The sequence below is a fragment of the Actinomadura fulvescens genome, assembly GCF_039533225.1.
In the GTDB taxonomy this organism is placed as follows: domain Bacteria; phylum Actinomycetota; class Actinomycetes; order Streptosporangiales; family Streptosporangiaceae; genus Spirillospora; species Spirillospora fulvescens.
The window spans coordinates 338,327-453,669 of the sequence record NZ_BAAATD010000004.1 but is presented as its reverse complement, the minus strand read 5'-3'; the positions used below and the strand labels follow the sequence as shown (position 1 = coordinate 453,669).

Below are 115,343 nucleotides of genomic sequence, written 5' to 3'. Positions count from 1 at the left end.
CACCGCGACACCGACACCTTCTTCAAGATCTTGCTGGGTGCGCAGGTCCTGGTACCCGCCGAAGCGGACACGCCCTGGGGCATCTCACCCGATGACCAGGAGTTCCCGTGGCGGCCCGTGCCGGTCCACGGCCACATCTCGATCCAGGTGTTCACCTCGCTCAAGTGGATGAACGAGGCGATCGGGTCGTCCCGCTTCGTGATGCCGAGCCTGCTCGAGATGGTGGCCGCCTGGCCGGACGCCGAGTGGACGCTGGTCATCAATCCCGGCACGCCGATCGACGCCACCATGCCCGGCGAACAGGTCCGCGCTCTCAGCGGACCGCCCCGTACGGCGTCCAACGACCAGCCCGCCGAGGCGAAGCCCACTGCGGCCCAGCCCTCGCCTCTCCGTCCGGAAGGTGGCGCGCAGCCCGCGAACGATCCCTCGGGACGTCGCGCAGGCGCACAGCCAAACGACATCGCTGCGCAACCCCAAGGCGCACAGCCGGGCGCACCTGCACAGCCAGGCGACATCCCGGCACCACCCGCAGACGCGCAGGGCAATGAACTCCCCGCGCGGCCATCAGGCACACAGCCAGGGCATGGTGCATCCGGTCAGCCGGGTGACATCCCGGCCGCAGACGGGCCGGGCAACGAACTCCCCGCGCGGCCGTTGGGCGCGCAGCCAGGCGATGTCACAGGGCAGGGTGCGCCGGGGCAGCTAGGCGACCTTCCGGCAGCACCTGTAGACGCGCAAGGCAACGAACTTCCGGCGCGGCCATCAGACGCGCAGGCGGGCGACGTTGCAGGGCAGGGTGCGCCAGGGCAGCCGGGCGACCTTCCGGCAGCACCTGTAGACGCGCAAGGCAACGAACTCCCCGCGCGGCCATTGGGCGCACAGCCAGGCGACGTCTCGGGGCAGGGTGTGCCGGGGCAGCCGGGCGACATCCCAGCCGCAGACGTGCCGGGCAACGAACTTCCGGCGCGGCCATTGGGCACGCCAGCGGGCGAGGTTTCGGCAGTACCTGTAGACGCGCAGGGCAATCAACTCCCCGCGCCGTCCCCGGGTGTGCAGGCGCACGGTGTGGCGGGGCAGCCGGGTGATGTTCCGGCGTCAGGCGGGCAGGGCAACGAGTTCGGCGCGCAGCCGGACGGTGGCGCCGGGGCTGCCTCGGCTCGGGCGGTCGAGGAGGCCGGTAGGGAGTTCGAGCCGGGTAACCGGATTGACCAGGAGCTTTACGAGGCCGCGCTTGCCGGTGACTCCGACGCGTTCCTGCGCGTTCTGCTGGCCGCCAATGTGCTCGTGCCGATTCCGCAGGACGCGGCGCTGGAGGTGACGCCGATCCAGCAGGAGTTCCGCTGGGAGGCGGCGCTGCGCGAGCCGTCGGCGGTGCAGGTCTTCACGTCGCTCGTACGGCTGCGGGAGGTGTTGCCGGAGTCGCGGTTCGTGTACGCGGACTTCCGGGAGCTGATCGGGTCCTGGCCGCGCGACGACTGGGCCATGCTGCTCAACCCGGGCACCCGGATCGGCGCGTCGCTGCGCGGTGACCAGGTCCATGCGTTGAGCGAGTGGGCGGTACGGGTCGGGCTCGTTCAGGCTCGGTCCGAGGTGCCGGTGCCGCCCGTTCCGCGGCGTGAGCCGGCGCCGGAGCCGCCGCAGGCGCTGCGTGACCCGGAGCCCGAGGTCCCGGCGCAGCCCTACCGCACGCGTCCGCCGGTGCCGACTCCGGAGGCGGACCTCTCCTCGCAGCCGACGGTCATGCAGAAGGTCGTCCCCCACGCGCACGTCGGCTGGTACCTGGAGCAGGGCTACGACCGCGTGGGCGGCTTCGTCCACCCGACCTCGGACGTCGCCGACCTCCAGACGCCTGTCCAGTTGTACGAGGCGCTGGGGCTGCTCTACGAGGACTCCCCGTTCGACCTGAACGACGACGGCGTCTACGTGATCCGGTGGCCCGCGTACTGCGGCGAGCTTTACCGGATCCCGTTCGGCGGGCAGACCGAGGAGGACCTGGAGGCCTGGGGCGACGCGGGCTGGGTGATCGAACGGCCGCCGTTCCAGGGCAGCGGGTTCGCGCCGGGGAGCGCGGGGTCCATCCGCGAGTACAAGGTGGACAGCGTTCGGCTTCCCTATGGGGCAGAGATGTATTACCTCGGGACAGACCGGTCGGAGCGCTTCGTGGCGATGTACGACCCGGACCGGCTCGCGTGGCTGCGTCCTCAAGAGGAGACCGCGGGCGGTACGGGACGTTCGGAGGCCGCACAGTGATCCGTGACGGCTATGTCGCCCGCTGGCTGGGCCGGGAGTTCGAGGCGGCGCCGGGTGCCGACGGCGACATCCGGTTGTACGCGGAGCAGCCGACCGACGGGTTCGAGGAGATACGGGCTGGCCGCTACCGCCGGATCGTGCCCGCCCACGAGGTGGAGGAGCTCCGCTACATCCGTACCACCTGCTCTTGGAACGGCGAACGTTTCCTCATCGTCGGCGAACACGAGGGCTGGCTAAGGGTCGAGTACGCGGACGGACGCGCACCCGTGGCGGCCCGGCTGGGCCTGGACCGCGTCGACCACGGGGTTTGGCAGACGTGGGCGCCACGTGCCGAGATCGAGGATCTCCGTGAAGAATTCATCTGATCGAAATTCCCCGGGCATGGGGTTGATTGATCATTAGATCCGTGTTCGCATGGCTTCGGTGGCGATCCCCGGAGCCCTGGGAGCCGCGGACGGTCAACGATGACACGACGGAGGTGCGGGGGCTGTGCTCTCCCGATCGGCAGGGAAACCGATCTTCGTAGGACTCGGCACGGCCGCGCTGGTCGCGGCGGGCGGGATACCTGCGTGGGCGGAGACCCCGTCGCCGGCCACCTCCACATCGGCGTCCCCCTCACCGTCCGATCCCGGGGCGGCGAAACCCGCGCTTTCGGTCGACATCACTCCCGGCCAGGTCCGGACGAAACCCGGTGCCCGCGTCAGACTGGTCACGCTCGTCGAGGCCAGGAACGCCGCCGCGGCGGACGTCAAGGTCGTGGGCATCAAGGCCACCAGTTCCCGCGCCGGCGTCAAACCCACGGTGACCGGTGAGTGCCCGCGCCCGTTCACCGGTCCGCGCTGCGCGTTCGGAGCCATCGACAAGGGCGACGACAGGTCTCTCGTCTCCTACGTCACGCTCCCCAACAAGCTCGACAAGACCACGACGGTGACGTTCACCGTCACGGTGAGCGGCAAGGGCATCGACGAGACCCCCGGCACGGCCAGGCTCACGTACGTCGCGGAGCCCAAGATCAAGCCGAAGCCGAAGCCGAAGCCCTCTCCCGAGCTGACCCCGGACTCCGGCGAAGGGCCGTCCGACGGCAAGAGCGGGAAGGGCGACTCCGGCTCAGGCAGCAGCGGTGGCTCGGGCAACAGCGGCTCCGGCGGCAGCAACAACACCCCCTATGTGCCGCCGCGTCCGAACGGCACGTTCAACCCGAGCGGCACCCAGAGCCCGCAGGTGGCCCTCCCGACAATCCCGCAGCCGTCGCCCTCGGTCGCCCCGTCCCCGGCCGCTCCGGGTCCCAACAGCCGCCTGCGCGGCAACGAACGCCCGGTCGCCCAAGACCTCACGTTCGAACGCATGGCCAGTACGCAGGTGGCCTGGCTGGCCGCGCTGATGGTCGCGTTCTCTGTGCTGCTGACCCAGCTCCGCCTGGGCCGCCGCCGCAACGGCCCGGCCACCGCGCCGATCCGTCCCAAGGGCACTCACCGCCGCCCGCGCCACGGCGTCTTCGGCAAGTAACCCGCACAACGCCCACGGCGGCGAACGGGGCGCGCGGTCACGCTCGAAGGAGGGCGTGGCACGCGATGGCGCCGGCGGCCACGACGTTGAGCGAGTCGACGCCGTTCGCCATGGCGGCGGCGCTCATCGGGATGCAGACCGCCTCGTCCGCCTCGTCCAGCCAGCGGGAGGACAACCCGTCGCCCTCGGAGCCGAGCATGAGCGCGACGCGTTCGCTCATCGCGACCTTGTCCAGCGGTACGGCCGCCTGGTCGGGGGTGAGCGCCAGCAGCCGGAAACCGGCGGTACGGAGGGCGCCGAGGCCGTCATGCCAGTTGGCCATGCGGGCGTACGGGATCGCGAAGACCGCGCCCATCGAGACCTTGATCGAACGCCGGTAGAGCGGGTCCGCGCAGCGGGGCGAGAGCACCACGGCGTCGATCCCCAGCGCGGCCGCGCACCGGAAGAGCGACCCGACGTTGGCGTGGTCGACCAGGTCTTCGAGGATGAGGATGCGGCTCGTAGGCGCGATGACGTCCTCGACGGGCGGAAGCGGGAGGCGTTCGAGGGACGCCAGGGCGCCGCGGTGGACCTGGAAGCCCGCCACGGCCTCGACGGTCGCCTCGTCCGCGACGTACACCGGTGCGTCCAGGCCGTTGAGCAGGTCGGCCAGCGGCTCCACCCAGCGTTCGCTCATCAGGAAGGCGCGAACGGGGAACCCGGTGCCGACGGCCCGGCGGATCACCTTCTCGCCCTCGGCGATGAACAGCCCGTGCTCGGCCTCCAGGCTCTTGCGCAGGTTCATGTCGCGGAGCCGCACGAAGTCGGCGAGCCGCGGGTCGGCGGAGTCGGAGACAGGGACGAGTCGGGCCATCCCCCAATTGTGCCGAGCACGGCGGGCTCGGCCGGTCAGGGGAGGCGGAGTTCGGCGAAGACGGCCCGGTGGTCGCTGCCCGGCAGGTCGTGGACTTCGACCTTGTTCACGGCGCAGCGGCGGTCGGCCAGGATGTGGTCGATCGTGATGCGGGGGCCGGGCTCGGTGGTGCCCCAGGTCGGTATCAGTCCGGCGCCTGCTCGGTCGGCGGCGTCGGCATAGCCGCGGTCGATGAGGCCACGGAAGTTGGCGTGGTCGAGGGTGGCGTTGAAGTCGCCCGCAAGAATCCGTACGGGCTGGTCAGCGGCACCGGCCGACGCGACGTTCTCGGGGCGGGCGTCGGGAAGGGCCGCGAGGTCGCGCTTCCAGGCGCGGAACGCCCCGGAGGAGATCGGCGGTACGGGGTGGACGGCGGTCACCTCGATGCGGCGTCCGCCGGACAGGGTGATCTCGGCCTGCGGCATCGCCATCTGCGTGCGGGGAAGGGAGGGCAACACGCGCAAGGGGTAGCGGGAGTAAAGGCCAGATCCGGCCGCGCAGCATCGGGTATCCAGTGCCTTGTGCGGCAGCAGCGCCGCCAGTCCGGCCCGTTCGTACCGCTCTACCGCCTCGGGCTCCAGTTCCTGCAGGCTGAGGACGTCCGCCCGGGTGCTGCGGACGAGTTCGACGAGGCGGGCCGGGTCGGCCCGGCCGAAGAGCAGGTTGGCGGTGAGGACTCTGACGACGGGGCCTTCGGCGTTCGGCTGATCGCCGCCGAGCGCGCGCGGCACCACGGCGCCCAGCAGGAGCATCGCGACCGCACCGGCCACGGCGGCGGCCCGCCACCTGCGCAGAAGCAGGGCCACGATGATCGGGACGGGAACGGCGGCGGCGACGTACGGCGTGAGCGCGAGCAGCGGCGCCGCGGGCGCCTGGACGACGGGAAGCCGATCACCGCCGGCCAGCCTGACCAGGGCCCAGATGCCCCAGGCGCCCACGACGAGCCAGGCCGTTACGGTACGCCGGCGTCTCGGTCTGCTGCTGGGCTCGGCCCCCGGCTCAGCGCTCTCCCCCACGTGTACCTCGCTCCCCTGGCGGCGGCCGCGATGGCCCCGCATCCCCTAGATCTACTGACGTTCGGCGGCTTCACCGAGTTGCCGCGCCGCCCGGTGGCGCTCCGGCCGCGGGCGGTGAGAGGGAGGTGCAAAGCATGAGTTATCAAGACGTACGCTCATGACCTGCGTCATTATCAGATTTGAGCTCTTTGTAACCTCCGGGTCGTACTACTACAGTGCCGGGGAACATCGACGGGTTTCTGGTGAATCGAGGACTGCCGTGAGCGGACGTCATCGCAACGACTTCCCCGAGGGGACGCCGGGTGACGGTGGGTTCGACCCCTCCAGGCCGGTCTTCGGCCCGGCCAACGACGGGTCCTCCGACTGGTTCGGCTCCGGCGAAGGCCAGCCCGGCGCGGGCCCCGGCGCGGCGCCGGGTGACCTCGGTACGCCAGGTGACCCCCTCGGAGCGCCCGTCGTCGACGGCCCGGGTGCTGGTCCTGGGGCTACGAGCCCATACGGCGGCTTGGGCACACCGGGCGGGCCTGGCGCGCCTGGCGGCGGGTCGGGTGCGCATGGTGCTTTCGGCGCCAGCGGCGGTGCCTCGGGCGCGTACGGTACGTCCGGCGGATCGGGCTCGCACGTGGCTCCTGGTGCTTCGACAGGTCAGCACGGAATCCCTTTCGGGACGGGCCAGCACGGGATCCCTGGAGCGTCGGGCCAGCACGGAGTCCCCGGCGGGACGGGCCAGCACGGGATCCCTGGAGCATCCGGCCAGCACGGCACGCCCGGCGGGACCGGCCCGCAAGGTATGCCCGGCGTTTCGGAAGGTCACGGCGTGGCAGGCGGATCGGGTTCGCACGGCGCCGCGCGCGCTTCGGGCAGTTCAGAAACACCTGAATGGTTCACTCCTCGTCCGCCGGAAGAGCCCGGCTATGGCGCGGGAGGCTTCGCGGGGGCTTCGGACGCCGGCGGCTACGGGCTGGGGCGGCCTGGTTCTTCGGCGGCGAGCCCATACGGCCCGGAGTCGGCTTCCAGTTCTCCCGAAGGCGGTATCCCAGGCGGTGCGGGCGGTGCGAGCACCGGCGGCCCGTCCGGCCTTGGCGGCTCGTACGGGGAGTACGACTCGATCAGCCGCTCTGACGAACGTCCGACCGGCTTCTTCGGTGGCCGCGCGGGTGGTTCCGGCGATTCGGGCGGCTATGGCGGGGGCGGCCCGGGCGGCGGTTCCGGCGGCTCGGGGGGTTACGGCAGCGGCGAGTACGGGCGGCGGCGCAAGAAGCGCAGCGCGACCGCGCTGATCGGCCCGATGGCCGGTGCGGTCGGCCTGGCCCTGCTGCTCGGCGTCGGCGTGTACGCGTTCGCCGAGAGCGGTGGCGGCTGCGGTGAAGGCGACGCGCTCAACCTGGACGTCGCGGCCTCGCCGGACATCGCGCCCGCCGTTCTCAAGGCGGCCGAACGCTTCAACGGCGCCCGGCACAAGGTCGGCGGCAAGTGCGTCACGGCCAAGGTCGCCAAGACCGAGTCGGCCTCCGCGGCGACGCTGCTGTCCGGCCAGGGCGTCGCGACCGGCACCAACAAGCGCCCGGACGCGTGGATCCCCGACTCGTCGCTGTGGACGTCGCTCGTGCGGGCCACGGCCAAGGGCCGCCAGAACCTCGAGACCACCAAGACCTCGGTGGCGTCGAGCCCGCTCGTCGTCGGGCTCCCCCGTACCCTCGCGGCCCAGCTCAAGCAGCAGGGTGTCACCGCGACGCCGTCCTGGGACAACCTGCTCAAGGCGGCCGGCGGCGTCACGGGCGGCGGCGTGACCAAGAACCAGATGATCCCGGCGAACGCGATCAAGCTGCTCGTGCCCGAACCGTCGCGCAACTCGGCCGGGATGGCCGGGCTCGTCGTCACCAACACGCTGCTGACGAACGACCCGAACCAGAACGAGATCTTCACGAGCATCGTGCGCACGGTCCGCGAGAGCACCGTGCCGAGCGTGAACGCGCAGTTCACGCAGTTCCGGAAGGGCCGTACGGCCAAGCAGCCGGTCGCGTTGTCGTCCGAGCAGGCGCTCTACAGCTTCAACAAGCGCGGCCCCGCCGAGCCCGCCGTGGCCCTGTACCCGATCGAGGGCACGCTCTCGATGGACTACCCGTTCACGGTCACCTCCGCCGACGGCGACAAGCAGAAGGCCGCGCGCCTGCTCGAACAGTCGATGAACACCGACACCACCCGCGCCGACGTCCGGCAGCTGGGCTTCCGTACGCCCGACGGCAAGGCGCCGGGCGACTTCGGCGAGGACACGGGCGTCAGCCCGGCACGCCCGCGCCAGCTGCCGCCGCCCAAGGACGCCGACGTCCAGAAGATCATGCAGGCGTGGTCGCGGCTGTCGCTGGGCCTGCGCATCCTGACCCTGATCGACGTCTCCGGCACGATGGCCGAGGAGATGGGTCCGGGTGTGACCCGGCTCCAGGCCACCGCGAAGACGGCGCAGGGCGGCCTCAGCATGATGTCCGACGACACCGAGCTGGGCGTCTGGTCGTTCTCGACGAAGCTCGTGGGCAACCAGGACTGGAAGCCCATGGTCGAGACCGGCCCGCTCGGCGAGCGCATCGGCTCGGTGAAGCGGCGCGATCTGATCCTGTCGTCGCTGAGCGCGGTGCAGCCCAAGGTCACCGGTGACACGGGCCTCTTCGAGACGCTCGTCGCCGCGTACAAGGAGATGAGCCGCACCTACAAGCCGGAGTTCGGCAACTCGATCCTGCTGCTGACCGACGGCAAGGGCAACGACGACCCGGGCGGCCCCACGTTCAAGCAGACCATGAAGCGCCTGCGCGGCATGATGGACCCGAACAAGCCCATCCAGGTCAACATGATCGGCATCGGCGGCAACGTCGACACCAGCGAGATGGAGCCGATCGCCGAGCTCACCCACGGCAGCGTCCAGGTGGCCAAGAACCCCCAGGAGATCGCCAAGATCTTCCTGCGGATGCTCTCCCGCCGCATCACCCAGTAGCACCGCCGGGAGATCTAGCGCCGCGGCGCCGCGGGCCGGGAGCAACCGGATGGGGCGGGAGTACGCGGAGTGACGAAGACGTGCGGCGGGTGACACGCGAGGGATCCGCGGCAAATCGGGGAGATTTAATCGAAAACCGTGTCAACCGGTCGCCGGGGTCGCTCGTCAATCTAGGTGGAGGCCCGACGGGGAGCGGGGCCGTCGGGCCTCCTTGACATCCCCCCTGACCCGTGGCGGGGGTGGATCAGCCCATCAGGGGCGGCTCCCAAGGCGGCCCCAGCGGGGACGGTCCGATCGAAGGGCGGTCCCTCCAGGGGCGGCCCTACCCAGGGCCGGAGACACGACAGTTTTCTGGAGCACGGCACCTCTGCGGCGCGGCCTCACCGGCCGCGTCGGCCGACGTCTCAGCACGCGGGAGGACCCACGTGTCCGCTTGGCCCACGCTCGACCGGCAGGACGACCAGCGCCTGGCATCGTCTCTGGCCGCCGGTGACTCCGACGCGCTGGCGTACATCGTCGATCGCTATTCGGCCCGCCTCTACGACTACTGCCACGCGCTCCTGCGCGACCAGGAGTCGGCGGCGGGGGCGCTGCACGACGCGTTCATCGCCGCGTACGCGCACATCGGCCTGCTCCGCGAGCCGGAGCGTTTCCGCAGCTGGCTGTACGCGCTGATCCGGAACGAGTGCATGCGGCGCCTGCAGGACCCGGACCGTCCCACCGAACGCGTGGAGGCGCCTGAGGTCGAGGACGTCTTCCTGGACGCCGACGAACGTGCCATGCGCATGGAGACCCGGCAACTCGTCCACAGCGCCCTGTCGGGACTGCGCGGCCGTGAACGCGAGGCGCTCGACCTGCTCCTGCGGCACGACCTGGACGCGGCAGAGATCGGCGGCGTGCTGGGCGTCAACGCCCAGGAGGCGACCGACCTCGTCGGCGAGGCCCGGCGGCGCCTGGACGACGCGCTCGCGGCCGCGCTGATCGCCCGCAGCGGCCGGGACGAGTGCCCGAGCGTCGCGGCTCTCGTGTACGACGGGGAGTGGCCGCTCGCCCCGGCCGTGAGCCGCAAACTCATCCGGCACATCGAGACCTGCCCGACCTGCATGAACCGTCGTGACCGCAACGTCTCCACCGGACGCCTGCTCCAGGTGCTGCCGGTGGCCCTCATGCCCGCCGACCTGCGCGCCCACGTTCTGCAGACCGCGTTCGTCCCCGCGCTGCGCGATGACCTCGCGATGATCGCCCAGCGTGCCGAGCCGTTCGACACCTGGGGCTGGCCCGTCTCGCTGGAGCAGCCGAGTCCGCGCCAAGCCGAGAAGCGCCGGTCGAAGCCGCCCGGTCTCCTCCCGGCGGTCGCCGCCGCGGCCGTGGTGATCCTCATCGTCGTGGGCGCCTTCCTGTGGCTGCCGGACGGCGGCAGCAACCGTGCCGGGGCGAACGCGCCCGAAGGCACGAGCTCCGCACCCGACCCGTCCGAGTCTCCCTCGGAGTCGCCGGAGCCCACCCCTTCCGAGAAGCCCACGGAGTCCCCGACCCCGACCCCGACTCCCACCACGTCCACGCCGACCCCGTCCCCCACCCCGACGCCGACCCCCACCCGGACCCGGAAGCCCAAGCCGCCCTCGAAGCCCCCGGAACGGCCCGGCGGCCTCGCCGTGAGCGGCTGCTCCATCCCCGTGGGCTCCTCGTCCTGCCCGGTCACCGTGCGCGCGGTCGGCGGGCCGGTCTCCTGGTCCGTCACCACCACGAGCGGCGGCGTCACGGCGAGCGGCGGCGGACGACTCGGCAAGGGCGGCTCCTCCGCCGTCACGGCGTCCCGCCCGTCCGACTGCACCGCGCCCGGCCGCGGCACCGTCCGCTTCTCCCCCGGCGGCACCGCAACCGTCACCTGGACCTGCGAACCCCCCGAAACCAACTAACCCACCCCTCCCGCCCGCTCCCGCCCGCTCCCGCCCGCTCGTCCAGGTCTCTTGCGCGCACGGATCTCTCGCACTGATCTTTTGTGCGCACGGATCTCTCGCGTGCATTGTGCTTGGTGCGGCTCTGCACCTCCGTGCGTTTGGGTTCTTGCGCGGGCTGATGCCCGGTGGAGTGATCGGCGCCACAGGATTTGTTTATCGGCGTTCGAGCTGGGAGAACGCGCACGCTCCGTACCTCTTCAGACACAGAAATCCCACAAGAAGCAGAAATCTCAGGAATTAGGTGGCAAGATCTGGCAACCAGAGCCCGCCGGCAAGCGTCGGGGGGCTCGCCGGGGGACGTCCGACGCAACCGATTTCACTGGGAGGAACTGTGGCCGGCGGATCCGGTCCCGGTCAGTTCGACGATCCCCGGCTCGCGGGCGCGCTGCGCGCGGGCGACGTCATCGCGCTGACCGAGGTCTACGACACCTACGCGCCCTTCCTCTTCGACTACTGCCACGGGCTGCTTCGCGACCGCGTCGAAGCGGCGGGCGCGCTGCGCAACTGCCTGATCGCCGCTCGGGAGCACGTGGCGGGGCTGCACGAGCCGGAACGGCTGCGCGGCTGGCTGTACGCGATCGCCCGCAAGGAGAGCATGCGGCGGCGGGACGAGCCGAACCGCCACACCGGCCAGGAGGCTCCCGAGGCCGAGGACGGCGACCTCAGCGAGGAACAGCTGGCGCGCCGCGCGGAACGCAGGGCCCTCGCCCACAGCGCGCTGGGGGCGCTCAGCGGACGGCAGCGCGAGGCCATCGATCTGTCGGTCCGGCATGAGCTCGACGCGGCCGACATGGCGGGGATCTTCGGCCTCTCGCTGGGCGAGACGGAACTCCTCCTCGCCGAGGCCGAAACCGATCTTGAGGCGGCCCTGCGGGCCGCACTGATCGCGCAGAACCACTGGGAGGACTGTCCCAGCGTCTCGGCGCTCACCGAGACCTGGCCGTTGCCGCCTCCGATAGCCCAGTCCCTCGTACGGCACGTGGCGACCTGCCCGACCTGCGGCCCGCGCGAGACGCCGCGGCTCCCGGCGGACCGGCTGATGGCGGTGCTGCCCATCGCGGCGATTCCCGGGGATCTGCGGCTGGACGTGCTGACCGCGGCGACGAGCCCCGACCGCGCCGACACCCGGCGCGGCGTGGCGGCCCTGCTCGAACCGTTCGACGAACGAGGGTGGCCGGTCCCGTACCAGCCCGGCGCCGTCCGCGAACGCGAGCCGGCCCGCCGGAAGGCACCGCTCCTCGCGATCGGTGCCGCGCTCGCCGTGATCGCGATGGTCGCGGGTGCGCTGACCGTCTTCTCGGGTGGCGACTCCGGCGCCAATTCGGCCGGTCCGGCGCCGTCGACCGGCCAGGAACCCTCGTCCTCCCCGCCGGACCAGACACCGCCGGGTGAGACTCCGCTGCCGACCGCGTCCTCGACGTCCACGACGCCGTCGCCCTCACCGACCAGCACGAGCCCGACGCCCAGCACGTCGCCGTCCGTGCCGCCCTCAACCCCGCCCGGGAGGGGCGCGCCGCCCTCGGAACCGCGCGACCGCGACACGCCTCCGCCTCCGCCCCCGCCACGGCCGGGTTCACTGGCGGTGTCGGGCTGTCACATGGGACTGGACCGCTCCTGCGCCATCCGGATCACCGCGCTCGGCGGTCCGGTGAACTGGCAGGTCACCGGCGCCTCGGGCGACCTCAGCGCCGGCGGCTCAGGCCATCTGCAGACGGGCCAGTCGATCGGCGTCACGGTGTCGCGCACCAACGGTCTGTGCTGGGGCCGGAGAAGCGGAACGGTCTCGTTCGCCCCAGGCGGCGCGGCCCAGGTCTCCTACTGCTGACCCATGCCCGCGGCGGGGGCGCCCACTGCCATCTCTCCCCCAGCAAGGCGCCCCCGCCGCCATCTACCAGGCCGAGCCGCTGTCCAGGACTTGGTGGGCACGGCCGACCAGGACCGGAACGGCGTCGCCGATCGTGTCGAAGCCCTCGCCCACGGTGGCGTTCTGCAGGAAGCGGGCGTGGATGCCTTCGAGGATGACGGCGAGCTTGAAGCAGGCGAACGCGACGTAGAAGTCGAGCGCACCCAGATCGAAGCCGGTCAGCGCGGCGTAACGTTCGGCGAACTCACGCCGCGTGTGGAATCCGGGCGCCGAGGTGATCGTGGCGCCGACCGGGAGCGCGTCGGCGTCGGCGGCCTCGGCCCAGTAGACGAGCGTCAGGCCGAGGTCGGAGAGCGGGTCGCCGAGGGTGGACATCTCCCAGTCGACCACGGCGGCGATCTCAGGGCGCGGCTCCAGGCGGGCGAGCGCGTTGTCGAGCCGGAAGTCGCCGTGCACCAGCCGTGCCGGACCATCGGCCGGGAGACGTTCGGCGAGTCGAGCCGCGAGCCGGTCGTACTCCGGCACGTCGTGCGTGGCGCCGCCCGCCCGGATGGCCTCCTGCGAACTGTCCCACTGCTTGCCCCAGCGCTTGAGCTGCCGGGCCATGTATCCGCTCGGCCGTCCGAAGTCGCCCAGGCCGACGGCTTCCACATCGACGAGGTGGATGGCCGCGAGCGCCTCGGCGAGACGTTCGCTGAGCTGCCCGGCCTGTTGGGGCCTGAGGTCGTCGGCGTCCTCGCGGGTACGGAGCACACGGCCCTCGACGTAGTCCATGAGGTAGAACCGCGCTCCGATGACGTTCTCGTCCTCGCAGAACGCCAGGGTCGTGGGAACGGGGACCGTGCTGCCCGCCCCCAGCGCGGACAGGACCTTGTACTCGCGGCTCATGTCGTGGGCCGTCGGCAGCACGTGCCCGAGCGGGGGCCGTCGCAGCACGATCCTGCGACCGTCCGCCAGAGTGATCCCGTAGGTCAGGTTCGACCGCCCACCAGCGATGATGTCGATCCCGGTGATCTGCCCGGCGCCGGGAAGGGCGCGGGCCAGCCAGTCCGCCAGGCGGGGTACGTCGATGCCGGGGACTCCGGCCGGAAGTTCAGCGTCAACGGTCATGACGCCCTATTAGAACGTGACTCGGTCTCGGCTGTGAAGGGCACCCCCGGATTGGATCCCTGCCACACGGAACGTAATCCACCGGCCACTTCCGGCCACCGCCAGGCCTGACCGCACCCATGCTGATCATGCCTTTGACCTGGGCGGATATCGCTCGTTCCCTAACCTCGACCGAAGGCAGAACAGGAACCGCGACCGCGGAGGTGGATTCAGGTAGTAGGAAGGGTACGCATCTGCATCGACACGCGATCAGAGTGGCATTTACTGGACGCCGTGTCGGACAGCCGCCGAAACCAGCCCAAGGCGGCAGGCTGGACCATTCGTCCTGCCGGGATACGAACGAAGGACTAGACCAATTCGGGGCTAGACCGCCCGATTGGGGGGACGCACCGTGGCAGACGCATGGCTGCCGGGAGCCGGACGCATGCCGGCGCAGAAGGACGGCGGAGCGTTGAGGGGAGGTGCTCCCCGGGTCACCTGGTTCAGCAGCGAATCCGACCCGCGTACGGTCTCGGCCCGGTCGGTGGCCGCCGACCTCCTCCGGGAAGGCCGCGCCGCGCATGTCGTGTGGAACCCGTGCTCCGGCGAGCTCATCCAGTCGGTGCCGATCACCCGTGCGGCCCCGCTGCTCGGCGACATGAGCCGGGAAGGCCGCGTACACGTGCAGATCATGGTGGTCGGCCACGCCCGCGACCCGTTCACCAACACCCTGCTGACCGGTCTCGACACGCTCATGAGCTGGCTCGACTCCTGGGGCGTGACCCGCCGCTGGCCCGCCGGTCCGCCCCTGCCGTCGCCCCAGTCGTACCACTCCAGCCGCAGCCGCCGGGACTGGGCCCGCGGCGGCCACTTCGGCGCCTCCCAGGTCCCCGGCGCCGGCCGCCCCGACCCCGGCGGCATCGACATCCGCCGCGTGACGGGCCCCGACACCCCGATCGCCGCCATCCCCAAGCCACGTCCCGTACCCAGCCAGGAGACCACCCGCCCGCCGACCCGCCTGCCCCGCCCCACCGACCTGATACGGGCCGTAGCCGACCCGAACCACACCCCCGACCCAGTCCGCCCCACCGACCCAACACGTACCCCAGACCCAACACGCCCCGTCGAACCAGCCCGCCCAGTAGAACCAGCCCACCACTAACCCCCGTCCGCCAACCCCACGCTCCGCCAGCCTCACGTTGGCCGACGGTCCGCTACGCCTGCCCCACGTTCGCAGCTCACGCTCGGCCAACACCACGCTCCGCCAACCCCACGCTCCGCCAACACCACCTCTCGACGGCCCACGTTCGGCAGCACGTGCTTCGCCAGCGCCGCACTCCACCAGCCCGCGTTCGGCAGCATCGCGCTCCGCCAGCGATCCGCCAGGCCAGTCCGGCGTTCGCCAGCACCGCGCGCCGCCAGCCCGCGCTCTGCCAGCGCCATGTTCTTGGCGATTCGCTACGCGTCGCATCGTGCAGCCCATGTTTCTGGTTGGGTGCGGCGTGCTGGGTGTTAGGAGGCGGAGACCAGGTCGCGGATGAGCGTGCAGGCGGTCTTGAGCTCGGTCAGGTTGGCGGCGGAGCCGTATCCGATCACCAGGCCGAAGACGTGCGGGGTGCCGGTGTGGTGGCGTTCAAGGGTGTCCAGGAGAACGCCGCGCTCGGCGGCCTCCTTGACGATGCGCTCGGTCTCTCCCTCACGCAGCTCGACGACGAGGTGCAGCCCGGCCGTGTCTCCACGCAGGGGCAGGCCGTGCAGGGCTTCGGCTACGACCGCTCGGCGGCGCGCGTACTCGGCCCTCATGCGGCGTACGTACCGTTGCAGATCGCCGCGTTCCAGAAGGCGGCACAGGGCCTCCTGGGGAACGAGGGCCGTACGGTCGTTGAGATCGGCCCGGCGGTGGGCGATGGCCTCCACCAGATCGGGGCGGGCGACCAGCCATCCCACCCCGACGTCCGAGGTGAGGATCTTGGCCGTGGTGCCGAGATAGACGACCACGTCCGGGTCCAGGCCGTACAGCGCGGGCAGCGGCGCGACGTCGTACCGGAACTCCCCGTCGTAGTCGTCCTCCGCGATCAATGCGCCGGTGCGGCGAGCCCAGGCCAGCAGCGCCTGGCGGCGCGGGACCGGCAGCACGCCGCCCAGCGGGTACTGGTGGGACGGCGTCGTGTAGACCAAACGCAGATCGTCCGGCAGGCCGTCGACGATCAGGCCGTGCTCGTCGACCGGGCAGGGCACCGGCTCGGCGCCCCGGGCGGTGAGCACCGAACCGGCCTTGCGATAGCCGGGGTCCTCCACTCCGACGCGGTCGCCCGGCCGCAGGATCGTGGCGGCCAGCAGGTCCAGCCCGTTGGTCGCCCCGCGGGTGACGAGCAGCCGTTCGGGAGGGCAGGCCACACCACGGCTACGGCGTACATGATCGGCGAGGAGTGCGCGCAGGCCGGGCAGCCCGTGCGGATCGGGGCGGGCGGCGGGCGCCGCGGTCGCCGCCAGCCGCCAGGCGCGACGCCACGCGGGCGTGTCGAGGGCGCCGATCCAGGCGACGCCGGGCCGCAGGTCGAGCATTCCGTGGCGTTCCGGGATCTCCGGTGCCTGGAACGCCGAGACCGGTTCGGCGCCCGAGGGCCGGGCGGCGGTGATCTCGGTGACGTACGTACCGGATCCGTGCCTGCCCTCAAGCCAGCCTTCGGCGTACAACTGCTCGTACGCCTCGGTCACGACCGTCCGGCTGACACCGAGCACGCCGGCCAGCGACCGGCTGGAGGGCAGCCGTTCGCCCGCCGCGAGCCGTCCGTCCCGCATGGCGGCGCGGAGCTGGCCGGTGAGCTGGACGCTCAGCGGTTCAGCGGCGGAACGGTCCACCGTGAGCGGCAGATCGAGGGTCGGCAAGTGGTCTCCCGTTATCTTCGTCAAGTGGCCCTACAGGCCAGGCCACTCGCCTTCTAGCGTAAGGCCTCATGAACGCGACCCCACTGTCCTCCACTGACCGCACCCGCCTTGGACGTGTGAACGAACGCGGGCTCACCGACCGGTCAAACCTGTACGAGATGCTCGATGGCGGCCTCGTCTGCCACCTCGGTGTCGTGGTGGACGGCTCGCCCCGCGTGATCCCGACGGGGTACGGGCGCGACGGCGACACCCTGTACATCCATGGTTCGACCGGCGCCCGGAGCCTCATCGCGGGCCAGAGCCAGGAGGTCTGCGTCACCGTCACGCACTTGGACGGCCTCGTCCTGGCCCGCTCACTCTTCCACCACTCCATGAACTACCGGAGCGCGATCATCTTTGGCGTTCCCCGCCTGGTCACGGACCCGGACGAAAAGCTCGCGGGCCTGCGGGCCGTCACCGAACAGCTTGCGCCCGGCCAGTGGGACGTGGCGCGCCTGCCCACGCGCAAGGAGCTCGCGGGCACCGCCGTTCTGGCCCTGTCCCTGGAAGAGGCGTCGGTCAAGATACGGACGGGTCCGCCCTCGGACGAGGACGAGGACTACGCATTGGACATCTGGGCCGGGGTCGTTCCAGTACGCCAGGTATTCGACGCCCCCGTATCCGACCCACGCCTACGCCCCGGTATCCCCGTCCCATCCCACGTAACAGACCGCCCAACCCCTGCCCGCGCCGCAAAGTAAGCCACGGCTGCCTGAGCGTCTCCATCCCGTTGGGACGCCTGAAGGCCGGGACTATGTGCCGGACGCCATGGGCAACCGCTCCCACGGCGGCGACCTCGACGTGCTCGTCAAACTCGATCAAACCTCGATGACCCGTGGAGTCGTTCATGGTCGTAGGCTGAAACCCATGAACGAGCGGCTCGTATGGATCGACTGTGAGATGACGGGGCTCGACTTGCGTAATGACGCGTTGATCGAGATAGCCGCGCTGGTGACCGACAGTGAGCTCACCATCCTCGACGAGGGCGTCGACGTGGTGATCAAGCCGCCGCAGGAGGCCCTCGCGCAGATGTCCAAGGTGGTGCGCGACATGCACACCACCTCCGGCCTGCTCGACGTGCTCTCCGGCGGCATCACGCTCGCGGAGGCCGAGGACACGGTCCTGCGCTACATCCGCAAGCACGTCCGCGATGCCAAGAAGGCCCCGCTCTGCGGCAACTCCATCGCCACCGACCGCTCGTTCCTGGCCCGCGACATGCCCGCCCTGGACTCCCACCTGCACTACCGCATGGTCGACGTCTCCAGCATCAAGGAGCTCGCGCGGCGCTGGTACCCGCGGGTCTACTTCGCCAGCCCCGAGAAGAAGGGCGGCCACCGGGCGCTCGCCGACATCACCGAGAGCATCCAGGAGCTTCGCTACTACCGCGCCGCTCTCTTCGTGCCCCAGCCGGGCCCCGACTCCGACACCGCCCGGGCCCTGGCCGCCGAGATCGTCACCCCGCCTGGCGGAGCCTCATAAGGGGTGGCCATGCACCCTTCAGGAGGCGCTACACTCTTTGAAGCCGGGTAATGATCCCGGCCATGGTGGGTGTAGCTCAGCTGGCAGAGCACTTGGTTGTGGTCCAAGATGTCGGGGGTTCAAGTCCCCTCACTCACCCCAGCGCGAAGGGCCTGGTCATCACAGCGATGTCCAGGCCCTTGGTCTTTCCCGGCTCTCCGCCACGGCGTCGGCTCGGCCGTTGGCCGAGACTGCGGCGTGCTGGACGGCGGGCGGCCGAGACGGCGGCGGCGTGCTGGACGGCGGGCGGCCCAGACGGCGGCGGCGTGCCGGACGGCCGGCGGCCCAGACGGCGACGGCGTAACGACCGGACCGGCGGCCGAGACGGTGGCGGCGTACAGAACGGCCGCGCGGGACCGATGAGTTGGGTACGCCTTCCTGGTCTGTATCTGTGACAGGAAGGGGAAATCCGTGTTCAGAACGACCAAGGCGTTCAGCGGCTTCTCGGTGAACGATCTCGAAGCGGCGAAGAAGTTCTATGGGGAGATTCTCGGTTTGCGGGTGAGGGAGCAGCCGCCCGGCCTCACTCTCGACATCGCCGGGGATCGTCCGATCATCGTGTACCCGAAGCCCGACCACACTCCGGCGACGTTCACCATCCTCAACTTCCCGGTCGACGACATCGAGGCGACGGTGGACGAGCTGGTGAAACGAGGGGTGGAATTCCTGCGGTACGAGGGCATGAAGCAGGACGAGCGCGGCATCATGCGGGGCGGGGGGCCACTGATCGCGTGGTTCACCGACCCCGCCGGGAACGTGCTCGCCGTCCTCCAGGAATAACCGGGAAGGGGTCCGCGGAAAACCCGTACCCCATTCGGTGGCCGCGTCGAACGATCTCGTCCTGCTCGACGCGGCGCCGCCCATCGCTGGGTGCAGCGAGCACTGCACCCGGTAAAAGCGGCGCCTGCACGTCAGCGGCGCCTGAGGATGGCAACCGCCTTACTCAGCCGGAGGCTTGGCCTGCCGAAGGAAGCTGAGCATGTCGATGGTGCGCCAAGCCTCGACGATCTTGCCGTCCGCGAACCTGTCGATGGTGACCCCCGTGAGCGTGACCCGCCGCCCGTCATGGGTCATGGCGGCCGTCCAGCGCGTGGCCACCCGGTCGGCCTCTGCGAGCTGGTCCTCGACGGTGATCCGCAGGTCAGGGTAGGCGTCGCGGTTCTTGGCGATCGACTTCTTCATGCCCGCCAGCCCGTGACGGCCGTTCGGATCGTAGGGATCGTGATGGACGACGTCCGGTGCGACGACGGCGTCGAGCCGGTCGAGTTGTCCGCTTCCCCATACTTCGAACGCGACGAGCGCGGCTGCTTTGTTCTGATCAGACACGATTCCACTCTGCCCGCGATGAGCGTTCGGAGCGACCCATACCTGCCAGATGAGTCGTATGACGGAAGAAAGAACGTTCCTCCCAAACCGGGAGGCGCATCTATCCCGTTCGCCCCGTCCATCGACTAAGCTCGTTGGCTCCCGATGATCGGCCGGTTATGCTCCGACCTTATACATGGCAATGGCACCCCCTGGTCAAACCGCCGGAGGCGGGATGAGTGTCGACGAAACGGCCCCCCTGCGCGTGATGGTGGTGGACGGCAATCCACATGCACGCGCCGATGTCGTCTCACTTCTGTCCGACAGCGAAGAACTCGAAGTGATCGCGGAGGCCGGTGACGGCACCGACGCGGTCGGGTTGGCCGAACGGCTGCGCCCCGACATCGTCCTGCTCGACGCCGATGCCGCCCGTACCGGCCACGCCACGCCCCTCAGCCGCAGCGCCCGCGTGTTCGTGCTGGCCTCGGCCGAAGACCGGGGCACGGTCGAGGTCGCCATCCGCGGCGGCGCCTGCGGTCACCTGGTCCCCGGAGCGTTCACCGTACGAGACCTGATCCGCAGCGTCCGCGACGCCAGCCGTGTCAGCCTCGGCCTGTCCGCCCGCGAAGCCGAGGTCATGGACCTCATCGCCAGCGGCCGTTCCAACGGCGAAATCGCCCGCCAACTCTTCCTCAGCGAAAAGACTGTCAAGAACCACGTCAACCGCATCTACGCCAAACTCGGCGTCAGCTCGCGAGCCACCGCCATAGCCCTCTGGCGCGGCATGATGAGCGTCCTCCCCGCCAAAGACTGACCGACCAATCTCCCGCCCACACCGCTGAGCCCCCTATTCCACGGCTCGCCGCGTCCCCGCCAAATCCACCCCCTAGGGTCGCGCCCACCCTGCCGCGCAGGCCGCACGACAGGCCAGGAAGTCCAAGCACCCGCGCGCTCGCACTCCACTCCCACGCCCGCCCACGGCCATAGAGCTCCGCGGCTCGTTCAAGGGCGGTGCAGGGGATCGAGGTCGTCGCAGGCTGTCCACGTCTTCACATCGTTCGCCCCGCCTGTTTTCCGACGGCCGTGGCCGGACCCGGTCACCCGAAGATCGTGGGGAGGCTGCGCAGCGTCAGGCCCACTCCGAGCAGAAGGACCGCGAGCGAGGTCGCCACGGGCAATGCGCGCGCGCTCACGCGCCTCAGCAAGCGTGGTCGGTCCGCGGCGTCGGAGAGTCGCCCGGCCAGCGCACGCCCGGTGCCCATGACCAGCCAACCGACGAGAACCAGCGTCAACGCCAATCCCACTCCGTACGCGAGCACGAGCACGACCCCGAACCACGCCTTGCCGATGGCGGCCGCACCGATCAGGACGAGCACCGCAGAGGGGCTCGGTACCAATCCCCCGGCGAACCCCATCAGCGCCGCTCCCCGGCTTCGTCCCGAGTCATCGTGGCGATGGGCACTGTCAGCCTGGCCGTGGCCCTCGGGTGAAGCAGGGCGTACGAGCGTGGACGTGGAAGAGTGGGAGTGGGCGGTCGCCAAGTCCCCGATGCGTTCGGGCTTGGCTCGCTGCGTCAGTTGACGCCTATACCCGTGCTCATGGCCGTGCCCGTGCTCGTGGCCGTGCGCGTGGCCGTAGCCGTGTCCGTGCCCGTGCTCATCGCCGTGCCCGTGGCCGTAGCCGAGCGCGTGGCCGTGTACGTGGCTTCCCGTTCTGAACGTGCGGATGGCGCGGCGGAGCATAAGGGCGCCGGCGACTGCCACGAGGAGCCCGCTTGCCGCTCCCAGGCCGCCGAAGATGAGACCCGGGGCGAGGACGGTCCCCGAGAGCACGATCAAACCGAGGGCCAGCACGCCCGCTGTGTGGGTGAGCGTGACGGTGATGCCCAGCGTCAGGATGTCGCGGCGCGCCCGGCGGCCCTGGCTCACCGCGTACGCCGCCATGATCGTCTTGCCGTGGCCGGGGGCCAGTGCGTGGAGGGCGCCCAGCGCGATGGCGATCAGCAGGGCCGTGAGAGCGAACCCGACCGTCAGGCGCTTGTGAGCGACCAGGTCAGCGAAGGCGCGCGCCGGTTTGTCGGCACCCCGGGGCAGAATCCTGGTGACCGGGGTCTCGGTGGGCGCGAGAGCAGGTCCGCCGGTTCGCACACGCAGGTTCGCGGAACGCTGGACGGGCGGGCTCGAAAGGAGGTCGGACGGATACGACGTGAGACGTTCGCTGCGTGATGCCGCCGGAACGTCGCTGGCCGTGAGCGTCATCCGGTCGCCGCGCGCCGTGATCTCGCGCCAGCCGACCGTGGCGGCACCGCCCGTATCGCGGAAGGTGAGCGGGCCGTCGGCGACCGCGGGGGCGCTGAGGGCGCATTCCACGCGTGCGGTCGCGAGTCCGGCCTGCCCGGGCACGGTTCGTACGGCGGCGGAACGAACCGTGAAGGTCAGAGGTCGTTGAGCTGCGGTACCCACCATCGAACGAGCCGCTTCCGCACAACGTTCGGCCGCCCAGCCCTGGTCGAGCCGCGAGCCAATCTGCGCGGTGGGGATTTCCGCCAGGTCCTGAACGTGGTCGACGCGCAGTTCCCCGGGAGCGACAACCAACCCGTCATATCGGTTAACGGAGAAGTTGCCGAGCGGGTGTCGCGGAAGCGCCGCCCCCACCGACACAGAGTCAGGAGCAACTCGCGATACAGGCGCCAGGGCGGGGCTGGCTTGGGCGGGAGCAGCTCGCGATACAGACGCCGGAGCGAGGGGTGCCTGCACGGAAGCAGCGTGCGATGCGGACGCCCGGGCGGAAGGTGTTTGCTGGGAAGCAGCGTGCGATGCGGACACCCGGGCGAAAAGTGTTTGTGCCGGAGCAACTTGCGATGCGGACGCCAGGGCGGGACGTGCTTGCGCGATAGCTGCTAGCGATGCGGACGCCACAGCGGAAGGTGTTTGTGCACGAGAAGCTCGTGATGTGGATGCCGCAGCGGGGTGTGTCTGCGTGGAGGCAGCTCGCGATGCGGACGCCGCGGCGGGAGGTGTTTGCGAGAAGGCAGCGCGCGATGTCGGCGCCAGGGCGGGACGGGCTTGGGCGGGCGCAGCTTGTGATGTGGACGCTGTGGCGGGGGGTGGTTGTGGGGTTGTGGTCAGGAGCAGGCCGGCTATGAGTGTCAGGAGGGCGCTTAGGCGCTTCATGAGAGTTCCTTCAGCGCCTTGCGGGCTAGAGGTGCGTGCAGGTCGGAGAAGTGGGGGTTGAGGGCAAGCGCTGCTTTCAGGTCTCGTCTCGCGTCTGCTGTGTGGCCGAGAGACTTCTCGATGACGCCGAGGTGATAGAGGAATGTCGCGTTGCGGTAGCCGGTGCGGACGGCCTGGCGGGCGTAGCCGAGGGCCTCCTTGTCCTTGCCGTTCACATGGAGCGCCCAGGCGAGTGCGTCAGCGACGTGAACGCTCTTGCGGCGGCCCCATTCCGTGCGGGCAGCGAGCAGCGCGGCGGTGCGGTCGCCGTGGTCGGCGGCCGTGATGGCCCCTTCGAAGTCGGTCGCCACGCCGTTCGAGCGCGCCAGGGCGGCCCATGCGCCGGCGACCCCGTACTGTTCGCGTGCCTGTGCCTGCATGCCCCGCGCCTCGTACAGTTCGCCGAGCGCGACGACGTACGACGGCAGTGGTGCGCGTGCGACCAGGGCCTGCCGGTCGCGGAGGGCGGCAGCGGCGTCGCCCCGGGCCGCGCGCACGCGGGCGCGGCCGTCGATCGCGGGCAGCCAGTGGGGGTCGGTGCGCAGCGCGGCGGCGTACTCGCGTTCGGCGGCGCGGAGGTCGCCGCGGTTCCAGGCCAGTTCGCCGAGCTGGGTGCGGACGTACGTGACGTCGGCGGGGTCGGTCGCCGAGACGGCGGCCTGCCGGAGCACGCGCTCGGCCAAGCCGGGGCGGCCGCGTAGCTCCTGCACGTAGGCGTAACGGGTGAAGATCGGGAGCGCCGGTTTGATCGAGTCCGCGTGGCGGACCGCCTTGTCGGCCTCCTCGTACCGCCCCAGTTCGACCAGCGCGTCGACGCGTACGGCATGGGCGCGGGTCCCGTACGGGTTGATCTTCAGAGCCTGGCCGGCGAGGCGGAGCGCCGCCGTGAAGTCGTGCCGTGCGGCGGCCAGCGCGCCCTGTCCGCTCAACGCCGGTTCGTTGTCCTTCGGCGAGACGCGCAGCGAGCGGTCGAGCGCCGCGGCGGCCTTCGGGTAGAACGAGGGGTCGGCGGTTACCCGCGCCTGCTCCACGTACGCCAGTCCTAGTGCGGCCCAGCTGGTCGCGTCCTTCGGCTGAGCACGCAGGTGTTCCTGCAGCCGCGCGATGTCGCGACCGGTGGCCCGGTCAATGCCCGCGCCCGTCACCGGCGCGGAGTCGGCGGCGGGCTCGAACCGGCCGCCGAACCGCAGCGACGCCAGCACGGTCAGGCCGACGGCGAGAAGGACGATCACCGCCCCCGCGGCGAATCTCCGAACGAAAAGCATGAATGCCTCTCCGACTACAAACGAGAAAGCGGCGGCCCCAACGCCCGGCATGGGGGGGTGGAGCTGGTGCGCCGGCCCGACAGGGGCTCCCGAACCTGACGGGCCGGCACACGATCTAGACGGACCGCCTGCGGGCCCACATCAGGAAGCCGCCGGTGAGGAAGGCGGCTCCGCCCACCAGCGCGATGATCGGCAGAACGGGGGTACCGCCGTCGTCCGCCGTCGACGACCGCGCGGAACGGTTCCCGAACTTGTAGGTGGTGGCCGCCCCGTTGGCGCTCTTTCCGCCGTTGGTGGTGTAGCCGCCACGGACCGCCGAGCCGGAGGTGGGCAGGGCCACGTACGGGAAGTTCGGCTCGAACTTCACGTTGTTGGCGTCCACCGCGTCGCTGAGGTCGTTCTTCATGCCGACGAGCTCGCCCTCGGCGACCTGGAGCGAGATGTCGACCGTGTCGTCTGTCAGGCGACGGCCGTTGGGGTAACCGGCGTTGTCACCGTCCAGCACGCCGAGCCGCTTGGGGCTGGCGCTCGGCGGGATCGACGTGTTGAGGCGCATGAGCTCGGCCGGGCGGACGTTCGGCGGCTGGTTGAGCCCCTGAACTCCGGTGAGGAAGACCGCCCTGAGGTCATTGCGCGGCGTGGGTGGAATGGGCAGCTTGTAGATCTCGTTGAGGCGCCGCGGCAGTTCCGGGTTGAGGACGTTCGGCGCGAACTGCGCGTCGTTCCAGGGCACGGACGCGTTGAACCTGTCCTTGTCCTTGATCGGGTTGACGACCTCGTTGACGAGCGGGTTGCCGAGGCGGGAGACCTGCGTGAAGCCGCCCGCCGCGTTCCGGCGCTGGACCGCGGAGTAGACGCCGATGATCGGCTGGCCGGGCTTGATCAGCGCGGAGGTCGGGATCTGCAGCGCCACGGTCTGCACGTTGTAGCCGCTCAGCGTGTCGTTGCCGACCTCCTTCAGATTGCGGCCGTAGAAGCCGTCGAACACCCGGAGGTCCAGGAAGAACGGGTCGTCCGCCTGTCCCGCGAACGTTGTGACGCCGCTCGGCAACCGCTTGATCGCCTGCTGCCGCAGCGTGCGGTAGTCCGGCATGGACGCGTCGCCGACGTGCGAGGGGGCCACCGGCACATTGGTGGCCAGGGTCCGCGTTCCGACGACCGTGCCTGCGTTTCGCTGGATGAGGGTGAGGTCGTAGGTCTGGCGGTAGTTGAGCGTCACGTCGTTGAAACTGCGGACGATCCCCGTGTTGTAGAGGAACGTGTTCTGGTCGCGATAGGTCTCCTTGAACGTGTAGCGGTAGGTGAACTCGGGCAGCGAGTCGCCGTCGTTGTCGACGTTGATCTCGTACCGGCCGTCCGGGTTGAACTTGTAGAAGCTCGGCCCGCCGGCGGGCTCCTCGAACGGCCAGAAGTTCGCTACCAGCGTCGTCGTGTTCGGCTGGTCGGGGCTCACGAACGCGTAAACGTCCGTGTTGTCGTACTCCGGGAGCCCGGAGATCAGGGGAGCCTCCCGGTGACTCGAGGCCGTGGCCTGCATTGGTGCCAGGCTCGTCGACCCCCCGGCGATCAGTGCCGCCCCCGTGGCGAGCACCGCGACGGTCCGTGACCGTCTGGAGAGGCGTTTCGACATGGTGTGTCCCTTCTGCCCGCGATCTCGCGGGCTCCCGTCGCACCTGCCATGTATTCGCCACTCCCCCGCTCCCGGATTGCCCCGACTTTTCCCGAACGTCGATTCCCCCGGGCCGGCCCCGCCCCGCCCGCACCCCCGGTGAACGGGCCAATCTCCAGGTCAGAGGCAGGCGCCGGGGGCCGGCAATCGATTCGCGCAGCATCCGCAGCGCCTGCTAATGTTCTTCCTGTCGCAAGCAGCCCCGGGTACGCCCGGAGCCTTGATCGATACGCGCCGTTAGCTCAATTGGCAGAGCAGCGGACTCTTAATCCGCGGGTTCGGGGTTCAAGTCCCTGACGGCGCACTCCGGTACTCCTGTTGGCGGCCTTCCGGCCATCTTCCTGGAGTCCCTGTCTCTTCTCGGGGACGATCCCTGGCCTGGGCATTCGCATGTCGCGAATGCCCTTTCGCTTTATTACAGCGGCAAGCCCGCCTCCCCTAGAGCCGGACTACCCATGGGCGATTGATCGTCTCTCAACAGACGGCGAGAGCGACCGGAACGGGCTCGACACCCCCCAGCGTCGCCCGTTCCGGTCGCTCTACTCCCACCCCATACGGCCCACGGAGGAGCGGCCGTTGCGGTGTTCGCTACCCACCCCGGGGCGAGCAAACATCCCAAGCCACATCATTTGCGACTTTTCTTGGCGCGGACGAGGAGGCGCCGGACGGCGTCCTCGGTCTCGCCCTGCGTGGCCAGCTCGCCAGGGACGACGCCCTTCCCCAGGCTGCCGAGGGCGGAGTTGATCGTGACGCCGTCCTCGTAGAGCTCGATGATGCGCGGGTCGATGTACGAGGCGCGGGCGACCGCGGGCGTGTTGCCCAGGTAGTCCGCGACCTCCTGGACGACGCGGTTGACCGCCCGGCGGCGGGCCGTGGCGGACGGGTCGGGCTCGACCGTGACGGCGAGCCCCACGGCGGCGAGAACGGTGGCGTGCCAGGTGCGGAAGTCCTTGGCCGTGAAGTCGCCGCCCGCGACCTCGCGCAGATACTCGTTGATGTCCTCGGCCTGAACGCTCCGCCAGCCGCGTCCGGATCGGTGGGCGAGCAATTCCGGGCTACCGTCCTTACGGCGTTTCAACCCGCGCACAACAGCGCAGACGTTCTCTTCGGCGACCACTTGCTCGCGTTCTTTGGAGCCCTTGGCGAGGTATTCGAACGTCACCTGACCACGGCCGCAGTGGACGTGCTCCCTCAGGATCGTGGCCAGCCCGTACGTGCCGTTCTCCTCGGCGTACTCCCGTCCACCCGGCCGGAAGAACCCAAGATCGATGAGACGGACGGCCGCCGCCAGCACGCGTTCGCGCGGATACCCACGCATATCGAGGTGCTCGGCGACCGTTCCGCGCACCTTCGGAAGCAAGGCCGCGAACTCCAGAACGCGATCATGCTTCGCGGCGTCCCGCTGCCGGCGCCACTCCTCGTGGTAGAGGTACTGGCGCCGTCCTTCCGAGTCCACCCCCACCGCCTGAAGGTGCCCTGTGGGCGAGGGACAGATCCAGACGTCCGTCCACGCCGGCGGGATCGTCAGCTCCTTGATCCGGGCGAGTTCGGCCGGATCGCGCAGCGGAGCGCCGTCCGGGCCGAGGTACCGGAACCCGCGCCCACACCGCCGGCGACGGATGCCGGGGCTCTCCGGATCACTGTGCCTGAGCCGCATGCTGAGGTCTTACCCGCACGATGATGTTCATCCATGCGGCCCGCGCCACACCGGTCCCGGACGATCCACCCATCCCGCCCTGGTAACCTTTCCGAGGTCGCCGCGCACAGCGCGCGACACGCGCCGTTAGCTCAATTGGCAGAGCAGCGGACTCTTAATCCGCGGGTTCGGGGTTCAAGTCCCTGACGGCGCACCGCATCCCACCAGGGCATTCGCGACCAGGTCGCGAATGCCCTGAGGTTTTTATGGCTCCTCGTGATGCTCCCGCCGTGTCCGCCCGGCTGCCCGGAGCGACGGCCTTTATGCCCTCAGGCTCGCGGGTCGCTGGGCCAAGGAGGGACCGGCCACTTTGTTGGGACTTCTCAGCTGTGGGGACGATGGACAAAAAGGCGGTGGGCATACCGGGTTCAAGGCAGGGCGGGCCAGCACTTGCCGTCGAGGGGCCGGACACCACGGCGGCACGCAGGTCGTCGCAGACCGCTCCTCCGGCATGTCGCCGCACGTTGGCGGCACGCACGTTGGGGTCGGATGGTGGGAGGCCTTCCAGGGACGCGCATTGGCCGAGGCGGACATGGCCGTGTGCGTTCCGGCGAACAATGACACGACGGTTGCAGTGACCATGAGGGTCAGGCGACAGGAGTTTCGCACGAGCGTTCCTTTCATCGGCCGGTCGCAAGTCGCGTGAAGTGATGAAGGCGAGAAAACCTCCTGATGGACCGAGGCTTCGCAGACTCGGTCCATCATTAAGTGGGCAAGTTCAAGGGCTCAGGGGGCGTCGACGCGCCGGCCGGTCTGGGTCATCCGATGAGCCTGGCGTTTCCCCAGCCCGAACCTCGGTTGATCTCTGAGGTGCCGCTGCTGGTCAGGGACCACTCTGACAGCCTGCCGTCGGCCTTTACTTCCATGAAACTGTCCCAGTGCGGGCCGGTGCTCAGGGTGAGGCCCGCGATGAGCCTGGCGGTGCCCCACCCCTGGCCCTTGTTGTACTCGTAGGGGAGGCCGTTGATCCATAGCCACTGGGAGAGCAGCCCGTTGGTCTTCACCTCCATGATGCGAGGTTCACCGTTGTGCTCCCCAAGGCCGGCGAGGAGCCTGGCAGTGCCCCAGCCATTGCCGATCTGCTTGTGGGGAAAGAAGCCGCCGTTGCCCCATTTCCACCAGATCAGTGCCCCGTCGGTCCGCACCGCGAGAAACGCCAGCGGGGTGAGGCCTGCGATGAGACGTACGTTGCCCCAGCCGGTGCCCCGGTGGTGCTCGACGAACATCTGCCCGTTCCAGATCCAGTTGGACAGCCTGCCGTCCCGCTTGACCTCCAGGAAATCGCCGCGGCCGAGGCTGGTGATCAGTCTGGCGGTGCCCCAGCCCTCGCCGACGACCCGACGCTGGAAGCCCTCCCCTATCGAAGGCCGGATCCACCAGACGAGCTGGCCGGCGTTGTTCACCTCCATGAAGGAGTTTCCGTCGGTGGCCGCCACAGAGCCGCCGCTCCGGGCGCGCTTGTCCTTGTCGACCGCGGGTATCGCCAGCGGGGGCGACGGCTTGATCGCGCGCTGTACAGTGCCGCCCGCTGCCGGGGTGGTCGCGGACGCCGGATCTGTGGTCCCGGCAGCCGCGGGCGTTGCCCACCGCACCGACACTAAACACAGACAGAACGTGAGCGCGACCAGCGCCGCACTCAGTCCTTTTCTGCCCGCACCGTTCCAGTCCGCGGTGTTGTGAGGGTGAGAAGGGTGGGTCCTGATCACCCTCGACGGCATTTTCCGCACTGCCATGAATTTCTCCCTGTCGTCTGAGTGAGAACTTCGTTTGAGCATGTTGGGGAAAGCCTTCTTCCTGATGTCGGCGCACGGCCTCATTCGTGCTCTGATTCGAAGCCTGTTAGGAGTCGACGCGACGGGCATCGGCCGATCGTCGATCCGCGTCTGCAACTAAAGTCGCAGTGGTCGAAGACCGTCGCTGACGGCTACCGGCCCCGTCCTCCTGGCCGGATGTGTTCGGTCAGTCGAGGTCGGCGTCGTGGATCAGGATCGCGGCTTGGACGCGGTTGGTGAGGCCGAGCTTGCTCAGCGCCCGGCTGACGTGGGCCTTGACGGTCGCCTCGCTCATCGTGAGCTCCCGGGCGATCTGTGCGTTCGACAGGCCACGTGCGATGGCGCGGACGACCTGACGCTCCCGGCAGGTGAGGGGCTCCAGCCGCTGTCGCGCGACGGCCGCCGCGGACCGGTCACGCCGCGCGAAGGAGCCGATCAGACGTTTGGTGACGGTGGGCGCGAGGATGGCGCCGCCGGCGGCGACGGCGCGTACCGCGGCCGTGATGTCGCGTGGAGGCGTGTCCTTGAGCAGGAAACCGACGGCGCCGAGGCCCAGCGCCTCCTGGACGTACTCGTCCAGGTCGAACGTCGTCAGCATGATCACGTTGGTGTCGGCGGCGATCCGGCCGGTGGCGGTCAGGCCGTCGGTGCCGGGCATCCGCACGTCCATCAGCACCACGTCGGGCCGGTGACGTCGCGTGGCGGTGACGGCCTGGGTCCCGTCGGCCGCTTCGGCGATCACACAGATGTCGCCGGTGGCCTCCAGGATCCTGCGTAAGCCCGAACGCACCAGATACTCGTCGTCGGCGATCAGGACCCGGATCACGTCACGTCTCCTGCCGAGGTGTCGGGGATGAAGGCGCGCACGCCGAACCCGCCGTCCGGCCGGGGGCCGAAATCGAAACGCCCGCCGATCAGCTCCAGACGTTCGCGCAGACCCAGCAGGCCCAAACCACCGCCCGGCCAGGACGGCACCACAGGCCCGGTCGCCGGGGTCGTGTTGCGGACCGTCACCTCAAGGCCGTCCGGTCGATAGGAGAGGACGACCGAGGTGGCGGCGCCCTGGGCGTGCCGGTGCGCGTTGGTCAGCGCCTCCTGGACGATCCGGTAGGCGGCGCGTTCGGCGGCCGCCCCGAGCGGGCGCACGACGCCCTGGTCGTGGCGGTCGACGATCATCCCGACGGATCGGGACTGCTCCAGCAGACGGTCCAGATCGCTCAGCAGCGGCGGAGGAGCCAGCCGATCGTTGACGGCGGCGGAACGCAGCACGCCGAGCACCGCACGCAGATCCGTCAACGCCCCCCGGCCGGTATCGCCGATCAGCGCCGCGGTCCGCGCGGCCTCGGTGTCGCGCGCCTCCACCTCCAGTGCCCCGGCCTGCATGACCATCAGCGAGACCTTGTGCGCCACCACGTCGTGCATCTCGCGCGCGATCCGCGAACGTTCGGCCGCCCGCGCCTGCTCGGCACGCGCCTCGTGCTCGCGTTCCAGCCGATCGGCCCGTTCGCGCACCCCTGCCAGCACCTGCCTGCGCGCGTTGATCCCCAAGCCCACCGTCAGCGGAAAGGCGATCAGGGGTAACAGTGAGATCGCGCGCTCGGTCAGGGACAAGCGCACGTCCGAACCAAGGGGAAACCGCAGACCGAACACCTCGTACACGGCGGGCACCGCCAGCAGTCCCATGACCGCGGCGGACGCGTAGAGCACCATGTGAAAACCGTGCCGCAGCCTGGTGCCCACGTAGTAGGACGCCACGATCGCCGTCGGCCAGGAGGAGAAGAGCAGGACCCCGACGCCCGTCACCCAGAACAGCGGCCACAGGCGCCACCTGGCCAGCCCGCACGCCGCCGCCGCGACGACGGCGCACAGCACCATCGCCCCGTCCCTCACCGGATCATGCCGGCCCACCGAATAGATCAGCAGCGTCACGGCGAACATCACCGCGCAGAGCACCCACGGAGCGGCCGCCTGGGTGAACCTCGTCACAGACTCCAGCGACCGTTCCTGCCGCAGCACGTCCCCCATAACCGGAGCCTAAGTCGACTCGGTGTCCGAGGGTCTGGCCCGATAAGGCCACGGGTCGCCATCGTCGATCAGGGCGCGGACGGTGGCAACGGGTCAAGGTTCTGCCCGTGGGGCGGGGGTGTTGATCACGGTGCTGGAGGGGTCGGTGACCAGGTGTAGCGCTTTTGTGGAAGGCGCGAAATGAGGGACAAGTCAAGGCTTGTCTTGGATCGCCGAAATGAGATCATCGACACATTCGAGGCACGTCCGCCCGGGCGGTGATCCCGTCCCGGCCAGCCGAACCGGGGGCGCTTGATGACGGTACGCCCGTACCCGACGGGACAGCCGCCAGAGGCCGCGATGGCCGAACGGATCGGCGCACTGGTCGAGGAATTGGTCGGGCGCCGGATCGCGGTCGGTGAGAACTTCTTCGAGGCCGGGCTCACCTCGCTCACGCTGGTGCGGTTGCACGAGACCATCACCGGACGGCTGGGCGTCGATCTTCCCGCCACTGCCTTGTTCACCTATCCCAATCTGGGCGCGCTGGCCGCGTTCCTGAGCGAGCCCGCCGAACCCTCCCCCAGGGAGCCGGTCCGGGGCGGACGGCCCGGGGGCAGCCGCCGCGAGGTCCGGGCGCGGCTGCGGCGGGACCGGGGGACGCCTCGATGACCGAGCCGCTGGAACCGATCGCGGTCATCGGAGTCGCCGGCCGTTTTCCCGGGGCCGCGGACTACCGGGCCTTCTGGGACAACCTCCGGCAGGGGACCGAGTCGGTCACACCGCTGACCGACGAGGCCATGCTCGCCTCGGGCGTGCCGGAGCGGGACATCGCCGACCCGTCCTATGTGAAGGCGGCGGCGCTGATGCCCGGCGCGGACGGGTTCGACGCCGGGTTCTTCGGGCTGTCGGAACGGGACGCCGATCTTTGCGACCCGCGGCTCCGGCTCTTTCTGGAAGCCGTCCACGCGGCGGTCGAGGACGCCGGGTACGACCTGACCGCCATCGCCCGGGACACCGGCGTCTTCGGCGCCGCGGGGCACGGCCGGTACCGCGAGGACGACGACGCGGAGCCCGCCGGTTTCGCGGCCGGGATGCTCGATCTCCAGGGACCCTCCGTCGGGCTGACCGGTTGCTCGCTCGCCGCCGTGCATCTGGCCGCGCAGGCGCTGCGGTCGGGCGAGTGCGGCCTCGCACTGGCGGGCGGGGTGCACGTCCAGTTCCCGTACGGCCACGGCTACCGCTGGGTCCCGGGCGGCCCGTACCCGCCGGACGCCCGGTGCCGGCCGTTCGACGCCGCGGCGGCGGGCGGGATCACCGGCAGCGGGGTGGGCGTGGTGCTCCTCAAACCGCTGGACGAGGCGATCCTCGACGGCGACCGGGTGCGCGCGGTCATCCGCGGCGACGCGGTCGCGCACGACGGGCGGCGACCTGGGCGGGGACAGGCCGACGCGGCGGCCGAGGCGATGGCGCTGGCCGGCATCGGCCCGGACGCGATCTCCTACGTCGAGGCGCACGGCGCGGGAACGGTCCGATCCGACGCCGTCGAGGTGGCGGAGCTGGCCCGGGGCTACGCCGAGCTCGGCGACGTGCCCCGGGGGTCGATTCCGATCGGCTCGGTCAAGTCCAACGTCGGGAACCTGGGCGCCGCAGCGGGGATCGCCGGGCTGCTCAAGGTGGTGCTCTCACTGGAGCACGGGTTGATCCCGGCCACGATCAATGTGAGCAGGCCCAACCCTGGGCTCGCCGAGACCCCGTTCCGGCCCGCCCGCGAGGCGCAGCCGTGGCACGGCGAGTCCCGCATGGCGGGCGTGCACGCGACGGCCCCGGGCGGCACCCACACCCATCTGGTCGTGGCGGAGGGCCTGCCGCCCCACCTCGACCATGACGAGCGGCGGCCCCGCGTCGTCATCTGGTCCGGACGCGACGAGGAGGCGGTGGCGACCGTCCGCGACTCGCTCGCCCGTCGCTTCGCGGAATCCGGCGAAGACTTCGCCGCCGCCGTCTCCACGCTGCAACGGGGCCGGACGGAGTACCCCGTACGCGAGGCCGCCATCTGCGTGAACGCGGCGGAAGCGGCCAAGGCGCTGAGCGCGAACGAGGGCGTCATCGCCGGGTCCGCCCTGAACGGCCCTCCGCGGCTGACGTTCCTCTTCCCTGGCATGAACGCCTGCCGTCCCCGAATGGCCAGAGGCTTGTACGGCACGCAGCGGGTCTTCACCGAGACCATGGACGTCTGTCTGGAGGCCTTCGAGAAGGAAGGTGTCGAGCTCTACGACGGCTGGCCGGAAGGCCCCGCCCTGCTGTTCGCCGTGGAGTACGCGCTCGCCGCCACGTGGGAGTCGTGGGGCGTGCGGCCCGACACGGTGGTGGGCGAGGGCGTCGGCGTGCTGGTGGCCGACGCCGTGACGGGGACGGTGTCCCTGGACGAGGCGGTGCGGAGGATCGTCCACGAGCCGGACGACCTTCCCACGGGCCGCTCGGGCGAGCTCCCGGACGCCGGCGACGGAGTCGTTCTCCAAATCGGCTCCCAGGAGTCCGGGGACGACGAGCGCTCCCTCATGACCGAGCTGGCCCGGCTCTGGGTGCGGGGCGTCCCGGTCGACTGGGCCCAGGTCGACCGTGATCAGCCGTTGCAGCGCGTACCGCTGCCCGGCCATCCCTTGAAGCGCCGGCGCCACTGGCTCGGTTCGGCGGGCGCGCCTGCCCCCGTCCAATCTGAGAGCCCGCAGGCTCCCCGCACGGCCGCCGTGGCCGGCCTGCCCGACCCGGCCGAGCCGCTGCGGCCGCTCGGCGACACCCAGCACGCGTTCTGGATTCTCGAACAGCTCGCGCCTGACAGCGGGGTGTCCAACCTGTGCATCGCCTTCCGGACGGCTGAGGCGCTGCGCTGGTGGCCCCTGCAGAGCGCGGTGCAGCAGCTGCTCCGCCGCCACCCCGCGCTGCGGCTGCGGTTCCCCGAGCTGAACGGGGTTCCCGTGCAGCACCTGACCGCGCCCGAGGACGCGCAGATCAAGCTGGAGACGCGCGCCACCAGCGAGGAGAAGCTGGTCGCCGATCTGCAGGAATTCCTGGACGCCCCGTTCGACCTCGGCGGCGACTTCCCCGTCCGCGTCGGGCACTTCACCCTGCCGGACGGGGCGAGCGTGGTCTGCCTGGTCGCGCACCACATCGTGGTCGACGGGACGTCCCTGCAGATCCTGGTCGAGGAGCTCAGCCGCCTGTACGGGGACCTCGCCGAACGCGGGGAGATCTCCGCGGAACTGGCCGGAACGGCTCCGCTGCTGCTGGAGCCCGAGCCGTCGCAGGAGGCGACCCGCTACTGGCTCGACCATCTGGACGGGGTGCGGCCGGAGACGATGGCGCTGCCGGGCACCCGGCCCGCGCCCGCACGGCCGACGTTCGCCGGGCGTACACGGACGTGGGAGATGACCCCCGAGGCCCGCGCGGCCATGGAGGCGCTCCGGCGCGAGCTGCGCGTCACCGACAACCTGGTGCTGATGAGCGCCTTCTACCTCACGCTGGCGCGGCACGGCGCCGGGCCGGATCTGGTGGTCGGCGTCCCGGTCGACACCCGGCGCCCGGCCACGCAGAAGCAGGTCGGCTATGGCGTGAGCACGCTGCCGATCCGGGTCCGGGTCGATCCGGACGAGAGCTTCCGCGTGCTCGCGCACCGCGTCGGCGAGGCGTTCTTCGGCGGCCTGGAGCAGACCGGCGCCACCGCCGAGGTAGTGATCACCGAGCGCGGGCACGGCACCACCGACTGGCGGGTGCCGCTGTTCCGGCACATCTTCAACCACCGCCCGTGGACCGACGAGCGGATCAGCTTCGGCGGGCAGCGGCCCGAGTACGTCAAGGACATCTTCGACCGCAGCCGCGTCGACATGCAGTTCGTCGCCGTGCCCAAGCCGGAGGAGATCCTGCTGCGCGTCTCCTACAGCACCGAGGTGCACGACGACGAGGACATGGTGGCCTTCGTCGCCCGCCTCCAGGCGCTGCTGGAGCGTGCCGCCGCCGACCCCGACCGGCCGGTGGGCGAGCTGGAGTTCGCGTCCGGGCGGGAACGGGCGGTGCTGGACGCCGCCAACTGCACCGACCGCGACTGGGGCGCCCCGGAGACGCTCGCCGAGGCGATCGCGGCGCGGACCGGCGAAGCGACGGCAGTCGTCGACGGCGAGCTGCGGCTGAGCTACCACGACCTGCTCGCCAAGGCCGTGGCGATACGCGACGTCCTTCGGTCGCAGGGCGTCCGGCGCGGCGACATCGTGGCGCTGGCTCTCGGCCGTTCGGCGCCGCTGGCGGCCGCCGTGCTCGGCGTGTGGGCGGCGGGGGCGAGCTACCTGCCGCTCGACGCGCACCATCCGGCGATGCGGCTGGCCTACCAGGTCGAGGACGCCGACGCCCAGCTCATCCTGGTCGCCGGCGAGGGCACCGCGCACTCCGCGTGGTCGGGAGGACGGCCCGTGGTGGCCGTCCGCGACCTGCCGCCCGGCGACTCCGCGCTGCTCCTGGACCAGGGCGCGCCGGACCCGGGCGACATCGCGTACGTCATCTACACCTCGGGCTCGACCGGGCGGCCCAAGGGTGTCGCGGTCACGCATCGCAACCTGGCCAACCTCGTCCACGACTTCGCCGGCCGCCTGCCGGTCGAGGCCCCGGCGGGCGTGCTCTGGTCGACCACCCCGGCGTTCGACATCTCGGCCCTGGAGCTCTTCCTGCCGCTGCTGACCGGCGGGCGGCTCGTGGTCGCCTCCGACGACGCGCAGCTGCGGCCCCGGGTGTTCCTCGACCTCATCAAGGACCAGGACGTGTCCGTCGTCCAGGCGACGCCGACCGCCTGGCGCATGACCGTTCCCGAGGTGGAGGGCGAGCTGGCGGGCCGGACCGTGCTGTGCGGGGGCGAGCCGATGCCCGCCACGCTGGCCCGCGACCTGCTGGCGTGCGGGTGCCGGTTGTTCAACGTGTACGGGCCGACCGAGACGACGATCTGGTCGACCGCGGCCGAGCTCCACGGATCGCCGGAGGATCCGGTCCCGATCGGGCGGCCGCTCGCCAACACCCAGGTCTTCGTCCTGGATCCGCGCGGGCAGGAGCTGCCGCCAGGAGTGCCCGGGGAGCTGTGCATCGCCGGTGCCGGGGTGGCCGTGGGCTATCTCGGACGGCCGGAGCTGACGGCCGAGCGTTTCGGGACGCACCCGCGCCACGGGCGCTTCTACCGCACCGGCGACCTGGCGCGGCTGCGGCACGACGGGACGCTGGAGATGCTGGGCCGGTCCGACCGGCAGGTGAAGCTGCGCGGCCACCGCATCGAGCTGGGCGAGGTCGAGGCCGCGCTGCACGAGCACCACCAGGTGCGCCTCGCGGCGGTGACGCTGTCGGGCGACCCGCAGACCGACGGGCGGCTGGTCGCGTTCGTGCGGCCGGACACCGGCACGGGCGGTCAGGGCACCCTGCGCGACGAACTCTGGCGGCACGCGCGGACCCGGCTGCCCGACTACGCCGTGCCCTCCGCGATCGTGGTCGTCGACCGGATCCCGGTGACGCCCAACGGAAAGATCGCCTATCGGGAGCTGCTGGAGACGGCGGCGCCGCGGCACGCCGCACCCGCCGTTGCCACCGGTGCCGATCCCGAGCTCACCGAGCGGTTGGTCGGCCTGTGGCGGGAGACGCTCGGCCGGCAGGAACTCGGCGCACACGACAACTTCTTCCTCAACGGCGGGCATTCGATCCTGGCCGTGCGGCTGACCACCCGGCTGGAGGAGATCACCGGCCGGCCGGTCGCGGTGCCCGTGATCTTCCAGTACCCGACCCCGGCCGAGCTCTCGGCCCACCTGGCGGCACCTGGAGCGGCCGGATGATGTTCGTACCGATCGAACGGCGCGAGAGCGCCGAGGCGGAGCTGCACGTGTTCCCGCACGCGGGCGGCGGACCGGCCTCGCCGACACCGCTGGTGCCGCTGCTGCCGTCCGGCGTCGAGCCGTGGGCGGTGAACCTGCCCGGCCGCCAGGCGCGGCTGGCCGAACCACCGCGGACCGACCTCGGAGCGCTGATCGAGGAACTGGCCGACGAGCTCGCCGGACACGGGCCGCGCCCCTACGCGCTGTTCGGGTACTGCAGCGGCGCCATGCTCGCCTACCTCGTCTGCCGGCGGCTCGACGCGCTGGGCCGGCCACCGGCCCGGCTGATCGTCGGCTCGTTCGCCGCGCCGGACGTCGCGGTGTTCCTGCGGCGGCTGCACACGCTCCCGTCCGATCTGTTCTGGGAACGCCTGATCGACTACGGCGGCGTTCCGGCGGAGCTGGCCGAACGGCAGGAACTGCGGCCGATCCTCGAACCCGCCCTGCGGGCCGACTTCGGCCTGCTCGCCGGTTACCGGCACGAGCCGGGCCCGCCGATGTCCACGCCGATCACAGTGCTGCACGGCCGCCACGACACCTCGCTGACCCGCGGCAGCCTGCTCGGCTGGCGCAGGCAGACCGTCCACCGCCTGGTCCTGCGCGAACTCGACGCCTCGCACTGGCTGATGGAGGACGCCCCAGCCGAACTGGCCGCCGCGCTAACCGAAGACCTCCCCGAACGCGTCCCCTAGGAGGACCGCACAACCAGCTGAACCACGCACGCCAAGAGAGCCCAGCCACGCACGCGATTGCGTTAACGAACCGGCGAAGCGAGCCGAAGGCGAAGCTTCACCGGTGAGATCGCGAAGCGATGCGGCAATCGCAAAATCACGGTCAGCGGAGTGAGCCGCCAGGCGAACGCAGCTGGGCCGAGATTTCAATAGAAGGAGTCCGGATGCGCCTGGGATACAGCTTGGCCTACTGGGGTTCGGCGGGACTCAACCTGGCCGAGCACCGTGCGCTCGTCCGGGAGGCCGAGCGGCTGGGTTACGACTCGGTCTGGTCCGCCGAGACCTACGGCACCGATCCGGCGTCGCTGATGGCGTGGCTGGCCGGGCAGACCGGACGGATCGCGCTCGGCACCTCGGTCATGCAGATGCCCGCCAGGCGTCCGGTGGCCGCCGCGATGACGGCGGCGACGATCGACCAGATCTCCGGGGGACGGTTCCGGCTGGGGCTCGGGTTCTCCGGCCCCCAGCTGGTGGAGGGCTGGCACGGGCTGCCCTTCGAACGTCCGCTGGTGCACGCGCGCGACTACATCAACGTCGTCCGGATGGCCCTCGCCCAGGAGCCGATCTCCTACGAGGGCCCCACGCTGACCCTGCCGCTGCCCGACAGCCAGGGCAAGGAGCTGACGCTGGCGGTGGCGCCCGTTCAGGAGAGGCTGCCGATCTACCTGGGGGCGCTCGGCGCCGAGTCGATCCGGCTGGCCGGGGAGCTCGCCGACGGCTGGCTGCCGTTCCACTTCCCCGCCGGGCATCTGGCCGACTGCACGGGCCTGCTGCGCGAGGGCGCCGAACGGGCCGGACGGTCACTGGAGGGCTTCGACGTCGCGCCCATGGTCATGGTCCTGGTGGACGACGACCTGGAGACGGCCTACGACATGATGCGCCCGATGCTCGCCCTCTACCTCGGCGGCATGGGCTCGCGCCGGATGAACTTCTACAACCGGCTGGCCCGCAGGCTCGGCTTCGAGAAGGAGGCCGAGACCCTCCAGGAGGCGTTCCTGGCCGGACGGCAGGGCGAGGCGATCTCAGCCATCCCCGACGAGCTGGTCGATCTGATGACGATCTGCGGCCCGCCCGCGCGGGTGCGCGACCGGCTCACCGCCTACCGCGAGGCGGGCGCGACCACCCTCGTCGTCGGGGTCGTCCCGCCCACCCTGCGGCTGCGTCTGGACCAGCTCCGGATCATCGCCGAGTGCGCGTCATGAGACGGGGTCGGGGATCTCCTTGAGCTTGGGGATCGGCGAGCGGGCCAGCGCCAGGATCGGTACCAGGGCGCCGACGAGGATGGCGATGAAGATGGCCGTCCGCAGCCCCAGCCACTCGCCGAGCAGCCCGGCGCCGAGCGCGCCCAGCGGGGCCGGAATCAGCCCGAGCGAGAAGATCGTGGCCAGAATCCGGCCGATCATGGGCATCGGGGTGACGGACTGGACCAGCGTCAGGTTGTTGACGATGAAGATCTGGTTGCAGGCCCAGACGACGAACTGCGAGACCGCGAGCATCGCCACGGCCAGCCCGACCGGGCGCACCGCGAGCGGCACCAGGAACAGCGCACAGTTGCCGATCACGGTGCTCCACAGCAGGGTCGGGCCGATGCCGAGACGCTTGGTGACCCGGATGGCCAGCCCCGCGCCGAGGATGGCTCCGGCGCCGCCCGTCGCCGTGATGACGCCGACCCACGCGGCGTCCAGGTTCGGCCCGCCCTTCAGCAGATACAGCACGAAGATCGACTGCATCGCGCCCATGATGAAGAAGGAGTAGAACGCGGTGCCGATCGCCAGCGGCCTGACCAGCGGCTGGCGCATCACCCACTGGTAGCCCTCCCAGACGGCCTTGTAGACGCTGCGGACGTCGTCGTCGGGCGCGGGCCTCTCCTCGGGGGTACGGATCAGCCAGCAGGCCACCGCCGAGATCAGGTACGTGACGATGTCGATGATGATCAGCACGGGCGCCGACACGACCTTGATGAGCCCGCCGACCAGGCCCGGGCCGAGCGCCTGCGCCACCGACTCGCTCATCTGGAGCTTGCTGTTGCCGTCGGCCAGGTGCTCGCGCGGCACCAGGTGCGGGATGTAGGTGCGGTAGGCGACCTGGAACAGCACGCTGAGCACGCCCAGCACGAACACCACGACATAGATGACGGCCATCGTCAGCATGTCCGCGAAGTACAGCAGCGGGATCAGCAGCAGCACGGCGGCGCGGCCGATGTCCGACCAGATCAGCACGGGCCGCTTGCGCACCCGGTCGACCAGCACGCCGAACAGCAGGAACCCCACCATCGGCAGCCGGACCAGCGCGCTCAGCACGCCCATCTCCGCCGCCGAGGCGTGCAGCACCAGCACCGCGGCCAGCGGAACCGCCAGGAAGGTGACCTGCGCACCTATCTGCGAGAGGCTCTGGCCCACCCACAGCTTGAGGAACTCACTGTCGTGCAGGAGACCCGGCCTCGGGTCGTCCACCTGCTCACTCGACGGGGATGCCATCGTCCATCCAGCTCCTCATTCGCGCGGCCGCGTCGGCGACCAGCGGTTCGTACAGAATCGGGACTCGTTCGTCCGGGATGACGCTGATCCCCAGGCGGCCCTTGACCACCGCGCGCCAGCCGAGGTCCTGGCCGGCCGGGGCGAACAGCGCCACGTCGCCGTCATAGGGGTCGTGCCGGTAGTGGCCGACGGCGTGCGCGTTGGCGCGGAAGACGGCCAGGTAGCGGCGGGCCTGCTCGACGTCCTTGGAGTCGGGCACGAGCCGGCCGGACGCGGCGGCCACGTTCATCACCGCGAGCATCCGCTCCTCCGCGTCCACGATCCCGGCGGGCATCTCGAAGCCGGCCTCGGGCGGCCCGTCCGCGAGGGCGTGGAACATCAGCGCCGTGTCGTCCTCCAGCGAGCTGCGGATCACCGGCTGGTCCGCGTCGGAGTAGATCAGCACGACGAGCGGGACGTCCTCGCCGAGCGCGCGCAGCCGCCTGGCCACCTCCAGCGCGATGTTGCCGCCGATGCAGAAGCCGCCCAGCACGTACGGGCCGTGCGGGCGCACCTCGCGCAGTTCCCGGACGTAGTCGTCGACCATCGCGGCCATCGTGGTGTGCGGCTCCTCTCCCGGCGCCAGCCCGCTGGCGGCGATCGCCTGGACGGGCTGGTCGGGTCCGAGACGGCGGGCCAGCGGCTGGTAGCGGAAGACCTGCCCGCCCAGCGCGTGGACCAGGACGATCGGGGTCCGGTCTCCCTTGGCGTTCAGCGTGACGATCCGATGCGGGGTGGCCAGGTCGCCAGGGCGGCGTAGCACCTCCGCCAGATCCGCCACCGTGGGGGCGGCGAGCACCGTCGACACCGGCAGTTCGCGGCCGAGCCTGTGCCGGACGTGCATGGCCAGGCGGAGCGCGGTCAGCGAGTGCCCGCCGAGCTCGAAGAAGTCGTCGTGAATCCCGACCGGTGTCACCCCGAGCAGGTCCTCCCACAACTCGGCCAGGCTCGCCTCGACCGCGTCGCGCGGCGGGGCGTAGGCCCGCTGCCGCGCGCTGGGCTCGGGCAGCGCCGCGCGGTCGAGCTTGCCGTTCGCGGTGCGGGGCATCTCCGAAAGACCCACCACGGTGAACGGGACCATGTACCCCGGCAGGTGCTCCGCAGCGAAGCGACGCAACGCCTGCGCGTCTACGTCTACGTCTGCGCCCGCGTCTGCGCCCGCGTCTGCGTCTCCGCCCGCGTCGGCGGCTGCGGCTGCGGCTGCGGCCGCGGGGACGACGTAGGCGACGAGGCTGTGGCCGCCCGGCCGGGACGTGACGACCGCCTGCGCCACCGACGGGTGGCGTTCCAGGACCGCCTCGATCTCGCCGAGCTCGACCCGCATGCCGCGGACCTTGACCTGGAAGTCGGCGCGCCCGAGGTACTCGATCTCCCCGTCCGGCAGCCAGCGGGCCCGGTCGCCGGTCCGGTACAGCCGTCCGTGGCCGTAGGGGTCCGGCACGAACCGTTCGGCGGTGAGGCCCGGCCTGCCGAGGTAGCCGCGGGCCAGCTGCACTCCGCCGATGCACAGCTCGCCGGGAGTCCCCACCGGGACGCGGCGCATCCGGGCGTCGAGCACCTCCAGCCGGGTGTTGGCCACAGGCCGCCCGATCGGTACGACGGGCTCACCGGGACGGCAGCGGTGCCACGACACGTCCACCGCGGCCTCCGTCGGGCCGTACAGGTTGTGCAGCTCGACGTCCGGCAACCGCTCCCCGAACTCGGCGGCCAGCGCGGGCGGCAGCGCCTCACCCGAGCACACGACCCGGCGGACGGAGGGCGGGCGTTCCGCCGGGTCGAGCCCCTGGAGGAACGCCGCGAGCATCGAGGGGACGAAGTGCAGCGTCGTCACGCGCTCGGCGGTGATCAGGCTGGTGAGGTAGCCCGGCTCCATATGCCCGCCGGGACGGGCCACCACGAGCCCGGCCCCGGTGACGAGCGGCCAGAACAGCTCCCACACCGAGACGTCGAAGCCGTACGGCGTCTTGTGCAGGACGCGGTCGCCCGCGTCCAATCCGAACGTCTCCTGCATCCACGCGAGCCGGTTGACGATGGCCCGGTGGGAGACGCCCACGCCCTTCGGCCGTCCGGTGGAGCCGGACGTGAAGATCACGTACGCGAGGGACCCGGTCGGCACCAGGGCCACCAGCGTCTCGTCCGGGAGGTCCTCGACCAGGACCGTCCGCGTGCCCGCCGGGACCCGGTCGGCCAGGTCGCGGGTGGTCGCGACGAGGCCGGCTCCCGCGTCGGCCAGCATCAGCCGCATCCGCTCCGGCGGATGGTCGGGCTCCAGGGGCAGGTAGGCGGCACCTGCGGCGAGCACGCCGAGCAGTGCGACCGGCAGATCGAGACCCCGTTCCAGCAGGACGCCGACCGGACGGTCCGGGACGGCCCCGGCGTGCCGCAGCAGTGCGGCCAGGCGTCCCGCCCTCCCGGTCAGCTCGGCGTACGAGAGCCAGGTGCCCTCGAACCCCACCGCGGGCGCGTCGGGGGTACGGCGGCTCTGTGCCCAGACCAGGTCGTGCAGGGTCTGGTCGGGGTAGGTCCGGCCGGTGGCGTTCCAGCGTTCGATGTCCGGGGCGTCCCGCGCGGCCAGATACGCGTCGGCGGGACGCGGATCGGACTCCGGATCGGCGGCGAGCCGGGCCAGTGCCCGCAGGTAGTGGTCGCGGACGTCCTCGATCTGCGCCCGGCCGAACCGGCCGGAGTCAAACGACAGGCTGAGTGCCAGGCCCGCGCCGGGCTCCCGGACGAACGCCGTGGTCAGGGGCAGGTCGGTCTGCTCGAAGAAGTCCTGGTCGACCACCCGTACGGGATCGTCGGCGGACAGCGCGCCGTAGACGTGGAAGTCGCGGAAGTCGAAGAGCGTGTCGAGCAGCGGGGAACGGCCGGCGGCGCGCTGGATCTCGAACAGCGGGTACTGCCGGTAGGGCAGCAGCGCCACCTCGGCGTCGAACACCCGCCGGACCAGCTCGCTCCAGCGCCCGGCGGCGGCGCCGACCCGGACCGGCACGGTGTTGAGGAACAGGCCGAGCACCTGGTCACCGGCCTCGCTCTCGGGACGGCCGTGCACGACCATGCCGGTCAGCACGTCGTCCTCGCCGGTGAGCAGCGCGAGCACGCGCACGTGCGCGGCGAGCAGCACCGTGCGCAGCGGCACCCGCAACTCCCTGGCGATCCGATCCAGGTCGTCGCGCAGGGTCTCGTCCAGCGGGGTGGCGAGCACCTCGACACCTGTGGTGGCGGGTTCCGGATCGCGATGCGGCAGCCTGGGCAGCCGGCCGGACGGCGCCTCGGTGACCTGGTCGCGCCAGAACGCGGCGGCCTCCGGCGAGGCGACCAGCTCCCGCTCCCGCGCGACGAAGTCGCGGAAACGCGCTCCGGGAGGCCGGACGGGCAGCGGCTCGCCCGCGACCCGCGCCCCGTAGCGGCGCAGCACCTCGGTCACGAAGGCGGCCACGCTCCAGCCGTCGAGGAGCGCGTGGTGGAAGCTGACGCTCAGGGCGAAGCGGTCGGCGGCGAGCAGATGGACGCGCACCCGGAGCAGCGGCGCGGCCGTCCAGTCGAAGGGACGCCGCTTCTCCGCCTCGCACCACGCGCGCAGATCCTTGCCGGGGTCCGCGGCGGCCGACAGGTCGGCCACCTCCAGCGGAACGGTCGCGGAGTCGTGCACGAGCTGGACGGGCTCGCTGAAGCCGGTCAGGTCGAACGAGGTCCGCAGCACCGGATGCCGCCGTACCGTCTCGGCCAGCGCCGCCTCCATCGCGTCGCGGTCGCAGCGGCCGTCGAGCGTCAGCGTGGTCAGGTCGTGGTAGGTCGGCGCGTCCGGTTCGAGCTCGCTGTGGTAGATCATCCCGGCCTGCAGCGCCGCGAGCGGGTAGGCATCCTCGATCATCGGGACTCCCCCAGAAGCCTGGCCCGGTCCGCCGGGTCCAGAAGCGCGAACGCCTCGGTGGCGGGCGCCTCGGTCTTCGGCCGGACCAGGGGACGCAACGCACCCGCCAGTTCCGCCACGGTCTGATGCAGGAAGAGGTCCTGCAGCTCGATGTCGTAACCCTCGTCGCGCATCCGGGCGACCACCTTGAGGCTGCGGATCGAGTCCCCGCCGAGGGCGAAGAAGACATCGTGGACCGACACGCGGTCCAGGCTCAGCACCGAACCCCACACCCGCGCCACCGCCCGTTCGGCGTCGGTGCGCGGCGCGGTGTACGGGGCCTGCGCCCATCGCCGGGGCGGTGGCAGCGCGCCCCGGTCGAGCTTCCCGCTGCGGGTGAGGGGAAGCGCGTCCAGCCGCACCCACGCGGTCGGGATCAGGTGGTCGGGAAGCCCGGTCCGCAGCCGGTCGCGCAGATCGGGGTCCCCGTCGGTGACGACGTAGCCGACCAGCCGGGCACCGGCTTCGTCGTGCCACACGTTCACCGCGGCGGCGCGGACCTCCGGCAGTGCGGCCAGCGCGGCCTCGACCTCGCCCGGCTCGATCCGATGTCCCCGGATCTTCACCTGGTCGTCGGCGCGGCCCAGGTACTCCAGTGCCCCGTCCGCCCGTCGCCGGGCGAGGTCGCCGGTGCGGTAGAGCCGCGAGCCCGGCGGGCCGTAGGGGTCGGGGACGAAACGGTCGGCGGTGAGACCGGGGCGGCCGAGATATCCCCGGGCCACCTGCGGGCCCGCGATGTACAGCTCGCCGGTGAGCCCGACGGGGACGAGCTCCAGGTGCCGGTCGAGGACGTGGAGCCTGGTGTTGGCCACCGGGTGGCCGATCGGCACGACGGCCTCGCCGGGCGCGCAGTTCCAGGCGCTGACGTCGATGGCGGCCTCGGTGGGCCCGTACAGGTTGTGCAGTTCCGTCCCGGGCAGCCGGCCCATGAGCTGGTCGACCAGCCGGGGCGTCAGCTCCTCGCCGCTGCTGACGACCAGCCGGAGGGACGAGCACGCCTCGATGCCCTCCTCGGCGGCGAAGGCCGCCATCATCGACGGCACGAAGTGCACGACGGTGACCTTCTGCTCAGCGATCAGATCGCGCAGGTAGGCCGGGTCGCGGTGGCCGCCGGGCCGGGCGAGCACCAGGCGCGCCCCGGTGAGCAGCGGCCAGAAGAACTCCCAGACCGAGACGTCGAACCCGGCGGGCGTCTTCTGCAGGACGGCGTCGCCCGCTCCCAGCCCGAACCTCTCCTGCATCCACAGGAGCCGGTTGAGGAGGCCGCGATGGGTGTTGACCACGCCCTTCGGACGGCCGGTCGATCCCGATGTGTAGATGACGTAGGCGGCGTGGTCAGGCGATACCTCCGGCAGCTCGGCCATGGGGCCGCCCGGTACGTCCTCGTTCTGCCATTCCGGGCTGAGGACCATCCGCGCGCCCGCGTCCTCGGCCAGCGCGGTCCGCCGCCGCGGCGGGTCGGACGGATCGAGCGGGAGGTAGGCGCCGCCCGCCCTGAGCACCGCGAGCAGGGCGACGACCAGCTCGGGCGAGCGCTCGAAGCACACCCCGACGACCGTCTCCGGGCCGACCCCGAGGCCGCGGAGCCTGCGGGCGAGCCGCTCCGCGCGTTCGTCCAGGTCGCGGTAGGTGACGTTCTCGCCGTCGAAGGTCAGGGCGACGGCGTCCGGAGTCGCGTGCGCCTGCCGCGAGATCAGCTCGGGCACCGCCAGGCCGGGGACGGCCAGGCCAGGCACCGCCAGGCCGGGGAAGTCCGCCGCCGTGTCGTTCCATTCGTGCAGCAGCGATCGGCGCTCCCCTGGGGTCAGGAGGGGAAGTTCGCTGAGGCGCCGGTCCGGGCCGGTCACGGCCGCGCGGAGCAGCGCCTCCAGATGCCGCGCAAGTCGCTCGATCGTGTCCGGTTCGAACAGGTCGCTGTTGTAGACGAACCTGCCCTCGATGCGGCCGTCGACCTCGGCGGCGTACAGCTCCAGGTCGAAGCGGGTCGCGGCGACGTCCATCAGCCACGGCTCGGCGTCCAGGCCGCCGAAGGCCCTCGGTCCCGCCGCGAAGTTCTGCATCGCGAACAGCGCCTGGAAGAGCGGTGAGCGGCTCACGTCACGCGCCACGTCGAGCTCACCGACCAGCCGCTCGAACGGCAGCTCCTGGTGAGCGTAGGCGTCCAGCGCGATCGCGCGGGTCCTGGCCAGCAGCGCGGTGAACGTCGGGTCTCCCCCGAGCGGGGCCCGCAGCGCGAGCATGTTGACGAAGACCCCGACCACTGCCTCCAGCTCGCGGCGGTCGCGTCCGGCCACCGGCGAGCCGACGGCGAAGTCCTCCTGTCCGGAGTAGCGCGACAGCAGCGCCTGGAACGCGGCGAGCAGGGTCATGTACAGGGTCGCGTCGTTGTCCCGGGAGAGCCGGACGAGCCCGCCGGTCAGCTCCGGGTCGAGGGTGAAGGCGTGGCCGCGTCCCGCGAAGGTCTGCCGGGCGGGCCTCGGCCGGTCGGTGGGCAGGTCGAGCGCGGGCAGGCCGTCGAGCCGCTCGCGCCAGTAGCCGAGATCCCGGTCGAGTGCCGGGCCGTCCAGCCGGTCGCGCTGCCAGGCGGCGTAGTCGATGTAGCGGACGGGAGGCGGCGCCAGCGGTGACGGCTTACCGGCCAGGAACGCCTCGTACAGCGCACCGAGCTCGTCGCCGAGGATCCCGGTCGACCAGCCGTCGGTCGCGATGTGGTGCGTCGTGACCACCAGGAAGTGGTCCTCGTCCGCGACCCTGACCAGCAGTGCCCGCAGCAGCGGGCCTCGGGCCAGGTCGAAGGGCCGGTCGACCTCGGCGGCGATCAGGTCGCGCACCGAGCCGCCGGCGTCGGCGTCGGCGTCGGCCGTGGCCAGCGGCAACGGCAGCGGCTCGGGGGCGGCGACCCGGATCCGCGGGCGGCCGTCGTCCGCCGCCAGATAGCGGGTACGCAGGCTGTCGTGGCGCGCCACGATCTCCGTCAGCGCCCGTTCGAGCGCGGTCACGTCCAGCCGTCCTCGCAGCCGGTACACCAGCGGGATCACGTACGCGCTGGTGCCCGGCGCGAACTGCTCCATGAACCAGATGCGTTCCTGGGCGAAGGACAGCCGGGGCTCGCCCTGCAGCACGGGTATGGCGGGCTCGGCGGCTTCTTCGGCCTCGGCCGCCCGGTCCAGCGCCGCGGCGAACCGCCGGACGTCCGGATCGGTGAACAGGGCGGGCAGGCCGATGTCGCGTCCGGTGGCGGCACCGAGCCGTGAGATCACCCGCGTGCCCAGCAGGGAGTGGCCGCCCAGCTCGAAGAAGTCGTCGAGGGCGCCGACCCGCTCGACACCGAGCACCTCGGCCCAGACCGAGGCGACCAGCTCCTCGGTGGGCGTGGCGGGCGGCTCGAAGATCCGCCGGCCGAGCTCGGGCAGCGCGGCGGGGTCCAGGGTGCCGTCGGCCCGTCGCGGCAGCCGGTCGAGCAGGAGGAACACGCCCGGCACCAGGCGACGCGGCAGCTCCCCGGCCAGCCGGTCGCGGAGCTCGCCGGCCGAGACCTCCGTCCCGGGTTCCGGCACGACGCAGGCGACCAGGGTGTCGTCCCGCGTGGTGATCGCGGCCTCGGTGATCCGCGGATGGGCCAGGAGACACGCCTCGATCTCGGCGGGTTCGATGCGGTGGCCCCGGATCGTGATCCGGTCGTCCGTGCGGCCGAGCGGTTCAAGGCTCCCGTCGTCCCGGCGGCGGACCACGTCACCGGTCCGCAGGAGCCGCGCCCCGGGCGGGCCGAACGGATCGGGCACGAACCTCTCGGCCGTCAGCCCGGGTCGGTCGCGGTACCCCTGCGCCAGCCCGGCGGCGCCGATGTAGAGCTCACCGGCCGCGCCCGGGGGAACGGGGGCGAGCCGGTCGTCGAGCACATGGCAGCGGACGCCGGGCAGCGGACGCCCGATCGGCGGCCTCCGGTTCGCCTCCTCAGGCCCGATCGTGGCGGTGGTGGCCGTCAGCGTGGCCTCGACGGGCCCGTAGGTGTTGAGCAGCTCGATCCGCGTGCCCTCCTGGTCGAACCAGGCGCCGACGGCGGAGGCGGGAACGGGGTCGTCGCCGAGGACCAGCAGCCGCAGCGCGAGCGGCCAGCGCACCTTCGCGGCGCGGAACTCCTGCCAGTACGACGCCGGAAGGTGCGCGACGGTCAGCGCCGCGCCCTCCGAGGTGCCGAAGTAGTCCGGAATCCGCTCGTCCGGCGCGGGCAGGACCAGCGTCGCCCCGGAGACGAGGCAGGGATAGATCTCCGCGGCGTGGGTGTCGATGGCGGCCGGGGTCACGTGCAGCACCCGGTCTCCGGAGTGCAGGCCGTACCGCCCGGCCAGCGAGAGCGCCCGGCACGCGAGCGCCCGCTGATCGATCTCCACGCCCCTCGGCCCGGCGGTGTAGAGGACGCAGGCGAGGTCGTCCAGGGTGCCGTCGTCCAGCGGGTCCGCGTCCGGCGCGTCCGGGCTCGGCGCGTCCGCGTCCAGTTGCTGCTCGGCCGGCTCGTGCTCGGCCAGCCACCGCTCGGTGATCAGCGGCGCGGCGCCGCCGTCGCGGAGCAGGGCATCCCGGCGGGCGGGCGGGTCGTCCGGGTCGAGCGGCAGGTAGGCGGCGCCTGTCCGGCCGATCGCCAGTAGCGCGGCGATGAGGGCGGGGGACGGCTCGGCGCAGACGCCCACGAGCGTTCCCCGTCCGACGCCGCCGCGCCGCAGGGCGGCGGCGAGCCGGTCGGCGTGGGCGTCGAGCTCGGCGTAGGTCGTGACCCGGCCGTCCTGGCGGATCGCGGCCGCGCCGGGGGTCCGCGCGGCCTGCGCCCGGACGAGCCCGGACACCGTCGCCACCGGCTCCGCGGGCCATGTGGCGGGCCGCTCCTCGGGGTCGGCCAGCCGCGCCCGCAGCGCCGACAGCCGCGCCCCGGGGTCGTCGACGATCGACTCCAGCAGCAGCTCGTAGTGCCGCGCCAGCCGCCGGACCGTGGCCTCGTCGAACAGCTCGGTGCTGTAGCAGAAGTGCGCCACCAGCCCGTCCAGCCGGGGCGTGACGTCGAGCAGCAGGTCGTACTTGGCCGGAACGGGTCCCGGCGGGAACGGCCCGCTCTCGACCCCCGGAATCCGGAGGCCCTCCTCGCCCGGGTCCTGGCCGACGAACATCGCCTGGAACAGCGGGGTACGGCTCGGGTCGCGCTCCAGCCGCAGCTCGGCCATCAGCCGGGCGAACGGGATGCCCTGATGGGTGAGCGCGTCGAGCATCCGGGTGCGGACGCGGGACAGCAGCTCACGGAAGGACGGGTCGCCGGCCAGGTCCCCCCTGATCACGAGGGTGTTCAGGAAGTAGCCGACGAGCGGCTGCAGCTCGGGGCGGTCGCGCCCGGCGGTGACCGTGCCGACGCAGATGTCGTCCTGGCCCGAGTAGGCCGACAGCAGGACGTGGAACGCGGCGAGCATCGCCATGAACCCGCTGGCGGACTCGCCGCGCGCCACCTGCTCCACACCGTCGACGAGCCGCCGCGGGAGCCGGACGGTGAGCACGTCACCGGCCGACGTCCTGACCTCCGGGCGGGGCCGGTCGGTGGGCAACTCCAGGACGGGAGCCTGCGCGAGGGCCTGTTTCCAGTAGGCGAGTTGCTCGTCGCCGTCGTCCTGCGCGTTTCGCCAGACCGCGTAGTCGGCGTACTGGAGCGTGGGCTCGGGCAGCGCCGCGCCCCGGTAGAGGTCGCCCAGCTCCTTCTTCAGCGTCTTCAGTGAGGCGCCGTCGGCGGTGATGTGGTGCAGGACGACGCAGAGCACATGGTCGCGCTCGCCCAGCCCGAACAGGCTCGCCCGGATGAGCGGCCCGCCGCGCAGGTCGAAGGGGGCGCGGATCCGGCGTGCCACCTGGCGCTCCGCGCGTTCCTCGGCGTCCGGACCGGCGAGGTCGACCCGTTCGAGATCGAGGCGGGCGCCGGAGACGACCCTCTGGACCGGCGTGCCCGCCTCGTCGGGAAACCGGGTGCGCAGGCTCTCGTGCCGCTCGACCAGCGCGTGCAGGGCGGCCTGCAACGCCTCGACGTCGAGATCACCGCGCAGCCGCTCGACGATGAACATGTTGTACGAGGCGTCGCCGGGGTCGTAGCGGTGCAGGAACCACAGCCTCTCCTGCCCGGCGGTGAGCGGCGCCGGAGCCGCCGAATCGGCGCGGCGGGGGATCTCCGCGACGCCCGGCCCGGACGACGGACGGCCCAGCCTGCGCTCCAGCGCGGCGCGCTGTTCGGGGCTGAGCCGCGCGAGCCGCGCGGCGAGGTCACTCATGGGCGGACTCCTCGACCGCGGCGAGCAGCGCCTCGGCATCGTGTCCGGCAAGCTGCCCTTCGAGTACGGCCAGCGCGTAGTCGCCGACGGTGGACAGCTCGAAGCACCGCCGCACCGGGATGTCCACGCCGAACTCGGCGCGGATCCGGTTCATCAGCTGGACGGCGAGCAGCGAGTGCCCGCCGAGCTCGAAGAAGCCGTGCTCGGCGCCGACGCGCTCGCGCCCGAGCAGTTCGCTCCAGATGGCGGCCAGCTCCGCCTCCAGCGGGGTGCGCGGCTCGACGTACGGGGTGGCGGACACGGCGGCGTCGTCCCCCGAAGGGCCGGGCAGCGCCGGGACGTCGACCTTCCCGCTGGGCAGCGACGGGAAGTCGTCGACCAGCACGAACGCCTGCGGCATCATGGCGCGCGGCAACCGGCGGGCCAGCAGGCCGCGCAGCTCGGTGACCGCCTCGCCGCGATCGCCCGTATAGCGCACGTACGCCACCAGCCCCCGGCCGCCGGGCGCGTCCGCGCGCAGCACGACCACCGCGCGCCGGACGTCCGGATGCTCGGCCAGCGCCGCCTCGATCTCGCCGGGCTCGATGCGCCAGCCGTGCACCTTGACCTGCCGGTCGGCGCGGCCCCGGAACTCCAGGGAGCCGTCCGGGCGGTACCGGGCGAGGTCGCCGGTCCGGTACAGGCGCGAGCCCGGGGGGCCGTGCGGATCGGCGACGAAGCACTGCGCGGTGCGCCCGGGAAGCCCGGCGTACCCCCGGGCGAGCTGCGGTCCGCCGATGTACAGGTCGCCGGTGACTCCGACCGGCACGGGTTCCAGGCGCCGGTCGAGCACGTGGAGACGGGTGTTGGCCACCGGCGTGCCGATCGGGACCGGGCCCGCCTCCCCCGGCCGGCAGTGCCACGCGCTCACGTCGATCGCCGCTTCGGCCGGGCCGTAGAGGTTGTGCAACTCGGTGCCGGGCAGCCGCTCGAAGAAGCGGTCCGCCGCCGCGCGGGACAGTTCCTCACCGCTGCACAGCACGCGCCGCAGCGAGGCGCACTTCTCGATGTGCTCCTCGGCCAGGAACGCCTCCAGCATCGACGGCACGAAGTGCGCCACGGTCACCCCGTGCTCGATGATCGCGTCGCGGATGGAGGCCGGGTCCCGGTGGCCGCCCGGACGGGCCAGGGCGAGGGCGGCGCCGTTCAGCAGCGGCCAGCACAGCTCCCACACCGAGACGTCGAAGCCGATGGGCGTCTTGTGCAGCACCACGTCGCCGGCGCCGATCGGGTAGGCGCGCTGCATCCAGTCGAGGCGGTTGACGATCCCCTCATGGGTGTTGACGCAGCCCTTCGGCCGCCCGGTCGAGCCCGAGGTGTGGATGACGTACGCCGCGTTGCCCGGCCCGATCCGGCGCGGCGGGTCGTTCGTCGCCTCCGGCCGCGCCTCCGCCACCCGTTGCCGCGTGAGCGTCAGCTCCGGTACCTCGGCCGGGCGCCGGGGGTCCTCCGGGTCGAGCGGCACGTAGACCGCTCCGGCCTTGAGCACCGCGAGCACCGCGACGACCAGCTCCGGGGAGCGCTCGGCACGGACGCCCACCATGGTCTCCGGGCCCGCGCCGAGCCCGGCCAGCTCGTGGGCGAGCCGGTTGGCCCGCGCGTTGAGCTCCCGGTACGACAGCCGTACACCCGGCATGACCACGGCGGGCGCGTCCGGCGTCCGGACCACCTGGGCCTCGAAGAGGTCGGGCAGGGTGGCGTCCGGTACCGCCGCCTCCGTGCGGTTCCAGCCGACCAGGATCTGCCGGCGCTCGGCCTCCCGCAGCAGCGGGACGCACGAGAGCGGAAGGTCCGGGTCGTCCGCGACCGCGGCGAGCGCCGTCTCGTACGCCGAGGCGATGCGGCGCGCCGTCTCGGCGTCGAAGAGGTCGGTGGCGTACTCCAGCCGCCCGAACAGGCCGCCGGCGCGGCGGCACAGGTCCAGGCTCAGGTCGACCTTGGACGTGCCGTTGTGGATCTGCCCCTCGTTGCTGGTCGGCAGCAGGTTGAACGCCACGTTGTAGAGCGGCGGCCGGGCCAGGTCGCGGGCGGGCTGGAGCACGTCCACCAGCCGTTCGAAGGGCAGGTCGGCGTGCTCGAACGCGTCCAGCATGGTGCCGCGCACCCGCCGCACCGCGTCCCGGAAGGACGGGTCGCCCTCCAGCCCGGTGCGGACGATCACGGTGTTGACGAACATGCCGATCAGCGGTTCGAGCTCGGGCAGCGCGCGCGTCCCCACCGGGCATCCCACGGCGATGTCCGCATGGCCAGCCCACCGCGACAGCACCGCCTTGTACGCGGTGAGCATCGTGGTGAACGGGGTCACGCCCAGCCGCCGCGACAGTGCCTCGATCCGTTCGGTCAGCTCGGCGGGCAGCGTGAAGTCGTGCACCGCGCCGCGGTACGAGCGGACCGGCGGGCGGGGCCGGTCGGTGGGCAGCCCCAGGTCGCACGGCACCCCGGCGAGCTGCTCGCGCCAGTAGCGGAGCCGGTCTTCCAGGAACTCGCCGGTCAGCCGCTCGCGCTGCCAGACGGCGTAGTCGGCGTACTGGATCGCGAGCTCGGGCAGGTTCGGCTCGCGGCCCTCGCGGAAGGCGCGGAAGCACTCCCACAGCTCGCCCAGGAAGTTGTCGGACGAGCCGCCGTCGAAGATGGTGTGGTCGAAGACCACGATCAGACGGCGGTCGTCCTCGCCCATCCGGACCAGCCGGGCCCGCCACACCGGTGCCCGGTCGAGCGCGAACGGGCGCACCGCGTCCTCCCGGGCGATCCGGTCGAACTCCGCCTCGCGCCGCTCGGGCGGCAGGTCCGCCAGATCCGTCTGGACGAGCGTCACCTCCACCGCCGGCCCGATCACCTGGACGACCTCGCCCTCCCGGAAGGCGAAGCAGGTGCGCAGGACCTCGTGCCGCCCGGTCAGCGTGGCCAGCGCCCGCACCAGCCGGTCATGGTCGACGTCGCGCGGCATCGGCAGGTGCATGCCGACGTTGTGCACCCCGAGCTCGGGCTCGAACTCCCCGAGGAACCACATCCGCTGCTGGCCCGAGGAGACGGGAAAGACGTCGGCGCCGGTCATTCCCCCATCGCCTCCCGCAGGCTGCGGGGGCGCATGTCGGTCCAGACCGTCTCGATGTGGTCGAGGCACTCCTGCCTGGCGCCCTCGACCCCGACGTCGCGCCATCCGGCCGGGCTCGGCCGGTCCGCCGCCCAGATCGAGTACTGCTCCTCGTCGTTGACCACGACCTTGTAGCGGGGCTCGTCCATGGGAACCTCCGTCAGTTCGCTCGCCGGGGCAACCTGGGGATCGTGGTGGGCGCGGGCCGCCCTGGAGGCGCCTCGCCGCCGTCCTCCTCGCCCGTGCTCTCCTCCCGGGCCCGCTCGACCAGGACAGCGATCCCGGCGGCGGTCGGCTCCTCGAACAGGCTGCGCATGGGCAGCCGCGCCCCCAGCCGCTTGCGCACGAGCGCGAGCAGCTGGACCGCGACCAGGGAGTTGCCGCCGAGCTCGAAGAAGTCGTCCTCGATGCCGATGCCCTCGCCGCCGAGTACCTCGGCGAACAGCCGGGCGATGGTGGCCTCCAGCTCGTTGCGCGGGGCCACGTAGTCGTCGCTCGCGGGCCGCGCCGCCGCCGGATCGGCCAGCGCGGGGCCGCTCAGCTCGGTCTCCACCGTCTCCTGGGTCAGCGCCCGCACCCCGGCGAAGGACTCGGCCAGGGGCACCGCCGTGACCACAGCCTGCGGGCCGAGGCGGGAGGCGAGCAGGCGTCGGAACGCCTCGGCGCCCTCGGCCGGGCGGATACCCCGGACCGGGCCGGTCTCCTCGTCGGGAACATCGGGGGCGTCGGGTGCCGAAAGCTCGGCGGGGGCGGCCTGAACCGCCGGTGCCGGGGTCTCGGACCTGACTGTGCCCAGCACGGCGTCGGGGTTGATGCGGCGCAGCGTGAAGTCGGAGATCCCGACGACCTCGCGCCCGTCGTCGTCCACCAGCGAGATGTCGGCGACCAGGACCTCCGCCGTCCCGCTCTCCCGGAACCGCAGATGGCTCCAGATGCGGTTGGGCATCGGGCTGCGGACGACGACCCGCCCGTAGCTGAGCGGCAGGTAGTGGCCGTCGACGCTGAACCGGACGAACGAGGTCGCCTCGTCCAGCATCGAGGGGTGCAGGTCCCAGCGGTCGGCGTCGGCCAGGGCCACCCCGCTCAGCTCCAGCAGGGCCAGCGCCTCGTTGTCGCCGGTGTACCAGGTCTGCATGGTGTCCCAGTGCGGCCCCACGGCGAGCAGGCCGGTGAGCGGGACGCCGCCGTGCCCGCCGACATGGGCGCAGCGCGAACGGATCGCGTCCAGGTCGGCCACGGGCGCCGGGCCGGGGTCGACCCAGCGCACCGACCCCTGGGTGTGCGTGCGCCGGCCGGACGCGGGGCCGGACGCGGGGCCGTCCGGCCGGGTCGCGAGCGTGAACTCCACCAGGTCACCGGTGGGGTCGGGGCTGAAGGACACCGACAGCTCGCACGAGGTGCCGTCGTGGACCACGATCGGATCGATGAACGTGACGTCGCTCAGCTCGATCACCTGGCCGTCGGCCCGTCCGGGCAGCGCGGCCTCGGCGGCGGCCCGCGCGGTCTCCAGGTGGCCAGTGCCAGGCAGGACGGGCACCTGGCCGAGACGGTGCTCGTCCAGGGGCCACGCGGTCGCCGGGGAGAGCTTTCCGCCGCACCAGGGCAGGGCGCCCCCCGGGTCGTCGTGGCGTTCGGTGAGCAGCGGGTGGTCCATCGGCGAGACGGTGCCGGTGGTCCCGGCGGACTCGCCGCGCTGGAGCGTCCGGAACGCCTCCGGCGCGCTGACCTCGGCGGCCATCCCGACCTCCAGCCAGGCGCCCCAGTCGACCGAGGTCACCCGCGCGCGCCAGCCGTGGGCGCCGCGGGCGTAGGCGTCCAGGAAGCCGTTGGCCGCGCAGTAGTCGACCTGGCCGAACCCGCCGGTGACCGCCGTGATCGACGAGCACAGGACGACCGAGTCCAGGTCGAGGTCGCCGAACGCCTCGTGCAGGGCCAGCGTGCCGAGCAGCTTGGAGGCCAGCACCTCCTCGGCAGCGGCGCGCTCCTTGACCTCGGCCATGCCGCCGCCGGGCAGGCCCGCGGCGTGCACGATCCCGTCGACCCGGCCGAAGCGCCGCAACGTCTCCCCGCGGACCCGGCGCAGGTCGCCGGCGCTGGTGACGTCGGCGGCGAGCACCAGCACCTCGGCGCCGGCGTTCTCCATGCGCCGCACCGCCGCGATGGCCCGTCCTGTCCGGTCGCTCGTTCCGTGCTCGGCGAGGTGGGCGTCCCACTGCTCGCGCGGCGGGAGCCCGCCGCGCGACAGCAGCACCAGGCGGGCGCGGACCCGCGTGGCGAGGTCTTCGGCGAGCGTGATGCCGATTCCGCCCAGGCCGCCGGTGATGACGTGGACGCCCTCATCGCGCAGGACGGGCGCCTCGCTTTCGGGCACGCGCACCGGCTCGTACTCCCGGACCCAGCGCCGGCCGGAGCGGTGCGCCAGCGCCGGGTGCAGCCCGGCGTCGTCCTCCCCGGCGTCGCGGCCGAGCTCGTCCACCGCCGCCGTCCAGTCCGGACGGTCGTCGAGGTCGATCTGCCGGACGGTCAGCCAGGGCACCTCCAGCGGGACCACCCGGACGATGCCGGTGACCGTGGCGTGCTCGGGCCGCAGCAGGTCGCCGCCCGTCACGTCCTGGGTCGCGGCGGTGAGGATCTCCAGGTGCACCGGGTCTTCGGAAGGCTGCGCGGTGAGGGCCTGGACGAGGCAGAGCAGCGCGAAGAAGCCGCGGTCCTGGGCGTTCCAGACGGCCTGCGCGTCCGTACCGGCGGGCGGCGCGCCGACGGTCCAGGCGTGCACGATCCGGCCCGGCAGTCCGCCGGCCTCGGTCAGGTCACCGATCAGCGCGTCGTAGTCCGCGCGGTCCGCCGGACGCACCGTGTAGGCGTCCGGCGCCGTGCGCTCGTACCCGTCGCCCGGACGGACGACCACGACCTCCGCGCCCGACGCGCGCAGCGCCGGAACCAGATCGGCGGAGGCGTCGTCGGCGAAGACCAGGCAGCGGCCGAGCGCCGGGGCGGGCGCGGGCGACGGCGGAAGCTGCCGCCAGACCGGTACCGAGAACCAGTCCTCGACCGGCAGCGGCCCTTCGGGAGCGGCGGGCTCCAGGGGCGCGTGCCCGAACGGCCCGACGGGGTCCATCCAGGCGCGCTTGCGCTCCCAGGGGTAGGTCGGGAGCTGGACCCTGCGTCCGGGGGCGCCGAAGTCCTCCAGCGCGATGCCGTTCACCCAGAGTGTCCCGGCCGCCGAGTACAGGGTGGTCAGCGCGGACGCGGTGTCGCGCGGCCCGGGCAGGCTCGGCACCGGGCGGATGGCGTCCCCCGCCAGCTGGGCACCCGCGAGCTGGGCGAGCTGGCTCCCCGGGCCGCATTCGACCAGGAGCCAGTCGCCGTCGCCGAGCAGGGTGGTCACGCAGTCGCCGAACCGGACGGTCTCGCGCAGGTGGCGGACCCAGTAGGACGGGTCGGTGGCCTCCGCCGCGGTGATCCAGGTGCCGGTGAGGTTGGACAGGAAGGGCAGGCCGGGCGCGGCGAGCTCGGTCGCGGCCACCAGCTCCCGGAACTCCGCTAGGATCGGGTCCATCATCGCCGAATGGAAGGCGTGCGAGGTGTGCAGGGCGGTGCACCCGATCCCGTCCTCACCGAGCTCCTCGGCCCAGGAGTCCACCAGCTCGCCGGGACCGGCCACCACGCAGGCGCCGGGCGCGTTCACGGTCGCCACCGAGAGCCCGGCGGGCATCCGCGCCCGCACCTCCGACTCCTCCAGCCGGACCATCAGCATCGAGCCGGGCGGCATCCGCTGCATGAGGCGCCCGCGCGCGGCGACCAGGCGCAGCGCCTCCGGCAGGGTGAACACCCCGGCGAGCGTCGCGGCGACGTACTCGCCGATGCTGTGACCGATCATCGCGGCCGGTTCGAGCCCCCAGGAGCTCCAGAGCCTGGCCAGCGCGTACTCGATGACGAACAGCGCCGGCTGGGCGAACTCGGTGCGGCGCAGCCGGTCCGCGTCGCCCGAGGTGAAGATCAGGTCGGCGAGGTCGAGGCCAAGGCCAAGGTCGTCGCGCAGCAGCGCCGCGCACTCGTCCACGGCCTCCTGGAAGACCGGCTCGTGCTCGTAGAGCTCGCCTCCCATGCCCGGGTACTGGGCGCCCTGCCCGGAGAAGAGCAGCGCGACCCGCGGGACCGTACGGGGCACCGCGCCGGTGATCAGGCGCTTGGGGTCGGTGAGGGCCACGATGGCGTCCGCGGTGTCCTCGGCGACCACGACGGCCCGGCGGGCCATCTCGCGGCGGCCGACCCGCAGCGTGTACGCGACGTCGGACAGGTCCAGCGTCGACCGTTCGGACAGGTGCTCGCCTAGGCGGTCCACCTGGGCGCGCAGCGCGGTGTCGGTGCGGGCCGAAAGGCGGACCAGATGGGCCGGACGCGGCTGCGCGAACACCGGCGTGCGCTCCGGTGCCTCCTGCAGCACCATGTGGGCGTTGGTGCCGCCGATACCGAACGAGCTGACCCCGGCCCGGCGCGGGAAGCCGTCGGTCTCCCACTTGGACAGCGTGTCGTTGACGTAGAAGGGGTTCTTCCCGAAGTCGATCTTCGGGTTGGGGGTCTCGTAGTGCAGGCTCTTGGGGATGAGGCCCTTCTCCACGGTCAGCACCGTCTTGATCAGGCTGGCCGCGCCGGCCGCCTGGCCGAGGTGCCCGATGTTGGACTTGACCGAGCCGAGCGCGCACCAGCCGCGGTCGTCGGTGTCCTGCTGGAAGACGCTGGTGAGCGCGGCGACCTCGATGGGGTCGCCGAGCGCGGTCCCCGTCCCGTGCGCCTCGACGTAGGTGACCGTCCTCGGGTCCACCCCGGCCACGCCGAGCGCCTGGGCGATGCAGGTCGCCTGGCCCTCCTGGCTCGGCGCGGAGAAGCCGACCTTGTTGGCGCCGTCGTTGTTGAGGGCGTTGCCGAGGATCACCGCTCTGATGTCGTCGTTGTCGTCGATGGCGTCCTGGAGGCGCTTGAGGACGACGACGCCGCCGCCGCTGCCCCACACGGTGCCCTGCCCCTTGGCGTCGAAGGCGCGGCAGTGCCCGTCGGGCGAGACGACGCCGTCCTGGTCGTAGACGTAGCCGTGGCCGATCTGCTCCTCGATCATGGCGCTGCCGGTCAGCGCCATGTCGCACTCGCCGTTGCGCAGCGACTCGCAGGCGACGTGCGCGGCCACCAGGCCGGTCGAGCAGGCGGTCTGCACCGTGAACGCGGGGCCGCGCAGGTCGAGCTTGTAGGACGTCAGCGTCGCGGCGTAGTCGACATGGCTGCCCACCATGACCGTGAGCCACCCGGCGCTGGAGTACGCCTGCGGGTTGCTGCGGATGTTGAGCCACTGATAGGAGTCCGGGCCGACGCCCGCGTACACGCCGATCTCGCCGGGGTAGCGCGCCGGGTCGTACCCGGCGTCCTCCAGCGCGGTGTAGGCGAGCTCCAGGAACATGCGGTGCTGCGGGTCGCGGATCTCGGCCTCGCGCTGCGACATCTTGAAGAACGCGGCGTCGAACGCGTCGTGCTCCTCCAGCAGCATCGCCGCCGGGACGAAGTTCGGATCCTTCAGGAAGCGTTCCTGCACACCCAGGGCACGCTGCTCCTCGATCGTGGAGAAGGTGATCGAGTCGACCCCGTCCGCGAGGTTGCGCCAGAACCGCCGCGCGTCGGGCGCGCCGGGGAACCGGCAGGCCAGCCCGACGACGGCGATGGGCTCGACCGCCGGCTCGTCGTCGGCGGGCAGGTCATCGGTGAGGTCGCCGGTGTGCGGAAGCGTCATCGAGAGTCTCCTTCTCGTCCTCCACGGGGCCGTCGGTACGGCCCGCGCTTCTGGCCAGTCGTCGTCGTTGAGGACCCAGAGCTTCGCTTTGCCGGCGCCGCCGGGTCATCGCCCGGCCGGCTGCCCGGCCGGCGCCGGGAGAGCGCCGCGTGCCGTCGAGATGACCGGCGAGCGCGCGGACGTTGGGGTAGCGGAACAGGTCGACGATGGGGATCTGCCGTCCCATCAGCTCCGACAGCCGCGCCTGCACCGAGGCGATGGCCAGCGAGTGGCCGCCGATCTCGAAGAAGTTGTCGCCGCCGCCGATCCGCGAGCGCCCGAGCACCGTCCGCCAGACCTGCGCGACCATGCGCTCGGTGGCGGTCGTGAGCTCGCCGCCGACCGGGCGGTGGGGGCGGAACACCAGCCGTGGAAGGGCCCGCCGGTCGACCTTGCCCGCGGGGGTGAGCGGGATGGCGGGCACGAGCCGTACCTCACCGGGCACGGCGTGCTCGGGCAACCGGGCCCGCAGCAGCTCCAGCAGGTCGGAGGCGCGCACGTCGGGATCGGCCGGTACCGCGAAGGCCCGCAGCACCCGCTCGCCGTTGTCGTGCTCGCCGTTGTCGCGGTCGGCGACGACCGCGGTGGCCTGCACGCCGGGATGGGACGCCAGGACGGCGTCGATCTCGCCCAGCTCGACGCGGTACCCCCGGACCTTGAGCTGGTCGTCGGCCCGCCCGGCCAGCACCACCGATCCGTCGGGCCGGTGGCGGCCCAGGTCGCCGGTCCGGTAGAGCCGGTCCGAGGGGTCAGGCGATCCGGGCGGGCGGCCGAACCGGCGCGCCGTCAGAGCGGCGTCCCGGTACCCGTCGGCGAGGTTGCGGCTGCGGACGACGACCTCGCCCAGCTCACCGGTCCCGGCCGGTTCGCCGTTGCGGCCGAGCACGATCAGCCGGCTGCCGTCGACGCCCCGGCCGACCGGCACCGCGTCGCCGTCCGGCCGCGCGGGGGCGGCCGGGACCTCGTGCCACGCGTGGACCTGCGGCGTCTCGGTCGCGCCGTAGAAGTTGACGACGCGGGCGTTGGGGGCGAGCACGCGGATGCGGGCGACGTCGGCGGGACGCAGCTGGTCGCCGCCGAACGCGACCAGCCGGACCTCGGATAGCGCCACGGCCGACACCCCGCACAGCAGCCGGGCCAGCTGTGGAGTGAGGTGCAGGATCGTGATCTGTTCGGCGAACAGCCACGCGGCCAGCCGGGCCGGATCGCGCAGCCATTCCTGCTCGGGCACGGCCAGCCGCGCCCCGGTGACCAGCGGGATGAACGCGTCGCGCAGGAGCGGGTCGTGGGCCAGCCCGGCGAGCAGCGCGAAGCGGTCCTCCGGGACGGGCCGGAAGGTCGCGGCGTACCAGGTGAGGAAGTGCGCGAGCGGCCGTTCCGGTGTCACCACGACCTGGGGGGCGCCGGTCGTCCCGGAGGTGAGGGCCAGGTAGCCGCGTTCGTCCGGCGGCGCTGGGGGCGCCGGGGGCTGCGGGGCGTGGTCGCCGATCTCGATGACGGGCAGGTGCGCGAGCGAGGCGAGCACGGGGACTCCGGGACACGGGAGCAGCGCCCGGGCTCCGGCGGCGGTGGCCTGGCGGGCCAGCACGGGTTCGGGGAGGGCCGGGTCCAGGACGACCCAGCGCGCGCCGGAAGCCAGCACCCCCAGCATGAGCGCGGGTAGCGCGATGTCGCGGGCGCCGAGAACCGCGACCGTCTCGCCGGACGCCACGCCCGCCGCGCGCACCGAGGCGGCCGTCCGGCCGCGCAGCTCGCCCACCTCGCGGAAGGTCAGCGCGGCGGTGGAGCCGGTGATCGCCGCCTCGTCGGGCCGGTCGCGCTCGGATCGCTCCATCCGCTCGATGAGGCCGGGTCCGTCCGCTCCGGCGGCCGGCGGGGTGCTCCAGCCGGGCAGCCGGGCGGCCGGTGAACGCAGCGACGCGTTCCGCACGGGTCGCTGCGGCTCGGCCACGAGTTCCCCGAGAAGCCGCACGTAGCCCGCGAGCAGGGACTCGATGCGCGCCTCGTCATAGAGGTCGGGGTTGTAGACCGCTTGCAGGGCCAGGCCGGAGGTGTCCTCGCTGACGTAGAGGGTGAGGTCGAACAGCGCGCCCGGCAGTCCCGCCCGCAGCGGCTCGACGGCGCAACCGGACAGGCGCAGCCGGGGCCGGGCGAAGTCGTGCATGTTGAACAGGACCTGGGTCAGCGGGTTGCGGGTCAGGTCGCGCCGCAGTCCCAGTTCCGCGACGAGCCGTTCCAGCGGCAGGTCGGGATGCGCGGTGACCGCGCCGACCTCCCGCGCGCAGCTCCGCACGTGGTCGGCGAACGAGACGTCGTCGGCCATCCGCAGCCGAACCGGCAGGACCTGCAGGCACAGCCCCACGAGCGGCTCGAAGCCGACATGGCCCCGGTCGGCGTACGGCGTGCCGACGATCAGGTCGTCCTGGCCGGTGAGCCGCCGCAGCAGCTGGCCGAAGGCGGCGAGCAGGACGACGTAGGGCGTGCTGCCGGCCCGGCGCGCCAGGTCGTCGACGGCCGCGGCCATCTCGGCGTCCACGGCGGCGTGCCGGACCGCTCCGTTGAAGGTCTGCATGGGCGGCCTGGACCGGTCGCGGGGCAGGTCGCAGACCGTCGGCGCGTCCCTGAGATGCTCGGTCCACCACTCCAGCCCGGACTCCGCGCCGCGGGCCGCCCGGTCGGCCGCCCAGGCCACGTAGTCGGCGAATCCGACGTCCGGCGGGCGGAGGCCGGGCGCACGTCCGGCCACAGCATCCGCGTAGGCGTCGGCCAGATCCTGGAAGAGCACGTCCTGCGACCACCCGTCGAAGACGACATGGTGCACGGTGCAGCTCAGGACATGGTCGCCAGGCCCCAGCCGGACGAGCCGCGCCCGCCACAGCGGGCCCGCGACCAGGTCGAACGGGGTGCGGGCCTCGGTCTTGAGCAGCACGTCCAGCGCCCGTTCCCGCTCGGCGGGCGCGAGCTCGGACAGGTCGGTGACCGGTATCGCGATCGGCCCGGGCGGGGTCACCTCGACGTACGGCACACCCGCGCGGTCCGGGATCCGCCAGCGCAGCGGCTCGTGGCGGGCGACGACGGCCGCCAGCGCGGTGTGCAGCGCCTCGACGTCGAGCGGTCCGCGGACGCGCTCGGCCAGCGCCACGTTGTGGACGGGGATGCCGGGCGCCAGCCGCTCGACGAACCACATCCGTAGCTGGGCCGACGACAGCGCCGGGGCGTTGCCGGTGGGGACGGCCTCGGTGATCGGCTCGGCCTTCTCCACCCGTTCGGCCAAGCCGCGGACCGTACGCCCGGTGTAGACGTCCTCGACGGTGACCGCCCGGCCGAGCTCGGAGCGCAGGGCGGACACCAGGCGCATCGCCCGCAGCGAGTGGCCGCCGCACGCGAGGAAGTCGTCGTCCGGCCGGGGCGGCCCGGACGGTTCCAGCACCCGCGCCCAGATCCGCTGGACTCCGATCTCGATCGGCGTGCCGGAGAACGCGGCGTCGTCCGCGGCGCTATCGTCCGCGATGTCTTCCGTGACGGCGCCGGTGTCCCGCAGCCCCCGCAGCGCCGTCAGGTCGACCTTGCCGGAGGCGTTGAGCGGGAGCGCGGCGAGCCGCACCACCAGGGACGGGATCATGTAGCCGGGCAGCCGCTCGGCGCAGTACTCACGAAGCTCGGCCAGGCCGGGGGCGTCCGCCGGGGTGAGGTAGGCGACGAGCGTGCCGTCGCCCGCGTCCTGGACGTCGGCGACCGCCTGCAGCACGTCGGGGTGGGCGCGCAGCACCGACTCGATGTCGCCGATCTCCACGCGCTGACCCCGGATCTTCACCTGGCGGTCGAGACGGCCGAGGAAGCCGATCCGGCCGTCCGGCTCGGTCACCACCTGGTCGCCGGTCCGGTAGAGGCGCGCTCCGGGCACCGTGCCGAACGGATCGGGCACGAAGGCCGCGGCGGTGCGTCCTGGCCTGGCCAGATAGCCCCGGGCGACCTGCGGGCCGCCGAGGTAGAGCTCGCCCGGCGTGCCCGGCGGGCACGGGCGCAGGTCCTGGTCCAGGACGTACGCCTGGCATCCCGGCAGCGCCCGCCCGATCGGCAACGGCCGGTCCCAGTCGCCCTCCAGCTCGGCGCCCACGGTGCAGACGGTCGCCTCGGTGGGCCCGTACCAGTTGTGGAACGTGCACGTCCGCGACCAGCGCGCCACCTGCTCGGGACCGGGCGGCTCGCCCGCCGTCACCAGGTCCTCCAGATGGACGAGCCTGCCCGGGTCCAGCAGCGGCAGCAACGCAGGCGGGATGAAGCCCCAGGTGACCTCGTGGACCTCCAGGAACCGCTGGAGACGGGCCGGGTCGGCGCGATCGGCGTCCGGGACGAGCTGGACGCAGCCGCCCCGGGTGAGCGGGACGAACAGGTCGAGGACGGAGACGTCGAAGCCGAGGGCCGAGAAGGCGACCGACCGGCAGCCGCCGTCCAGGCCGAAGAACCGGCCCGCCATCGTGGCGAAGGACGCGGCGTTGCGGTGGCTGACCACGACGCCCTTGGGCCGTCCGGTGGACCCGGAGGTGTAGAGCACGTACGCGGCGTTCGCCGGAAGCGCCGGGCAGGGCGGCGGCGGACCGGCCGATTCCAGGGACGGCTCGACCAGCCGCCGGCCCATTCCCGCCAGCAGCGACCGGCCCGTCTCGTCGGCGACGACGATCTCGATACCGGCGTCGTCGACGACGTCGGCGAGCCTGCGCCGGGGGTGGGACGGGTCGAGCGGCACGTAGGCGCCGCCCGCCATCATGATTCCGAGGGCCGCGACCGGAAGCAGCGGTGTGCGGCGAGCGCAGATGCCGACCCTGGTCTCGGGGCGGACGCCGAGGCGCCGCAGCCGGTGCGCGAGGGCACCGGCCGCGTCCACGAGCTCGCGGTAGGAGACCCGCGCGTCCCACTGCCGGATCGCGGGGGCGCCGGGGGTACGGTCCGCCTGCGCGGTGACGAGGTCGGCGAACAGGGTCTCCAGGGGCGCCCCGTCGCGTTGGAGCGGTCCCGCGGCCTCCGCCGAACGCGGAAGCCGCCCCCGGCTCACCGTCACCGCGTGTCCTCCCGGATGGTCGCGGGAAGCGAGTGAGAAACCCCGTGCACCTGCGGTGAGAGCGACTTTGAACTACCGAACCGACGTTCTTCGAAAATCGACCCGTGCGTGATGGCCCCCACCTCCCCTCGCCTGCGCGCACGCCGACGGGGATCGCCCTACCGGGAGTGCGCAAACGTAAGACCGGCACCATTTGAAGAGTGCCCGGCCTTTTGCAGAACGAGCCCATCTATGCACAGCTTCTGAATGAAGTCGAGACCCGTTTCGAAGATCGCCCCGGGCTTTCGACAATCAGTTCGCAACCCTCACACAGCGTCGCCTTAACGCTTTGTCAGAAACCTGGACCGCCACCGTCAATGCCACTTCAAACTCATCTTCGAGTTAGAGATCTATAACCTTCAAGCTAGGCGCCCGCTCCGGCCCGGAGACCGCCGCACCAAACCCCGCCGACACGCTCAGCCGAGAGCATCTGCGCTGGTCACGGCCCATTCAGAGGTGAAGTTCGCCGCTCCGAGGAGGAGAACGCGAAACGAGGCTCCCCACCCGGGGCACCGAGGCCGAGTGAGGCACCTCACCCGAGAAGCTCGCCGGTTGTGGTCAGCCCGACGACTTGCCAAACCTCCCCGGCGTCCCTCGAAGACCAATCGGCGGGAAGCCGACGACGCCCGTCAGGGCGGTTCGGAAAGGCATTGGCGACGGCAACTGGACGGGGCGGGTCCGTTGTGGTCATGATTCGCCAATGTGGCGTGAGCTGATCGAACAACACACCTCGCAGGCGCGGTTCGCCTCTCCGGCCACGGAACAGGCGCTGTACCGAGCCGAGGAGACTCTGGGACATCTGCTCCCCGACGACCTGGTCAAACTGCTCAGTGAGAGCGACGGCGTCGTCGACGCCAACGGTTACAGCCTCGTCTTCTCCGCCGAGCAGCTGCTCCAGGGCAACCTCGAGATGCGCACCTACCCTGCTCTGAAGCGGCTCTACATGTCGTTCGACCAGCTGCTCTTCTTCTCCGACGTGCCCGGCGACGGCAACCTGTTCGCCTACGCCCTGGTGCCCGAGGGGCGGCCGGACATCTTCGTCTGGGACCACCGGACCGACAGCCGCCGCCGCGTCGCGCCGTCTCTGGAGCACTTCATCGAGGCGTGGCTCACCGGCCGTTGATCATCCGCGGGAGGCGTTCCCATGCCGCATCTGGTCGAGTTCGGAACCGGGCATCTGCCGCCGGCGGAGCGGCTCGACTTCTGGCTCGATCTCGTGTTCCAGTCGCATGTCCGTTCCTGGATCAAGACCGAGGCCGAGGGGGACTTCACGGCGTCCACGCTCAGCCTGGATCTCGGCACGGTGGTGGTGTCCGTGCTGACCAACCCCTCGATCCGGGGGGACCGCACGGCGAAGCTGATCAGGCAGTGCGATCCCGAGGTGATTCTCGTGCACCTGCCGCTCAACAGCAGCGGGAGCGTCTCCCAGGGCAAGCATCACAACGCCTTCTCCCCCGGCGATGTGGTGCTCTACGACAGCAGCCGGCCGCTGCGGGTGCAGCAGAACGCTCTGAACGGGGTGTCCAGGTGGATCCTCGTCGAGATCCCCCGGGCGACGCTGGAGCAGCTCGTTCCGTCGGTCTCGTCGTTGATCGCCGTGCCCGGTCGCGCGACCGACGGGATCGGGGCGGTGCTGACGCGCTACCTCGACGAGCTGCTGCGCAACGCCCGCGACTACACCCTCGCCGAACGGACCGCGCTCAACGGCGTCACCGTCGACCTGGTCGCGGCCACCTGCGCGCGGCTGCGGGCCGGCCACGTTCCGCCGGAGACCCACCGGCAGGTGCTGTTCGTGCACATCCGGGACTTCATCGACCGGCGGCTCGGCGACCCGGCGCTGACTCCCCAGGCCATAGCCGCCGCCCATCACATCTCCGTGCGGCAACTGCACAAGCTATTCCAGCTCCAGGGCGGCCCCAGCGTCGCGGCCTGGATCCGCATTCGCCGGCTCGAACGCTGCCGGCGCGATTTCGCCGACCCGCGGCTGGGGCACCTGGCCGTCTGCGTCATCGCCCGTCGTTGGGGCTTCACCGACCCGGCGCACTTCGGCCGGATCTTCCGCGAAACGTACGGTGTCACCCCCACTGACTACCGGCATAGGCATTCTGACGTTCCGTAGTGCGCGGATATTCAATGGCCGTGCACGCATGACCGTGTGGTCCGCCGCCGTGCCCGGCGCATCATGAGCCGATGGCATGGTTCACGATCGACACCCGGAAACTGCCGGCACCGGATCGGCGGGCGTGCTGGGAACGGCTGATATCGGAGGCGGAGTTTCCCGTCGAGGTCCACGATGACGCGGGCGGCGACTTTTATGTGGTGGCCCGGCAGCTGGCGCTCGACACGGTGCAGATATCGGAGTTGATCGGTTACGGAATCCGTGTGGTCCGGACGGAGCAGCTGATCCAGCGGCGCGATCCGCAGGTGTACCAGCTCTACCTGACGCACACCGGATCGATCAGGCATACGCAGTGCGGGCGGAACGTGCGCGTGATGCCGGGAGAGTTCGTGCTGCGCACCAGTTCGCGGCCGTACGAAAGCCTGATCGCCTCCGGGTCGGCGGTTCGCGTGCAGTTCCACCGGTCGGCGTTGCCGCTGCCGCGGTGCGCCGTCGACAGGCTCCTCGCCGTGCCGATCGGCTCCGGCGAGGCCATGGGCGCGCTGCTCTCGCGCTACCTGACCCTCGTGACACGGCATGCCGGGGAGTGCGGGCCGCCCGAGCAGGTCATCATGAGCCGGACCCTGCTCAACATGATCGCCGCGTTGTGCTCCCGCGAGCTCGACCGGGTGTCGGACGGCTCGCCGCAGTCGCACCGGCTGGCGCTCCTCGTCCGGATCCACGGCTTCGTCGAGGAGCACCTGGACGACCCGCGGCTGGTCCCGCGGACCATCGCCGACGCCCACCAGATCTCGCTCCGCTACCTGCACAAGCTGTTCCAGGACCAGGGCGGGCCCACGGTGACCGCCTGGATCAGGCGGCGGCGGCTCGAACGTTGCCGGCAGGACCTGGTGGACCCCGCGCTGAGCGGACGGCCCATCAACGCCATCGCGAGCCGCTGGGGATTCACCGAGCGCGCCCACTTCAGCAAGCTGTTCCGCGCCACGTACGGAGTTCCTCCCGGCGAGTACCGCCATGCGGGCGATGCGCTGACGCACACACAGTCTGCACGGACGGACACTGACACCCTTCCCGGCCGCGCTGGATGATCAACTCCGCGAGAACGCGGAGAACATCACGCCAGGGGAGGTCGGGTGGCATTTCTCGATGTTTCCATCAGGGTCGCTCTCGCCTTCACCTTCCTCGTCGCGAGCGTGAGCAAGGTCTGCCGGACCGAATCCTGGCGTTCCTTTCTCCAGGCGATCGAAGCGTCCGGCCTGACGCCGCGGAGCATGGCTCCGGCCGTCGGCTTCACCGTCGTCCTCGCGGAGTTCGCGGTGGCCTCGCTCCTGCTCGTGCCGCACAGCGCCGCCGCCGGACTGACGCTGTGCATCCTGCTGCTCGTGGTGTTCTCAAGCGTGATCGCACGGTCTGTCAGGCGACGGGACCGTACGCCCTGCCGCTGCTTCGGCGGCTCCGAGGAGCCGGTGGGAATGGTGCATCTCTACCGGAACATCATCCTGCTCGTGGCGGCGGCCTCCGGTCTGGCCATCTCTCTTTCCCATGACAGCCCGCCGCAGGCCGAGACGCTCGTCATCGGCATTCCGGCAGGCGTCTTCTGCGCGTTCCTCGTCATGTTCCTCAGCGAACTGCACACGTTCTTCCGCCCGTCTTCCTCCACCCAAAGGACGCAGAGCCGTTGAGCATCGGGATAACAGCTTTTGTGGCAGGCGGCGAGCCCGCCGGTCGGCAGCGCCTTGCCGGCCGGGCATCCACGACAAGAGCACCACTCTGCGGCGCGTAATGGGGGAGATCGAGGGCGGCGGGGCGCATTACAGTGGCGGGGTGGCAGAGGAGCAGCTGAGCGCACGCGTCGACAGCTGGATCTGGTCGGTACGGCTGGCCAAGACCCGCTCGATGGCTTCCACGGCCTGCCGCGGCGGGCACGTCCGGGTGAACGGGGTGCGCGCCAAGCCCTCCCACGCGGTGCGTGTGGGCGATGAGGTGCGGGTCCGGCAGGAGGGCTGGGAACGCGTCGTGATCGTTTCCCGGATCATCACCAAGCGCGTCGGCGCTCCCGTGGCCGCCGAATGCTATGTGGACAAGAGCCCGCCGCCCCCGCCGCGCGAGGCGACCCTGCCGGTCGCCGTCCGCGAGCGCGGCGCCGGACGTCCCACCAAGCGCGAACGGCGCAGCATCGAGCGCCTCTTCGGCCGCCGCCCACCCAGCTGAACCGCCAGGGCGTGTGATCCGGCCGGTCCGTGGCCGTGCCCCGGCCGGTCCCTGCGGCTGTGATCTTGCCGACCCGTGGCCCTGACATGGACGTCCTACCTGCGGGTAAGCGGCCTGTACGGAGGGTGTTCCCGTACGGCTGGAAGGTGGACCAGGTGAAGCTTTCGCCCTTGGAGGACGCGGTCGACCCGGAGGCGCTCCGCCGGGTGCTGGACGGCCGCTGGGAGCCCGTACGCCAGGCCGCCCGCCGGCGGATGCGGGAGCTGGGGCCGCCGGCGGGCGAGCCGGGTGACGTCGAGGCGCAACGCGTCCGGGTCCTGGAGGAACTGCGGCGGCTGGCCGAGGAGGGGTACCCGCGGCAGGGCTTTCCCAAGGAGTACGGCGGGGAGGGCGACATCGGCGGCTCTGTGATCTCGTTCGAGATGCTGGGCCTTGGCGACCTGTCACTGCTGGTGAAGGCCGGGGTCCAGTGGGGTCTGTTCGGCGGGGCGATCCAGGCTTTGGGCACCGAACGTCACCATCGGCGCCACCTCAAGGCCGTCATGGACCTGGAGCTGCTCGGCTGCTTCGCGATGACCGAGAGCGGGCACGGCTCGGACGTCGCCCGGCTGCGGACCACCGCGACGTACGAGGCCGGGGAGTTCGTGATCCACACGCCGGTGGAGAACGCGCGCAAGGACTACATCGGCAACGCCGCCCGGGACGGCCGGATGGCCGTGGTGTTCGCCCAGCTGATCGTGAACGGCGAGTCGCACGGCGTCCATGCCCTGCTCGTGCCGATCCGGGACGAGCGGGGACGGCCGTGCCCGGGCGTGCGGATCGAGGACTGCGGGCACAAGGGCGGGCTGAACGGCGTCGACAACGGGCGGCTCTACTTCGACCACGTCCGCGTCCCCCGCGAGGCCCTGCTCAACCGGTTCGGCGACGTCGACGCCGAGGGGGCGTACTCCAGTCCGATCGACACCCCCGCCCGGCGCTTCTTCACCATGCTGGGCACGCTGATCCGCGGCCGGGTCAGCATCGCGGGCGGGGCGGGCTCCGCCTCCAAGACCGCGCTCGCCCTCGCGGTCCGGTACGGCGAGGCGCGGCGCCAGTTCGAACGCCCCGGCACCGGAGCCGAAGTCCCGATCCTCGACTACCTCGCCCATCAGCGGAAGCTGCTGCCCGCGCTGGCCACCACCTACGCGCTGCACTTCGCGCAGGAGGAGCTGGTCACCGCTCTGCATGACATCCACGGCGCGGTGCTGGACGACCGGGACGACGACGGGGCCGAGGGCCACGGGGCCGAGGGCCACGGGGTCGAGGACTGGCGGCAGCGCGAGTTGGAGTCGCGGGCCGCCGGGCTCAAGGCGATCGCGACCTGGCACGCCACCCACACCATCCAGACCTGCCGGGAGGCCTGCGGCGGCGCCGGTTACCTGACGGCCAACCGCCTGCCGCGGCTGAAGGCCGACACCGACGTCTTCACCACGTTCGAGGGCGACAACACGGTCCTGCTGCAACTGGTGGCCAAGGGGCTGCTCACCCGCTTCCAGCACGACGTGGACGACCTCGGCACGCTGGGCCTGGCCCGGTTCGTGGCCGAGCAGTTCGCGGGGGCGTTGATCGAACGCACCGCGGCCCGTTCGACGATCGCCCGGCTGCTCACCGCGCGCGGCGAGCCGAGCGAGGCCGATCTGCTCGACCGGGCCTGGCAGCTGCAGGCCTTCGAGGACAGGGAGAAACACGTCCTGGAGGGGCTGGCCCGGCGGCTGCGCCGCGCCGCCGGAGGCGACGCCGATCCGTTCGAGGTCTTCAACGACGCCCAGGACCATGTGCTGCGCGCCGCCCGCGTCCATGTCGACCGGATCGTCCTGGAGGCGTTCGTCGCCGCCCTCGACCGCTGCGACGAGGGCGCGGCCGGGCTGCTGGGCCGGGTGTGCGATTTGTACGTGCTGTCCACGATCGAGGCCGACCGCGCCTGGTTCCTCGAACACGGCCGGCTCAGCCCGGCCACCGCCAAGGCCCTGGTCGACACCGTCAATCAGCTGTGCAAGCTGCTGCGCCCGCACGCCCGCACCCTGGTGGACGGCTTCGCCATCCCCGAGCGGCTGCTCGACGTCCCGATCGTCCAGTACGATGACCCAACAGATTAATTAGTCTATTTTTTGACTAGGTGGTGGGTCATGTCCTACCTGCGGTACGTCGCGATCGGAGACAGCCAGTCCGAGGGCCTCATGGACGGTGACGAGCTGACGGGCTACCGGGGGTGGGCGGATCGTCTGGCCGAGCAGCTCGCGGCGGTCGAGCCCGCGGTGACCTACGCCAACCTGGCGGTCCGGGGCAAGCTCGCGGGCCAGGTCCGGGCCGAACAGCTGGCACCCGCGCTCGCGCTCCGGCCGGACCTCGTCTCGGTGATGGCGGGGATGAACGATCTGGTCCGGCCGGGCTTCGACGCGGCGGCGGTGACGGGCGAGCTGGAGGCGATGTTCGCGGCGCTGACGGGTGCGGGCGCCCAGGTGGTCACGTTCACCTTTCCCGACATCGCGAAGATCGCTCCGATCGTGGCGCGGCTGCGGCCCCGGGTGCTGGTGCTCAACGCGGGCATCAGGGCCGCGGCGCAGCGGCACGGGGTGATCGTCGTCGACACGTTCCCGCATGCCGTGACCTGCGACGCACGGATGTGGAGCTCCGACCGGATCCATGCCGCGCCGCTCGGGCACACCCTGATGGCCGCGGCCGCCGCCCACGCCCTCGGCCTGCCGGGCAGCGACGACTCCTGGACCAGGCCGCTCCCGCCCGCGCGGCCCGTCGGCACCCTGCGCCGCGTCGGCAGCGAGGCGGTCTGGGTCGGCGGCTTCCTCGGTCCGTGGGTGATGCGGCGGTTGCGCGGCCGGTCGTCCGGTGACGGCCGGGTGGCGAAGCGCCCGGATCTTCTCCCGGTGGCGAAGCACGAGGAATGACCGCGGCGCGGTCAGCCGGCACGGGCCTTGGCGATCGCCGCGGTGAAGTCGGTGAAACGTGCGCGTTCGGTCTCGGCGGGCGCCAGGACCAGGCGGGTGCCGACGTCTGAGACGGCGGCGCGCAGAGCCTTGGCGGCCTTTCTCGCGCGGCGGCGCCCCGCCAGCCAGGCCGCGGCCCGCGAGAGCAGCGCGATCACGATGCCCGCGAGGGCGCCGCCCAGCAGCAGCGCCGTGGGCCACGGCACCTCGCCGATCTCGGGAGTCGGCAGGTCGGGCAGCCGCAGGTAGCTCACCACGAACAGCGCCGCGAGCCAGAGCGCCCCGGCCACGAGCGCGGCGAAGACCAGCCATTGGAGGACGCCGACCACCGTCCACCAGCGGGGTCTCCTGGCCGCGCCCAGCGAGGTGGACGCCACGGCCTGGTCGAGGGCGTCGGCGAGCTGGTCGTTATGGGCTCGCGCGGCCTCCCGTACGGCTCGCGCCCACGGTTCGGGCACCCCCTCGGCGGCACCCGCGCCGACCTCGCGTACGGCGACGTCCATCTCGGACCGCTGAACGGGCGAGACGACCGGCAGGGACGTGCGTCCCTTCGTCCCGCCGCCGTCCAGCCGGAGGCGGCGCAACGGGTCCGGCCTGAACCGCCGCACCCACCGCGTGACCGGCCAGCCGGTCGCCACCACCGCGCGATGCCGGTGGGCCTTGGCGACCGCGTCCACCACCACCGGAACCCCGGCCGCCCGGGACAACGCCGCCGTGAGCGGTTCGCCGAGACGCTCCAGCGTTCTGCCAGGCCCCGCGTCGGCCTGCGTGCTCGCGGTCAGATCGGCGGCGGCGGCCAGCTCGTCGGCCGCGGTGCCGGCGTCGGCGGCCAGGCGGGCCGCCCAGGCCTGCCGCCGCGCCACCCGTTCGGCCAGCAGGTCGCGCAGCTCCGGCAGGCCCTCGCCGGTACGGGCCGAGACCGGCACGACCGGCACGCCGCTCAGGCCGTCCGCCTCCAGCAGGCCGCGCAGGTCGTCGAGGCAGCGCGCGACGGCCCGTTCCGGCAGCCGGTCGACCTGGTTGAGGACGACGACCATGACGTCCCGGTGCCGCGACAGCGGACGCAGATAGCGTTCGTGAACGGCCGCGTCCGCGTACTTCTGCGGATCGAGCACCCACACGAGCAGGTCGACCACGGCGACGAGCCGGTCCACCTCCAGGCGGTGCGCCGTCTCGATCGAGTCGTGGTCGGGCAGGTCGATGAGCACCAGCCCGGACAGCTCCGAGCCGTCGCCACTGTTCACGGTGTGGCGCCGTGGCACGTCCAGCCAGTCGAGCAGCGGCCCCGAGCCCTCCGGATCCCAGCGCGCGGCCTGCGCGTCCGACGTCGTCGGGCGGGTCACGCCCACGGCGGCGAGGTCCGTTCCGGAGATGGCGTTGAAGAGGGACGACTTCCCGCTGCCGGTGGCCCCGGCCAGCGCGGCGACGGTGTGCTCGACGGAGAGCTCGGCGCGTTTCCCAGCCTGCCGGACGACCGCCCGCGCCCGTTCGACGGCGGTCTCGGAGAGCCGTCCCTCCGCCAGCCCGGCCGCCGTGCCGAGCGCCGCCAGCCGTTCGTCGAGCGGAACGGAGCTCTTGCGCCTCAGCACCTTCATCGTGCCTCCCCGGTCGACGCCTCCGGCAGCTCCAGCCGGCGTTCGTGCACGGCGCGCGCGGCGGCCCGCAGGGCGTCCGGATCGGTGTCGGTCAGGCCGTCCAGCAGGACCGTGAAGCGCGACTCCTCCTCGTCGAACAGCTCCCGCACCCGGCGCCGCAGGTCGGCGCGGGCCCGTTCGGTGAGCCTGCGCACGGCCTGGTCGCCGAAGACCGCCTCCAGGACCTTCTGGCTGAGCACGGTGGTGCCGCCCGCGATGCCGATCTCGATGCCGGTCAGCCCGCCCGTCGAGGCGAACACGGCGAGCATGAGCATCAGGCCGAGCCCGTTCACGCCGAACGAGGCGGCCCGGGCGGTACCGCGCCGGTCGGCCCCCTCGGTCCGGACGAGCTCCAGGACGTACCCCTGCCACTCCCGTACGGCGATCTCCGCACGGCCGCGCAACTCCGGTGAGGCCCGCCCGAGCCGCCCCGCGGTCCGCACGCCCGACCGTTCGAGCAGATCCCGCCCGGCCGGAGTGGCCAGCCACGCCTCCACCGCCCGCTCGGCGGACCCGTCCGCGACGGCCCGGATCAGCGACTCGACGCCGCTCTCCAGCGCGGTGGCCAGTTCCCTGCCGGTCGCCGGGCGGCCTCTGACGGCCGCGACGACCCGGTCGCGCAGCCGTCCGATGCGCGACTCCAGCGCGCGCATCAGGTCGCCGGTGCCGATGAAGTCCTGCCAGCGCGCCAGCACCTCGCCGCGCAGCAGCGTGCCGTCGAGCATGCCCTCGTCGAACGCGGCCATCCCGGTGTCGTAGCTCTTGCGGGCGAGCACGCGCAGTTCCGTGGCGGCGTGCCGCTGCCGTTCGACGGCGTCGGCCAGCGCGGGCAGGCGCACGCCCAGGCTGTCGAGCGCGCCCGACAACGTCCGCCGCACGACCTCGGCCCGCGCCCGCGCGTCGGCCGACAGCTCCGCCAGCCAGTCCTTGACCGGCTGAACGGCCGACGGCGGCAGCCGGGTGCTCTCGGACGGCAGATCCAGTTCGGGCACCACGAACAACGGCGTCCCGCCGAGCCCGTTCTCCTCCAGCAGCCGCGCCAGATCGCCGCGCACCGGTCCGAGGGCGTCCCGCGGAACGCGCTGCAGGATCACTCCGAGCGCCGTGCTGCGTTCCCGGGCCGTACGCAGGAACGCCCAGGGCACCTCGTCGGCGTACCGTGCCGCCGTCGTCACGAACAGCCAGAGGTCGGCCGCCGCCAGCAGCTGGGCGGCCAGCTCCCGGTTGGCCGTCACGACCGAGTCGATGTCGGGCGCGTCGAGCAGCGCCAGCCCCGCCGGGACGTTCTCGGTCGTGACGACCTTCAGCGTGCCCGGTTCGCCGCGCCACCGCCCGGTCACGCGCGGCAGGCCCGGGAGCACGTGCGTCGCCAGGAACCAGCTCTCGTCGCCGGGATTGGCGACCAGCGTCGGCGCCAGCGTGGTCGGCCGCAGCACACCCGCCTCGGTCACGTCCTGCTCCGCCAGGGAATTGACGAGTGTGGACTTGCCCGCGCCGGTCGAGCCGCCCACCACCGCCAGCAGCGGCGCGTCGATGGCCGCCAGCCGCGGCAGCAGGTAGTCGTCCAGCTGGCCGGTGAGCTCCTTCAGCGCGCGGCGGTCGGCCGCGACATCACCGATCGCCAGCGGGAACAGGTCATGGTCGAGCAGCCGCCGCAACTCCCCCAGCGCCGCCGACAGCTCATCGGACACATCTGCGATCTTCCCCGCGCTCGCGCCCCGCAACGCCCGCTGACGCCACCTGCCGCCCATCAGGACTTCCCTTTAGGTCGCCTTGACCCCCTCCTTGCCCACCGTGGCGCGCAATATGACGAACTTCGGGTTGGCCGCCACGGTCGTGCAGTTGCCGAAGATCCGGCGAAGCTTCACGTGGTAGCCGAGGTGCCGGTTGCCGACGACCCAGAGTTCGCCGCCCGGGCGCAGGACCCTGCGGGCACCGGTGAACATGCGCCAAGCGGTCGCGTCGGTGGTCGCCTGGTGCGAGTGGAACGGCGGATTGTTGAGGACGAGATCGGCCGAGTCGGCGGGAACGGCGGAAACCCCGTCGCTCGCGAGGAACTCCGCCTTGCCCGCCCCGTTGGCGTTGTACGTGGCCTCGGCGGACGCGACGGCCTGGAACGACTCGTCCACGAAGAGCACCTCCGCGCGGGGGTGCGCGAGCGCGGCGGCCATGCCCACGACGCCGTTCCCGCAGCCCAGGTCGACGATGCGCGCGAAGCCGCCGCGTTCGGGCAGGTGCTGGAGGAAGAAGCGGGTACCGATGTCGAGCCGGTCGGCGCAGAAGATCCCGGCGTGGTTGACCACCGTGCGGCCCGACGCGGCGCCGATGCCGGAAGGCAGGGCGTAGGTGTGCGGCCAGGGGCTGGGGCTCCTCGGGAGGCCCGGGTCGGGCGTGCTGAAGATGAGCCGTGCCTTCTTGACCGCCAGCGAGGTGCGGGTCGGGCCGATGAGCTTCTCGAAGAGCCGCAGGGTCGAGGTGTGGATCTCCTTGACCATGCCCGTGCCGACGACCACCGTCCGGTCGTGGACGCCGGGCGCCAGGCGGTGCAGCTGGTCCTCCAGCAGCGCCAGGCTCTTGGGCACCCGGACCAGCAGCACGTCGACGCGTTCGGGCGGCGTGTCCCGGGTGGTCAGGAGCCGCACCGCGTCCGCGCCGTTGCGCTCCAGGTTGGCCCTGGTGGCCGACTGCGCGAGGAAGGAGTCGGTGATCTGGGTGGGACGGAACGCGGCCAGCGCGGTGGCCAGCGCGCCCCAGCGGTCACCGACCACGACGACCGCGCCCGAGAGGTCGACCCGTTCGTCGTCCAGGTGCCGGAGCAGGTACTCGTCGGAGGCGTCCCAGGCCCGCAGGCCGTCCCGCGGATTGTCCGGGAAGCGCGCGAGCGCGAGCTCGCCCCAGGTCGTCGCCAGCTGATCCATAGCCTGACCAGGCTAACGGCCCCCTCGTCCGGCGCGTTGCGGGGCCGCTCGGCCCTTCACCCGCCCGCCCCGCGTGTCTACGGTGTGATCAAGACGGTCGTCACCGATCCGGAAGGCCCCCATGACCGAGCACAGCGCTTCCCCCTCGAACGCCATGGGCGCGATGGACATCACCAGGCCGCACCAGGCCCGGCTCTGGAACCACTGGCTGGGCGGCAAGGACAACTACCCGGTCGACCGCGAGGTCGGGGACAAGATCATGGAGGTGTTCCCCGAGATCGCCGACATCGCCCGGCACTCCCGGGCGTTCCTCGTCCGCGTGGTGCACTATCTGACCGCGCAGGGCGTCCGCCAGTTCCTGGACATCGGCACCGGCCTCCCCGCCGTCGACAACACCCACGAGGTGGCGCAGCGCGACGCCCCGGAGTCCCGCGTCGTCTACGTCGACAACGACCCGCTGGTGGTGGCGCACGCCCGCGCCCTGCTGACCAGCTCCAACGCCGAGGGTTCCTGCGCCTACGTCGAGGCCGACATCCGCGACCCACAGGCGATCATCGAACGGGCCGCCGCGGAACTCGACTTCGGCCGTCCCATCGCCCTCATGCTGCTCGGCATCGTCGGCAACGTGCCCGACGAGGACGACCCGCCCGCCGTGGTCCGCACGCTGGTCGACGCGCTGCCCTCGGGCAGCTACGTGGTCATCAACGACGGCACCAACGTGCTCGGCGTGAACGAGTGGACGCCCGCCGAGGCCACGGCCCGCGGCGAGGCCCTGCGCCTGTGCGCCGACGCCGGAACGGTGCCCTACCACGCCCGCACCCCCGAATACATCGAGGCTCTGTTCAAGGGCCTGGAGCTCGCCCCGCCCGGAGTCGTCTCCACCTCGCTGTGGCGTCCCGACTTCCCGGAAGTGGGCGAGCCCGAACCGATCGACTCGTTCGGCGGCGTGGCCCGCAAGCCCTGAGCGCGCGATCGACGCCGCGGTTCGAACGTGCCCCGCCCGGCCGCCGTGATCCGAGCGATCACGGCGGCCCGTCACTGGCCGGGCCAGACCCGGTCCAGGAACCCGGCGATGAGCGGGGCGATGTCGGCGAGGTTCTCCTCCAGGGCGAAGTGCCCGGTCTCGAAGACGTGGAGTTCCGCGTCGGGCACGTCCCGCAGGTAGGCGTGCGCGCCCGGTTCGGGGAAGAACGGGTCGTTGCCGCCCCAGGTGATGAGCGTCGCCGGGCTGTGCTCGCGCAGCCACTCGTGCCACCGCTCGTACAGGGCGACGTTGGAGTGGTAGTCGAAGGCCAGGGCGACCTGGGCCTCCTTTCGTCCGGGCAGGTCGAGGAAGTGCTGGTCAAGGGTCCAGCCGTCGGGCGCGACCATGCCCGGGTCACTCGTTCCGGTCTCGTACTGCCCGCGCGTCCCCTCCAACGTCAGCAGGGCACGGATCGTCTCCTCGGCCCCTTCGTCTTCCGGCCGCAGGGCGATGAAGTCGCGCGCGCCGTCCGACAGGCCCTCCTCGTACGCGTTGCCGTTCTGCACGACGAGGCCCGCGATCCATTCGGGATGCCGGGTGGCGAGCCGGAAACCGACCGGGGCGCCGAAGTCGAAGACGTACATCACGAAACGCGTCACCCCGATCGCCTCGACGAATCCCTCGATGACATCGGCGAGGCGGTCGAAGCCGTAGCCGAAGTCCGCGGGGGCATCGGTGTGCCCGAACCCGGGATAGTCGGGGGCGATCAGGCGGTACCGCGCGCCGAGCACGTCGATCAGGCGGCGGAACTGGTGCGAGGCGGACGGGAAGCCGTGGAGCAGCAACATCACGGGCGCGTCGTCACGGGCCGGCCGCGACTCCCGGTAGAAGACGTTCACCCCGTCGACCTCGACGTGGCGGTGGACTGTGCGGGCGACCATCGGGAACGTCATGTCACATGCCTCTCTCCAGTGAAGATGCATTAGATCTACGGGATCGACTTCTAATGTGTCAACCCCGACATATAGCATTAGGTCATGGGCGACCCCACACCGCTGACCGGCGAGCCGCTGGCACTGGACCTGGTCAACACCCGTCCTGCCACAGGTGACCTGCTCGACACTCCGGCCCGGCTGAAGGCCTGGTTGGCGCTCCAGGCGGACCGGCTCCCGGCCGAGGAGGCGGAGGCGGAGGTCACCGAGGCCGACGTCGCCGCCGTTCAGGCCGTACGCGAGCAGGTCGCGGCGGCCGTGCACGCCGTCCTGCATGATCGACCCCCGCCCGCCAAGGCACTGCGAAGGCTGAACGACGCGCAACGCGCGGCCCCCGCCGTCCAGGAGCTGGCGTGGAACGGGACGAAGGTCGTCGCGGCACCGCGCCGCGAAGGCCCCCCGGGCACCCGGCTGGCGGCGGTCCTGGCCGAGGCGGCGGCCGGCCTGCTGACCGATCCCGCGATCGGCACGGTACGCCGGTGCGAGGCCGAGGACTGCGTGATGGTCTTCCTCCCCGCCCATCCGCGCCGCCGCTGGTGCTCTCCCACCCGGTGCGGCAACCGCGCGCGCGTGGCCCGCTACTACCAGCGACGCAAGACGACGGACCGTGACGAAGAGGTATAGACCATGTTGGAACTGGGGCGGGGTATCGGAGAAGATCTCTCCCTATCGCGGTGTTAGACAGCCGCTTGGGATTTCTTCGGCCGCGCAGGCCGCCGCAGGAGGACAGCACCGAAGATGAGCAACTCTCTGGCCAACCCCCGCCGTACCAAGCTCGACGCCTGGCCGTCCCGCCAGGTGGACCAGGAACCGGCGCAGGACGACCAGTCCACCGGAGCCGTCACGGCCAAGCCGGAAGGCGATTCCGAGTAAACAGGTGTTCCTGAAGCCCGTCCGGCACGTCCGGGCGGGCTTCAGTCGTCTCCGGCCAAGCCTCCGGCTAGTCGGGCAGCTTGAGGTCTTCGCGGGCCCGGTCGAGGTCGTCCTTCCAGATCCACAGGCGCCGGGACGGCGGCACCTCGTGGTAGCCGAACTCCCCCACCACGCGAAGGTCGCGCAGGTCCACGCAGATCCGCTGAAAGGCGTTCTCGACGGCCGCCTTGGCGCTCTTGAGCTTCTGCTCGCCGAGTTTGACGCAGGCGCGGTACTCGTACGCCGGCAGCAGGTTCTCGCCGAACTCCGCCCACGCGCCGCGCCGCTCGCTCCACGCCGTTTCCGCGTCCTGAAGGAGCAGCCGCAGGTCGGCGTCCTTCGGGATGGACGGGTAGATGAGGAACATCGCCCCCCAGCCCGCGGCCACCATGTCCAGGTTGAACGTGCGCCGGTCCGGATCGCCACGCGGCGGCACGGGGTCTCCGTCTCCGCCGAACCACGGCGCGAGGTAGGCCAGCAGCCGCCCGTACCGGTCGATGAGCTCCCCGGTGGGGATCACCGCGCTCCGGCGGCGGGTACCGCCCGGCTTGGTGAGCCTGCGTTCGAGCAGTTCCTCGAAGAACGTGCTGGCCCGGTCGCCCGCGGCGATGTGCCGTTCGGCCGCGTCGGGGGTGAGCCGCGACACCAGATGGTCTCGCAGCCCGGCCGGTATCAGCTCCTTGAACGTTCCGTCGGTGAGCCGCGTGCGCGTCCGGTCGAGCTTGAGCTGGGCGGTCGTCGGCAGGCCCGCGTATCCCGCCTTCTCCGGGGTGTCGACCGACACCATGCGGATCGGCTGCTCCACCACCGGGGTGTCGCCGTCGGACGAGCGGATCAGCCGCCGCGGAACGGCCGGCCGGACGACCCTGGGAAAGTCGAAGCCGGGCATGTCCACCCCCTGGGGACGATGGCGCGTGGCCTTAGTTTTGCACTACATGCACCTCTCGCCCCGATATTGACCAGATGAGGGCATTTGGGACGGCACAGTAAGTCCACGCCCCCGCCGCTCCCGAACCCCGACCCCGACCCCGAAAAGGCGGACGACTGATGCTGCGCGACATGCAAGAGCTGACCCAGCGCCTCTGGCCCTCCCGCTGGCACATCGGCGACCTGGCCTGGATCTGGTTTCAGCACACCGGAAGGGAGGCGACGTGCCGTACCGCACTGTGGGAACGAGAAGGACGGACGGCCGCCTGGGCCTGGGCGAACCTCCCCGAGGGCTCGCTCGACCTCCAGCTCGACCCTGCCCATCCCGAGCTCGCAGGCGAGATCCTGGCGTGGTTCGCCGAGACCGGCGGACGGACGGTCACGGTGCTGGACGACGAGACGGCCATGATCGAGGCCCTGCTCCGCCACGGCTACCAGGAGCAGACCGGGAGACCGTTCTTCATCCACCTGTCCCGCTCACTCGCCGACCCGCTGCCCGAGCCCGCGGTACCCGACGGCTACCTGCTCCGTTCCGTACGGTCGGAGGACGACGCCGAGGCCCGCGCCGCCGCCCACCGCGCCGCGTTCACCCTTCCCGGCGGCCCGCCCTCCAAGGTCACCACCGAGAGCTACCGCGACATCATGCGCGCCTGGCCCTACCGGTCCGAGCTCGACTGGTTCGTGACGGCTCCCGGTGGCACGCCCGCCGCGTTCTGCCTGGTCTGGCTGGACGAACGCAACAAGGTCGCCATCCTCGAACCAGTGGGCACCGACCCGGGTCACCGTCGGCTGGGGCTCGCCGGCGCCGCCATCCTCGCGGCCCTGCGCACCGCCCGCGAGCTTGGCGCCGAAAGCGCACGCGTCTGCGCCCGCGGCGACGACGCCTACCCGTCGGCCCGCGCCACGTACATGTCGGTGGGGTTCCGCCCCTACGCACGCAACCGCACCTTCGTCCGCCCCGAAACCACGTGACACATATGGCCCCCGCAGTCTCCGTGCGCGGCGGCGGCAGCGTCCGTTTAGTCCTGCTGGAGGGAACGACGGGCGGATAGCCCGAGCCTCTGGGTCATGAGGGTGGAGGTGGAAAGGTCGTCTTTTCTTTGTATGCTGTACGGAGTTAACTGCTCCAGGGAGGCTTCACGTGACCCAGTTCGACGCCGGAACCGAGTTCGACCGCCAGGTGCGGACCCTGATCGAAAAGGGCTTCGGGGAGCTGGCCGGGCTGAGCGCCGACGCGTACGCCGACCTGCTCGCCCCGCTGCGCGCGACCGTGACCGACCGGGCCGCCGGAATGGAGGCGCCCACGGAGGGCCGCGTACCGTTCGTCCTGGTGATCACCCGCGAACTCGCCCCGATCGAGCGGGCCGTTCCGCTGCTCACCCTCGGCGGCCGCAAGCGCAAGCCAGGGATCATCGACCGCCACTACGCCGAAGGCGACCTCGTCCGGTTCGTTCCGGCCAAGGAGGTCGAGCTGCCTGACGCCCGTGCGTACGTGCTCTTCGACGTCGACCGCGGCGAGGAGTTCTGCGGCGCGATCCCGAACGACGCGATGGCGACGATCGCCGGGCGCGGGCGGACCCCGCTGACGATGGAGGAGGGCATCGCGCTGGTCACGCAGTACCCGGCCGCGCTCGCCAAGAACAAGTGCTTCTCGCTCGGCGGCTCGCGCTGCGGCGACCGGCGCGTTCCCGCCATCTGGATCAGCGAGAACGCGCCCAAGCTGGGCTGGTGCTGGGCGGGCAACCCGCACACCTGGCTCGGCATGGCCTCAGCGGCGGACCGCGCCGGTTCGCTGGGCTAGCGACTTTCTACTCCGGACGGCCGGCGGGCGGCCAGGATGGCGGCGACGACGGGAAAGACCGCCACGACCGTGAGCGTTCGCGGGAGGCTCATCGACTCCGACAACGTCCCGGCGATCGCCGAACCGGCGCCGCCGCCCACGAAGAACGTGAGGTTGAGGAGCCCCATCCCGGCCCCGCGCAGCGGCGGGGGAAGGCGCGCCGACAGGTCGCCCGTGATGACGACCTGCGTGACGGCGAACGCGGCGAGGCACAGGGACGCCGCGACCACCGGCGGCCACGGACCGCCCTTGCCCGTCGCCGCCACGGCCAGCGCGACGGCGGCCGCGAACGCGGTGGCCGACAGCAGCCTGCGGGCGTTCCGCGCGCCGAGCAGGCCCGCGCGCCGCGACAGCACCGCGCCCACCACGGCGCCCGGCAGCAGCGCGACACCGATGGTCAGCACGCTCCACCCGAAGGTCCCCGCCAAGATCTGCGGTACGACGTACATCGTGGCGAAGAGCCCGCCGAAGACGCCGACGCCGATGGCCGCCGCGACGCCGTACGCCGCGTCGCCGGCCACCGAACGCGGCACGAACCCGTCCGGCCGCCGCACGACCCACCACACCAGCGCCATCACCGCGGCGGCGAGCAGTACGGCGAGCGCGCCGACGACCGGGGCCGCGAGGTCGAGCGTCCGTGCCTGGATCAGCACCAGCAACGTGCTCGCGGTCACCGTCAGCACCGCGGCGCCGGTGACGTCCACGGCCCGGCCCGACCCGGGCCGTACGGCCAGCCGCAGGCAGAAAGGCACGGCGAGCAGCGACAACACCGGCAGCACGACCGTGATCCGCCAGCTCAGCCACGTCGTCACCGCGCCGCCGACCAGCGTGGCTCCGGCGGCGAAAGCCGCCATCACCCCGCCGAACCCGGCGAGCACCCGTGGCCGCAGCGCGGGCTCGACCCCCGCGAGCAGGGCCATCCCCCCGGCCGCCGTCGCGCCCGACCCGGCCGCCAGGACCAGCCTGCCCGCGACGAGCACCTCAAGGCTCTGCGCGCCGGCGCACACGATCGCGCCGATGGCTAGCACGACGGACCCGACGAGCAGTGCCGCCCGCACACCCCAGGAGTCGGCGAGGCGACCGAAGACGGCCGTGCCGACGCCCAGCGCCAGCGCGTGCGCGGTGAGCACCCACGCGACCTCGGCCGGCCCGGCGTGGAGAGCGGCGGCGATCTCCGGCAGCGCCACGGCCGCCGCCGTGACGCCGAACACCGACGGGCCGAACAGCCCGCCCAGCCGCAACGCCGTCGAGACGGCCCCGACAGCTCCAACGCCCCCGGCGTTCCCGGAACGTTCGGCGACGGCGGTCACCGTGCCCTCCTCGAAGTCCACGCGGCCGCGTCCTGGAAGTACACGTCGTAACGCTCCTGCTCGGCCAGCAGTCCCTCGAACGTCTCCAGCCCGTACTGGATGCGGCCAAGGCGCCGGAAGTACTCGAACCGTTCGACACCCGGCGTGAGGATCACCACCAGTTCGGCACCCGTCCCCGGCACCGCGCCGAACGCGTGCGGCAACCTCGGCGGCACCACCACCAGACCGCCCCGGGCCACGGTCGTCATCCGCTCACCCAGGAGAAACTCCATCTCGCCTTCCAGCACATAGAAGATCTCCGTGGAAAGCGCGTGGTAGTGCGGCTTGGCGCCGTCCCTTCCCGGACCCAGCGTGAGCCGGTTCATGCTCACCGCACCGCCGGTGTGGCTCGCGTCGGCGAGCAATGTGAACGCACCGCCCTCAGGGAGGCCGACGACCTCCGCGGCCTCGTCCTCGATGACGAGGGCCCTGTTCTGGTACGACGTGGTATCTGACATGTGTTCGACCCCTTTTCGGCTTCACGGTCCATTCGAGCCCGGGAAGAAGCCGGGAACCAGAAGCGGTTATCACCTGCAGTCATCACGAATCGAGATGAATCGAGGAGCCGGTGGAGCTGCGCCAGCTGAAGTACTTCGTCGCGGTCGCCGAGGAGGGCGGCTTCGGCCGCGCCGCCGACCGCCTCAACATCGTGCAGTCGGCCGTCAGCCAGCAGATCCGCCGCCTCGAACGTGAGCTCGGCGTGCCGCTGTTCGACCGTTCGACCCGGCACGTGAACCTCTCGGGCCCGGGCGAACGCCTCCTCCCCGAGGCCCGCGCGGTGCTCGCCGCCGCGCACCGCACCCGCCAGGTCGCGGCCGACATCCGGGCCGGCGCCGACGGCGTCCTGCGCCTCGGTACCGTGCACGGCCCCGGCGACCGGATCTACCGGACCCTCAACCGGCTCGCCGCGCTCGCCCCGCGCCTCCAGGTCCGCCCGCGCCGCCTGCCCCTGGCCGACCGGCTGACCGCCGTCCGTTCCGGCGAGCTCGACGCCGCCCTGGTCCGCGCGCTCTCCGCCGCGCCCGGCCTCGAACTCCTGCCGGTCTGGACGGACCGGCTGTACGTGGCGCTGCCCGCCGGCCACCCCTTGGCGAGCCGTCCCGAGCTCTGCCTCGAAGACCTGGCGGACCTCCCGCTCCGGCTCGCGCCGCGCGAGGACAACCCGCCCTTCCACGACCTGATCACCGACGCCTGCCGCGCCGCCGGGGTCTCACCGCCCAACGGCCCGCCGTTCACCACGTTCCAGGAGACCCTGACGGACGTCGGTGTCGGCGAGCCGTCGTGGACCGTCTTCTACGAGGTGGCGGGCCTGCCCGACATCCCCCGGGTCGCCTACCGGCCCCTGGCCGGGCCATCCCTGGTCACCTCGCTCGCCGTACCGCCCGGGCCGCCGACCCCGGCACTGCGCCACCTCCTGGAGGCCCTGTCAGATCCGGCCTAGCCCTCACGCCGCCACGACTCGTCAGTCGTCAGAGTCTCCAAGGATTTCTTCGCGGGGGATGGCGTAGAGGGTCTGGAGGGCTCGAAGGAACGCCTGCCGGTCGGTTTCGGGCAGGCGTTGCAGGAGGCGGTTTTCGCGTTCCTGGATTCCGGCTCGGATCGCGTCGCGCACGCGCCGGCCCTCCGGCGTGAGCGAGAGCAGGTGGGCGCGCCGGTCGGCCGGGTCGGGCTCGCGGCGGATCAGACCGCGTTCCTGAAGGCGGTCCAGGACACCGATGATGCGGGTCTTGTCGGCTCCGATGGCCTGGGCGAGTGCGCTCTGGTTGCGAACGGGACGTTCGTCCAAGGAGTGCAGCACCGCGTACGCCCACATCGACACGCCATGGGCCGCGAGCACCGGCTCTTCGGCCGCCATCAGGGTGCGCCCGAGCGGAATCATCATCGCCGCCAGGTCGGGTCGTTCGTCGTTCACGGCATAAAGATACGCTCCGACAAACAATAAGCTTGTGCCTATCATGTGCAGGTGCGTACGATTGAGGCATGACAGACATCAGGGACCTCGATCGCCAGGCCGTGCGGACGAGCGTGGACATCGTCTCCGCGCTGACCGGCGCCGACCTCGACCGTCCGACACCGTGCGAGAGCTGGACGGTGAGCGAGCTGCTCGCGCACATGACCGTCCAGCACCACGGTTTCGCCGCCGCCGCGCACGGCGAAGGCGGCGACCTCGCCAAATGGGCCGTCCAGCCGCTCGCCGCCGACCCCGTGCAGGCCTATGCCGAAGCCGCCGAAACCGTCATCGCCGCCTTCGCCGAGCCGGGAGCGCTCGACCGCAGGTTCACGCTCGCCGAGTTCGAGGGGGCCTCCTTCCCCGCGCCGATGGCGATGAGCTTCCACTTCATCGACTACGTGGTCCACGGCTGGGACATGGCGCGGGCCCTCGACCTCCCGTTCGAACTCGCCGACGACCTCGCCGAGCCCGCTCTCAAGATCGCCCTTGCGGTCCCGGACGACGAGCGGCGCCGCCGGCCAGATGCGCCCTTCCGGCCCGCCCTCTCCACCGATCAGGAGAGTCCGCTCGACCGCATCCTCACGCACCTGGGCCGGTCACCCGCCTGGTAGGGAAATTCGCGTAACGCCTGACGCGGGAAGCGCCTCGGAAGAACGACACCGAGAGGAGAACGCCATGAAGCACCAGGGCCAGCGCCGCGTTCAGATCCGCCGGCGCCCCGTCACCCGCCGCCACCGCCACGACACGCTCGACACGCGAACACCCTCAGGCCGCAGACTGCCCTACTGACACCAAGCCGTGGTTAAGCCGGACGCGTCCCTCCTGGGATCGGCGTTCATCTCAGGAGGATCACGGCCACCGGTAGCCGGCGCCCTCGGAGGGCACGTGGTACGGCAGGTAGCACATGGTCGTCACATGCTCGTCCTTGCAGGTCAGGCAGAGGTACGTGCGATGCCCCCACAGCCCTCTGCCCCGCTCGGCGCACGGCGGGCAGACGCACGGGGACCAGCCGACGATGACGCGTCCCGGCTTGAGCGGATGCCCCTGCGGGCACAGGAACGGCACATGATCGCGATCGTGTCCCGCCCGTTCGGTCTGCACGAGGCCCCACTGTACTCGAACACATGATCGACAAAAAACCCCGGCCCGGCGCTACTCCGCGGTGTCCGGGCGGCCGACCAGGCGGTCGAGCACCTCCCGTGCGGTCGGGCGGAGCGCGGGGTCCTTGGCCAGGCACGCGGCGAACAGGCCGCGCAGCGGCTCCTCGATGCCGCCGAGCTCCGGCTCGTGATGGGCGATCCGGTTGAGCACGACCGGGATGGACTCGTTGCCGAACGGGGGAAGCCCCGTCGCGGCGAACACCATCGTGGCCCCCCACGCGAACACGTCCACCGGCGGGCCGAGCTCGCCGGGTTCGAGCTGTTCGGGGGCCATGTACGCGGGGGTGCCGACGACCTTGCTGGCCATGGTCCGCGATCCGGTCAGGGCACGCGAGATACCGAAATCGATCACCCTCGGCCCGTCCGTGCCCAGCAGCACGTTGTGCGGGGTGAGGTCACGGTGCACCACTCCGGCGTCGTGCAACGCGACCAGCGCCGTCGCGATGGCGATCGCGAGCCGGTCCAGGGCGCCGCCCGATCGCGGCCCGTCCTCGGCCACCACCTGGGAGAGCGGCGGCCCGTCGACGTACTCGCTCACGATGAAGTGCCGGTCGCCGAGCGTCCCCCAGTCCAGGACCTGGGCGGTGCAGAAGCGCGCGACGTGCCTGACCATTTCGAGCTCCCGGCCGAAGGTCTCCGGTGCGGTGCGGTCGCCCTCGGCCGGGGCGTGGAACAGCTTGACCGCGACGTGCTCGCCGGTGACCTCGGACCGGCCGAGGTAGACCACGCCCTGCCCGCCCTCGCCGAGCCTGCCGAGCAGCCGGTGCGCGCCGAGCCGTTCGGGGTCGGCGGGCTGGAGGGGACCGGCGGAAGGCATGGTCGTTCTCAGTGATCGCGCTTGGTCACCAGATGGGCGAGGGCGCGCAGCTCGGCGCCCGCCTGGAGAACGGGGGTGGCGGCGTCCAGTTCGGTGAGGGCCTCGGTGAGGGCCTGCTCGGCCCGGCGGATCGTCCAGGCCCGGCCGCCGGCGACCTCGATGAGGCCGGCGGCCAGGGCGGCCTCGTCGTGGGTCAGGGGACGGCTCCGATGGTAGAGCGAGGCCAGCTCGGTCCCGGCGGGAGTGCCGGAGGTCAGCGCGGCGACGACGGGCAGGGACTTCTTGCGGTTGAAGAGATCGGAATGCACGGGTTTGCCGGTGGTGGCGGGATCGCCCCAGATGCCGAGGAGGTCGTCGACGAGCTGGAACGCCAGCCCGAGGCGCTCGCCGAACCGCCGCAGCCGCTCGATCTGGTCGGACGTGCCCTCCCCGTAGGTGGCGCCGAGGGCACAGGACGCGCCCAGGAGGGCGGCGGTCTTGCGCTCGGCCATGTCGATGCACTCGGGGAGGCCGACGTCGGTGCGGCGTTCGAACTCCATGTCCAGGCTCTGCCCCTCCACGACCTGCACCACGGCCCGCGAGAGGCGGGCGACGGCGCGCATGCAGGCGGGATGGGCGTCGGCGGCGAGGAGCTCGAACGCGAACGCCAGCATGGCGTCACCGCCCAGGATCGCCGCGTTGGTGCCGAAGACGCGCCAGGCGGTCGCGCGGTGCCGGCGGGTGTGGTCACCGTCCATCACGTCGTCGTGCAGGAGCGAGAAGTTGTGCGCCAGCTCGACCGCGAGGGCGGCCGGCATGGCGGTGGCGGCGGCACCGCCGACCGCCTCGGCGGCGAGCAGGGCCAGCGCCGGCCGGATGGTCTTGCCACCGCCCGACCGGGTCGGCCTGCCCTCCGCGTCCTCCCAGCCGAAGTGGTAGGCGGCGATCCGCCGCATGCCGCCGGGCAGCTCGGCGATCGCCTCGCGGAGCGCGGGTTCGACCAGACAGCGGCTCCAGGCGAGCACCTCGGTCGCGCTCCTGGCGGACACGCTCTCCTCCCGTGCGGCGGTCATCGTCGTGCGACCTCCACGTTCTCCAGGACGCCGAGGGCGTCGGGGACCAGTACGGCCACGGAGTAGTAGGCGCTGACGAGGTAGGAGAGGATCGCCTTCTCGTCGATGCCGGTGAACCGGACCGACAGGCCCGGCCGGACCTCGCCCGGGATCCCGGTGCGGTGCAGGCCGATGACGCCGCTGGCGTCCTCGCCGGTGCGCATCGCCAGGATCGAGGTGGTGCCGGCGGAGCTGATCGGCACCTTGTCGCTCGGCAGGAACGGCACGCCGCGCCAGGCGTGCACGCGCCGCCCGTCCACCTCGGTCGTGGCCGGGTAGACGCCGCGCCGGCTGCACTCGCGGCCGAACGCGGCGATGGTGCGCGGATGGGCGAGGAACAGCTTCGTCCCCCGGCGCCGGCAGAGCAGGTCGTCCAGGTCGTCGGGCGTCGGCGGGCCGCCCCGGGTCTGGATGCGGTGCTTGAGGTCGGCGTTGTGGAGGAGCCCGAACTCGCGGTTGTTGAGCAGCTCGCTCTCCTGCCGCTCGCGCACCGCCTCGATGGTCAGCCGGAGCTGCTGCTCCAGCTGGTTCATCGGGCCGTTGTAGATGTCGGCGACCCGGGTGTGCACGCGCAGGAGGGTCTGCGTCACGCCGAGCTCGTACTCCCTGGGGGCCGGCTCGTAGTCGACGAAGGTGGCCGGGATCTCTGCCTCGCCCTCGTGCCCGGCCGCCAGGTCGATCGCCGCCTCACCGTGCCGGTTGCGCGGGCGGCCCGGGGCCGACCGGAACGCCTCCAGATGCGCGTTCAGGGTCTCGCTGCGCCCGACGAGCTCGGCGATCGCCTCGGCGGGCAACGCCAGCACCGTGCACGAGGTGAGCGCTCTGAGGCCGAAGTCCCAGTCGCGCGGCGGGTCGGCGCCCGGCGGATGCGCCAGCAGCTCCGCGCCGGCGAACTCGCCGTCGGCCAGCACCGCCAGCCGCGTCTCGCCGCCGTACTCACCCTTGCCCAGCTTGGCGACCTTGCCGTGCGCGATCAGGACGACCTCGTCGGCCGGCAGCCCGGCCTCGACGAGCAGGTCGCCGGGCCGGTACTCGCGCTGGACGAACCGGTCGGCCAGCGCCTCCAGCGTCTCGTCGTCGTCCAGGCCGCGCAGCGGCGGCAGCTCCCGCAGCTCCTGCGGGATCACCCGCACCTCGGCACCGGTCGAGATGAACGTCACGCGCCCGTCGCCGAGCCGGTAGGTCAGCCGCCGGTTGACCCGGTAGGCGCTCTTGGTCTGGACCCACGGGAGCATCCGCAGCAGCCAGCGCGGCGAGATCTCCCGCATCTGCGGGACGGACTTGGTCGTGGTCGCGAGATTGCGCGCCGCCTTCGTACTGAGGCTCAGCCGCCGCGCGCCGTCCGGCTGGTCGGCGCCGTCCGGCTGCCGGGCGCCCTCAGGCACGGCCGCCGCCCTGAGCGATCTCGACGCTGTCCAGGATGCCGAGCGCGTCCGGAACCAGGACGGCGGCGGAGTAGTAGGCGCTGACCAGGTACGAGATGAGCGCCTTCTCGTCGATGCTCATGAACCGCACCGACAGGCTCGGCTGGAACTCGTCCGGGATGCCCGTCTGGTGCAGGCCGATCACGCCCTGCGCGGACTCGCCGGTGCGCATCAGCATGATCGAGCTGGTCCGGGACTCGCTGATCGGGATCTTGTTGCACGGGTAGATGGGGATGCCGCGCCAGGCCGGCAGCCGGTGCCCCTGGGTCTCGACCGAGTCGGGGTAGACGCCGCGCCGGTTGCACTCGCGGCCGAACGCGGCGATCGTCTGCGGGTGGGCCAGGAAGAACGCCGGGTCCTTCCACACCATGGACACCAACTCGTCCATGTCGTCGGGGGTCGGCGGGCCGGTACGGGTATGGATGCGCTGGGAGAGGTCGGCGTTGTGCAGCAGCCCGAACTCGCGGTTGTTGACGAGCTCGTCCTCCTGGCGCTCGCGCAGCGCCTCGATGGTCAGCCGCAGCTGCTGCTCGACCTGGTCCATCGGCTCGTTGTAGAGGTCGGCGACGCGCGAGTGCACCCGCAGGACGGTCTGCGCCACGCTCAGCTCGTACTCGCGCGGCGCCGCCTCGTAGTCGACGTACGTGGCGGGCAGGTCGGGCTCGCCCTCATGCCCGGACGCGAGCTCGATGGCGGCCTCGCCGTGCTGGTTCTGCGACCGCTCCGGATGGCTGCGAAAATTCTCCAGATGGGCTTGCAATTCCGCGGACTGGTCGGCCAGCTCGCGAAACTGCGCCGCGGGCATGACGAGCAGAGTGCAGGCCGTCACCGCGCGCAGAGAACGGTCCCATTCGCGGCTGGTCTCGACCAATGCCTCCTGCCCGAAAAAGGAGCCGTTCGCGAGCACGCGCAGCACGGTCTCGTCGCCGTACTCGCCCCGCCCCACCTCGTTGAGCTTGCCGTGCGCGACGAGGTAGACGCGGTCGACGGGGCCGCCCTCCTCGACGATCACGTCGCCGGGGCGGTACTCGCGCTGCTCGAACCGCTCGGCCACCGCCGCCAGCACGTCCTCCTCCTCGAAGCCGCGCAGCGCCGGGAGCTCGCCCAGCTCACGCGGGATGACCTGGATGTCGGCGCCGGTGTTGACGAACGTGATGCGCCCATCCCCGACCGTGTAGGTGAGCCGCCGGTTGACGCGGTACGCGCCGCCCGACGCCTGGACCCAGGGCAGGAGCCTCAGCAGCCACCGGGAGGAGATGGCCTGCATCTGGGGAACGGACTTGGTCGTCGTCGCGAGATTGCGCGCCGCCTTCGTACCGAGGCTCAGCTCGTGCTCCGCCACGATCCACACCACCAATCGATTTATTCGTGTCGGCCGGGGTAGCCGAATCGAGGAAATGAGAAAGCGATAGGAGGGACCCGGAAAGGGCGCCGGATTTCCGGACCGCACTCCTTCCAGTGATTCGCTCGCGCTCAGAAGTGAGATTACATAGCGTAGTCATCTGATCGCAATATGAGACTTGCCTTACCTTCTCATTACCTTGTGCAACCTTCGCGCTACCCTCGGCGTACACGGCCGGGCGCGTCAGGGCTACATCGGCAGGCCGGTTCCCGGACGAACGGTGTACACCCGAGTCGCGGGGTGAGCGGTTGACGGTGCCATCTCGGGGCCCGATGTGGCCGCGACCGTCGGCCTAACGGGGTGTTTGTCATGCGAACACGCGCTACCTCGACGACCTCGCACGCGCGAACGGCGGCATCGGAGGATCAGGTGTTCTTGCCCGCGGAGTTGCCGGAGGTCCTGGCCTTGGAACCGGCCGCCTTGCCGGTGCCCGACTTGCCACCGGCCCGCTTGCCGCTGCCCGGCTTGTTGCCGCCGGGCTTGGCACCGCCCGGCTTGTGGCCGACGGTCTTGTTGGCGCCGGTGCCCGTGGTCTTGTTGCCGCCGGTGTCCAAGGACTTGGCGGGCCTGGTGGCGCCTTCGCCGTCACCCTCGCGCGGCGCCGGCGGCTGGCCGGTTTTGGCGGCCTGGTCGATCACCTCGTCGTCCAGCGGCTGGGTGCGGTTGACCGGGCCGCCGGTCTCGTCGGGGAGCTCCGGGAGCCGCACCGTGCCCTGCGGGTCTTCCTCGGGCGGCTCTTCGGGGATGGCGACGAGCGCCTGGGTCACCTGGGACTCGCGCGTGATCACGCCGCTGCTGAGCACGGTGTTGCGATGGCGGAGCGCCCCGTTCTCGCGCAGCAGGTCGTCCACATCGGAGCGCACGCGGGCGATCCGCTTGACCATCCGCGTGTAGACGGCGAAGCCGCCGAAAGCGAGGCCGAGGACGAAACCCGCCACGGGCAGCCCGACCGCGGGTGGCGCGAGCAGCGCCGCCGCCGATGCGGCGACCAAGGTGACGACCACCGCAAGTGCGCCGAAGTGCTTCTCCGCCCAGTCCAGAGCCGCGTTGACGCGCTTGGGAATCCGCACTCGTCCCTCTCCTAGATCACCATGGCCCGGCCCGGGCCGGTGGGGTCGGTATCGACCGTGGATCGACGTTTGTATCGACGTTGCGACCAACGACGCGGGCGACCCGGATGTTCCGGAATGCGCCGAGGTCTCGGTCACTCCGCGCGTCTGCCGCATCCCAGTGGTTGCCGCCATGAAGGATCTCAAACCATAACAGGCCGTGACAGTTGTCCTCGAAGGACGTCCTCCCCGTCACGCCGCGTACCCGCTACCGCACGGTATCGGGCCGCGGGGCAGGTGGAGATGCGAGCACGCCCCGGCGCCGAATATCGTCACTGATTATGAGCACTCACTTTGACACCGTGGTCCTGGGCTCCGGCCCTGGTGGATATGTCGCCGCGATCCGGGCGGCGCAGCTCGGGCTGAAGACGGCGATCATCGAGGAGAAGTACTGGGGCGGCGTGTGTCTCAACGTCGGCTGCATCCCCTCGAAGGCGCTGCTGCGCAACGCCGAGCTGGCGCACATCTTCACCACGGAGCAGGAGAAGTACGGGATCAAGGTCGAGGGGCAGGTCTCCTTCGACTACGGCAAGGCGTTCCAGCGCAGCCGTGAGGTGTCGGAGAAGCTCGTCAAGGGCGTGCAGTTCCTCATGAAGAAGAACAAGATCACGTCCTTCGACGGGCGCGGCACGTTCACCGACCCCAACACCCTGCAGGTGGCGAAGCGGGACGGGTCCACCGAGTCCGTCACGTTCGACTCGTGCATCATCGCCGCGGGCGCGCACACCAAGCTGCTGCCGGGCACCTCCCTTTCCGAGCGGGTCGTGACGTACGAGGAGCAGATCCTCAGCGCCGAGCTGCCGGAGAGCATCGTGATCGCGGGCGCCGGCGCGATCGGCGTCGAGTTCGCGTACGTGCTGCACAACTACGGCGTCAAGGTGACGATCGTCGAGTTCCTCGACCGGATGGTGCCGAACGAGGACGCCGACGTCTCCAAGGAGCTCGCCAAGCGCTACCGCAAGCTCGGCATCGACGTCCTGACCTCGACCCGGGTCGACTCCATCGACGACTCCGGCGACAAGGTCAAGGTGACCGTGACCGGCAAGGACGGCGCCCAGCAGGTGCTGGAGGCCGACAAGGTGCTGCAGGCGATCGGGTTCGCGCCGAACGTGGAGGGCTACGGCCTGGAGAAGACCGGCGTGCGGCTGACCGAGCGCGGCGCCGTCGACGTGGACGGCCGCGGCCGGACCTCGGTCCCGCACATCTTCGCCATCGGCGACGTGACCGCCAAGCTGATGCTGGCGCACGCGGCCGAGGCCATGGGCATCATCGCCGCCGAGACGATCGCCGAGGCGGAGACGATGGAGATCGACTTCGTCATGGTCCCGCGCGCGACGTACTGCCAGCCGCAGATCGCCAGCTTCGGGTGGACCGAGGCGCAGGCCCGGGAGCAGGGCTTCGACGTCAAGGTGGCCAAGTTCCCCTACAGCGCGAACGGCAAGGCGCTGGGCATGGGCGAGGGCGACGGGTTCGTGAAGGTCGTCAGCGACGCCAAGTACGGCGAGATCCTCGGCGCCCACATGATCGGTCCCGAGGTGACCGAGCTCCTGCCGGAGCTGACGCTGGCCCAGCAGTGGGACCTGACCGTGGAGGAGGTCGCGCGCAACGTGCACGCCCACCCCACGCTCGGCGAGGCCGTCAAGGAGGCCGTGCACGGCCTGGCCGGCCACATGATCAACCTCTGACTCCCCCGCGAGGCCCCCGTTCTGCGACGGAACGGGGGCTTTGTCGTTCCCGGCGGATGAACGCGCAACGATTCGCTGGGACGCGCCCGGGAGAAGCAACGAAACGCCAGGTCAGCGCAAGATCGGCGTCTTGGTTACGCGGTCGCCGGTTCCTAGGCTTTCGATCACCGATCACCGTTGGGAAAGCCTCTTCAGGAGAACGCATGACCGTGTCCCCGGCAATGGAGCCGACCGCCACCGCCGACCGGCAGATCCCGGCGCGGGAGGCCCTGCGGCGCCGCTACCTCATGTGCCGCCCGGAGCACTTCGCCGTCACGTACTCGATCAACCCGTGGATGGATCCCGCCGCGGGCGCCGACGCGGCCCGCGCGGTCGAGCAGTGGGAGACGCTGCGGTCGGCGTATCTCGCGCTCGGCCACGAGGTCGAGCTGATCGATCCGATCGCGGGACTGCCCGACATGGTGTTCGCGGCCAACGGCGCGCTGGTGGTCGGCGGCCGGGTGTACGGAGCGCGCTTCACCCACGCCGAACGGGCGGCGGAGGGACCGGCGTACTCGTTCTGGCTGCGCGCCAACGGATTCCCCGACGTGCTGGAGCCCGTCCACACCAACGAGGGCGAGGGCGACTTCCTCACGCTCGACCACATGATCCTGGCCGGCACCGGCTTCCGTACGGACCTGGCCGCCCACCAGGAGGCCCAGGAGTACCTCGGCCGCCCGGTGGTGACGCTGCGCCTGGTCGACCCGCGTTTCTACCACCTGGACACCGCGCTCTTCCCGCTCGACGGCGGCAACGTCGCGTACTACCCCGGCGCCTTCTCCTCCGGCAGCCGCGCGGTGCTGGAGCGGCTGTTCCCGGACGCGATCATCGCCGACGAGCGGGACGCCGCGGTGCTGGGCCTGAACGCGGTGAGCGACGGCCGCAACGTCGTCGTCAATTCCGAGGCGACCGGCTTGATCAAGCTTCTGGACGAGCACGGCTACCGGCCCGTCCCCGTGGATCTGTCGGAGCTGCGCAAGGCGGGCGGCGGCCCCAAGTGCTGCACCCTGGAACTGCGCACCGCCTGATCGACCCACGGCCCGCGGCATCGCGGCGGCTGCGACGCGACGCGTTCAGCGGCGCGTCGAGGACCAGCGCAAAGGTCTGCGGTCGGGTGTCATAGCCTGATCGTTATTGGAAGGTCCGATTCGGGGAGCCGCCCGTGATTACGCATATCGGCGTAGCCATGCTCTACGTCAGCGACCAGCAGGAGTCCGTGGACTTCTATGTCGAGAAGCTGGGCTTCACAAAGACCACCGACGCCGAAATGTTCGAGGGGACGCGCTGGATCGAGGTGACTCCCCCGAACGGCCAGACATCGATGGCCATCCATGACGCCGCGACTTTCGGGAAACGGCCTGGAGAAGGGGCCTACCTCACCTTCACGTGCGACGACCTTCAGGCGACGGTCGCCGAACTCCGGGGCAGGGGTGTCACGGTGACAGATCCGACTGAGGAACCGTGGGGCACCTACGCGCTGGTGGAGGGGCCAGACGGCCATCAGATCCAGATTCACCAGAAGTAGCCGACGGTCACGGGTATGTGGGCGGACGTACGGAAGAGGTTGAACGCGAGCCGGGCCGAACTCGGAACGGTCGCGGACCGGCTCTATCCGGACGCTCCGCGGGTCGGGTCGACGGCCCTGCTGACACGGCCGGAGTGGATCGCGGCGGCGCCCGTCCCGCTGGAGGCCGTACGGCTGGAGTGGGAGCCCGAACCGGCCCCTCCCGCGGTGGTCGATCCGCCGGAGGGGCTACCCGCCGGATTCGGCACGTACGCCGAAGCCATGGCGGCGCTGGCCCCTCCCGCCGTCTTCGAGAACCGGCGCGCCTACCGGCTGCTCGACGCGGACCTGCGCACGAACGTGCTGCGGCTGGGACCCGCCCGCTACTTCGACGCGGTGAACGTCGGGGAGGCGGCGGCGCACGAGCTAGCCGAAGCGGCCGACGGGCTGCCCCTGCGGACCCGGATCGGCGATCCGTGCGATCTCGCCCGCCGGCCGGCGCTGCCCGCGATCACGACGGTGACGATCCGCGCCGGTGATCCCGCCTCCTACGTGCTGCACTGGCGGGACCCGGCGAAGGTCGCGCACGCGGGCGGGCTCCACCAGGTCATGCCGGTCGGGGTGTTCCAGCCGTTGGCGGACGACGTGGGCGATCTCGATCTGTGGCGTTCCATGCAGCGGGAGTACAGCGAGGAGTTCCTCGGCGGCGACGAGGTGGTCGACTGGTCCGAGGAGGGGTTCCGGGCCTTCGCGGGGGCGCTGGACGGCGTCCGGGCGGAGGGCCGGCTGCGGGCGTCCTTCCTCGGGCTCGGGGTCGACCCGCTGACGTTCGCGCTGGACCTGCTCACCGCGGTGGTGGTCGACGCCGGGGCGTTCGACGGGCTCTTCGGCGCGATGGTCGAGGAGAACGCCGAGGGCACCGTGTCGATGGCGCCCTTCGACGGGACGGTGCCGCGGCCCATGCAGCCGGCCGGTGCCGCCGCGCTCGACCTGGCGTGGCGGCACCGGGACACGCTGCTCAGACTCCGGTGAGCTCCGGTTCGCCTACGTTCGCCATCCCGGCCAGGTACTTCAGCTCCGCCAGCGCGTCGTTGAGGTGGTCGATGACCTCGGAGGGATCCGGGACGAGGTCGCGGCAGGCCACGACGCCGACGCAGACGCGGCCGTCATAGGAGAAGACGGTGATGTTGAGCCCGCCGCTCAGATCCGAGATCGCCGAGATCGGGTAGTAGCCGAGCACCTTCGTCCCGCAGAGATAGAGCGGGAACTGCGGACCCGGCACGTTCGAGATGATCAGGTTGATCGGGCGCACGCTGACGCTGGGCACCGCCTGCAGCGCCGGCAGCGCGCTCAGCGCCAGGCGGGTGAGGGCGCCCGCGACCGGGGCCGGGATGATGCCGCTCAGCTCCTGCACCCAGCTTCCGGACGACGCGACGAAGCGGCGCTTGACCAGGTCCATGTCCCTGCGGACGGCGGCATAGCGCGCGGCCGGATCGGCCACGTGGACCGCCAGCGGCGCACCCATCAGCGAGACCTGGTTGCCCGGGTCGCCCGCGTCGTCGCCCTTGCGCAGCGACACCGGCACCCCGACCGCGAGCGGCCGGTCGGGCAGCTCGCCGCGCTTGTCGAGCCACTGCCGCAGGGCGGTGGCGCAGAGGGCCATGACCACGTCGTTGACGCTGCCGCCCAGCGCGGTGCGCACTTCCTTGATCTCCGCGAGCGACAGGTCGCCGTAGGCCACCGCGCGGTGGCGCCCGATCGGCAGGTTGAACGAGGTGGGCGGCGCGCTCGTTCGCAGCGCCTTCGGCACGTCCTCGCGCCGCAGCGCGCCCTGGACGACCTGCGTCATGAGGCCGACGCCGGGGATCGCCGAGACGCCCGGGATCTCGTCCAGGTACGGGGCGGTCCTGGCCACCGACAGGGCGCTGCGGACCGGGTACGTCGCGGTCTTGAGCAGACCCGTGCTCAGCATGCTCATGCGGCCGGGGGCGCGGGCGGGCTCGTGGTCGTCGGCGGGCAGGTCGCGCGGCTCGGGCGTGAGGTCGAGGAGGGCGGCGAGGGTCTCGGCGGCCATGACGCCGTCGATCGCCGCGTGGTGGGCCTTGACGTAGACCGCGGTGCGGCCGCCCGACAGGCCCTGGATGATGACGAGCTCCCAGAGCGGCCGGTGCCGGTCCAGCGGCCGCTCGTGCAGCATGCCGACCGCGTCCGCCAGCTGCCGGTCGTCGCCGGGGGCCGGCAGCGCGATCTCGAAGATGTGCCGGTGCGGGTCGAAGTCCGGATCGTCCTCCCAGTACGGGCGGTCGAGGCCGAAGGGAACCTCCACCAGCCGCTGCCGCAGCGGCCGTGCGGCCAGGTGCGAACGTTCCCTGATCAGCTCGACCATGGCCTCGACGGTCAGCCTCCCGCCGGGGCACGCGCTCGCGTCCACGATCCCCAGCCCGGCGATGTGCACATGCGTGGTGCTCGTCTCGGCGTAGAGGAAGTTGGCGTCCATCGCGGTCAGCTGTGTCATGCTCGTCCGTCCCCACTTCTGCTCTGCGTGCGCTGCGTCTCCCCCAAGGAGTTACGAAATACCGCGAGGTAGGTCAATGAGGGTTGTAAGGAAGTAACCACGACTTAACAGGGCGTTTCGCCCCCGTGATCAGCGCGGCCACCGATGGAACGATGGAAACTTTCCACGTCCGCCGTCCGCATGTGGTCAATAACCTTCCACCATGTGGGACGGCCGTCGTTCCGCGAACGGCATCAAGATCGCGGCACTAGGGTGGTCGTCCATGACGGGACGACCACTCTCGGAGATCGTCGAGGCCGGCTGGGCGACGGCGCTGGCGCCCGTGGCCGACCGGATCGCCGCCGCGGGCGACTTCCTGCGCGGCGAGATCGCGGCCGGCCGCAGCTACCTCCCGGCGGGCGACCGCATCCTGCGGGCCTTCACCCAGCCCTTCGACGAGGTGCGGGTGCTCATCGTCGGCCAGGACCCCTACCCCACCCCCGGCCACCCCGTCGGGCTCAGCTTCTCGGTGGCGCCCGACGTGCGGCCGCTGCCCGGCAGCCTGATCAACATCTTCCGCGAGTACCGCGCCGACCTCGGCCACCCCGAGCCGTCCAGCGGCGACCTGACCCCGTGGACCGAGCAGGGCGTCCTCCTGCTCAACAGATGCCTGACCGTCGCGCCGCGCAAGCCCGGCTCGCACCGCGGCAAGGGCTGGGAAGAGGTCACCGAGCAGGCCATCCGCGCCCTCGCCGCACGCGGCCGCCCGCTGGTGGCGATCCTGTGGGGCCGCGACGCCCGCAACCTCAAGCCACTGCTGGGCGCGGTCCCGTGCATCGAGTCCGCACACCCGAGCCCGATGTCGGCCGACCGCGGCTTCTTCGGCTCCCGCCCGTTCAGCCGCGCCAACCAGCTCCTGGAGCAACAAGGCGCCCCACCGGTCGACTGGAAACTGTACTGATTGCTTTTTCGGCCTCGACGGCCTCGCCTGGCGGCTCGGCCGCCGAACCGCGCTGTGTTTATGGCTTTCGCGGCCTCGACGGCCTCGCCTGGCGGCTCGGCCGCCGAACCGCAAAAGCGGCGAGCGCGACATCGCTTCGCGATCTCTCGTGAAGCTTCGCCTTCGGCTCGCTTCACGACCCGATAGCGCGCTCGCGGTGGCTGGGCTATCCACGGGGTTGCGGAGCGGGCTGAGGTCAGGCGCCCAGAAGTCGGCGGGACAAGGCGGCGAACTCGCCGCAGCCGTTGGCCTCCTCCCAGGCTCAGGTAGCGCGCGCTCGCGGCTCGGTCAAGGCTTGGGGAGGCGGCGTAGTAGGGCGGCGAATTCGCCTGAGCCGTTGGTTTGTTCCAAGGGCGGCAACGGGGTGAGCCTGCGTTCGCCGTGGCTCCAGTAGACGCCGTTCGCGCACGGGTCGTCGGCGTCGGCGTGCATCTCAGCGACCACGTCGGCGAAGATCGGCAAGACGTCGCGGACGGCGGTGGAGGTGATCGGGTACAGCAGGAGCGTGCTGTGGCAGGGCACTCCAACGAGGGCGCCGTTGTCGTTGTGGCGGGGCAGGAACTGCTCGACCTCGCTGAGCAGCGCCGACACGTACCGGCTGCCCGGCTTGGTCACGACGCGGACGTTCTCGCCCGGAAGCAGCGGCTGGTCGCGGACCTCGACGTCGGCCAGCTCGCGGTCGTGCGTGTTGGTCATCACGTAGCCCAGCTTGCGCAGGCCCAGCAGGCCGGCGCGGGCCTTGGTGAGCGGACCGCCGTAGCGCGGGTGCTCGATCATGACCATCGCGTCGAAGTGGTCGCCCGCCGGGACCACCACCAGGCCCTCGCGGTCGCGCGGCGCGAGCTTGGGCACGATGCGCAGGCGCAGCAACTCGCGCACGTCACCGAACAGCTCCATCTCGCCGACCGCCAGGAACGCCCGGGCGCCGACCTCGCGCAGCCAGTCGCCGATCACCCGGGGCCAGACCTCGCGCGGCTCACGGGCGCAGCGTTCCAGCACGGTCCAACTGGACGCGCGCGCCTCCGACCGGCCCACCGGCAGCACGACCTCGGAGGTGCCCGGGTCGAACCAGGCGCTCGGCGCCACCACCGGCAGAAGGTCCCGGATGAGCGCGTGCACGTCCACGGCCGCGTCCAACGGTTCCATGCTCATCCCCTCTCCCTCACCGGATCGTCTCCCCCGAACGGGGGAGCCCCCTAAGCCTCTCAGAGATCGGGCCCGATGTGGGATGCATCGCCCGTGCTCGCTGATCATCGCGGGCACCGGTACGGTGCATCCATGGCCGAAATCGTGTACCCACCGGTGATCAAGGCGGCGCTGGGCCTCTTCAAGGCGCTCAATCTGAAGTTCCGCCTCGAAGGGACCGAAAACATCCCCAGCACCGGCGGCGCGGTGCTGGTCAGCAATCACGTGAGCTACCTCGACTTCATCTTCGCCGGGCTGGCGACCCATCCCGCGGGCCGGCTCGTCCGGTTCATGGCGAAGAAGGAGATCTTCGACAACAGGATCGCTGGGCCGCTGATGCGCGGCATGCACCACATCCCGGTGGACCGGCAGGCGGGGGCGTCCTCCTACAAGGCGGCGCTGACCGCGCTGAAGGGCGGCGAGATCATCGGGGTCTTCGCCGAGGCCACGATCAGCCGGTCGTTCACGGTCAAGGAGATCAAGAGCGGCGCGGTCCGGATGGCGGTCGCCGCCGACGTACCGCTGGTGCCGATCACCATCTGGGGGCCGCAGCGGCTGTGGACCAAGGGCCGCAAGAAGCGGTTGTTCCAGCGCGGGGTGCCGGTCACGATCCTTGTCGGCGAGCCGATGTACCCCAAGCGCGGCGACGACTACGACAAGGCCACCGAGGAGCTGCAGGCGCGGATGGCCGAGCTTTTGGAGAGGGCGCAGCGCGAGTACCCCGAGATCCCCAAGGCCGACGAGACGTGGTGGCAGCCGGCCTATCTGGGCGGTTCGGCGCCCACGCCGGAAGAGGCCGCCGAGCTCGACGCCCAGGAGGCCGCCGAGCGACAGGCGGCCCGCGAGGCCCGCGCCGCACGCGAGGTCGAGGAGTCCGGTTCCTGAACGGTGGGTAATTCGTTGGACGCACGCCTCCCCCGCGCCTGATCATCGATGTATGACCACGTCGCGGGAGAGGCCACAGGAGATTCTGCATCTCGTCGAACCCCATGAGCGGCACGCCGATCCAGGGGCGGACCTCACGCTGCCCGTAGTGCTCAACCTGACCGACAGCAACTCCCCCGCCGACGTCATGGACGTCCTGTCGCTGCGCCCGTTCGCGTCCGGTGAGCAGCCCTGGTCGCGGTCCCTCCAGCTGGAGCACGTCAAGGCCGAGGCCCCGCTGCGTCCCGCCGCCGAGAGCAAAGTGATCCGCGTCGCCCACGAGAAGAGCAAGGAGTCCGTCCTGTACGAGGGCGACGGCTGGACGCTGCTCACCAACCGGTGGAAGCACGGCACCGCCTACCTCGCCGTCTCGGCCGTCTCCGCCGAACTGGCTGAGTCGATCATGGACGAGTGCACGCTGGACGCCACCGAGCCGCCCAAGACCGACGACACCAACGTGCAGATGGGCTTCTGGCACACCGGCCCGCGCGGCCCGGTCCGCACCGAGCGCGCGATCTCGGCGGACACCTGGACCGACATCCGCGCCAACTACACCTCCCCGGTGGCCGACGCGTTCGACCAGGTCATGGGCCTGCGCCGGGACGAGGTCACGGGCCGGCTCCTGCTCCTGCACGGTCCGCCCGGCACCGGCAAGACCACGGCGCTGCGGGCGCTGGCACGGTCGTGGGACGAGTGGTGCCAGGCCGACTGCGTGCTCGACCCCGAGGCGCTGTTCGGCACGCCGAGCTACCTCATGCAGGTCGCCGTCGGCTACGACGAGGACGACGAGAACCGGCGCTGGCGGCTGCTCATCCTGGAGGACTGCGACGAGCTGATCCGCGGCGAGGCCAAGGACGCGGCCGGCCAGGGGCTGTCCCGGCTGCTCAATCTGACCGACGGCATGCTGGGCCAGGGCCGGGACGTGCTGGTGGCGATCACCACCAACGAGGACCTGGCACGGCTGCACCCCGCGGTCGTCCGGCCCGGGCGCTGCCTCGCGCAGATCGAGGTGGGGCCGCTCACCCAGGCCGAGGCCGTCTCCTGGCTCGGCGAGGACGACCCCGACCGGGCGGCGCAGATCGGCTCCGGCGGCGCGACCCTGGCCGAGCTGGTCGCGCTGCGCAACGGCGAGAAGCGCCCCGTCACCGAGAGCGCTCCCGCCACCGCCACCGGCTTCTACCTCTGATCCGTGTTCATTGCTTCCGCGGCCTCGCTCCGCGATCTCCCGTGAAGCTTCGGCTTCGCCTTCGGCTCGCTTCCCGACCCGTTAGCGCGCTCGCGTGCGGGCTGAGGTCGCTGCGCGAGAGCGATCATCACAGCTTGGCGAGGGCCTGCGCGATGTCGGACCACAGGTCGTCGGCGTGTTCGATGCCGACGGCCATGCGTACTGTGCCTTCGCCGATCCCGGCGGCGGCCAGGGCGGCGGCGTCGAGCTGGCGGTGGGACGTGCTCGCCGGGTGCATCACCAGTGTCTTGACGTCGCCTAGCGATGGCGTGAGCGACACCAGCTGGACGGCCCCGATGAACGTACGGCCCGCCTCGCGTCCACCGGCGAGCTCGAACGACAGGACGCCGCCGCCGCGTCCGTCCAGCAGCCGCCGCGCCAGCTCGTACTGCGGGTGCTCGGGCAGGCCCGGGTAGTTGACGCGTGCCACGGCCGGGTGGGCCGCGAGACGGCGGGCCAGGTCGAGCGCCGTCTCGTTCTGCCGCGCGACGCGCAGCGCCACGGTGGCCAGGCCGCGGATCGCCAGCCAGGCGGCGAACGGGTCGGCGGTGGCGCCGAGCTCGACGGCGTGGTCCCAGACCCGGCGGTGCACGTCCGCGTCGGCGAAGACCGCGACGCCGCCGATGATGTCGGAGTGACCGCCGAGGAACTTGGTCGCGGAGTGGACGACGATGTCCGCGCCGTGCTCGATCGGGCGGCAGAGCAGCGGGGTGGCGAAGGTGTTGTCGACGACCGTGCGCACGTCCGGGGCGTCGCCCACCTCCGCGATCAGCGCGGGCAGGTCCACGACCTGGGTGGTCGGGTTGGCGATCGTCTCCAGGTAGAGCAGGCGCGTCTCGGGCCGCAGCGCCGCCCGTACCTCGGCCGGATCGTCGCCGGTCACGTAGGTGACCTCGACGCCCCAGCGCTCGGCGAGGTCCTTCAGGAGGGCGTACGTCCCGCCGTACAGGCACGACTGCGCGATCACGTGGTCGCCGGACCGCAGCAGCGACATCAGCACGGCGTTGATCGCGCCCATCCCGGACGCGGTGGCCAGCGCGGACGTGCCGCCCTCCAGATCGGCGACGGCGTTCTCGAACGCGCGGACCGTGGGATTGCCCAGGCGGCTGTAGAAGAAGGCGCCCTGCGGCCCGTCGAACGCGGCGGCCATGTCATCGGCGGAGTCGAAGGCGAACAGGTGCCCCTGGTAGATCGGCACACTCAGCGGACGGCTTCCGGCGGGCTGGACCACGGCCGGGTGGACGGCGCGGGTCTCGGGGTGTTCGGAGCTCATGGCTCCAGCCTCCGCCAGGTCAGGGAGCCCGCACAGGGCCAATTCGGGAATGTGGCCTTGGACCGGAGCCGCCTCCGCACCCCGCTGCAGAGGCGACCCACGGCCAAATACGAGCATCGCCCGAACGCGCCGCCGTCACATCCGGGAGACCACTGCACCGGACCACGCAGCCGGCCGGGCGCGCGATGCCGTTCACGACGCCTGCGGCGCCAGCATCCTGCGGTAGACGCATCGGAGGGTGTGGAGGTCCCGGACAGGCTCGGGGAAGACCACCCGCAGATCGAACGGCTCGCCGGCGGCCGATCCGTTGACATACGTACACCGGAGCCACATCCCGTAGGAGTCCAGCGCGAGGGGACGGATGACGGGCGCCTGCCCACCGGGGGCACCGAGGCGATCACCGAGGCGGTCACCGACCAGGGCCGCGAGCTCGGGGCGGTGCGCCACGTCGAGGTGTTCGAGGATGCCCGCCTCGATCGCGACGAACGGATCGGGCGCGGCCGCCTCGTACTCCTCGGGCTCCAGGGTGGCGGTCCCCCACGGGTCGTCGATCTCGACCTCGGCGATCTCCAGCGCCAGGACCGTCCATTCCGTGTCGTCGGCGAGATCAAGGAGCTCCGGGCGGGGATGCAGCCGGGACAGCCGCAGCGCCGCGTCCCGCCGTCCCTCCGCCGGGACCTCGGTGAGCCAGCCGTGCAGCCAGGCCCGGCCGCGCACGCGGTCGGCCAGCGCGACCGGGGCCACATCGGAGATGCGGAGGGTCGCGGGCAGATCCGGCTCGCCCTGCAACGCCGCGGCGACGGGCGAACTCGTGGGAATGAGCAGCAGCGGACGACCGTTCTCATCGGTGACGTGCGCGGTTACCGGCGCATACGGCACGCCGGGCACCGCCAGCACCCCGTCTGCCACCCCATAGGCCAGCGTTCGCGCCCGTTCCGCCGCGCCCGGCCGCCCCATAGAGCCAACCCTGCGACCCATCGCGACCCTCCTTTGCTGTCGTAGGTTAGGCTTACCTAACTAAGGCTTACCTAACCACTGAAGGAGGACGATGAACAACCCCCGTCCGAAGGTCCGGCTGTCACGGGCCCTCGGCATCCCGCTGACCCCCAAGAGCGTCAAGTACTTCGAGGCCCGCCCGTACCCGCCCGGCGTGCACGGCAGGGCCCGCAAGAACGAGTCGGACTACAAGGTCCGTCTGCGCGAGAAGCAGCGGCTGCGCGCGCAGTACAACATCCGCGAGGCGCAGCTGCGCAACGCGTTCGCCAAGGCCACCAAGGTCAAGGGCGCCAAGGCCGGCGAGGCGCTGATCGTCGATCTGGAGCGCCGGCTGGACGCGCTCGTGCTGCGCGCCGGCTTCGCCCGCACGATCTACCAGGCCCGCCAGTTCGTCGTGCACCGGCACGTCCTCGTGAACGGCCGCAGGGTCGACCGGCCCTCGTACCGCCTGCGCCCGGGCGACGTGATCACGATCGCCGAGCGCAGCCGCTCCATGGAGCCGTTCCAGGTCGCGGCGACCGGCGTGCACAGCGAGAACGTGCCGGGCTACCTCGACGTGCGCCACGAGGCGTTCGCCGCGCAGTTCACCCGACTGCCGGAGCGCTCGGAGATCCCGGTGATCTGTGACGAGCAGCTCGTCGTCGAGCATTACTCCCGCTGAGGCGGCCGGGCCGGGGGTGTGGCGGGCGGCCTCCATCGGTTAGCATCAACCTAGCGATTGCTTGGCTGTACCCCGATGGAGGCCCCAGGACATGATCGAATTCCACCGCGTCACCGCGAACATCGGCGCCGAGGTCACCGGCCTGGACCTGGCCAAGCCCCTCGACGAGGAGCAGGTCCAGACCATCCGGCAGGGCCTGCTCGACCACTGTGTGCTGTTCTTCCGGGACCAGCACATCAGCGACGCCCAGCACGAGGCGTTCGCGATGAACTTCGGGACCCTCGACATCCCGAAGATGAACCTCGACGGCGGCGCCATCCACGTGCTCGACCAGACCGCGCCGAAGGGCGAGGGCGGCGACCAGTGGCACTCCGACAACACGTTCATGAAGCGCCCGCCGACCGGCTCCCTGCTGCGCGCGGTGATCCTGCCCGAGGTCGGCGGCGACACCAACTGGGCCAACATGTACCTGGTGTACGACTCGCTCGCGCCCTGGCTCCAGCGCCTGTGCGACGAGCTGTACGCCGAGCACGACCTGACGATGTCCATCTCCAAGGCGATCGACAAGGGCCACCGCTTCGACCTGCGCGACATGCAGGACAAGAACCCGCCGCAGATCCACCCGGTCGTCCGCGTCCACCCGGAGACCGGCCGCAAGGCGCTGTACGTCAACCGGTCGTCGGTGACCCGCCTGATCGGGCTGTCGCGCCGCGAGAACGAGGCGATCCTGCCCCTGCTGTTCGACGCCGTCCGCGACCCCCAGTTCCAGGTCCGCCTCAACTGGCGCGTCGGCACGCTCGCCTTCTGGGACAACCGCCCCACCCAGCACTACGCGGTCGCCGACTACACCCAGCGCCGCAAGATGCACCGCGTCACCTTCATGGCCCCCGAATCCGTCGACAGCGGCGTCCCGACCGGCCCCGGCGGCGTGACCGGCGAAGACGCCCCAGCCGAAGCCGCCGCAGCGCGTTACTTGTAGGCTTTCGTGGCCTCGGGGGCTCGCCTGGCGGCTCGCCCCCGAACCACAAAAGCGTGCGAGCGCGACATCGCTTCGCGATCTCTCGTGAAGCTTCGCCTTCGGCTCGCTTCACGACCCGTTAGCGCGCTCGCGTGCGGGCCGGGGTCGTCGATTGACTCGCCCGCGCTCAGTGCAGGTCGCCCCCGCGTTCGAGATTAGTTCTTCGGCTTCTCGCTCTTGTCGTTCTTGGGCTGCTGCGTCTGCTGGCCGTTCGGGACGCCGGGCAGGCCTCCCGATCCGGAGCCGTCGTCTCCCGAGGCGTGCATCTGACTGACCTTCCACTCCCCGTTCTCCTTGACGAGGGACAGCCGGATGAGGCTCTGCGGGGCCGCGCTCTGGTTCTTGCCGTCGCTCACCGTGATGTCGACGGAGACGACGACGGTCGCGAACTTGCCGTCGACGCTCCCGACGTAGACCTGCTTGGTCTTGGAGGTGAGGGCGGCCTGGGGGCTGCTCTTGAACGCCTGCGGCAGGCTCTGGACCGTGGAGCTCTTGTACCTCTCCAGCAGGTCGCCCGCCATGAGCCCCTGGATCTTCTTCATCTGGCTCTCGTAGTTGGCCGCGTTGTAGGAGGTCGCGAGATCGCCGAAGGCCGAGGCCCGGGCGACGACGGCGGCGCGTTCGTCCTCCTCGCCCGCGGCGGCGCTCGCGCTCCGCCACTGCCAGATGGCCACGCTCGCGAGCAGGGCCACCAGGACGACGGCCACGATGGCCGCGTTGCGGGGCAGGCCGAGCAGGGTCGGCTGGGCGTCGTCCGCCGCCGCGGAGGTGCGCCGGGCGGGCTCGGGAGCGGGCTCGGCCTCCTCCTCGTCCTCCTCGTCGGCCTCGACGATCGCGGGCTTCGCCTTCTTGGCGACGGTCCTCTTCTTGGGAGCGGGCTCCTCGTCGTCCTCGTCTTCGAGGGACTCGAGCACCTCGTCCAGATCCTCGTCTTCGAGCACCTCGATGACCCGGACGCGGCGCTTGCGCTTGGCGGCGGGCTTGGGCGTCGTCTCCTCGACCTCGACCTCGTCGGCCACGGTCTCGTCCGTCTCGGCGCCGACGGTCTTCCCCGTGACGTCCTTGGAGGTCTTGGCTGTCACTTCGGTACTCCTCGGATGGGAATCAGTCGTCCTGGTCACCGCGGCGGCGCAGTCTGCCGATCCGGGACACGACGGGCACCGAGCCCATCACGACCTTGATCAGCACCAGCAGCGCCAGGAGCGGGGGCACGTACATTAGCCAAGCGGGCGGCCCGCCGGTGGAATCCGCCGAGTGGTCGGCGGCATTCTTTGCCTTCAGCTCCGCCGCCCGTTGGACTGACGGGTCATGGGTGGGGACGGTCTGGCCGGGGTTCTTGGACTTGTAGGGCTTCTGCTTGACCTTGATCGGGTCCCGCCCGTCGGGGCAGTTCGGGATCTTGCCCGCGGTCGGCTGCGGCAGCGGGTACCTGTACTCCAGCGTGGCCGGTGTCCTGAGGGTGATCAGGAAGACCACGTTGAGGACCGGCTGGCCCTGGTCGGTGCCGATGATGTTCTGGAGCACGTTCTTGAGCGCCGGTGCCTGGCGGAGGGTGTCGCGCAGGTCGCCGAGCGCATTGGGGTTGTGTTTGGTGATTCCGAGCGTACCCAGCGAGTCAATGGTGCATTCGAGGTCGCCGCCGGACTGGTCCAGCAGGGCGTTCACGGTGTTGAGCAGCTGCGGGCCGTCGTCGCGCAGTCGCGTCAGCTCACCGCGGACCTCCCTGAGCGCGGCGGTCAGGGCGGCGACGTTGTCGATGCCCGCGGCCAGCTCGCCGCGGTTCTGCGCGAGCACGCGCGTGATCTTGCCGAAGTCCTTGGTCAGGCCGTCCAGGAGCTCGCTGTTCTGGGCGAACGTGGCGGAGAGCTGGTCGCTGCCGGCGATGATCTGGCGGAGCGAGTTCTCCCGGCCGGACCAGCCCGCGGCCAGCTCGTGCGTGAGCGTCTGGGCGTCCTCGGGCTTGATCGCCTTCAGCGTGTCGATGACCGCGCCGAACAGGTCGCCGTACTTGGGCGGGACCTTGGTCTGCGACACCGGGATGACCGTGCCCGGCTTCATCTTCGGCCCGTTCGGGTTGACTCCGGGCGGCGGCGTCAGCTCGACGACGGGCTCGCCGACGGCCGACTTGCGCGCCGCCTGCGCCGTGACCCCCTGCGGGATCTCGACCCCCTGCTCGATGTCGAGCTTGACGACGACCTTGTCCTTCCGCAGCTTCACCGAGTCGATCTTGCCGATCCGGGTGCCGAGGTAGTCGACCTCGAAGTTGGGGTGCAGCCCCGGTGAGGACTGGAACTCGACGGTGATGTGGTACGGCCGGTCGATGAAGTCGAACCGGATGACGTTGTTGAACGCCCAGACCACCATCAGCACGGCGAGGAGGGCGAACACGCCGAGGTTGATCGTGAGGCGTCTGTTCATCGCGGCGTCCTCAGCATCTTGTCGAGGTCCGGCAGCGCTCCCCGCAGTTCCTTGGGCACCTGGTCGGCCCTGGTCTTCTGGTCGCCGCCGTTCCCGGGCAGGCCCGGGATGACCGGGCTGCCGTCCGGCCACACCAGGCGCAGCAGCGGATAGAGCAGGAGCTGGCCGTCGTAGCTGGCCCTGGGGAGCTTGTCGGTGAAGGTGACGAGGCCGTTGACCAGATCGGTCAGCCGCTTGCGGTTGTTGCCGAGCTGGGCCAGCACCGGGTCGAGGTCGCGCAGCAGGCCCTTGAACCGCTGCACGCGGCCTTCGAGGACCTTGTCGTTGAGCTCGCGGGCCATCCGGGTGAGCCGCGCCACGACGCTGAGGATCTTCTCCTTGTTGTCGCGCAGCAGCCGGGTGGTCTTCTCCAGCTCCACCGGCGCCCGTTCCAGATCGGCGCCGCCCTTGGCCAGCGAGTTGCCGAGCCTGGCGAACTGGTCGACCGCCGAGGCCAGCTGCTGGCGCTGGTCGGCGAAGACCTTCACCAGGTCACCGGACTTGGCGATCATGGTGTTGAGCTTGTGGCCGTTCCCGTCCAGCGCGGTCGCCCCGGCGTTGACCACGGCCGCCACGTCGTCGCTCGCCAGCGCCTTGAGCAGCGGGCCGGTCTGGCCGACGACCTCTTCGAACGCGGGCTGCACGCTGGTGCGGCCGATGTCGTTGCCGGCGGCCAGGAACGGGCCCTGGTCCAGCCGGCCGCCCGGCGGCAGCCGCAGGTCGACGTAGTTCTCGCCGAGCAATGAGGTGATCTTGATTTCCGCGCTGACGGTCCGCGGCACCCGGATGCCGTCCTTGATCGACAGTGTGACCCTGGTCCTGTAGGTCGTCTTGTCGAGCTCGACCTTGGTGACGCTGCCGACCTTGACGTCCGACATCTGCACGCTGTGCCCGGCGACCAGCCCCTGGACGTCGGTGAACGTGGCGTGCAGGGTGAGCCCGCCGCCGGGCGCGCCGGCCGTCTTGTACGAGCAGCCCGTCAGCACCAGCACGGCGGCGAGCACGACGAACGGCAGACCGCGGATGATCGGCCGCCTCATCAGTTGCCTCCGTTCCGCTGCTGCCCGTCGCCCTGCCGGTTCTGCCAGGGGCAGTTGGAGTTGGGCGGGGGCAGCGGGCAGTTCACGTCGTCGGTCTTGAGCAGGCCCTTGAGCCACGTGCGCAGGAACGCGTCGGTGGCGAAGCGGATCTGCAGCGACTTGTTGGCGGGGTTGTAGCCGCCGATGAGCGCCTCACCGATGCCGGGCAACGACTTCACCAGCAACGCGAGCTGCTTGGAGTTGCCCTTGAGCATCAGCGCCACCTTGGTGAGCACGGCCAGGTCATAGGGCAGCTGGCCCTTGTACTTCTGGATCAGCTTGTCGCCGTTCTTGGACAGCTCCAGAATCCCGGTGATGAGCTGCTGGATCTCACCGCGTTCGGCGCTCAGCACCCGCGTCGCCTCGCCGAAGTCGCGGATCAGCTGGCCGAGCACCTGCTCGCGGCCGCGGACCACGCCGGCGAGGCGGTCGAGGTTGCGGGCGACCTCGATCAGCTGCCGGTCCTGTCCCGCGACGTTCTCCACGAGCCGCGCGCTCTGCTCCAGCGTCGCGTTGAACTCCCTGCCGTTGCCCCGGAAGGAGTCGGCCGCCTCCCCGAGCGCGTTCTGCATCTTGGTCGGGTCGAGCGCGTTGGCCAGGTTGGTGAACGAGCTGAGCGCGTCGTCCACCTCGACCGGCACGCTGGTGCGGTTGATCGGGATCTCGTTGGAGGTCTCCTTGGGCTGTCCCGGCTTCCAGGCCGGGTGCAGCACCAGGTTGCGCTCGCCGACCAGGTTGAGCGGCACCACGGAGGCCTGGACGCCCTGCGGGAGCGGGACGTCGTCGCGGATGTGGAAGGTGACCTTGACCTTGTCGCCCTGGTTCTCCACCGAGTCGACCAGGCCGACGTCGGCGCCCATCACCTTGACCTTGGAGTCCTTGTAGAAGGAGCGGGCCTTGGGCAGGTAGACGGTCATCGTCCGGTCGCCGCCGGACGCGCCGGGGAGCGCCGAGCACCCGCCGAGCGTGGTGACGAGCGCGGCGCAGAGCCCCACGATCACCGGAACGCGGTATCTCATCAGTCGCCTCCGCCCTGGCCGCCCGAACCGCGCCGGGTGGAGATCGGCCCGGGCGGCTGGATCGGCCCGAGCCCGGTGAGCAGTCCCTCGACCCAGCGGCCGTTGCCCTTGAGGTTGGCGACCTGGATGAACGTCGGGCCCAGCAGCGAGAAGTCGGTGTTGAGCGCGTCCAGGTTGGGGGCCAGCCGGGTGGTCAGCAGATGCAGGTTGTCCAGCAGCCGGTCGAGGTCGGTCTGGTGCTTGGAGATCACGTTCGACAGGGTGCGGACCGTGCTGCTGCCCTGCCCGATCGTGGCCGCCAGTTCGTTGCGCCGCTCCACCAGCGTGCGCAGCAGGATCTGGCTGTCGGCGATGATCTGCCGGAGCTTCTCGTCCTTGGCCGCCAGCACGCCGGTGATGTTCTTGCTGTTCTCGATGAGCTTCTGGACCTCGGGCGTCGCCTCGTTCAGCGTGCGGCTGAGGGTCTGCACGTTGACCAGCATCTGCCGGAGCTTCGGCGCGCTCGGCGACTGGATCTTCGACATCTGGGTGAGCAGCGTGTCGATGCTCTTCTGGTCGAGCTTGCCGACGATGTTCTGCGCGCCCTCGATGGCGTCCGGCACGGTGAACGGGACGCTGGTGCGGTCGATCGGGATCCGCCGCCGCGACTCGGGCACCTCGGCCATGAAGGGCTTGGCCACGGGGCCGGCGAGCCGCAGGTAGCGGCCGCCCAGCAGGGTGGTCGTCTGGATCTCGGCCCGGGTGGCGGGGCCGAGGTCGATCCCGGCGTTCACGTGCCACTCGACGACCACGTTGCCCTTCGCGAAGTCCGGCTTCACCGAGGTGATCCGGCCGGCCTTGACGCCGGCGACCCGGACGTCCTGGCCCTTCTTGAGCCCCGCGGTGTCGGTGAACACCCCGCTCATCGTGTAACCGCGGTCGAACAGGTGCAGCTGCCCGACGGCGAACGCGAACACGCACGCCGCCGCCAGGACCGCGAGCGAGACGATCGCGACGAGCTTGTGGTTGACGTCGCGCAGGGACTTGAGCGCCATCTCAGCCGCCCCCCTTGCCCTGGAGCATCGCCTTGAGCTTGGCCAGGTCGGCCGGGGACGGACCCTGTGCCTGCGTGCCGGTGTCCGACTTGGGGAACCGCATCGGGAACGGGCACGGCCCCTGCACGATGTTGAGGCACAGCGCGTTCGTGCGCAGGTAGTGCCCGCCGTTGGCGGCGGCGAACAGCTGCCGCAGCGTCAGCGGAAGGTTCTGCACCATCTTTTCCAGGTTGTCGACGTTGATCCGGAAGGTCTCGGCGAACTTGCCGAGGTTGCCGATGATGCGGCCGAGCTGCGCGTCGTTGCCGCCGAGCACCTGGTTGAGGTTGGTCGTGACGCCGGCGACCTCGACGACCGCGTTCTCCAGCAGCTTGTGGTTGTTGGCGAAAACCTTGGTCAGCTCGGCGAGGTTGTCGACGCTCGCGGCGATCTGCCGGTCGCGCACGGCCACCGCGCCGCTGACCGTCTCGTAGTCCTCGATCATCGACCGGATGGTGTCCTTGCGGGCGGCGAACGTGCGCAGCAGGCCGTCCAGGTTCTGGATCATCAGGTTGATGTTCTGCTCGTTGCCGTCCAGGGCCTGCGAGAACGAGAAGAGGATCTTGTTGATCTGGACCGGGTCGAGGTTGCGGGTGATCGGGCCGAGGCTGTTGACGATGTCGCCGAGGTCCACCACCGACCGCGTCTTCGGCACGCGGGAGCCCGGCGCGAGCTTGGCCTGGCTGGCACCCGGTTCGAGATAGACGATCCGCTGCCCCATCGCGTTGCGCCAGCGGATCGCCGCGGTCGAGTCGTCCGGGACCCGGACGTCGTCGTCGATCTCCATTCCGACGACGGCCTTGCCCATCTCGACCTTGATGCTCTTGACCTGGCCGACGGGGGTGCCGGCGACCTTGACGATGTCGTTCTCCAGCAGCCCGGTGACGTCGTCGAAGGTCGCGGTCAGCTTGTAGCGCTCGTTGAAGCTCGTCCCCAGGATCTGCTGGCCGATGAAGAACGTCAGCAGCCCGGTCAGCACGACGAACACGCCGAACTTGGCCGTCACGCCCCACTGGGGTCCGCGCCCGGTCTTGCGGCCGAACAGGCTCATGGCCGGGCCCCCGTTCCTGGCTTGGCGGCGCCGTTGCCGGCGTTCGGGTTCGACTTCTGGTCGAACGCCGTCTTCGCCGGCCGCGGGCACACGTCCGCGAAGATGCCGCACAGGTCCAGCGGCAGCGTCGCCCTGGCCTGCGCCAGCAGCGAGCCCTCCGGCCCGGGCACCCGGATGATCTGCCCGAGCAGCCCGAAGAACTCGTTCAGGCTGTCGAGCAGGACCGGCACGTTGCGCCGTTCCCTGGCCATCACCCGCGCGGCGTCGCCCGCCCCGTCGATGAGGCTGCTCAGGTTGCCGCCGTGCTGGTCGGCGAACGTGCCGACCCGGGAGGCGAGCTCGCCCGCCTCGTCCAGGAGCCGCGCGACCTTGTCGGGGTTGCCGTTGATGGCGGGCGCGACCTGGTTGAAGTCACGGGTGAACGCCGTCCAGGTGCCGCCCTTGCCGCCGAGCGTGCCGCCCAGCAGCCCGAGATCGTTGATCAGGCCCTGGATCACCGCGCGGTTGGCGTGCGCCCCGTCGATCACCGTGCCGCCGTTGTCGATCGTGCGGCGCAGCGCCGGTCCCTGCCCGGCCAGCCCCGCGCCGAACGTGCGCACGATGGCGGCGACCTCGTCCGGGTTGATCGCCTTGGTGAGCCGGTACGTGGGCCAGGCGGTGTCGGAGAGCTCCTGGGGATCGGTGGTCTTCGCGATCGTGCCGCCGTCGCGCAGGTACGGGCCGGAGAGCTCGTGCGCCCCCTGCTCCAGCGCCAGGTCCTTGGGGCCGAACACCGAGACCGGCTCGATCCGGGCGCTGGTGGTGTCGGCCACCTTGACGCCCTTGTCGACCCGCAGCCGGACGCTGACCTTGCCCGCCGGGTCGAGCCGGACGCTCTGCACGGTGCCGACCGTGATGCCGCGGATCTTCACGTCCGACTTGCCGGCGTCCAGGCCCTGACCGGCCCGGCCGAACGTCGCGGTGTAGTACGTGGAGCCCTCGGTGGCGGGCCGCGACCCGACGACGACGAACACCGCGGCGGCGGCGATGACGCCCGCGCCCGCGAGGCCGAAGACCAGCCGGGAGGTACTGGAGAGTGCTTCCTCGCTCATCCGGTCAACCTCACTGTGCTGCCGTGCCCCCAGAAGATGTACGAGAGGACGAGGTTCATGAGGATCATGAGGATGGTCGACTCGCGGATCGCGCGCCCCGCCGCGACGCCGACGCCCACCGGGCCGCCCGCGGCGTAGTAGCCGCGGTAGCAGTGGACGAACATGATGATGAACGCGAACACCGCCACCTTGATGACGCTGTAGAACACGTCGATCGGCGGCAGGTAGAGGTGGAAGTAGTAGTCGTAGATGCCGGGCGAGAGGCCGAAGTACTGGATGGTGATGAACCGGGTGGCCCAGAACGCCATGAAGAGCGAGACCAGGTAGAGCGGCACGAGCGCGATGACCCCGGCCGCGACGCGGGTGCACACCAGGTAGGCCAGGGAGTTGATGCCCATGACCTCCAGCGCGTCGATCTCCTCGGAGATGCGCATCGCCCCGATCTCGGCGGTGAAGCCGGTGCCGACCTGGGCGACGAGCGCGACCCCGGCGATGATCGGGGTCACCTCGCGGACGTTGGAGTAGCTGGCCACCAGCCCGGTGAACGCCTCCGCGCCGATGCGTTCCAGGCCCGGATAACCCTGCAGGCCGACCATCGCGCCGGTGGCCAGCGACATCGTCGCGATGACGAAGATCATGCCGCCGCCGATCACCAGCGCGCCGACGCCGACGGTGATGTCGCTGACCTGTTTCATCAGCGTCTTGCCGTACTTGCGCCGCAGGATGATGTCGAAGAACAGGTGGTAGAGCACCCGGCCCAGGAAGATCGGGAGGTTGGCCGAGGCGATCAGGCCCGCCGACCGGTCCGAGACCGCCCGGCCGAGCTTGCGTACGGGGGAGATGGCGACCATCAAAACCTCGGGGGGAAGAGGACCTGGTAGATCATGGTGAGCACGTAGTTGGCGGCGAACACCACGATCGAGGTGACCACCACCGCCTGGTTGACCGCGCGCCCCACGCCGACCGGCCCGTAGTCGCAGTTCATGCCCATGTAGCAGGCCACCGCCGCGGCGATGAAGCCGAAGATCCAGGCCTTGAACAGGGTGATCAGCAGGTCCGGGAACTGCAGCAGGGTGGTGGCGCCGTCGAAGAAGGCGCCGGGGCTGACGCCCTGCTGGATGACGTTGAAGTAGTAGCCGCCCATGACCCCGGCCAGGATCACGACCGAGCAGAGCAACATCGAGACCGTGCTCGCCGCCCACAGCCGCGGGGTCACCAGGCGGTGGACGGGATTGATGCCCATGACCTCCATCGCGGAGAGCTCGTCGCGGATGTTGCGGGCTCCCATGTCGGAGGTGATGGCCGAGCCGCCGACGCCCGAGACCAGCAGCGCGGCGGCGAGCGGCGCGACCTGCTGGATCATCGCGGCGACCAGCAGCGCGCCGGTGCCGGACGCGGCGCCGAGCTGCCGGGCGATGTCGCCCACCTGCAGCGAG

At 71.3% G+C, this 115,343-nt stretch carries 84 protein-coding genes and 3 tRNA genes (2 of these 87 running past the window's edge); 41 read left to right on the top strand and 46 right to left on the bottom strand.

Translation table 11 applies throughout. From position 1 onward, the window contains the following. The 3 genes from ABD333_RS17785 to ABD333_RS17775 form a co-directional block, all read left to right on the top strand. Positions 1–2,250, top strand: partial view of an SseB family protein gene (locus ABD333_RS17785; RefSeq protein WP_344542219.1) — the 3' portion only. 621 nt of this gene lie to the left of the window's left edge; 2,250 of the gene's 2,871 nt are visible here — the last part of the coding sequence; its start codon lies off the left edge, out of view; the stop codon is at positions 2,248–2,250. Then, a complete protein-coding gene (locus ABD333_RS17780) occupies positions 2,247–2,615 on the top strand; it encodes a hypothetical protein (RefSeq protein WP_344542218.1) in 369 nt (122 codons plus the stop codon). Before ABD333_RS17785 ends, ABD333_RS17780 begins: the two co-directional genes overlap by 4 nt. Before the next feature lie 124 nt (positions 2,616–2,739). Then, the gene (locus tag ABD333_RS17775; RefSeq protein WP_344542216.1) at positions 2,740–3,756 is read left to right on the top strand and encodes a hypothetical protein; all 1,017 of its coding nucleotides are present in this window, start codon (positions 2,740–2,742) and stop codon (positions 3,754–3,756) included. A 37-nt stretch (positions 3,757–3,793) separates the two neighbouring features. On the opposite strand, the gene ABD333_RS17770 is transcribed toward ABD333_RS17775, so the two are convergent. Continuing rightward, a complete protein-coding gene (locus ABD333_RS17770; RefSeq protein WP_344542214.1) occupies positions 3,794–4,609 on the bottom strand; it encodes a TrmH family RNA methyltransferase in 816 nt (271 codons plus the stop codon). 35 nt (positions 4,610–4,644) lie between these two features. Continuing rightward, positions 4,645–5,664 (bottom strand): endonuclease/exonuclease/phosphatase family protein, encoded by a 1,020-nt coding sequence (locus ABD333_RS17765; RefSeq protein ID WP_344542212.1) that lies wholly within the window; start codon positions 5,662–5,664, stop codon positions 4,645–4,647. A gap of 817 nt (positions 5,665–6,481) precedes the next feature. On the opposite strand from ABD333_RS17765, the gene ABD333_RS17760 reads away from it, so the two are divergent. The 3 genes from ABD333_RS17760 (at position 6,482) to ABD333_RS17750 (ending at position 12,436) form a co-directional block, all read left to right on the top strand. Continuing rightward, complete coding sequence (locus tag ABD333_RS17760; protein WP_344542210.1) at positions 6,482–8,650, top strand: hypothetical protein; 2,169 nt, start codon at positions 6,482–6,484, stop codon at positions 8,648–8,650. A gap of 425 nt (positions 8,651–9,075) precedes the next feature. Beyond that, positions 9,076–10,569, top strand: a complete 1,494-nt coding sequence (locus ABD333_RS17755) for an RNA polymerase sigma factor (protein ID WP_344542208.1) — start codon at positions 9,076–9,078, stop codon at positions 10,567–10,569. A 373-nt stretch (positions 10,570–10,942) separates the two neighbouring features. Continuing rightward, positions 10,943–12,436, top strand: a complete 1,494-nt coding sequence (locus ABD333_RS17750) for an RNA polymerase sigma factor (RefSeq protein WP_344542207.1) — start codon at positions 10,943–10,945, stop codon at positions 12,434–12,436. Positions 12,437–12,499: 63 nt separating this feature from the next. Here the strand turns inward: ABD333_RS17750 and ABD333_RS17745 are convergent, their stop codons facing one another. Further along, on the bottom strand, positions 12,500–13,585 hold the full coding sequence (locus ABD333_RS17745; RefSeq protein WP_344542205.1) for a phosphotransferase family protein: 1,086 nt from the start codon (positions 13,583–13,585) through the stop codon (positions 12,500–12,502). 424 nt (positions 13,586–14,009) lie between these two features. On the opposite strand from ABD333_RS17745, the gene ABD333_RS17740 reads away from it, so the two are divergent. Then, positions 14,010–14,726, top strand: a complete 717-nt coding sequence (locus ABD333_RS17740) for a hypothetical protein (protein WP_344542204.1) — start codon at positions 14,010–14,012, stop codon at positions 14,724–14,726. Between the two features lie 350 nt (positions 14,727–15,076). Here the strand turns inward: ABD333_RS17740 and pdxR are convergent, their stop codons facing one another. Continuing rightward, on the bottom strand, positions 15,077–16,453 hold the full coding sequence (pdxR, locus tag ABD333_RS17735) for a MocR-like pyridoxine biosynthesis transcription factor PdxR (protein WP_344542203.1): 1,377 nt from the start codon (positions 16,451–16,453) through the stop codon (positions 15,077–15,079). 68 nt (positions 16,454–16,521) lie between these two features. Here pdxR and ABD333_RS17730 point away from each other — a divergent pair, with 68 nt between their 5' ends. The 4 genes from ABD333_RS17730 (at position 16,522) to ABD333_RS17715 (ending at position 18,790) form a co-directional block, all read left to right on the top strand. Next, positions 16,522–17,193: a pyridoxamine 5'-phosphate oxidase family protein gene (locus ABD333_RS17730; protein WP_344542202.1), complete on the top strand. Its 672-nt coding sequence runs from the start codon at positions 16,522–16,524 to the stop codon at positions 17,191–17,193. 166 nt (positions 17,194–17,359) lie between these two features. Next, positions 17,360–17,971, top strand: coding sequence for an oligoribonuclease (gene orn, locus ABD333_RS17725; RefSeq protein ID WP_344542201.1), 612 nt, complete (start codon positions 17,360–17,362; stop codon positions 17,969–17,971). Between the two features lie 65 nt (positions 17,972–18,036). Continuing rightward, a tRNA-His gene (locus ABD333_RS17720) sits at positions 18,037–18,112 on the top strand. Between the two features lie 309 nt (positions 18,113–18,421). After that, positions 18,422–18,790, top strand: a complete 369-nt coding sequence (locus ABD333_RS17715; protein ID WP_344542200.1) for a VOC family protein — start codon at positions 18,422–18,424, stop codon at positions 18,788–18,790. A 159-nt stretch (positions 18,791–18,949) separates the two neighbouring features. Here the strand turns inward: ABD333_RS17715 and ABD333_RS17710 are convergent, their stop codons facing one another. Then, positions 18,950–19,336, bottom strand: a complete 387-nt coding sequence (locus tag ABD333_RS17710) for an ester cyclase (RefSeq protein WP_344542199.1) — start codon at positions 19,334–19,336, stop codon at positions 18,950–18,952. A gap of 214 nt (positions 19,337–19,550) precedes the next feature. Here ABD333_RS17710 and ABD333_RS17705 point away from each other — a divergent pair, with 214 nt between their 5' ends. Next, positions 19,551–20,129 (top strand): response regulator transcription factor, encoded by a 579-nt coding sequence (locus ABD333_RS17705; RefSeq protein ID WP_344542198.1) that lies wholly within the window; start codon positions 19,551–19,553, stop codon positions 20,127–20,129. Positions 20,130–20,412: 283 nt separating this feature from the next. Here ABD333_RS17705 and ABD333_RS17700 read toward each other — a convergent pair whose 3' ends face one another. From ABD333_RS17700 to ABD333_RS17690, 3 genes are all read right to left on the bottom strand, one after another. Next, a complete protein-coding gene (locus tag ABD333_RS17700; RefSeq protein WP_344542196.1) occupies positions 20,413–21,717 on the bottom strand; it encodes an urease accessory protein UreH domain-containing protein in 1,305 nt (434 codons plus the stop codon). 767 nt (positions 21,718–22,484) lie between these two features. Beyond that, positions 22,485–23,792: a tetratricopeptide repeat protein gene (locus tag ABD333_RS17695; protein ID WP_344542194.1), complete on the bottom strand. Its 1,308-nt coding sequence runs from the start codon at positions 23,790–23,792 to the stop codon at positions 22,485–22,487. Between the two features lie 115 nt (positions 23,793–23,907). After that, positions 23,908–25,422: a DUF4331 domain-containing protein gene (locus ABD333_RS17690; protein ID WP_344542193.1), complete on the bottom strand. Its 1,515-nt coding sequence runs from the start codon at positions 25,420–25,422 to the stop codon at positions 23,908–23,910. 270 nt (positions 25,423–25,692) lie between these two features. Here ABD333_RS17690 and ABD333_RS17685 point away from each other — a divergent pair. After that, a tRNA-Lys gene (locus ABD333_RS17685) sits at positions 25,693–25,765 on the top strand. Positions 25,766–26,086: 321 nt separating this feature from the next. Here ABD333_RS17685 and ABD333_RS17680 read toward each other — a convergent pair. After that, positions 26,087–27,118, bottom strand: coding sequence for a DNA topoisomerase IB (locus tag ABD333_RS17680; protein WP_344542192.1), 1,032 nt, complete (start codon positions 27,116–27,118; stop codon positions 26,087–26,089). Positions 27,119–27,238: 120 nt separating this feature from the next. Between ABD333_RS17680 and ABD333_RS17675 the strand changes: the two genes are divergently transcribed. After that, positions 27,239–27,311, top strand: a tRNA-Lys gene (locus ABD333_RS17675). Positions 27,312–27,915: 604 nt separating this feature from the next. On the opposite strand, the gene ABD333_RS17670 is transcribed toward ABD333_RS17675, so the two are convergent. The 3 genes from ABD333_RS17670 to ABD333_RS17660 all read right to left on the bottom strand — a co-directional run bounded on the left by ABD333_RS17670 (position 27,916) and on the right by ABD333_RS17660 (position 30,954). Further along, entirely contained in the window at positions 27,916–29,019 is a 1,104-nt protein-coding gene (locus ABD333_RS17670; RefSeq protein ID WP_344542190.1) for a hypothetical protein, read from the bottom strand. Between the two features lie 97 nt (positions 29,020–29,116). Continuing rightward, complete coding sequence (locus ABD333_RS17665; protein ID WP_344542188.1) at positions 29,117–29,755, bottom strand: response regulator; 639 nt, start codon at positions 29,753–29,755, stop codon at positions 29,117–29,119. Then, complete coding sequence (locus ABD333_RS17660; protein ID WP_344542186.1) at positions 29,752–30,954, bottom strand: sensor histidine kinase; 1,203 nt, start codon at positions 30,952–30,954, stop codon at positions 29,752–29,754. The genes ABD333_RS17665 and ABD333_RS17660 overlap by 4 nt, the downstream gene beginning before the upstream one ends. A gap of 294 nt (positions 30,955–31,248) precedes the next feature. Here ABD333_RS17660 and ABD333_RS17655 point away from each other — a divergent pair, with 294 nt between their 5' ends. From ABD333_RS17655 to ABD333_RS17640, 4 genes are all read left to right on the top strand, one after another. Continuing rightward, positions 31,249–31,602, top strand: a complete 354-nt coding sequence (locus tag ABD333_RS17655; protein ID WP_344542184.1) for an acyl carrier protein — start codon at positions 31,249–31,251, stop codon at positions 31,600–31,602. Beyond that, positions 31,599–36,788, top strand: a complete 5,190-nt coding sequence (locus tag ABD333_RS17650) for a non-ribosomal peptide synthetase/type I polyketide synthase (RefSeq protein WP_344542182.1) — start codon at positions 31,599–31,601, stop codon at positions 36,786–36,788. The genes ABD333_RS17655 and ABD333_RS17650 overlap by 4 nt, the downstream gene beginning before the upstream one ends. Continuing rightward, positions 36,785–37,519, top strand: coding sequence for a thioesterase II family protein (locus ABD333_RS17645; RefSeq protein WP_344542180.1), 735 nt, complete (start codon positions 36,785–36,787; stop codon positions 37,517–37,519). The genes ABD333_RS17650 and ABD333_RS17645 overlap by 4 nt, the downstream gene beginning before the upstream one ends. A gap of 203 nt (positions 37,520–37,722) precedes the next feature. Further along, the gene (locus ABD333_RS17640; RefSeq protein WP_344542179.1) at positions 37,723–38,760 is read left to right on the top strand and encodes an LLM class F420-dependent oxidoreductase; all 1,038 of its coding nucleotides are present in this window, start codon (positions 37,723–37,725) and stop codon (positions 38,758–38,760) included. Here ABD333_RS17640 and ABD333_RS17635 read toward each other — a convergent pair. The 7 genes from ABD333_RS17635 to ABD333_RS17605 are packed head-to-tail and all read right to left on the bottom strand — an operon-like array spanning position 38,755 to position 64,293. Further along, complete coding sequence (locus ABD333_RS17635; RefSeq protein WP_344542177.1) at positions 38,755–40,035, bottom strand: MFS transporter; 1,281 nt, start codon at positions 40,033–40,035, stop codon at positions 38,755–38,757. The two genes, ABD333_RS17640 and ABD333_RS17635, sit on opposite strands and share 6 nt — an antisense overlap. After that, the gene (locus tag ABD333_RS17630; RefSeq protein WP_344542176.1) at positions 40,016–43,948 is read right to left on the bottom strand and encodes an amino acid adenylation domain-containing protein; all 3,933 of its coding nucleotides are present in this window, start codon (positions 43,946–43,948) and stop codon (positions 40,016–40,018) included. The genes ABD333_RS17635 and ABD333_RS17630 overlap by 20 nt, the downstream gene beginning before the upstream one ends. After that, a complete protein-coding gene (locus ABD333_RS17625) occupies positions 43,945–50,283 on the bottom strand; it encodes an amino acid adenylation domain-containing protein (protein WP_344542175.1) in 6,339 nt (2,112 codons plus the stop codon). Before ABD333_RS17625 ends, ABD333_RS17630 begins: the two co-directional genes overlap by 4 nt. Beyond that, positions 50,276–53,377 carry a non-ribosomal peptide synthetase gene (locus ABD333_RS17620; protein WP_344542173.1) on the bottom strand — a complete coding sequence of 1,034 codons (3,102 nt, stop codon included), beginning with the start codon at positions 53,375–53,377 and terminating at the stop codon, positions 50,276–50,278. The genes ABD333_RS17625 and ABD333_RS17620 overlap by 8 nt, the downstream gene beginning before the upstream one ends. After that, positions 53,374–53,565 (bottom strand): MbtH family protein, encoded by a 192-nt coding sequence (locus tag ABD333_RS17615; RefSeq protein ID WP_344542171.1) that lies wholly within the window; start codon positions 53,563–53,565, stop codon positions 53,374–53,376. Before ABD333_RS17615 ends, ABD333_RS17620 begins: the two co-directional genes overlap by 4 nt. An 11-nt stretch (positions 53,566–53,576) precedes the next feature. Further along, a complete protein-coding gene (locus ABD333_RS17610; RefSeq protein WP_344542170.1) occupies positions 53,577–59,195 on the bottom strand; it encodes a type I polyketide synthase in 5,619 nt (1,872 codons plus the stop codon). Next, the gene (locus ABD333_RS17605; RefSeq protein WP_344542168.1) at positions 59,161–64,293 is read right to left on the bottom strand and encodes an amino acid adenylation domain-containing protein; all 5,133 of its coding nucleotides are present in this window, start codon (positions 64,291–64,293) and stop codon (positions 59,161–59,163) included. Before ABD333_RS17605 ends, ABD333_RS17610 begins: the two co-directional genes overlap by 35 nt. A 739-nt stretch (positions 64,294–65,032) precedes the next feature. Between ABD333_RS17605 and ABD333_RS17600 the strand changes: the two genes are divergently transcribed. The 7 genes from ABD333_RS17600 (at position 65,033) to ABD333_RS17570 (ending at position 71,604) form a co-directional block, all read left to right on the top strand. Next, positions 65,033–65,455 (top strand): SMI1/KNR4 family protein, encoded by a 423-nt coding sequence (locus ABD333_RS17600; RefSeq protein ID WP_344542166.1) that lies wholly within the window; start codon positions 65,033–65,035, stop codon positions 65,453–65,455. 21 nt (positions 65,456–65,476) lie between these two features. Then, entirely contained in the window at positions 65,477–66,451 is a 975-nt protein-coding gene (locus tag ABD333_RS17595; protein WP_344542165.1) for a helix-turn-helix domain-containing protein, read from the top strand. 71 nt (positions 66,452–66,522) lie between these two features. After that, entirely contained in the window at positions 66,523–67,539 is a 1,017-nt protein-coding gene (locus ABD333_RS17590) for a helix-turn-helix domain-containing protein (protein ID WP_344542164.1), read from the top strand. Positions 67,540–67,584: 45 nt separating this feature from the next. Further along, the gene (locus tag ABD333_RS17585) at positions 67,585–68,133 is read left to right on the top strand and encodes a MauE/DoxX family redox-associated membrane protein (protein WP_344542162.1); all 549 of its coding nucleotides are present in this window, start codon (positions 67,585–67,587) and stop codon (positions 68,131–68,133) included. Positions 68,134–68,275: 142 nt separating this feature from the next. After that, positions 68,276–68,662, top strand: coding sequence for an RNA-binding S4 domain-containing protein (locus ABD333_RS17580; protein WP_344542160.1), 387 nt, complete (start codon positions 68,276–68,278; stop codon positions 68,660–68,662). Between the two features lie 155 nt (positions 68,663–68,817). Then, positions 68,818–70,797, top strand: a complete 1,980-nt coding sequence (locus tag ABD333_RS17575; protein ID WP_344542159.1) for an acyl-CoA dehydrogenase family protein — start codon at positions 68,818–68,820, stop codon at positions 70,795–70,797. Between the two features lie 30 nt (positions 70,798–70,827). Further along, the gene (locus ABD333_RS17570; RefSeq protein ID WP_344542158.1) at positions 70,828–71,604 is read left to right on the top strand and encodes an SGNH/GDSL hydrolase family protein; all 777 of its coding nucleotides are present in this window, start codon (positions 70,828–70,830) and stop codon (positions 71,602–71,604) included. 11 nt (positions 71,605–71,615) lie between these two features. Here the strand turns inward: ABD333_RS17570 and ABD333_RS17565 are convergent, their stop codons facing one another. The 3 genes from ABD333_RS17565 to ABD333_RS17555 all read right to left on the bottom strand — a co-directional run bounded on the left by ABD333_RS17565 (position 71,616) and on the right by ABD333_RS17555 (position 76,195). After that, on the bottom strand, positions 71,616–73,238 hold the full coding sequence (locus ABD333_RS17565; protein WP_344542157.1) for a YfjP family GTPase: 1,623 nt from the start codon (positions 73,236–73,238) through the stop codon (positions 71,616–71,618). Next, complete coding sequence (locus ABD333_RS17560) at positions 73,235–74,968, bottom strand: GTPase family protein (protein ID WP_344542156.1); 1,734 nt, start codon at positions 74,966–74,968, stop codon at positions 73,235–73,237. Before ABD333_RS17560 ends, ABD333_RS17565 begins: the two co-directional genes overlap by 4 nt. A 72-nt stretch (positions 74,969–75,040) precedes the next feature. Continuing rightward, positions 75,041–76,195: a methyltransferase gene (locus ABD333_RS17555; RefSeq protein ID WP_344542155.1), complete on the bottom strand. Its 1,155-nt coding sequence runs from the start codon at positions 76,193–76,195 to the stop codon at positions 75,041–75,043. Between the two features lie 121 nt (positions 76,196–76,316). Here ABD333_RS17555 and ABD333_RS17550 point away from each other — a divergent pair, with 121 nt between their 5' ends. Continuing rightward, positions 76,317–77,159, top strand: a complete 843-nt coding sequence (locus tag ABD333_RS17550; RefSeq protein WP_344542154.1) for an SAM-dependent methyltransferase — start codon at positions 76,317–76,319, stop codon at positions 77,157–77,159. A gap of 71 nt (positions 77,160–77,230) precedes the next feature. Here ABD333_RS17550 and ABD333_RS17545 read toward each other — a convergent pair whose 3' ends face one another. Next, complete coding sequence (locus ABD333_RS17545) at positions 77,231–78,112, bottom strand: alpha/beta fold hydrolase (RefSeq protein ID WP_344542153.1); 882 nt, start codon at positions 78,110–78,112, stop codon at positions 77,231–77,233. 84 nt (positions 78,113–78,196) lie between these two features. Here ABD333_RS17545 and ABD333_RS17540 point away from each other — a divergent pair, with 84 nt between their 5' ends. Further along, entirely contained in the window at positions 78,197–78,775 is a 579-nt protein-coding gene (locus ABD333_RS17540; RefSeq protein ID WP_344542152.1) for a CGNR zinc finger domain-containing protein, read from the top strand. 114 nt (positions 78,776–78,889) lie between these two features. Further along, positions 78,890–79,024 carry a hypothetical protein gene (locus ABD333_RS17535; protein ID WP_344542151.1) on the top strand — a complete coding sequence of 45 codons (135 nt, stop codon included), beginning with the start codon at positions 78,890–78,892 and terminating at the stop codon, positions 79,022–79,024. Positions 79,025–79,091: 67 nt separating this feature from the next. On the opposite strand, the gene ABD333_RS17530 is transcribed toward ABD333_RS17535, so the two are convergent. Further along, on the bottom strand, positions 79,092–79,952 hold the full coding sequence (locus ABD333_RS17530; protein ID WP_344542150.1) for a thermonuclease family protein: 861 nt from the start codon (positions 79,950–79,952) through the stop codon (positions 79,092–79,094). Between the two features lie 170 nt (positions 79,953–80,122). Between ABD333_RS17530 and ABD333_RS17525 the strand changes: the two genes are divergently transcribed. Both ABD333_RS17525 and ABD333_RS17520 read left to right on the top strand, forming a co-directional pair. Then, positions 80,123–80,962, top strand: a complete 840-nt coding sequence (locus tag ABD333_RS17525; protein ID WP_344542149.1) for a GNAT family N-acetyltransferase — start codon at positions 80,123–80,125, stop codon at positions 80,960–80,962. 169 nt (positions 80,963–81,131) lie between these two features. Beyond that, a complete protein-coding gene (locus ABD333_RS17520) occupies positions 81,132–81,791 on the top strand; it encodes a DUF5701 family protein (RefSeq protein ID WP_344542148.1) in 660 nt (219 codons plus the stop codon). On the opposite strand, the gene ABD333_RS17515 is transcribed toward ABD333_RS17520, so the two are convergent. After that, positions 81,788–83,161 carry an MFS transporter gene (locus ABD333_RS17515; protein WP_344542147.1) on the bottom strand — a complete coding sequence of 458 codons (1,374 nt, stop codon included), beginning with the start codon at positions 83,159–83,161 and terminating at the stop codon, positions 81,788–81,790. The genes ABD333_RS17520 and ABD333_RS17515 overlap by 4 nt on opposite strands. Beyond that, positions 83,137–83,637, bottom strand: coding sequence for a cupin domain-containing protein (locus ABD333_RS17510; RefSeq protein WP_344542145.1), 501 nt, complete (start codon positions 83,635–83,637; stop codon positions 83,137–83,139). The genes ABD333_RS17515 and ABD333_RS17510 overlap by 25 nt, the downstream gene beginning before the upstream one ends. 110 nt (positions 83,638–83,747) lie before the next feature. Here ABD333_RS17510 and ABD333_RS17505 point away from each other — a divergent pair, with 110 nt between their 5' ends. Beyond that, on the top strand, positions 83,748–84,620 hold the full coding sequence (locus ABD333_RS17505) for a LysR family transcriptional regulator (protein WP_344542143.1): 873 nt from the start codon (positions 83,748–83,750) through the stop codon (positions 84,618–84,620). Positions 84,621–84,641: 21 nt separating this feature from the next. Here ABD333_RS17505 and ABD333_RS17500 read toward each other — a convergent pair whose 3' ends face one another. Next, positions 84,642–85,091 carry a MarR family winged helix-turn-helix transcriptional regulator gene (locus ABD333_RS17500; RefSeq protein ID WP_344542141.1) on the bottom strand — a complete coding sequence of 150 codons (450 nt, stop codon included), beginning with the start codon at positions 85,089–85,091 and terminating at the stop codon, positions 84,642–84,644. Positions 85,092–85,159: 68 nt separating this feature from the next. On the opposite strand from ABD333_RS17500, the gene ABD333_RS17495 reads away from it, so the two are divergent. Beyond that, the gene (locus ABD333_RS17495) at positions 85,160–85,741 is read left to right on the top strand and encodes a TIGR03086 family metal-binding protein (RefSeq protein WP_344542139.1); all 582 of its coding nucleotides are present in this window, start codon (positions 85,160–85,162) and stop codon (positions 85,739–85,741) included. Positions 85,742–85,979: 238 nt separating this feature from the next. On the opposite strand, the gene ABD333_RS17490 is transcribed toward ABD333_RS17495, so the two are convergent. From ABD333_RS17490 to ABD333_RS17465, 6 genes are all read right to left on the bottom strand, one after another. Continuing rightward, positions 85,980–86,231: a hypothetical protein gene (locus tag ABD333_RS17490; RefSeq protein WP_344542137.1), complete on the bottom strand. Its 252-nt coding sequence runs from the start codon at positions 86,229–86,231 to the stop codon at positions 85,980–85,982. Between the two features lie 51 nt (positions 86,232–86,282). Next, positions 86,283–87,107 carry a serine/threonine-protein kinase gene (locus ABD333_RS17485; protein WP_344542135.1) on the bottom strand — a complete coding sequence of 275 codons (825 nt, stop codon included), beginning with the start codon at positions 87,105–87,107 and terminating at the stop codon, positions 86,283–86,285. A gap of 8 nt (positions 87,108–87,115) precedes the next feature. Next, entirely contained in the window at positions 87,116–88,159 is a 1,044-nt protein-coding gene (locus ABD333_RS17480; protein ID WP_344542133.1) for a family 2 encapsulin nanocompartment cargo protein polyprenyl transferase, read from the bottom strand. Then, positions 88,156–89,583, bottom strand: a complete 1,428-nt coding sequence (locus ABD333_RS17475) for a family 2B encapsulin nanocompartment shell protein (protein ID WP_344542131.1) — start codon at positions 89,581–89,583, stop codon at positions 88,156–88,158. The genes ABD333_RS17480 and ABD333_RS17475 overlap by 4 nt, the downstream gene beginning before the upstream one ends. Next, positions 89,576–90,964, bottom strand: coding sequence for a family 2B encapsulin nanocompartment shell protein (locus tag ABD333_RS17470; protein WP_344542129.1), 1,389 nt, complete (start codon positions 90,962–90,964; stop codon positions 89,576–89,578). Before ABD333_RS17470 ends, ABD333_RS17475 begins: the two co-directional genes overlap by 8 nt. A gap of 425 nt (positions 90,965–91,389) precedes the next feature. After that, on the bottom strand, positions 91,390–92,094 hold the full coding sequence (locus ABD333_RS17465) for a hypothetical protein (protein WP_344542127.1): 705 nt from the start codon (positions 92,092–92,094) through the stop codon (positions 91,390–91,392). Between the two features lie 317 nt (positions 92,095–92,411). Here ABD333_RS17465 and lpdA point away from each other — a divergent pair, with 317 nt between their 5' ends. From lpdA to ABD333_RS17445, 4 genes are all read left to right on the top strand, one after another. Continuing rightward, complete coding sequence (lpdA, locus tag ABD333_RS17460) at positions 92,412–93,818, top strand: dihydrolipoyl dehydrogenase (RefSeq protein WP_344542652.1); 1,407 nt, start codon at positions 92,412–92,414, stop codon at positions 93,816–93,818. Positions 93,819–94,039: 221 nt separating this feature from the next. Continuing rightward, positions 94,040–94,885: a dimethylargininase gene (ddaH, locus tag ABD333_RS17455; RefSeq protein ID WP_344542651.1), complete on the top strand. Its 846-nt coding sequence runs from the start codon at positions 94,040–94,042 to the stop codon at positions 94,883–94,885. 134 nt (positions 94,886–95,019) lie between these two features. After that, positions 95,020–95,382, top strand: a complete 363-nt coding sequence (locus ABD333_RS17450; protein WP_344542125.1) for a VOC family protein — start codon at positions 95,020–95,022, stop codon at positions 95,380–95,382. 15 nt (positions 95,383–95,397) lie between these two features. After that, the gene (locus ABD333_RS17445) at positions 95,398–96,393 is read left to right on the top strand and encodes a hypothetical protein (RefSeq protein ID WP_344542123.1); all 996 of its coding nucleotides are present in this window, start codon (positions 95,398–95,400) and stop codon (positions 96,391–96,393) included. On the opposite strand, the gene ABD333_RS17440 is transcribed toward ABD333_RS17445, so the two are convergent. After that, positions 96,380–97,876: a WS/DGAT/MGAT family O-acyltransferase gene (locus tag ABD333_RS17440; RefSeq protein ID WP_344542121.1), complete on the bottom strand. Its 1,497-nt coding sequence runs from the start codon at positions 97,874–97,876 to the stop codon at positions 96,380–96,382. The two genes, ABD333_RS17445 and ABD333_RS17440, sit on opposite strands and share 14 nt — an antisense overlap. A gap of 262 nt (positions 97,877–98,138) precedes the next feature. On the opposite strand from ABD333_RS17440, the gene ABD333_RS17435 reads away from it, so the two are divergent. Continuing rightward, positions 98,139–98,816 carry a uracil-DNA glycosylase gene (locus tag ABD333_RS17435; RefSeq protein ID WP_344542119.1) on the top strand — a complete coding sequence of 226 codons (678 nt, stop codon included), beginning with the start codon at positions 98,139–98,141 and terminating at the stop codon, positions 98,814–98,816. A gap of 327 nt (positions 98,817–99,143) precedes the next feature. Here ABD333_RS17435 and ABD333_RS17430 read toward each other — a convergent pair whose 3' ends face one another. Continuing rightward, on the bottom strand, positions 99,144–100,007 hold the full coding sequence (locus tag ABD333_RS17430) for a hypothetical protein (protein WP_344542117.1): 864 nt from the start codon (positions 100,005–100,007) through the stop codon (positions 99,144–99,146). 126 nt (positions 100,008–100,133) lie between these two features. On the opposite strand from ABD333_RS17430, the gene ABD333_RS17425 reads away from it, so the two are divergent. Continuing rightward, the gene (locus ABD333_RS17425; RefSeq protein WP_344542116.1) at positions 100,134–100,925 is read left to right on the top strand and encodes a lysophospholipid acyltransferase family protein; all 792 of its coding nucleotides are present in this window, start codon (positions 100,134–100,136) and stop codon (positions 100,923–100,925) included. A 52-nt stretch (positions 100,926–100,977) separates the two neighbouring features. Next, entirely contained in the window at positions 100,978–102,150 is a 1,173-nt protein-coding gene (locus tag ABD333_RS17420) for a DUF5925 domain-containing protein (protein ID WP_344542115.1), read from the top strand. A gap of 127 nt (positions 102,151–102,277) precedes the next feature. Here the strand turns inward: ABD333_RS17420 and ABD333_RS17415 are convergent, their stop codons facing one another. Both ABD333_RS17415 and ABD333_RS17410 read right to left on the bottom strand, forming a co-directional pair. Then, positions 102,278–103,462: a trans-sulfuration enzyme family protein gene (locus ABD333_RS17415; protein ID WP_344542114.1), complete on the bottom strand. Its 1,185-nt coding sequence runs from the start codon at positions 103,460–103,462 to the stop codon at positions 102,278–102,280. 192 nt (positions 103,463–103,654) lie between these two features. Further along, positions 103,655–104,440: a DUF2470 domain-containing protein gene (locus tag ABD333_RS17410; protein ID WP_344542113.1), complete on the bottom strand. Its 786-nt coding sequence runs from the start codon at positions 104,438–104,440 to the stop codon at positions 103,655–103,657. A 70-nt stretch (positions 104,441–104,510) separates the two neighbouring features. On the opposite strand from ABD333_RS17410, the gene rpsD reads away from it, so the two are divergent. Beyond that, a complete protein-coding gene (gene rpsD / locus ABD333_RS17405; RefSeq protein WP_344542112.1) occupies positions 104,511–105,119 on the top strand; it encodes a 30S ribosomal protein S4 in 609 nt (202 codons plus the stop codon). Between the two features lie 91 nt (positions 105,120–105,210). Then, positions 105,211–106,098 carry a TauD/TfdA dioxygenase family protein gene (locus tag ABD333_RS17400; RefSeq protein WP_344542111.1) on the top strand — a complete coding sequence of 296 codons (888 nt, stop codon included), beginning with the start codon at positions 105,211–105,213 and terminating at the stop codon, positions 106,096–106,098. A gap of 194 nt (positions 106,099–106,292) precedes the next feature. Here the strand turns inward: ABD333_RS17400 and ABD333_RS17395 are convergent, their stop codons facing one another. The 9 genes in view from ABD333_RS17395 to ABD333_RS17355 are tightly spaced (at most 22 nt apart) and all read right to left on the bottom strand, a layout consistent with a single transcriptional unit that may run on beyond the window. Then, positions 106,293–107,219 (bottom strand): hypothetical protein, encoded by a 927-nt coding sequence (locus ABD333_RS17395; RefSeq protein ID WP_344542110.1) that lies wholly within the window; start codon positions 107,217–107,219, stop codon positions 106,293–106,295. Positions 107,220–107,241: 22 nt separating this feature from the next. After that, on the bottom strand, positions 107,242–108,555 hold the full coding sequence (locus ABD333_RS17390; protein WP_344542109.1) for an MCE family protein: 1,314 nt from the start codon (positions 108,553–108,555) through the stop codon (positions 107,242–107,244). Further along, positions 108,552–109,634 carry an MCE family protein gene (locus tag ABD333_RS17385; protein WP_344542107.1) on the bottom strand — a complete coding sequence of 361 codons (1,083 nt, stop codon included), beginning with the start codon at positions 109,632–109,634 and terminating at the stop codon, positions 108,552–108,554. Before ABD333_RS17385 ends, ABD333_RS17390 begins: the two co-directional genes overlap by 4 nt. Further along, positions 109,634–110,692 carry an MCE family protein gene (locus ABD333_RS17380; RefSeq protein ID WP_344542106.1) on the bottom strand — a complete coding sequence of 353 codons (1,059 nt, stop codon included), beginning with the start codon at positions 110,690–110,692 and terminating at the stop codon, positions 109,634–109,636. The genes ABD333_RS17385 and ABD333_RS17380 overlap by 1 nt, the downstream gene beginning before the upstream one ends. Continuing rightward, positions 110,692–111,726, bottom strand: coding sequence for an MCE family protein (locus ABD333_RS17375; RefSeq protein WP_344542104.1), 1,035 nt, complete (start codon positions 111,724–111,726; stop codon positions 110,692–110,694). The genes ABD333_RS17380 and ABD333_RS17375 overlap by 1 nt, the downstream gene beginning before the upstream one ends. A gap of 1 nt (position 111,727) precedes the next feature. After that, entirely contained in the window at positions 111,728–112,816 is a 1,089-nt protein-coding gene (locus ABD333_RS17370; protein WP_344542103.1) for an MlaD family protein, read from the bottom strand. Next, positions 112,813–113,907 carry an MlaD family protein gene (locus tag ABD333_RS17365; protein ID WP_344542102.1) on the bottom strand — a complete coding sequence of 365 codons (1,095 nt, stop codon included), beginning with the start codon at positions 113,905–113,907 and terminating at the stop codon, positions 112,813–112,815. Before ABD333_RS17365 ends, ABD333_RS17370 begins: the two co-directional genes overlap by 4 nt. After that, positions 113,904–114,758, bottom strand: coding sequence for an MlaE family ABC transporter permease (locus tag ABD333_RS17360; protein ID WP_344542101.1), 855 nt, complete (start codon positions 114,756–114,758; stop codon positions 113,904–113,906). The genes ABD333_RS17365 and ABD333_RS17360 overlap by 4 nt, the downstream gene beginning before the upstream one ends. Continuing rightward, positions 114,758–115,343 carry the 3' portion of an MlaE family ABC transporter permease gene (locus tag ABD333_RS17355; RefSeq protein ID WP_344542100.1) on the bottom strand. It continues 233 nt past the right edge of the window, so 586 of the gene's 819 nt are visible here — the last part of the coding sequence; the start codon falls outside the window, past its right edge — the gene reads right to left on this strand; it ends in the stop codon at positions 114,758–114,760. Before ABD333_RS17355 ends, ABD333_RS17360 begins: the two co-directional genes overlap by 1 nt.

Bases quoted from the DNA above. Each gene is read 5' to 3' on its own strand.
- ABD333_RS17445 (WP_344542123.1), top strand. From the start codon at position 95,398: ATGTGGGCGGACGTACGGAAGAGGTTGAACGCGAGCCGGGCCGAACTC.
- ABD333_RS17640 (WP_344542179.1), top strand. From the start codon at position 37,723: ATGCGCCTGGGATACAGCTTGGCCTACTGGGGTTCGGCGGGACTCAAC.
- ABD333_RS17570 (WP_344542158.1), top strand. From the start codon at position 70,828: ATGTCCTACCTGCGGTACGTCGCGATCGGAGACAGCCAGTCCGAGGGC.
- ABD333_RS17610 (WP_344542170.1), bottom strand. From the start codon at position 59,195: ATGACGCTTCCGCACACCGGCGACCTCACCGATGACCTGCCCGCCGAC.
- ABD333_RS17530 (WP_344542150.1), bottom strand. From the start codon at position 79,952: ATGCCCGGCTTCGACTTTCCCAGGGTCGTCCGGCCGGCCGTTCCGCGG.
- ABD333_RS17730 (WP_344542202.1), top strand. From the start codon at position 16,522: ATGAACGCGACCCCACTGTCCTCCACTGACCGCACCCGCCTTGGACGT.
- ABD333_RS17745 (WP_344542205.1), bottom strand. From the start codon at position 13,585: ATGACCGTTGACGCTGAACTTCCGGCCGGAGTCCCCGGCATCGACGTA.
- ABD333_RS17390 (WP_344542109.1), bottom strand. From the start codon at position 108,555: ATGAACAGACGCCTCACGATCAACCTCGGCGTGTTCGCCCTCCTCGCC.
- ABD333_RS17660 (WP_344542186.1), bottom strand. From the start codon at position 30,954: ATGGGGGACGTGCTGCGGCAGGAACGGTCGCTGGAGTCTGTGACGAGG.
- ABD333_RS17400 (WP_344542111.1), top strand. From the start codon at position 105,211: ATGATCGAATTCCACCGCGTCACCGCGAACATCGGCGCCGAGGTCACC.
- ABD333_RS17550 (WP_344542154.1), top strand. From the start codon at position 76,317: ATGACCGAGCACAGCGCTTCCCCCTCGAACGCCATGGGCGCGATGGAC.
- ABD333_RS17435 (WP_344542119.1), top strand. From the start codon at position 98,139: ATGACGGGACGACCACTCTCGGAGATCGTCGAGGCCGGCTGGGCGACG.
- ABD333_RS17360 (WP_344542101.1), bottom strand. From the start codon at position 114,758: ATGGTCGCCATCTCCCCCGTACGCAAGCTCGGCCGGGCGGTCTCGGAC.
- ABD333_RS17375 (WP_344542104.1), bottom strand. From the start codon at position 111,726: ATGGCGCTCAAGTCCCTGCGCGACGTCAACCACAAGCTCGTCGCGATC.
- orn (WP_344542201.1), top strand. From the start codon at position 17,360: ATGAACGAGCGGCTCGTATGGATCGACTGTGAGATGACGGGGCTCGAC.
- ABD333_RS17410 (WP_344542113.1), bottom strand. From the start codon at position 104,440: ATGGGTCGCAGGGTTGGCTCTATGGGGCGGCCGGGCGCGGCGGAACGG.
- ABD333_RS17650 (WP_344542182.1), top strand. From the start codon at position 31,599: ATGACCGAGCCGCTGGAACCGATCGCGGTCATCGGAGTCGCCGGCCGT.
- ABD333_RS17600 (WP_344542166.1), top strand. From the start codon at position 65,033: ATGTGGCGTGAGCTGATCGAACAACACACCTCGCAGGCGCGGTTCGCC.
- ABD333_RS17645 (WP_344542180.1), top strand. From the start codon at position 36,785: ATGATGTTCGTACCGATCGAACGGCGCGAGAGCGCCGAGGCGGAGCTG.
- ABD333_RS17510 (WP_344542145.1), bottom strand. From the start codon at position 83,637: ATGTCAGATACCACGTCGTACCAGAACAGGGCCCTCGTCATCGAGGAC.
- ABD333_RS17430 (WP_344542117.1), bottom strand. From the start codon at position 100,007: ATGAGCATGGAACCGTTGGACGCGGCCGTGGACGTGCACGCGCTCATC.
- ABD333_RS17630 (WP_344542176.1), bottom strand. From the start codon at position 43,948: ATGATCGAGGATGCCTACCCGCTCGCGGCGCTGCAGGCCGGGATGATC.
- ABD333_RS17545 (WP_344542153.1), bottom strand. From the start codon at position 78,112: ATGACGTTCCCGATGGTCGCCCGCACAGTCCACCGCCACGTCGAGGTC.
- ABD333_RS17620 (WP_344542173.1), bottom strand. From the start codon at position 53,377: ATGACCGGCGCCGACGTCTTTCCCGTCTCCTCGGGCCAGCAGCGGATG.
- rpsD (WP_344542112.1), top strand. From the start codon at position 104,511: ATGAACAACCCCCGTCCGAAGGTCCGGCTGTCACGGGCCCTCGGCATC.
- ABD333_RS17525 (WP_344542149.1), top strand. From the start codon at position 80,123: ATGCAAGAGCTGACCCAGCGCCTCTGGCCCTCCCGCTGGCACATCGGC.
- ABD333_RS17670 (WP_344542190.1), bottom strand. From the start codon at position 29,019: ATGCCCGTCGCGTCGACTCCTAACAGGCTTCGAATCAGAGCACGAATG.
- ABD333_RS17705 (WP_344542198.1), top strand. From the start codon at position 19,551: ATGAGTGTCGACGAAACGGCCCCCCTGCGCGTGATGGTGGTGGACGGC.
- ABD333_RS17420 (WP_344542115.1), top strand. From the start codon at position 100,978: ATGACCACGTCGCGGGAGAGGCCACAGGAGATTCTGCATCTCGTCGAA.
- ABD333_RS17625 (WP_344542175.1), bottom strand. From the start codon at position 50,283: ATGAGTGACCTCGCCGCGCGGCTCGCGCGGCTCAGCCCCGAACAGCGC.
- ABD333_RS17380 (WP_344542106.1), bottom strand. From the start codon at position 110,692: ATGAGATACCGCGTTCCGGTGATCGTGGGGCTCTGCGCCGCGCTCGTC.
- ABD333_RS17680 (WP_344542192.1), bottom strand. From the start codon at position 27,118: ATGCGGCTCAGGCACAGTGATCCGGAGAGCCCCGGCATCCGTCGCCGG.
- ABD333_RS17370 (WP_344542103.1), bottom strand. From the start codon at position 112,816: ATGAGCCTGTTCGGCCGCAAGACCGGGCGCGGACCCCAGTGGGGCGTG.
- ABD333_RS17770 (WP_344542214.1), bottom strand. From the start codon at position 4,609: ATGGCCCGACTCGTCCCTGTCTCCGACTCCGCCGACCCGCGGCTCGCC.
- ABD333_RS17480 (WP_344542133.1), bottom strand. From the start codon at position 88,159: ATGACCGCCGCACGGGAGGAGAGCGTGTCCGCCAGGAGCGCGACCGAG.
- ABD333_RS17365 (WP_344542102.1), bottom strand. From the start codon at position 113,907: ATGAGCGAGGAAGCACTCTCCAGTACCTCCCGGCTGGTCTTCGGCCTC.
- ABD333_RS17695 (WP_344542194.1), bottom strand. From the start codon at position 23,792: ATGCTTTTCGTTCGGAGATTCGCCGCGGGGGCGGTGATCGTCCTTCTC.
- ABD333_RS17495 (WP_344542139.1), top strand. From the start codon at position 85,160: ATGACAGACATCAGGGACCTCGATCGCCAGGCCGTGCGGACGAGCGTG.
- ddaH (WP_344542651.1), top strand. From the start codon at position 94,040: ATGGAGCCGACCGCCACCGCCGACCGGCAGATCCCGGCGCGGGAGGCC.
- ABD333_RS17655 (WP_344542184.1), top strand. From the start codon at position 31,249: ATGACGGTACGCCCGTACCCGACGGGACAGCCGCCAGAGGCCGCGATG.
- ABD333_RS17595 (WP_344542165.1), top strand. From the start codon at position 65,477: ATGCCGCATCTGGTCGAGTTCGGAACCGGGCATCTGCCGCCGGCGGAG.
- ABD333_RS17440 (WP_344542121.1), bottom strand. From the start codon at position 97,876: ATGACACAGCTGACCGCGATGGACGCCAACTTCCTCTACGCCGAGACG.
- ABD333_RS17385 (WP_344542107.1), bottom strand. From the start codon at position 109,634: ATGAGGCGGCCGATCATCCGCGGTCTGCCGTTCGTCGTGCTCGCCGCC.
- ABD333_RS17415 (WP_344542114.1), bottom strand. From the start codon at position 103,462: ATGAGCTCCGAACACCCCGAGACCCGCGCCGTCCACCCGGCCGTGGTC.
- ABD333_RS17615 (WP_344542171.1), bottom strand. From the start codon at position 53,565: ATGGACGAGCCCCGCTACAAGGTCGTGGTCAACGACGAGGAGCAGTAC.
- ABD333_RS17590 (WP_344542164.1), top strand. From the start codon at position 66,523: ATGGCATGGTTCACGATCGACACCCGGAAACTGCCGGCACCGGATCGG.
- ABD333_RS17535 (WP_344542151.1), top strand. From the start codon at position 78,890: ATGAGCAACTCTCTGGCCAACCCCCGCCGTACCAAGCTCGACGCCTGG.
- ABD333_RS17540 (WP_344542152.1), top strand. From the start codon at position 78,197: ATGGGCGACCCCACACCGCTGACCGGCGAGCCGCTGGCACTGGACCTG.
- ABD333_RS17740 (WP_344542204.1), top strand. From the start codon at position 14,010: ATGCCGGCGCAGAAGGACGGCGGAGCGTTGAGGGGAGGTGCTCCCCGG.
- ABD333_RS17635 (WP_344542177.1), bottom strand. From the start codon at position 40,035: ATGGCATCCCCGTCGAGTGAGCAGGTGGACGACCCGAGGCCGGGTCTC.
- ABD333_RS17425 (WP_344542116.1), top strand. From the start codon at position 100,134: ATGGCCGAAATCGTGTACCCACCGGTGATCAAGGCGGCGCTGGGCCTC.
- ABD333_RS17690 (WP_344542193.1), bottom strand. From the start codon at position 25,422: ATGTCGAAACGCCTCTCCAGACGGTCACGGACCGTCGCGGTGCTCGCC.
- ABD333_RS17485 (WP_344542135.1), bottom strand. From the start codon at position 87,107: ATGCCTTCCGCCGGTCCCCTCCAGCCCGCCGACCCCGAACGGCTCGGC.
- ABD333_RS17565 (WP_344542157.1), bottom strand. From the start codon at position 73,238: ATGAAGGTGCTGAGGCGCAAGAGCTCCGTTCCGCTCGACGAACGGCTG.
- ABD333_RS17555 (WP_344542155.1), bottom strand. From the start codon at position 76,195: ATGGATCAGCTGGCGACGACCTGGGGCGAGCTCGCGCTCGCGCGCTTC.